We start from the raw sequence: 114,740 nt of genomic DNA, 5'->3' as shown, positions 1-114,740 counted from the left end.
TTATGCAGAGCGGAATTCTAGAGGCGATTTTTTTTGAGAAGGCCACTATTAAAATAAATTCTTCGCGGCAGCAACTCCCGCTTACACGACAGCTCGCCTGACCGAGCGAATCCACCCTTCTACTGACCCGCTCCCGTCAGCCGCACGCGCGGCCTGATTTTTGCTGGCCTGCTTAAGCGTCGTCTCGTTCGCAGGGGGACGACGCGTGTTGAAAGCTCATCACCAGCGGGGTCCCCAGTGGCAGCAGCGCAAGCATCCGGAACGCCAGGACGGCGCATCAGGCGCGGCAGCGTCACGTCGTTAGCGGCACTGGCTCTCGCGTCCGCAAGCTCCGCGCACGCAAACCCGGTGGCACCGCTGAATTACTTCCTGCACGCGGCGGGCCCGGCGGCCCGTCCGACGCTTTACCTCGGCTGGGTTTTCACCGCGATCGTGACGCTGGTCACGCTGATCGTCGCCGGTCTGCTGATCGGCGCGATGGTCCGCAAGCGTCCCGCGACGCAAGAGGATGCGCTGAGCGCCGAGCCCGGCGGCATCCGCTGGGTGTTCATCGGTACCGCGGTGTCGTCGGTCGTGCTGTTGGGGATGCTGGCCTATGCACTGGTCACGCTCGAATCGGTGGCGTCGCCCGCGTCGTATCCGCAATTGACGATCACCGTGACCGCTTACGACTGGTGGTGGAAAGCCGATTACAGCGACGATCCGAACCCGGCCCGCAACTTCAGTACCGCGAACGAGATTCACATTCCGGTCGGTGAACCCGTGAAGATCCAGCTCAAAAGCGCGGACGTCGTGCACGCGTTCTGGGTACCGCAACTCGCGGGCAAGACGCAGACGATTCCGGGGCAAACCAACGAGCAGTGGATTCAGGCGGACCGTCCCGGCATTTATCGAGGGCAGTGCTCGCAGTTCTGCGGCGCGCAGCACGCGCATATGGCGTTCGAAGTGATCGCGCAGGACACCGCCGCCTTCAACGCGTGGCGCGACGCGCAGGGACGCGCGGCCAGCGTGCCCACCGGCGACGCAGCTGTCGCGGCCGGCCGGCATCTATTCGAAGAGCGCTGCGCCGGCTGCCACACGATTCGCGGCACCAAGGCCACCGGCGTGCAGGCGCCCGATCTGACGCATCTCGGTTCGCGCCGGATGATCGCGGCAGGCGCGCTTAGCAACACGCCCGACCATCTGCTCGACTGGATCGAGCACGCGCAGCGAATCAAACCCGATGGATTGATGCCCAGTATCGCGCTGACCACCAGCGAGGCCGCCGCGTTGTCGGCGTATCTGGCGACGCTGCATTGAAGCGCATCGCACTCGAGGAGCCCGCTCAATGTCCGAACATCCCGCTTCCGCTTCAGTGCCCGCACTGACACGCACGCCGCGGCGCGGCCGCGTCGAGCCCGGCAGCGAGCAGGAAAAGCGGCTGCGCGAAATCTGGGAGTCGCGGCCCGGCTGGCGCGGCTGGTTCTCGACGGTCGATCACAAGACCATCGGTCTGCGCTACCTGGTGACCGCATTCGTCTTCCTGCTGATGGGCGGCGTCGAAGCGCTGATCATGCGCGTTCAACTGGCGCGCCCCAATGCAACGGTGCTCACGCCCGAACAGTACAACCAGCTGTTCACGATGCACGGACTGACGATGATCTTTCTGTACGCGCTGCCCGTCCTGTCCGGCTTCTCGAACTACCTCTGGCCGCTCGTGCTCGGCGCGCGCGACATGGCTTTTCCGCGCCTGAACGCGCTGTCGTACTGGGTGTTCCTGTTCGCCGGCATCTTCCTGTATGCGAGTTTTCCGACCGGTCAGGCCCCCGACGCAGGCTGGTTCAACTACGTGCCACTGTCCGGGCTGGAATACAGCAACGGCCCGAACATCGACGTGTATGCGCTCGGCATGGTGCTGCTCGGGATTTCGACGACGGTCGGCTCGATGAACTTCGTCGTCACGCTGCTGAGGATGCGCGCGCCGGGCATGTCGCTCGATCGCGTGCCGGTGCTCGTGTGGGGCACGCTGACCGCGTCGGGCGGCAATCTGTTGGCGGTGCCTTCGGTGAGCCTCGCGTTTCTGATGCTGTGGATGGACCGCCGCATCGGCACGCATTTCTTCGACGTGCTCAATGGCGGGCGTCCGTTGTTATGGCAGCACCTGTTCTGGATTTTCGCGCACCCATGGGTCTATGTGGTCGTGCTGCCGGCGATGGGCATCGTGTCGGATGCGCTGCCGGTCTTTTGCCGCCGGCCGCTGGTCGGCTATGGGCCGGTCGCGTTGGCGACGGTCGCAACGATGGTGCTCGGCTTTGCCGTGTGGATTCACCATATGTTCGCGACCGGCATCCCCGCGCTCGCGCTGTCGTTCTTCGGCTCGGCCAGCATGGTGATCGCGGTGCCGAGCGCGGTCGCGACGTTCGCGTGGGTCGCGACGATCTGGACCGGCCGCCCCGTGTATCGCGTGCCGTTCCTGTTTTTCGCGGGCTTCGTGCTGCTGTTCGTGATCGGCGGTGTCTCCGGCGTGATGACCGCGGCGGTGCCGTTCGACTGGCAACTCACCGACACCTACTTCGTCGTCGCGCATCTGCACTACGTGCTGCTCGGCATCAATGTGTTTCCGGTGATTGGCGGCATCTACTTCTGGTTTCCGAAGTTCACCGGCAGGATGACGAACGAGCGTCTCGGCAAGCTCGCGTTCTGGGTGCTGTTCATCGGCTTCAACGTCGCGTTCTTTCCGATGCATATCGCGGGACTGCTCGGCATGCCGCGCCGCATGTACACGTATCCCGCCGACATGGGCTGGAACACCGTGAACCTCGTCACGTCGCTCGGTTCGTTCCTGTTTGCGGCCGGCGTGCTGCTGTTTCTGATCGATATCGCGGTGAGCCTGAAGCGCGGCAAGCCCGCCGGCAACAATCCGTGGGATGCGCCGACGCTCGAATGGTCGGTCAGCTCGCCGCCGCCGCCGTACAACTTCGCGGTGGTGCCGACGCTCGCGAGCCGGCATCCATTGTGGGAAGGGCGCGTCGAAGAGCCGGGCGAGGCGGATCAAGCGCGCTCGCAACTCGACGAAGGCTATCTGCTCGCGCAGGGTCGCGAAGCGTTGGGCACGACCGCACTGGAAGCGAGTCCCGACGTGATCCTGAAGATGCCCGAAGACTCGTACGCGCCGTTCTGGCTCGCGGTCTTTGCCGCGCTGCTGTTCGCGGGGCTCGCGTTGACCGCCTGGGTTTTCGTGGGCGCGATGCTGGCCGGTTGCGCGATGTCGATCATCACGTGGCTGTGGCCCGAGCGCGCGCTGATCCAGCGCGAGCCGGTCGCGGTCGAAGATGCGGGAGGCTGACGTGAGCGATGCACTCAACTTCAATCGCGCGTCGAGCGAACCGGACCGGACCGCGCGAGCATTGCCGGTTGGCAGCGCGGGCGAGCGATCGAGCGGCTGGTGGGGCTGCGTCACGTTGATCGCGACCGAAGGCGCGCTGTTCGGCTATCTGATCTTCTCGTATCTGTATCTGGCGTCGCAAAGCCAGCAGCATTGGCCCCCCGAGGGATTGCCGAAGCTCGGGCTCGGCAGCGCGAATACGGTCATTCTGCTGTCGAGCAGCGTGTTCGTCTGGTTCTGCGAGCGCTGTGTGCGCCGGCGGCGGTTGCGACTCGGTGTCGCGTCGATGGCGGCGGGCATCGTGCTGGGCTGCATCTTCATGGGCATTCAGTTGCGCGAGTGGCACAACCACCCTTATGGCCTGACCTCGCATCAGTATGGCTCACTGTACTTCACGATTACCGGCTTTCACATGGCGCACGTGCTGGTCGGAATCGTCGTGCTGACCTTGCTCGCGATCTGGACCGCGCTCGGCTATTTCGACGACAAGCGCTGCGCGGCGCTGTCGATCGGCGGGCTGTATTGGCACTTCGTCGATGTCGTGTGGCTGTTCATTTTCAGCACGCTGTATCTGACGCCGTATCTGTTCCGGGAGTGGTCATGACGACGCTGCCCCGAGACTCGCACATCTCGATGCGCTATGTGCTGATCGGTCTGCTCGCGGCGCCGTTCGCGTGGCTGTTGCAGATGATGCTGGCGGAGACGCTCGCCGCGCAGGCCTGCTATCCGCACAATCATCCGCTCGGCGCGCCGCTCGTGTCGTGGATGCGTCCGGCGATCGTCGCGCTCGGCACGGTGTGCCTGGTCGCGGGCGCGTTCGGCGCCTGGGTCGCATGGCGCAATCTGCGCCGCGTCGCGCCGCTGAAACTCGGCGCGCTGAACGGCGAGCGCCGCACGCGCGCCGAACTCGACTGGTTTCTGACGCACGTCGCGGTGATGACGAGCATGCTATTTCTATTCGCATTGATCGCTACGGATGTCGCGGTCGCGATCGTGTCGCCGTGCAGGTGGTGGTGATGAAGCGCGGCGTTCTCGACACGGTTGGATACGGCATCGTGGCCGCATGCGCGCTGACGATAGCAACGGCGGCAAACGCGGCCGGCGCGGCCGATGCCGCCGCGAACCCACCGGACGCATCCACCGACGCCGCGCAGATCGCACGCGGCGCATATCTCGCCAAAGCCGCCGATTGCGCCGGTTGCCACACCGCCGCGCCGCGCGTCCCGCATCCGGGCGCGGCGCCTGAAGCTACGCCGCCGTTTGCCGGCGGGCTCGGCATGGGATCGCCGTTCGGCACGATCTATACGTCGAACATCACGCCGGACCCGCAATACGGCATCGGCCGTTATAGCTATGACGACTTCGCCCGCGCGTTGCGCGAGGGCATCGCGCCCGGGGGCAAGCGGCTTTATCCGGCGATGCCGTACCCGTCGTTCGCGAAGATCACCGATGACGACATGCACGCGCTCTACGCCTACTTCATGCACGGCGTGCAACCGGTCGCGGTGCCCGCCCCGCAAACGCGCTTGCCGTTTCCATTCAATCAGCGCTGGGCGTTGATGTTCTGGGACTGGGCGTTCGCACCGAAAGGCCAGTTCAAGGCCGATGCGAAACATGACGCGCAGTGGAATCGTGGAGCGTATCTGGTGCAATCGCTTGGCCATTGCGGCGCCTGCCACACGCCGCGCGGACCCGCCTACGAAGAGCGCGGCTATGACGAGTCTGCATCGGCTTATCTGACGGGAGGTACCAACGACCACTGGTTCGCGCCGAACCTGAGCGCCGACCCGGGCTCGGGGCTCGGCCGCAGTTCCGCGGCCGACATCGTCGACTTCCTTCGACACGGCCACGGCGGCGGACTCATCACGTTCGGCAGCATGGTGCAGGTCGTCGAAGACAGCACGCAATACCTGAACGACGACGATCTCGCGGCGATCGCCGCGTATCTGAAGAGCCTGCCGCCGCGCGCGCCGAGCGGCAATTTCAACGCACGCTCCAACGCCGCGCAGCAAACCGTGCAGGCTCTGAAAACCGGCGACGTGGAAAGACCCGGCGCGGGCATCTATGCGTCGTATTGCGCGCGCTGTCATCAGATGGACGGGGCAGGGGTGCCGCATAAGTATCCGCGCCTCGCGGGCAACCCCGCGGTGCTATCGGCATCGAGCGCGTCACTGGTGCGGTTGCTGGTCGAGGGCGGCGGCAGTCCGCATACCGAGTCGGGACCGGAGCCGCACAAGATGCCGTCTTTCGCCGGCAAGCTGACGGACACCGAAATGGCCCGTGTGCTCACGTTCGTGCGGACCACATGGGGAAACGCGGCCGGACCGGTCACGCGAAACGATGTGTCGAATGTGCGCGGCGCATTGCACAAGTAAATGCCAACGCGTCGTTATGCGGTGTTCTCGTCGCCGTCGACGTCGCCGTGGCCATTGGCGGCGCTGAACAGGGTCTTCAGCTTCGCGTTGACCGCGATCAACTCTCCCACTGGCGCCACCGCGAGTTGCTCATCGAAGAGCGTGAGGACCTGGCCGAGCAGCGCGAAGGCGTCGTGATCGACCACGCAGATGCCGGTTTCGAGTCCCGCCTGGCGGCAGCGCAGAATCACGCCCTCCGCGTCGCGAAACAACTCGGGTACGGCCGAACCATAGCCGCGCTGATTCAGCAGCATCGCCATGTAAATGGCCTGCGCCATGCTGCCGACGTGATATTGATTCGCGACGCCGCTGCGTAATGCTTCGAGCGTCATGTGATAGTCGAGCGAGATTTCGCCCGCTTTGGCAGGCACGATCGGGCGCAGCATCGCCTTCGGGCGGGTGCGCGGCGACTTCGCGGGTGCGGCGCGAGTACGGCTCGCTTTTCTGGTCATATGCTCACTGAGGCGGCCGGCTTGCGCCGGGCCGCTAAACCATCACGGAACCTGACAACGTCGATAACGGAAGACGGCTGCGCCGCATCCCACGCGGCGCCGTTCCCGTTAGCCCATATGCAGACCGCCGTTCAGCGAAAAATCCGCTCCGGTCGCAAAGCCCGCCTGATCCGACGCGATCCACGCGACGATCGACGCAATCTCTTCCGGCGTGCCGAGACGCCGTACCGGAATCGTCGCGACGATTTTCTCCAGCACCTCCGGACGGATGGCCTTGACCATGTCGGTGCCGATATAGCCCGGCGACACGGTGTTGACCGTCACGTTCTTGGTCGCCACTTCCTGCGCGAGCGCCATCGTGAAGCCGTGAATGCCGGCCTTGGCCGTGGAGTAGTTGGTCTGCCCGAACTGGCCTTTCTGGCCGTTGACCGACGAGATGTTGATGATGCGCCCAAAGCCCCGGTCGACCATGCTCTCGATGACCTGTTTGGTCACGTTGAACAGGCTCGTGAGATTGGTGTCGATCACCGCTTGCCAGTCTTCGTATGTCATCTTGCGGAACATGCCGTCGCGCGTAATGCCCGCGTTGTTGACGAGCACGTCGACTTCACCGACTTCCTTCCTGACCTTCTCGAACGCTTTCGCGGTGGACTCCCAATCCGCGACGTTGCCTTCCGATGCGATGAAGTTGAAGCCGAGCGCTTTCTGATCTTCCAGCCATCGGGCTTTGCGGGTCGAGTTCGGTCCGCAGCCCGCAATGACGGTGTAGTTCTCTTTGTGCAAGCGCTGGCAGATGGCGGTTCCGATACCACCCATGCCGCCGGTTACGTATGCAACACGATTTGCCATAAGTCCTCCTTCTTGTTTAGGGTGAGTTGAGCAAGTTTGATTGGAGGATGGACCTATTATTGGCAGCGGCAATCGGCCCGGACGATGGGCATTTTCACCTACGGGTTAACTGTCAATTCGGATGCAGGAATCGTTGTTTGACGAGGCAATGAATCGCGTTGACTACTGGTCGAATGCTTTGCGAACTCCGGTGTCTCGTTGCCGCCGGCCGCTTTCCCGTCCTTGCCTGCGCGCCGTCTTCCTCATACCCTTAGCGTTAGCCTTAAGTAGCTGCCCCGGACACAGTGCGGCAGACCGCCGCCACGGTCGTCGGTCCGGGGTGCGAAGCCGTCCCTTGCTCTCGCATCTATTCGTGTGATCATCAGAGGCACATCGGATGACTGATTATCTTGCTGACATCGATCCCGACAAGTTGAACATCCTTGGGATCTTCGGGCTGTTGATCGGCGGCCTCGCACTGTTTCTTCTGGGGCTGGAGTTCTTGACCGGCGGGCTCAAGGCGATCGCGGGATCGAAACTGCAGTCGTTGATCGGCGTGCTGACCGCGAACCGGTTTCGTGGCGTGTTGGCGGGTGCCATCGTGACCGCGCTGCTGAACTCGTCGACCATCACGACGGTGCTGATGGTCGGCTTCGTGTCCGCCGGCCTGATGACACTTGCCCAGTCGGTGCCGATGATCATGGGCGCGAACATCGGCTCGACCATCACCGCGCAGATCATCGCCTTCGACGTTTCGCGTCTGACGCCGTACATGCTCTCGATCGGCTTCGTGCTGCACGCGTTTGCCCCGCGCGAGGTGTTGCGGCAGATCGGCCGCGTCGTGCTGGGGCTAGGGCTGCTGTTCATGGGCATCCAGCTGATGGGCGAGTCCACGCATCCGTTGCGCACGTACCAGCCGTTCATCGACGCGATGCAGGACATGCGCAATCCGCTCGTCGGCGTCATCGTGGGGGCGGTCTTTACCGCGATCGTGCAAAGCTCGGCGGCGACGCTCGCGGTCGTCATTGCGCTGAGCGGGCAGGGCCTGATGCCTCTCGAAGCCGCTATTACGCTGATTCTGGGCGCGAATGTCGGCACCTGCGGCACGGCCTTGCTCGCCTCGATCGGCAAGCCACCGGAGGCGGTGCAGGTGGGCGTCGTGCATCTGGTGTTCAATGTGCTCGGCGTCGTGATCGCGCTCTTTCTGATTCCTCAGATGGCGGAATTCGTGCGCTGGATATCGCCGTCGCATCCAGACCTGCAGGGCCTCGAGCGCCTCGCGGCCGAGGCGCCGCGCCAGGTAGCCAATGTGCATACGCTGTTCAGCGTAGCGAACACGCTGCTGCTGATCTGGTTTACCGGTCCGATCGCGCGGTTCGCGCAACTGGTCGTGCCGCAGCGCGCGAAGCCCGCCAAACCCGCGGGCGATCCGCAGTATCTCGACGAGTCGGTGTTGACGGTGCCGGCGCTTGGATTGCAGCGCGTGCGTATCGAGCTGACCCGGCTCGGCATGCAGGTGCTCGAAGTCGTGCAACGCGGCTCCCAGATGGTGTCGACGGGCACGATGGAAGAGATCAATCAGATGCTCGATAAGGACAAGGAAAGCGACCGGCTTTCCTTCGAGATTCTTCAATATATCGGCCGCCTGTCGAAGGGGGAACACTCGGAGGAGGAAGGTCAGCAGATGGTCGGCTATACGCAGGTCACGAGTCACCTCGAGAGCATCAGCGGCATTGTCGGCACGACGCTGCTGAGCGTCGCGCAGCAGCGAATGACGCAGCAGATCGACCTGTTGCGCCTGCGCGATGCGGCGACCACGCAGTTTTCCGAGGCGGTGATCCGCAATCTCGAGCAGGCGATTCGCACGATCGAGGCGCCCGATCCGGACGAAGTGGCGAAAGTCATCGACGCGAAAGCCGGCATCGAGAAACTCGCCGCGACCGCGCGTCAGGTCGTGCTCGCGAAGCTTCAGCTGGCCGACAAGACGGACGTCGTCACGTTCCGGCTCGCGATGGATCTGATCGAGCAGGGGCGGCAGATCGCGCAGTTTGCGCGGGCCATTGCGAAAAACGTGGCGGCGCTTCAATAGATTCAAGGGCGATCGATATATTCGCGCGGAACTGATCGCCAGCACACGTAGGTGCGGGTTGCACGACGGTTAAACTTGTGGCGTGTCATCCTCGTGACACGCTTTCAAAGAGAGTGGGATTGCCCGCCTTTGCTGTGCGGGCTTTTTTCTTGTCGCGCGGGTTGTGGTATCAGTGGTGAAGCTTGCAACACCTGTAACGAATTAACACACGCCGCGTCCATTATTTGATAGCCTTTGTCGCAGCAGAGCATTGAACTCAAGGAGGGATTCACCATGATAAGGTGGCTTGCTAACTGGGCTTCACAACATGCTCCTACTCCCGAGAAACAGGCCGAACGCGCGCTGAACAACTTGCGCATGGAACTGTTTCAGGCCGAACAGCTGGTGCTCGACGCACAGCTGCGTGCCGATTACTATCGGGCTCGCCTGACCTTCCTCGAAGAAGTCACGAGAAAGGGAATCGAACAGGTGTCGGACGAACGCAAGGCTCCTCTGGAGCCTCCCCAGCCACTGCGGCCGGGACTCAAGCTCACCGCGGCGCAATAGCCGCGTGTATTCCATCGCAATGTGTTCGGTCACCCGCGTTTCGATACGTGGCTGACGGCAATCGTGCTGTCCGGGGCGCGTGCAGTGCGCGTTTTTGCCATCCGATTGCGCGAGCATTGATTGCCGCGCCGAGAAGGTTCGAGTTGCCCGGTCAGTGAATCGACCGGGCAACTTCGTCTGAGCGATTGATTTTTACTGCGGGACGTTCACTGCACTGAGTTTCGCTTTCTGCGAAACGCCTGGTTTGTCGTGCCTAGCTTGCCAGATCGGGTGGCAGCTTGCCGCCGTTTGCCGCGAGTGCCTGCATGACCTGCTTATGCAGCCAGATGTTCATGCTCGCTGAGTCGTTCATATCCCCGCTGTACTTCAATTCCTGCGCAAGCTGCTTGCGGTGTTCGAGACTGCTGTCGACACCGAGCGCCTTCATCGTGTCGACAATCGACGTACGCCAGTTCAACGTCTGTCCGCTTTCGCTGACGAGTTGATCCATCACCGCGGCCACGTCGACGTCGGACAGCGGTGCGGGTGCGGCGGGCGCGTTGGGCGTCGCGGCTTGCGCGGCGGCCGGGTCGGGGGTGGGTTCCGTCGCGGGGGGAGGTTGGTCCGGCTTCGCTTTGCCGAACAGCTTGTGCACGATGTCACCAAAAATACTCATTTCCGAAATCTCCGCGGTTGAATGACGAATGCGAGTGGGGGCGCTCGCGGGACATGCCCCCGATATGCTACGCGTCTGGCACGCTGAAAAACGTAATATTTTGTCAGCTCGTCGTCATTCGGCGTGCTCACGGTCGAACTGCCATACCGCTGGGAAGCCCATCAGATTGCACATTTCGGAGAACGGATACATGGTGTTTTCCATGTGCGTTGTGCCACGCTGCGCCTTGATCTGGCCGTAGATATCGTGCAGTGCTTTCGCGACCGCGAGAAAGCCCGATGCCGGATAAATCGCAATCGAAAAACCGAGCTTCTGCAATTCAGCCGGGGTCAGTTGCGGCGTGCGCCCGCCTTCGACGATGTTCACGAGCAGCGGCGTATCGAACGTGCGTGCGATCATCTCCAGCTCTTCGACGGTTTCCGGCGATTCGATGAACAATACATCGGCGCCCGCCTTGGCGAACGCTTCGCCCCGCCGCAATGCTTCGTCGAGTCCGAGCGATGTGCGAGCATCGGTGCGCGCGACGATCTGGAAGTTTGCGTCGTCACGCGTCTCGACCGCGACCTTGATCTTCTTCACCATATCGTCGAGCGCAATCACTTTGCGGCCTGGCGTGTGGCCGCATTTCTTCGGAAACTCCTGGTCTTCGAGCTGGATGCCAGCCGCGCCGGCGCGCTCGTAGCCGCGTACCGTGTGCGCGACGTTCAGGAGACCGCCGTAGCCGGTGTCGCCGTCGCAGATCAAGGGCGTGTTGGCGGCGCCACAAAACGCGGTGACGCGATCGACCATGTCGGTATAAGTGGCGAGGCCTGCATCGGGCAGGCCGAGGTAGGACGCGACCGTGCCGAAGCCCGTCATGTACAGGCAATCGAATTGCATCGAGTCGGCCATCTTCGCTGAGATCAGATCGAAGATGCCGGGGGCGGTGACGATTTCCGGTTGGGCGAGACGTGCCTTCAATTGCTGACGTTTATGCAGTGCGTTCATGCTATTTCCGTTTGATGACGATGAATGTGCGCCGATTCGAGGGCGGATCATTGACGCGGTTCACGCGCGACCGATGCGCCGGCGAGCGCGGTGTCGATATCGACTGTGGGCGGCGGCGCGATGTCTTCGAGCGAGCGCTGATTCGTTTCGATGCCGAACACCGCGAGAATCGCGGCCATCGCGACGAGCACGCCGACAATCACCGACAGCACGTCGCGCACACCGCCCGTCGCATACATGACGACCACCAGCTGCGGTGCAAGAATCCCGGCGATGCGGCCCGCGCAACCGGCAATGCCGTTCGCGCGCATGCGGATTTCCGTGGCGAACAGCTCGGGGATGTAAGTGGCGATGCCGAGCGCGACCATCAGATAGGTGAGCGTGAATAGCAGGAAGCCGAGTACTGTGGCGGTCGCGACGTTCGTCGAGTGTCCGTACAGCCAGCCGACCACGGCGGCGATCACCGCGACCGCAATGAGCCCATTTTTACGGCCTATCCGGTCCGCGATCAGCACGCCGAGGAAGGCGCCGGCGGGACCGCCGAGCGACATCAACGTCGTATAACCGAGCGACGACGCCATGCCGAGACCTTGCTTGATCAGGAAGGTCGGCACCCAGACAATGAAGCCGTAGATCACGACGTTGACGGCGATCTGCACGCAGATCGCCAGCAGCGTGCGGCGAATCTGCGGCCCTTTGAATAATTCGAAGAGCGTGGTGGAGCGCGGTGCGGCAGCGGCCGAGTCGAACGAAGGCTTGAAGGGCGGCAGCGGCTCACCCTTTGCCGATTCGGCTTCCGCCGCGCGAAGAATCGCATCGGCTTCGGCGTAGCGGCCCTTCGATTCGAGCCAGCGCGGCGACTCCGGCATCTTCTTGCGAATCACCCAGACGATCAACGCGCCGACGCCGACGATTGCAAACATCGCGCGCCAGCCGATCGACGGAATGATCAGATAGCCGATGAACGTCGAGAAGAACAGCGCGGAGTTGGTGATCAGCGACAGGTACGCGGACCACTTGCCGCGCACGGCCGGCGGAATGAACTCGCCGACCGATCCATAACCGACGACGATTTCCGCGCCAAGCCCGAGGCCCATGAAGAAACGGCAGACGATCAGCCACGTCATGTTCGGCGCGAGCGCGCCGGCGAACGACGCGAGACCGAAGATCGCGAGATTGAATTGATAGGTGAACTTGCGGCCTTTTGCATCGCCCAGCAAACCGGCCGTGAATGCGCCCAATAACATGCCGACGAAGGTCGACGATAGAAACGCCGCATTCAATTGCATTGTCGACCAGCCGCTCTTCGCGAGCGCGCCGAGCACGCCGCCGGCAAGGTAGATATCGAACGAATCGAGAAACATGCCTCCGCCGATCAGCCAGAGGATGCGCCGGTGAAAACCGGAGAGGGGCAGTCTGTCCAGTCTTGGACCAGCGTTCACGGTGCTCGGCATTTCACGTCTCCTGCGTCGTTATGGGACGGGTATTCGTGGGTGCTTCGATGCGTGGGCTACGGCGGCTACGACGAAGGGTGCTCCCTTTGATAGCGGTCGAGCACCGCTTTCTCGGCGGCGAGGATATGACAACGGGTGATCGCCTCGGCCCAGGCGGCATTGCGATTCTCGAGCGCCTGCACGATTTCGAAGTGCTGGCGTGCGCTGCTGGCGCGGTGTTCGTCGTTGTAGGAGTCGAAGGTCCACTTGATCAGCGGGGTTTCCTTCATCGACGTCAACGAACGGTCGAGACGCGCATTGCCCGCCGCGGCCGTGATGATCGAATGGAACTCGCCATTGGCGGCGAACCATGCTTCGGTCGTTTCAGGCGTGGATGCTTGCCGCGTGATGGCCGACATCTGTTCCGCGAGTGTGCGGAGCCGTTCGATTTCGGCCGCGCCGATGTTCAATGCGGCGCGCCCGGCGAGAAATGGTTCGATCAGAAGCCGCGCTTCGAAGATTTCACGCGCGTCCTGCAGCGACCATGCCTTGACCCGCACGCCATAGTTCGGGCGGATCTCGACCCAGCCCTCGGCGCCGAGACGGCGCAGCGCTTCACGCACCGGTGTGCGGCTCACACCGAGGCTTTTGGCGAGCTGTTCTTCGCGCAGATACTGGCCTGCGCCAAAGCGGTGCTCGGCAAGCGACTGCTTGATCGCCAGATAGACGTCGTCCGGCGATCGCGTCGGCGGGGTCTGCATTGTATGCAAATTGCTCTCCTTAACGGCGAGATGGCCGGTAAATCAGCCGATTGACGGATACATTGTATGCAAAGTCGTGAAGCTGAGGCTCGGTGCTTTCCCTGGCAGATGCAGCGTGACGCGACGGCTTCGGCTACCGGGACGCCAGCTTCTAACCGACGTATCTGAAGGGGAACCGGTCATCTGCTTTTTCTCTTGTGGGCCCTTTTTTCGTGGGGCAAATCCGCTGCAAGCGCGGCGCATTCACGTCGATCGCAAAAGCGGGGCGTCTCGCTGTCGTTCTATGCGAGTTCGTTCCCGCGTCATCTGTTTTGTTTATCAGCTGGTGTCCAAACTAGCTTTCGGCAGGGCCGCTTCGAAGGGCGGTGGGACTAGGTTGAACGCCTGTCCGGCGCGGCGTGGCGCGAGTCGGACGGACTTCGGCGACGCTATGCCGAACGCTGAAAATGCGGATACTCGCTTCGACCATATGGTTAACCCGCGCTTTGGCCCGCGAAGGACGAAACGTACCGTCACGCCAATTGATTGAGAAGGGCGTGTAGGGGTCCCATCGTCACGCGCACTGACGCACGCAGGAACGTGGCGCGCGTGCAGTCCGCGCGCGCCCGCTGGTCAAATTCATCTACTGAGGAATCACGGTGATCATCGACATTCACGGCCACTACACCACCGCGCCCAAAGCGCTGGAGACGTGGCGTAACCGCCAGATCGCAGGCATCAAGAGTCCGTCCGAGATGCCGGCGGTGTCCGAATTGCAGATCAGCGACGAGGAGCTGCGCGAGTCGATCGAAAACAACCAGTTGAAACTGATGCGCGAGCGCGGCCTCGATCTGACGGTCTTCAGTCCGCGTGCGAGCTTCATGGCGCATCACATCGGTGACTTCGAAATCTCCAGCACGTGGGCCGCGATCTGCAATGAACTGTGCTATCGCGTGAGCCAGCTGTTTCCGGAGAACTTCGTGCCGGCCGCGATGCTGCCGCAAAGTCCGGGTGTCGATTCGGCCACCTGTATTCCCGAACTCGTCAAATGCGTCGAGCAGTACGGCAATGTCGCGATCAATCTGAATCCCGATCCGTCCGGCGGCCACTGGACCAGCCCGCCGCTGTCGGACCGCTCGTGGTACCCGATCTACGAGAAGATGGTCGAGTACGACATTCCCGCGATGATCCACGTGAGCACCAGCTGCAACGCGTGCTTCCACACCACCGGTTCTCACTACCTGAACGCGGATACCACCGCGTTCATGCAATGCCTGACCTCGGACCTGTTCCGCGATTTCCCGACACTGCGTTTCGTGATTCCGCACGGCGGCGGCGCGGTGCCGTATCACTGGGGTCGTTTCCGCGGCCTCGCGCAGGAAATGAAGAAGCCGTTGCTGAAGGACCATCTGCTGAACAACGTGTTTTTCGACACCTGTGTCTACCATCAGCCGGGTATCGATCTGCTCACGCACGTGATTCCCGTCGACAACATCCTGTTCGCGAGCGAGATGATCGGCGCGGTGCGCGGCATCGATCCGGAAACCGGTCACTATTTCGATGACACGAAGCGTTACGTTGAAGCGGCGGATATGAACCCGCAGCAGCGCTACAAGATCTACGAGGGCAACGCGCGGCGCGTCTATCCGCGTCTCGATGCCTTGCTGAAAACGAAGGGGCTGTAATCATGTATGAAATCGGAGTCGTCTATCGCAACATCCAGCGCGCGGATGCGGACGTGGCCGCCCAACTCGGCGCGCTCGGTTCGGCCACCGTGCATGAAGCCATGGGCCGCACGGGCCTGCTCCAGCCGTATATGCGCCCGGTCTATACCGGCGCGCGCGCGAGCGGCACGGCCGTCACGGTGCTGCTGCAACCGGGCGACAACTGGATGCTGCACGTCGCGGCCGAACAGATCCGCCCGGGCGACGTCGTCGTCGCGGCTGTCACCGCTGAGAGCACCGACGGCTACTTCGGCGATCTGCTCGCGACCAGCTTCCAGGCGCGCGGCGCGCATGCGCTGATCATCGACGCCGGTGTGCGCGACGTCAGCGTGCTGACCGAAATGAACTTCCCGGTCTGGAGCAAGGCGATTTCCGCGAAGGGCACGGTCAAGGCGACGCTAGGCTCGGTGAACATACCGGTCGTGTGCGCGGGCGCACTGGTCACGCCGGGCGACGTCGTCGTTGCCGATGACGACGGCGTGGTCGTGGTGCCGGCGGCCGCCGCGCAAGCGGTGCTCGATAAGGCCGCGGCACGCGAGGCGAACGAAGTCGAGAAGCGCGCGAAACTCGCCTCCGGTGTGCTCGGTCTCGACATGTACAACATGCGCGGGCCGCTCGAGCAGGCCGGACTGCGTTACAAGGACTGACAGGCGTGGTCGCGGAGATCAACGGTCACGCCGTGCGTGCGCCGATCACCGGCATTTCGTCGATGGCGACACGCCAGGTGCTCGCCGAACTCGCCGCATCGTACGAGCGGCGTACGGGGCAGGGCGTCACGATCGAATCGGTTGGTGGCGTCGATGCGGCGCGCCGGGTCGAGGCTGACGAAGTCTTCGATATCGTCGTGCTCGCCGCCGACGCGATCGAGCGGCTCGTCGCGATGGGTTGCGTCGAGGCGGCGAGCCGCGTCGGGCTTGCACGCTCGGGCATCGCGGTCGCGGTCGCGGCCGGAGCAACGCACCCGGACATCGCGACCGAAGCGGCGCTGCGCGACGCGATTCTCAGTGCGCGCAGCATCGGTTACTCGACGGGGCCGAGCGGCACGCATCTGCTGAAGCTGTTCGAACGCTGGGGCATTGCCGGGCAGATCGCTTCGCGGATCGTGAAGGCGCCGCCGGGTGTGCCGGTCGGCACGCTCGTCGCGCGCGGAGAAGCCGCACTCGGCTTTCAGCAGATGAGTGAATTGATTCATGTGCCGGGTATCGACGTGCTCGGCGAGCTTCCTGCCGCCATCCAGTCCACCACGACTTTCACCGCCGCGATCTGCACGGCGGCGCGCCACCGTGAAGCGGCGCAAGCGTTGCTGGCGTTTCTGGCCTCGCGCGAGGCCGACGGAGCAAAGCTGCAAAACGGAATGTTTCCGGCTTGATGGTGGGCGACGTTCGCCGCCCAGGCTCGATGGCGGAATCCAAACGCAGCGAAAGAAAGCGGATTCAAGCCATCAGCTTGCCCCACTCGTAATCGATACTGTCCGGCGTGAACGGCAGCACGCCCGCGCCGGGCGTAAATGTCAGTTCGCCGAAGTAAACGCGGTCGTCCGGCGCGTACAGGTCCACTCGCACATAGTCGAAGTCTTCGCACAGACGGACCGCGATATCGAGCACAGCGTCCAGATTCGGCGGGCGCGGACCAGGCGCCGCGCTGCGCTTGTAGTCGCCGATGGCGATATCGAGGTGATTCCAGTCGACGTCGTACACGTCGCCGTGCGTTGCGGTACCGAAGCGGTCGGAGATCACGAGGATATAGATGATCGGCCCCCCAGGCCGGCCGCCGAAGCAGTGCATCTTGAGATCGGCCGGAATCTGACCGCGCTGATCGAGCAGCAGCTTCTCGAAGAACACGCGCGGCTCGATCGACCGATAGTGCCGTTCGCGCCCAACGTAATAGAATTCGGTGCGCAGCCACTGATCGGCGAGTGCCTTCAGCTTGTCGAACGAGGTCTCCGATTTATTTCTCACCACTTCCACGAAACTGCTGCCGTGATTGGCTTTCATCACGAAAGAATTGGGCAGCGCGTCGAACACTTCGGGTGTGAATACATCGGGCGCTGCGATCAGCGGTATCAAATGCTTGTCACCGATTTTCCGCGCAATATAGTCCCGCACCAGCAGCTTGTCGGTCAGGTCGATATAACGCGGATCCGGGTGAAGATTGCGCTGCAGGATCTTCTCATTGAACGTCACCGGACGAATCAGATTCGGATAACGGCCAGTGCATTTGTGATGTAACAGGCTTAGGAAAAGGGCATCCGGCAATAAGGTCTTCGCCGCTTCCTTGATCTTTCTCACGGTAGATGGCGCTTGCTCCTGCGCGAAATGCGCGCCTGCGTGCAGGCCCGGCCGCTCGCAGGTCGCAGCCACGGCACTGTCAACGGATTGTAGGGAGGCCATGTTTTCCGGCGCGACGGCCGCGTCCTCCGCGGCCAGTTCGGCGGTTTTGATGATCGTCATGTTCTTATCCCTTTGCGGTCGAGCCGACTATTCGTGCTCGGAGTAACAGGGAATTGAAATCAAAGCGTCAGCGGCGCTTGCCGCAACATCTCGGTCGCGGCACTCCAGCTTTCCTCCGGTGTCAGCCAGCGTTCTTCCGCATCCACATGTTGTTGCGCGCGGAATTGCGTCGGCGACATGCCATAGCGCTCCTTGAATAGCCGCCCGAGCCGATTACCGTCGCCCATTCCGCAGCGACGCGCGATCTTATCGACCGGCAAATCGGTATTTTTCAGCATCGAGCGAACGATCTCGAAGCGGGTGCGCAGCAGATATTCGAGTGGCGTCATGCCGAACTCGCATTTGAAACGGCGCTGAAAATTGCGCTTGCTCATCGCCACCGACTCGGCCGCCTGAGCAACAGAAATAGCCTTGCTGTAGTTCTCCTTGATCCAGCGCGCCGATTCGCGAATCTTCTCGGTCGTCGTCGTGATATTGACGTCGTCGAGCTCCGAACGGCTCTTCTCGGCATAGCCGGTTTGCAGGATGCGGCCGATTTTGCGGGCCGTGTCGGTGTTGATGTCGCGTTCGATCTGCGCGAGCGCGAGATCGGTCGGCGTCACATTGCTTTGCGTGCGCGCGGCGTCACCGCTGTCGTCGAACAGAAAAATCGGCACGATCGATTGCAGCGGATCGTTGCAGACGACCGCGAGATTCGCACCCTGTTGCATGCCGAAAGATGCGATCGATCCTTGCAGCGAGATCCACGACAGAAACCGGTCATTGGATTCGGCCACTTCTGTGACGTCGCGACAGGCCACGAAGAACGCGTGGAAATCCGCGAGGCAATAGCGTTCGAGGCCTTGCGTCCAGATCGATATGCCGGACGAACTGGTCACCAGACCACCGCCGTCGGATACCACGGTAAACCGGTATGGCGCCTCTTCGCCAGCCGTTCTCTTGAACTCATTGGCAAGCCGAAACGCGTCGCCAATCGCGCCGGTACTTGCCATCGAACAATCCTGAAAGACGAATAGACCAATGTGCTTCATCACGCGAGCTTCTCCAGACAGGAAAATCTACGCATTGAGATTAGCGCATCGATTTCGGTCAGACGAGCTTGGCCGGCATGCGTGGGTGTTTTGGCGTAATCGTCAAGATTCGAGAAATTCTTACCTCGCCATTCGACGAATTGCGTGCTACTAATTAACGTTGCACGGAATTTTTTTCCAGATCAATTAGCGCGATTTTTGCAGGCGAGAAGCCAGGGCATCGGCGGAATGCGCCGAGTGGCTTGGAATCGGCACGATTTGCGGGATATCAACGGCATTCTTTGCACTCCCGTTGCGGATTTGGCGTTCTGTCGCGATGTACGGCGCCTATCGTATAACTCTGTTACAGCAATTGCAGATCGCAACAAGCCTTTCCAGCTTCTGTTTCATTTGTAAAAGGCTCCGCATTATCGGCCAATAGCACCCTACTTTGGGCCGCCGGCGAATGCCTCGATCCTTTGCGGACTATGCTTCACCGCAACATCGAGAGAGAAATTGTCAATCGCGAATTACGTGAATGGCGGGCACCGCATTCGCTGATTCGTGAGAAGAACAATCGGCAATGCCGCGGTGGATAAGCAACAGGTGTGTAGCCTTCCGTGGTTCGAGAGGTCCCGAACACGGCTCCCCGACCTAACCCGACACAGCACGTCGCTTCGCCGTGCTGCCAGCCAATCCAGGGTCTATCCGGCCGGCGGCATAAAAAGCGACGTGGCGACGCAAAGCGATCGTCGATCGTTTTGTTTCATCAACCTGCAAGGATCAGACCGGTGGATTACTATCCGCAAAACTCGCTCTATCCCGCTGTTGATACCGAGCGCAGACAACTCAGTGCCAGCGGGATGCTCACGCTAATGCGTGACCACATCTGGGAGATCGTGGTGACGACGGTCGTCGTCCTCACGCTCGCGGTCGCGTATCTTCTGATTGCCACCCCTATCTATTCCGCCGACGTAATCGTTCGTGTGGACCCGCCCGAGCCAAATGCGCTTGGACTTGCGTTGCAGAACCAGGACCTGTTGCCGCCGCCGACGCCGTCGTCGGTAACGGAAATGGCGGTGATGGAAAGCCGATCGGTTTTGCAGCCGGTGATCGATCAGTTCCGTTTCGACATTTCGGTAAAGCCGCGCAAGCTTCCGGTGCTCGGCGACATCGCCGAAAAATTTGCTACACCGGGACAGCCTGCGGCGCCGTGGCTCGGCCTGAAATCGTATGCATGGGGCGGTGAGCGCGTGCAGATCGCCGCGCTCGACGTGCCGCGCGAACTCGAGGAAGAGAAGCTGACCTTGACCGCACTGGACAATGGCGGCTTCGAATTGCACGGCCCGTCCGGCGAATTGCTGGCGAGTGGCACGGTCGGCATGCCGGTCAAGCAGAACGGCGTGTCGATGCTCGTGAAGGAGCTCGCTGCGCGGCCCGGCACGAAATTCGAAGTGATCCGCTGGAATGAGCTCGATGCGATCAAGCACTTCGAGAGCCTGATCAAGATCGGCGACAAGGTGAAAGACTCGGGGCTGCTGCAAATCCAGTACCGCGACAAGAGTCCGGACAAAGCCGCTGCCGTCGCCAATGCATTGGGACAGCAATACCTCGCATCCGCGGTGGCGAGCCGGCAGTCGAACGACACGCAGACGCTCGCGTTCATTAACGGCGAACTCCCGCGTCTACTCGGCGATCTGCGAAAAGCCGAGGAAGCGCTGAAGAACTTCCGCTCGAACTCGCAATCGATGCAGCCGACCAACGAGGCGCAAGCCTATTTGCAGGGCGGCCTCGATCTCGACAAGCAGATCGCGACGTTGCAATTGCAGCGCACGCAAATGCTCGAGCGGTATACGCCGCAGAGCCGCTGGGTGCAGAACATCGACGAGCAACTGGCGCAATTGAAAGAAGCGAAAGCGAAATTCTCCGACCATTTCAACGGCATGCCGGCGTCGGAGCGCGAGAGCGTCGATCTGATCCGCGCGCAGAAGGTCGCCGAGACGGTGTATCTCGGCATGGTCCAAAAGGCTGAGCAATTGCAGGTGCGCCGCGCCAGCACGACGGGCGGCGCGCACATTCTCGATCCTGCGATGAGACCGCATATGCCGGTCATGCCGCAGCCGATTCTCGTGCTCGGCGGCGGATTGGTGCTCGGTATGGTGTCTGGCGTCGTGTTGGTCTTCATGCGCCGCCACGTGATGGTCGGCGTGACCGACCCGCGCTACGTCGAGCGCCAGATGAGCGTGCCGGTGTTTGGCGAGATTCTGTTCAGCCATCAGCAACTGCTGCTCGATCGCGATGCGACCGCGGGCCGCAAGTCTCTGCCGCCAGCGACCGGGCGTGCCCATCCGCCGCTGCAGAAGAGTCTGCACGAGATTCAGCTCGATACGGGGATTCCTAACAGGATTCTCGCCGCGCGCTTTCCGCACGACACATCGGTCGAAGCGCTGCGCAGCGTACGGACCGCCGTCACGCGGGATCTCGCGCATGCACGCAACAACATCGTCATGGTCATCGGCCCCACGCCGTCCGCTGGCAAGAGCTTCGTCGCCGCGAATCTGGCGATCCTGCACGCGGAGGTCGGCCAGCGCGTGGTGCTGATCGATGCTGATATGCGGCGCGGCCACCTCGCCTCGCTATTCAACGAGAGCAATCGTGGAGGCCTATCCGAAGTGCTGTCCGAACGCTTGCCGCTGCGCAATGCGTTGCGCTCGACCCGCATCGACGGATTGACGTTCCTGTCGTGCGGCGTGCGCCCGGAGAATCCCGCCGCGCTGCTGATGAAGCCGCGCCTGAAGGATGTGCTCGAACGGCTGTCGAGCCAGTTCGACCTGGTGATCATCGATACGCCGCCTTTCCTCGCGGTCACCGACGCGTCGATCATCGCGAACGAGGCGGGCGCTTCGCTGCTCGTGCTGCGTTCTGGTATGCAGAGCGAGGAGGAGATCGCCGACACGATCAGAAAGGTGGAGCGCGCGGAAGGGCGCATCGCGGGCGCGGTGTTCAACGGCATACCGCTGCGTCGGAGCACGAAGAATTACGGCTACGAAACGAACTATGCCAGCGATTTCGGCGAGAACGACGCCGGGCAGCAAGCGCCGCGAGGCGCCTGAGCGTGTGAAGACCTCAACGCGGTAAAGCGCGTTCGCGATGGCGTACAACGGAGAAGCAGATGGCCTTTGCAATCAACGGAAAGTTTACTTCGCAATCCATCACGGGGGTTCAACGCGTGGCGTATGAGCTGACGAGGGCCATGCAGATGCGCGCCGCGCCCGGTGACGCGCCGGAATTATTCGTGCCAAAAAATGCACGGGAGCCCGGGGCCCTGCTCAAACCGCAGCGGCGCATCCCGTGGCTGCGCGGCACGTTGTGGGAGCAGATCTCGCTGCCGATCGCGGCACGCGGCATCACGCTGCTGAGTCTGTGCAATACGAATCCGCTGTTCAAGCACAGTCAGGTCGTGATGGTTCACGACATGGCCGTTTTCGACGTGCCGCAAGGCTTTTCGCGGAAATTCCGGCTCTGGTATCGAATCGTTTTCACGCTATTGCCGCGCACGCATCCGATCGTTCTGACGGTGTCGACGTATTCGAAAACGCGGATCTGCCATCACCTGAAGATCGACGAATCGCGTGTGAAAGTGGTGGCGCCCGGCGCGGATCATCTCGATCGGATCGTAGCCGACACGTCGGTGCTGCAACGGCTCGAATTGAACAAGGACGCTTATTGCGTAATCGTCGGCAGTCTCGACCCGCGCAAGAATCTGCGCGGCGTGCTCGATGCAATCGCGCGGCTCGGGCATCTGCGCGACGTGAAATTCGTCATCGTGGGAAAACAGTATCCGCGCATCTTCAGCAGTGCGGGCGTCGAGAATCCGCTGCATTCCAGACAAGTGGTGTGGGCCGGATTCGTGTCCGACGAGGAGCTGAAGGGGCTCTACGAGAACGCTGGATGCCTCGTGTTTCCGTCGTTGTACGAAGGCTTCGGCCTGCCGCCTCTGGAAGCGATGTATTGCGGCTGTCCGGTGATCGCGTCGACGCGGACGTCGATACCGGAAGCGTGCGGGGATGCGGCGATGTACTGCGACGCGGCTTGCGCGGACGACATCGCCGCAAAGATCGCGCAGATGATGAGCGACGCCGATCTTCGCCAGCGATACCGCAGCGCGGGGGTGCTGCATGCACGCGAGTTTCGCTGGGAGCGCGCGGCGCAACGGGTGCTCGAAATCCTCGATGTAAAGACCGGCGAGCGGCTGCCTGAACTGGCACCGCGCGCGTCAGCGAGCTAGCGATGGATGGCCACGAACATGGATCGCATGAAGACCCGTGCTGGCAGAAGACGTGCATTGCGCACACTCGCCGCGTTGGCGGCGGGCGCGGCAGCGCCGTTATCGGATATCAGCCCCGCTCTCGCGTTGGTACAGGACCCTGCGCCCGCGCGCGCGCGCGGCCGCATGATGAGCGATCTGATCGGCGTGAACGGCTGGGCCGGATCGGCTGCCGACATCGAAGTGTGGCGAGCGATGGGCATTAGCTGGGGGCGCGACACGGTCGGCCCGGGCCAACCTGATCGGCGGGGCGAGCCGATGCGCATCGACAAAACCAGCTCGGCGTACGATGTCGACCTGCCGTCCAGACTCTTGCGAAATGAACACAATGGAATCGGTTCGCTGCTGATGCTCGGCTTTACGCCGAGATGGAATGCGAGCGTGCCGGGCGAAAACAATTCGGCACCCGTCGACGTGGATGCATGGAAGCAGTACGTCGACGCGGTGGTCCGCAAGTATTCCGCGCCGCCTTTTAACTTGCGCTATTTCCAGATCTGGAACGAGGCGGCTGGAAAATTGTCCGGCGGCTTGCAGCAGTCGGTGTTCTGGCGCGGCCCGGGGTTCAGCAAGGACGAAAAACGCTCGAGACCGTATGAGCGCGCGATGCAGGATTACGTCGAGCGGGTTCATATTCCGGCGGCCCGCATCATTCGCAGTCATCACGCGTACGTGGTGTATGGCGGCTGGCCCGACCAGGGCGGGCTCGACAACTTCTACCGCTGGCTCGAATATCGCAGTCCGACATTGAAAGAGCGCATGCTCGATTGGGTCGACTACATCGACACGCACTATTTGCCGGTCGCCGACATGGAACCGCTGTACCAGAGGTACGTGAAGAACGGTCCGGCGCGCGGCATCTGGCAAACGGAGATCGGCAACGAGTACATGAAAGACCCGCACTATTTGCCGCGCTATTTTTTCGACTTCGCGGTGTGGGCGCTCGGCAGGAATTGGGACGATCCGAACAAGTACGTCTCGATGATCTATCACTGGGAGGGCTATGAACCCTATCGTCTCACGCACCCCGGTCCGCCTGAACGAACCTACAACGTTTCCGGTCGAAGCTTGGTCGTGTTGCGACAAACAGTGGGTGGGCATCTGGCGAGTTTTTCGAAGCCGCTGCAATGCGGTCCCGGTGTTGCTGCAAATGCTTTGCTTTCCGGCAACGACCTCGTGATGCAAGTGAGCAGCAGCGCGGGCTGGCAGAACATTTCGATCGGCGGGCTGCAGGCGCTGCGCTCGCGTGCGGTAAAGGCCGATTTCATCGACGCGGTGAGTGGCGAGGCGAGCGCACCGGGCAATGTTGCATTGAGTTGGGACAACGATCTGATGAACGTGCGATTCAAGGTACCCGACAAGGTGAATGGTGCTGGCAATAATCCGCCCAAACATCTGGCTTATCTCGTGGTACGTAGTGCGGCGCAGCCAGTGGCATAGCGAGATTTCGCGAGCTCGACGGCCGCCGGGAGCCGGCGAACCGAACCTGATGGATAGCGTTGACACATCATGAAACAGGTCACCATTGCGATTTGCAATTACAACTACGAGCACTATCTGGCGGCGGCGATCGACTCGGCGCTCGCGCAGGACTATCCGGCGACCACGGTCATGATCGTCGACGATGGATCGACCGACGGGTCACGCGCGATCATCGAAAGCTATGGCGATCGCGTCGTGTCGGTGTGGAAGAAAAATGGCGGACAGGTGTCCGCCTACAACCATGCAATCGCGTCGCTCACCACCGAGTTCGTGATCTTTCTCGATTCGGATGACGTGCTGTACCCCTCGGCAGTCAGCGAGGTCATGCGCTTTTTCGAGGACGGCGAGTGGGTCAAGGTGCAATTCCGCCTCGACGTGATGGACAGCGATGGAAAATTGACGGGTGCCTACGTGCCGAATAGCGAGCCGCCCCCCGACTGCGGCAGTCTGCTGCGCGGCGGTTGGCTCTATCCGTCGCCGCCCGCGTCTGGCAACGCTTACCGGGTGAGTGCGCTCAAGCAGATCTTCCCGGTCCCCGAAGAGGGCGTGAATCGCTATGGCGCGGACTTTTACGCGATCTATGGCGTCGCGCTGGCGGGACCGATCGCGACCGTGTCGAAGTCGCTAGGCGGCTACCGGGTGCATAACGCGGGCAGTGAAACGGTGTCGTTCGCAAACTCGGAACAACTGACGAAAGCGCCGCGCGCATTCAACATGCGTTGGGCCATTCTGCGCAATATTGCAAAAGACCGGCTCGACATAGAATTACCGGCCACATTTCTCGACTTCTCGCACGAGAAAGCGACATTCTGCTCTTCCGTTTATCGCGCGACGTTTTTCCGGCGTTGGCAATGGATGCTCCGCGATTCGCGCAGCTATCTGCACACGATCATTGCAAATCCGTTCTGGAGCCTGAAGAAGAAGCTCGGCACGCTCGTACTGTCGAGTCTGTGTCTCGTCCCCTATTCGCCGCTGTCGGATTTCGCGGTGCGTTATATCGCGAACCCGCTTGCGCGCCGTCGCGTCGCAGGACGCTAGGCGAAGGAGGACGGCATGGATAGACGAACGAGCACCAACTTAATCGTATTTGTGTACGCCGGCTATTTCATGAGGTACGTGTACCTCATGATCGTGGTGCCGTTCTATGGCAGGGTGCTTGGCGTGGCCGAATACGGCCGGGTACTCGCGTCGATGTCGCTGATGAACGTGATATGGATGTTCGTCGGCTTCGGCTTCACCTTCGTCGGCATGCGCGAGGTGGCGAAAGCGCAGTCGACCCAGGAATGCAATGCGATCTATTCGCTGCATGTCAGCGCGCGGCTGGCACTCGCCGTGATTGGCGCGGGCATCGGCATCGTTGCGACGTTCTGCTCACCGTTATTGGCGGAGCAGCCTCTGATCGGCATGCTCGCAACCGTGCTAGGCATTGTGTCGGCGTGCAATCTCGGCTGGCTATTTCAGGGGCGGCAGCAGATTCGCACGCCGATCATGATCGAAGTGTTCGGCTTTGCGCTGAGTCTCGTGCTGGTGCTGGCGCTCGTCAGAGGACCGAACGACGCCGTATGGGTGGTGGCGAGCCTGCTGATTGCGGGCGCCGTGTCCTTGGCCATTGCCTACGGTTTGACGACGTGGCAGCTCGGTTGGCCGCGTCTGGCGTTTTCCGGCGTCCTGCCGCTCATACGCAGGTCGACGATGCTGTTTTGCTATTCGTCTGGCTCCGTCGTGCTGACGGCGTCGTCGACGTATTTGCTGACCTTGTTCTCCACCCCCGCTGAGGTCGGCTATTTCGGCGCGGCCGAGCGTTTCGCGACGATCGGTCTGAGCCTGATGGCCCCCGCGGCGCAGGTCTTTATTCCGACGATAACCCGGCAACTCGCGCAGGGCGACAAGGTGGGCGCGCATGTAACGACACGGCGCGGCGCCCTATTGCTGCTCGGCTATGGCGTGCTGGTGCTGTGCGGCGCGTTGACGCTTTCGCCTTTCGTGTTGCCGCTGATTCTCGGCGCAGCGTTCGAGCCGAGTGTGCACGTATTGCAGGTATTCGCATGGATGTTCCCGTTCGCGGCATTCAATGAGTTCGTCGCGTTCTATGTATTCGTACCGCGCAGGAAAGACCGGGTACTCGCAATTGCCGGCGTCGCCTCGGCGCTGGTCAATCTCGCGTCGGCGCTCGTTCTCGCGCCGCGTTTCGGCGCGATTGGCATGGCCTCTGCTCGGGTGATCGCCGAAGCGGCGGAGTCGGTGACGCTGCTCAGCGTGCTGATTCGTCTCGAACTGGTCGGGCTATTACCTGGCGCCGAGCGGGCCCTCGCGCGAGTGCGGGTGATGTGTGGGCTTCGTACGCAGGCGGGCGGCGCGAAGGACGATTGAAGTAGCGCGTGGGTGTGCGGGAGTTTGGGTGGATTGTCACAGGAGGTCGAAGTGAAAGTCGCTATTGTTCACGATTGGCTGGTAGTGTCCGGCGGCGCCGAGAAAGTATTGAAGAACATCATCGAGTGCTTCCCGGATGCGGACGTCTTTTCGATTGTCGATTTTCTCGAAGACCGCGATTGCGTGAAGGGGAAGTCCGTCAACACGTCCTTCATCCAGAAGATGCCATTTGCGCGAAGACGATACCGCGCCTATCTGCCGTTGATGCCGATTGCTATCGAGCAGGTGGATCTGTCCGGCTACGATCTCGTCATTTCGAGCTCGCACGCGGTTGCCAAAGGCGTGTTGACGGGACCGAACCAGGTGCATATCAGCTACATACATTCGCCGATCCGCTATGCGTGGGATCTGCAACATCAGTACCTGCGCGAATCCCATCTCGACAGGGGACTGCGCTCCGCGTTGGCGCGGGTGCTGCTTCATTACATTCGCGGCTGGGATTCGCGCTCTGCGAACGGCGTCGATCATCTGGTCGCCAATTCCCAGTTCATTGCGCGGCGAATCAGAAAGGCCTATCAGCGCGAAGCGACCGTGATCTATCCGCCTGTCGATCTGGCGAATATGTCCATTGGTACGGAGAAAGAGGATTTCTACGTGACGGCGTCGCGGATGGTGCCTTATAAGCGTATTGATCTGATCGTTCAGGCTTTTTCGCAAACGCCTGAGCGCAAGCTTGTCGTGATCGGCGACGGTCCCGATATGAAGAAGATCAAAGCGGTGGCCGGCGAGAACGTCAAGATCCTCGGGCATCAGCCGTCCGACGTGCTGGTCGATCATTTGCGGCGCGCGCGTGCCTTCGTGTTCGCGGCGGAAGAGGATTTCGGCATTTCCGTGGTCGAAGCGCAGGCATGCGGCACGCCAGTGATTGCCTTCGGCCGCGGCGGCGCGCTCGAATCGGTGGTGGGACTTCCTCTCGATCGGCCGACCGGGGTCTTCTTCGGCGAGCAGAGTACCGCATCCTTGCTCGAAGCCGTTACCCGTTTCGAGAGCAACGCCGCCTTATTCGATCCACGTGTGTGCCGCAAGAATGCCGAGCGTTTTTCGTCTGAGAACTTCAAGAAGGCGTTGATGGGCTTCGTCGACGCGCGGCTCCCGTATGCGTGCGTCGAACAGTTTCTTCCGTATGCGCCGAGTCAGTCGCTGCCGGCCGAAGAACGTCATCTTGCCGACGTTGCGCCCTGAGCCGGGCGCCGGGGCACGGGCTGTGGAGCGCGCGCACCCACGACGCCCGCCTTGCGCGCACCGCGCGGGCCGGGCCTGAATGCAGTGGCCGCCAGCGGACGCGCGGCCAACAGCAGCGAGATCACCAGAGAAAGAATCAACACATTCGACGGCGTGACCAGCCGATGCTCGGTTGCCGACATCACCAGCAGGCACACCGACGAAATCTCGACGAAGCGGAACGCCGCGAAGTGGCGACCCCCCTCGACCAACGCGGCATACGCCGCCCCCTGCTTGCTCCATTCAACCAGCTTCCAGAAGAACGCGAGGATTAGCGTCAAGCCCACGATGCCGAGCTCGGCGAGGATATTCAGGTACGAGTTGTGAGCGTGCGAGTCGCTGTGCTCGATCACGATGTCGGACGGTACCGCGAACAGATGGAAATACGAAGTAAGGCTGCCGATATGGTCGTCGAAGGAACCGAAGCCGAGACCGACGAGCGGGCTTTGCACGAAATACGCGAGCGCTCGTGGCCATAGCCACTCGTAGCGGATGTTGAGGTTGTTGACCTTGGCGTCGTTGGCGTGAATCGCGAACGTATAGCCCATGTAGTCGACGTTCGGCTGCGTATGGTAGATCGCGATGACGGCCGAGGCGATCAGCAGCACCGCGATCAGCGTACCGAGAATCCAGCGCTTGCGGCCAAAGTACAGATAGGGCAGAACGGCCGCCGCGCCGAGCAGCGAGCCACGGCTATAGGTCGAAAAGAGCATTAGCGCGGTGCAGACGAGCAGCGCGATCACCAGCTTGCTGCGTTTTTGCAGGTAGCACGCTACGCCGAGACAGAACAGCATCGCCAGAAAGCCGCCGGCTGCGTTACGGGCAATGAAGTAGCTGCCAAAGGTGTCGTTTGGGTGAACAAAGATGCTGAACAGCCCGTTCTGGGCGATGTAGTACGCGTACATCGGCAGATTGACGACGACTGCGAAGATGAACAGCGCACGCAGTACCTTGTTCAGATCCCAGCGGTGCGCATACACGCAACCGGCAAAAATGGGCAGATAGGAGATGAAGAAATTGCCGTCGCGCCGATAGAAGTCGAATTCGAGGAACGAGTGCGGATCGTAGAGCAGCGTCGAAATGAACGCGAGCACCGTGAAAGCGGTAAGCGGCGTGATGAACGCGGGATAAGTGCGGCCGTAAAAGCGCCACGCCAGCAATAGCAGCGGGACGAAGCCGATCGCACTGATGGGCACGAAGTTCGTGACCGTCATGAAAAGTGCGAATAGCGAAATATAGGCCATTGCAGCTCCAGAAAAACGGATGGCGCGCCGGTTGGGGTTGTGCCCATGCGCTGGATGGATGGCGAGATTGGGAACAGCGAAAGACTCACAGTGGCCGTGCGGGATCGCACCGCTGTTTATCTTTGACAGGAATGCCACGGGACGTTCATTAAACGGTAGCACGTGTCGCTGCTTATTTCCATCGTGCGCACTGCAATAGAAGTGCAAGCTCGTTCGCAAGCTTGCGAAATCCTGTCCGCGAGCGCCGCCAAAACTTCCGCGCTTCGCGCCAGATGCCATGTGTCGCAAGGCGCTCTCACTATGATGAATTCATCGGGGCAGGACGTCGACCAGATCCGATGTACGTCGTTGCCACATTCGTTCTTTCGTTTTCAAATCGTTTTCCGGTCGTCGTTGTCGAGCAGACCACTGCGATTCGACCATTCAGTTTCCGTACTTCCAGCTCGCGCCGGATGCAACGTCGGCGCATGCGTCTATCACTGCGAACTGAATTACTGGTCTGGTCCGTTTGACGCGGACGCCCTGTCGATAAATCACATCAGACGGTATTTGCGTGGATCGCGGCACACCGCGTTGGGCGGTGTCGTCCCGGAAGACGCGTTCCCGAGCCGGTTTCAATGCGAAGGAGTTTGCGATGGGTAAGGTTACCGCGGCAGCCGCCGCAGCGGATGTCGAGACGATACGACAGGATGCCGCCGGGTCGGAGTTTCCGACGCTCGTACAGGTGATTCTCGCCGGTGGTTCCGGCACCCGGTTGTGGCCGGTGTCGCGCGAACAGTTTCCAAAGCAGCTGATCGACGTGATCGGTAAGCAGACTTTGCTGCAAGCGACCATGGGGCGCATGGCGGGCTTCGATGCCGCATGGAACGTCGCGGCCGATCCGGTGATCGTCTGCGGCACCGAGCATTATTTCGCCACTTACGAACAGGCGCGCGAGATCGGCGTGAACGCGCGAATCGTGGTCGAGCCCGCGCGTCGCGATACGGCGCCGGCACTGACGCTTGCCGCGCTCACGGCATGCACGGAAGACGAAGACGCGATCCTCGTCGCGATGCCAGCCGACCATGCGATCGCGAATCTGGAAGCGCTGCATCACTCGCTCGACGTCGCCGCGACGCATGCGCGCGACGGCGCGATCGTCACGCTAGGCGTGCCGCCCGAGCGGCCGGATACGGGCTTCGGTTATATCCGGCTCGGAGATGCATTGCCCGACGGCGCGCGTCGCATCGAGCGCTTCGTCGAGAAGCCCGCGGCGGAACTCGCGGCCCAGTACGTCGCGTCGGGCAATTACTGGTGGAATAGCGGCATCTTCGTCGTGCGGGCGTCGGTGTGGCTCTCGGTCATCCAGCAGTTTCAACCGGACATGCATACGGCCTGCGTTCAGGCGTATCGCGACGCGAAGAAGACTGAAGAATGCATCATGCCGGACGCCGACGGGTTTCTCGGTTCGCCGTCCGACTCGATCGACTATGCGGTGATGGAACAGCTAGGCAAACCTGAGTCGGCGTTTTCCGGCGTGGTGGTGCCACTCGAAGCGGGGTGGTCCGATCTCGGCTCGTGGGATGCCGTGTGGCAAGCGATGGAGAAGGACGAGTGCGGTAACGCGGCCAGCGGGCGCGTGCTGTTCGAAGGGGCCACCGCGACCTATGCACGCTCGCAAGGAGGCAGGCTTCTCGCCTGCGTCGGCACCGACAACATGATCGTGATCGAAACCGACGACGCGGTGCTCGTCGCGGATCGCTCGCATGTGCAGGACATCAAGGGACTCGTGTCGCGGATCAGGGCCGAGAAGTCGCCGGAAGCGGATGCGCACAGAAAAGTCCGTCGCCCCTGGGGCTTCTATGACTCGATCGATCATGGCGAGCGCTTTCAGGTGAAGCGCATCGTCGTGATGCCGGGCGGCCGTCTGTCGTTGCAGATGCATCATCATCGCGCCGAGCATTGGGTGGTGGTGTGCGGCACCGCGCTCGTCACGCGTGGAGAAGAGCAGTTTCTTCTCGGCGAAAACGAATCGACGTATATCCCGCTCGGTGTTCGCCATCGGCTCGAAAATCCGGGCCGCGTACCGCTGCAGATCATCGAAGTACAGTCCGGCACTTATCTCGGCGAAGACGACATCGTGCGTTTCGACGACAAGTACGGACGTTGTGGCTGATGCGACGAAGTCGACCTGATACGTCCTATGAGGGGGCTGTGATGCGATTGCTGACTGGTCTGCTGGCGAGAGCGTTCGACGTCGCGATGATCGTGGCTGGGGCCTTCGCGGCCTCCCAGGTACGCTTCGACGGCGGCTCGCAACGCAGCCTCTATTTCGCGTTCGTCGCTTTTGCCGCGGCGTTTGCTCTCGCGGTCTTTCCGGCGCTCGGCGTGTACCAGTCCTGGCGCGGCCGCTCGAAAAGAGTGCTGGCGAGTCAGGTGGCGCTCGGCTGGCTCGTCGTGCAGGCTTGCGCGATGGCGCTGATGTTCTCGCTGCACCGGATCGACTTCGTGTCGCGGCTCTGGTTCGTGTACTGGACCGGCATTTCGGGTGCCGCGATGATGTCCGGCCGACTGGTCACGCATGCGCTGCTCGGCCGCATGCGCCATGCGGGGATGAACTTGCAGCAGGTCGCGGTGGCGGCGTGCGGCGATCATTGCGACGAGATCATCCGCAAGATCGAAACCTCGCCCGCTGCCGGCTTTCGCGCGAACGCGTTGTATAACCTGCACCCCGACTGTTGCGTGCTGCCGCACCCGTCGGTGCAGGTGTTCGAAGAACAGGTCGCGTTCGCTCGCTACGTGCGCGAGCAACAGATCGGCGAAGTGTGGCTGGCGCTGCCGCTCACCGAGGAGCGCGCAATACTCAAGCTGGTGGCGGAGTTTCGCAACGACCTGATCAATGTGCGATTCATGCCCGACGTGCGCTCGCTGGCGCTATTCGAAGGCAGCATGACCGAGTTGCTCGGCTTGCCGACGATCAATCTCGCCGCGTCGCCGCTGCCGCCGCAGGCGTTGGTGCAGAAAGACCTGTTCGACCGTCTGTTCGCGCTCGTCGCATTGATCGCGATCTCGCCGATCCTGCTCGGTTGCGCGATAGCCGTCAAACTGAGTTCGCGCGGCCCGGTGTTCTTCAGGCAGCGCCGCAAAGGCGCCGACGGCCGCGTATTCACGATCTACAAGTTCCGCACGATGCGCTTGCACGAGCAGAAGCCGGGCGTTCTCGAACAGGCGACACGCGGCGATCCACGCATCACCAGCGTCGGCGCGTTCTTGCGCCGCACGAGTCTCGACGAACTGCCGCAGTTCTTCAACGTGCTGCGCGGCGATATGTCGGTGGTGGGGCCGCGTCCGCATGCGCTCGAACACGATGATCTCTATCAGAACATCGTGTCGGGCTATATCCATCGTTATCGGATCAAACCCGGCATTACCGGCTGGGCGCAGATCAACGGTTATCGCGGCGAGACCGATCGCCTCGAAAAGATGGAAGGCCGTGTCGCGCACGATCTGTACTACCTGCGCAACTGGTCATTCTGGCTCGACATGAAGATCATTCTGGCCACGATTTTCAAGGGGCTTCATCATCCAAACGCGTACTAAGCATGATGCTATCCGGAGTTGAAAACGTAGTGAGACGATCAGCAAAGCGGGTCTCGCTTTACCGCTTTCACCACGATCACGGCTTGCAGGCGAGAAGAATATTGGAGCGACTTGAAAGCAGATATGGCAAGGCCGACCCGAACAACCTGCGGCTCGCGGACGCCTATGCGCGAGACGTGTTCGGCGACTCGGTCTACGCGCCCTGGCTGCGCGTTTATACCGCGTTTTGCGGCACATTCAAGGAAGGCTGGATTCCGGACAACTACTACGGCATCGTCGTCGTGCCGCATCTGAAAGGCTGGTACGGCAAGATTTCGAGCCTCAAGCCGATTTCACGGCTGATCTTCGACGGCGACGAATTGCCGGACCTGGCGTACTTTGCCAACGGGCTGTTCTTTACGGACAAAAGCGTCGTGGTACCCGAGCGCGACCTGAAGGACGTCGTGTTCGAGCATACCGAGCGCGTCGCATTCAAGCTCGACGGTTCCGGACAGGGCAATGGTGTCTACTTCTTCGACCGTGCCAGCTTCGACCCAACGGTCATCAGGTCGCTCGGCAATGGCGTGATTCAGACCTTCATCGACCAGCACAGTCTGTTCGCCGCGTTTGCTTCGAAACCGGTGGCGACGCTGCGCTTCACGACCGTGGTGGACGACGCCGGCCACATTTCTGTTCGAGCCTGCTACTTGCGGCTCGGCCGAGCCGAAGATACGCATGTGCTGGCGGATCGCGAAATATGCGTATCGGTCAACCTCGAGACGGGCGAACTGTGCGACCAGGGGTATATGAGCGACTGGGGCGCGGTAGAGTCGCATCCGGACTCGGGCGTGCACTTTGCGGGCGTGAAGATTCCGTGTTTCGACAAATGCATGGCGACCGTGCTGCGCCTGCACAGGAAGATTCCGTTTGCGCGCTGCATCGGTTGGGATCTCACGGTCGACTCGAACGACAAGGTCAAGTTGATGGAATGGAACGGCAAGCACAACGACGTCAAATTCAGCGAGGCGACGCAAGGCCCGTGCTTCGCGGATCTGAACTGGGAACGGCTCAGGGCCGAACCTGACGTTGGACGGATGCCACCGGTCTGATCGGGCAGGGTAATAAACGCAGCGGGAGACGCGACGTGAGCGAACAGTTATGGTGCGTCCACATCGAAGGGCTGAACGACTTCATTGCCGTTGATTCGGAGGAATCGGCGCGGCACGAGGCGTCGGCGATCAATGCGTATATCGATCGCGCCGACAGAAGCTCGCGTGCCGCGCGTTTGCGCGCGGTGGTGGTCGAATGGCCGTTCAGCGCCGACGGCCACGCCAGAGCGCTCGATACCGACTGGCACGATCTGCAGCGTATGCCGCACAGACAGCAGGCTGCGGCGCGCGCCGACAGCGTGCTGTCGAATCTCGCGCGGCGCGTCAAGGAACTGTTGGGCGTCGCGCGCGCGGACAGGGACGATGCATGAACCGTGGCGATGACAAACCGCGTTATGCGGGCAGCGGCACGTCCTCGATCAGATCCGCGTTCACCGCGCGAATCCTGCGATCGACAAAGTAACCGCCGCCTTCGACGTAGCGCAAATACAGTCGCCCGCAGGTCGAGCATTGCCATACGCCGCAGCGGTTGTACGGGAAATAGCGCGGCGCGATCGGCGCATCGGCCGACCAGTAGCTCGTTTTATCGGGCAGATATTCGCTGAAGGTCGGCTCGGGATCGTCTTCCGGCATCAGCGTGCCGATCTCCTCCAACAAGCTCTCGTCGAGTGAAAGCGGTTGCGATTGCCAGCCGTCGAGGGCAGTGCGCGTGCATTCGCAAGGCCCGGCGGCGCGTTGTTGTTCCAGGCGCCGCTGCGCTGCGCGCGCGAGGTCGAGAAGGGTTGCAGTGTTCAGGTGGTGCGCCATGTGGCTAGTAGCAAGGGGTTCATGGGCCGTTGATCGTCCGGTCGCGCTGTGTCGCGAATCGCACCGTCGGTCACGAGACCGCGTACGCCGAGGCTTTCCGCGTATGTCGCCATGATCTCGTCCATCAGTGGCTGCGTGAGGTCGCGAGTGCCATCGATCACGAGCACGACGCCGGGGCGGAAGATTCGAACGCGCGAGGAATCGCGAGATTGTCGCCGGCGCGTGTATGGATCGTCAATGCGGTATTGATCCTGCTCGCTCTCAGGGTCTCGATGCTCGTCAGCTAACTGCTGCGATCAGGAAGGGGCGAGCATAACCTGTGCACGGGAGGGGAGACACCGTGCGCTCCCACCAACGCAGTGGTGGCGGGAGCGGTGTTACGGTTTGCGCGGAAGCGGTACGAAATGTTCGCCGTCACGTCGGTTGGTGACGACATAGCCATCTCGCTTGCGTATCTTCAGAAAGAAGAGCACTGGCGCCGTATTCGGATCGCCACCGCATTCGAGCGTATGGTTCTCGTGAACCCCGACGATGAAATAGTTCTTCTCATCCGAGACGTCGAATAGCAGGCATTGGGTTCGGTTGGAGGAGAGGTGATGCGTTTGGGTGACTTTCGCTGCTCGCTCCGCAGCCTGATCCGCGGTGGAGATCGCCTGCGCCGATGCCGCTGCATGCGCGCCGGCGAGCAGCAGGGCGAAGGTCACCATTCTTGCCCGCATGGTTTTGGCTGGTTCACCGAACGTCATATTGGTCAAGTTTGCGTGATTGAATGATACTGATCAATTTAGCGCCGTACTGAGGGTCGGTCGCGTAGTGGTTGCGGGCTATTTCAGTAGCGAATCCAATGCTGTCAACATGGAGGAAAGCGGAGCGGAAGCGGGCGTTGTGTTCGAGCATGGCGGCGTAATCCTCCGCGGCCTCGTCATAACTGCTATAGGCCCTGAAGGTGCCCGTGGTTGCGACGGATACGCCGTTTACGGTTTCATGGGTACCGAACGTTGTACTTTGTCCATTTGGTGCGCGGCCTTTGATACCGAAGTATGCATTGCCCCTGACGGTCCTCCCCCAGTTACTTTCCAGCGCGGATTGTGCAAGGACCACACCTGCTGGTATTCCGTATATGCGCTGTATATTCTGCGCGGTGCAAAGGTGGTCACGAATGAAGTTGGAAACATAGGCATCGCCTACGTTCGCGTTGTTCCGACGGTGTTTGGGCATATATGGCTCCTGAATCCCCACAACGGGAACCCCGAAGCTAACGTGACAGTTGACTGTTGGCTATGGGCGAAGGATGAAATTGAAAACCGCAGTGTTCGCTGTATCAAAGCCGGCTCCCTCCCCCGAATCTTGCGAGCCTGAATACGAGCGGCGAATTGCGCCTCACAGAACCCCTCACCCCGCACGAATCGAATCGATGACCAGTTGCATCGCCGGCGTGACGCGCCGGTTTCTGCGCAGAATCAGCCCATATGGTGCGAGCCGGCCGCGCAACGGCGTCGCGATCGCGGCGATTGCATCGAGTGCGACGTAGTACTGCGCGACCGAACTCGGCAGCACGGCGAGCATGTCCGAATCGCGCAGCAACGACAGCGTGGTCAGGATCGACGACGTCTCGACCGTGCTAACCGGCGGCGCGACCCGCGACTCGCGAAACGTTTGATCGATCACCTGGCGCATCGGGCTCGGATGCGGCTGGATGATCCACGGATAGCGTGCAAGGTCCGCCAGCTTGGGCCGCGTGCCCGTTTGTTTGCCTGTTTTGACGGCTGGATGATCGGGCCGCACGACGATCGACAGCGCCTCTTCCGCCAACGTCTCGAAGCTCAAATCGAGTGCCGGAAAACCATCTGGAATCCGACCGATCACGATGTCGAGCTGATCCTGTTGCAGCGACTGCACCAGCACGTCGCTGGTGTCGATCGTGACGGCCATCTGCAGGCGCGGATGCGCCTCCTTCAGCTTGACGATCGTGTGCGTCAGCAGTTCGGGCGACGGCGCCATCACCGCGCCGATGCGGACCTTGCCGATGTCGCCGGCCTCGATGCCGGCCAACTCCTCGCGCAACTCGTCGAGATCCTCGAACACGACACGCGCATAGCGCATCACGGCCTCGCCGAAGATCGTCGGCTCCATGCCGCGCGCATGTCGCACGAACAGCGATACGCCGAGCGTGTCTTCGAGTTCCTGCAAGGCCTTGGTCGCCGCGGGCTGGGTCATCGCGAGATCGTCCGCGGCGCGCCGCAGCGATCCGGTTTCCGACAGCGCGACCATCAGTTGCAGATGCCGTAGGCGCAGACGCTTGCGAATGGTGGAGGCGGGCGGGATCATGAGCGATAACTTTAAGGAATCGGCCGATTCGATTTATTCAGTGGTCAGTTATCGGATAGTTTCGCACACTAGCGGTTATCGCAGAACGGCAATCGCGACGCCGTTCGCGCTAACAAGACCAAACTGGAGACGACGCATGACGATGACCGCGAGCCCCGCGCTCGACAGCGCGATTGCCAAAGCGCGCACGAGGCTGCTGCCTTTTCTGATCCTGATGTACGTACTGGCGTTTATCGACCGCGCGAACGTCGGCTTCGCAAAGAACGTGCTACAGGCCGACACCGGCTTGAGCGACGCGGCGTTCGCCTTCGGCGCCGGCATTTTCTTCGTCGGCTATGCGGTGTTCGAAGTGCCGAGCAATCTGCTGATGTACCGCTTCGGCGCGCGCGTCTGGATGAGCCGCATCATGGTCACGTGGGGCATCGTGTCCGCGTGCACCGCCTTCGTCGACAGCGCCACGAGCTTCTATGTGCTGCGCACGCTGCTCGGCATCGCCGAAGCCGGTTTCTTCCCCGGCATTATCCTGTTCCTGTCGAACTGGTTTCCCGCGAAAACGCGCTCGCAGACGATGGGGATGTTCTATTTCGGCTTCCCGCTCGCGCTGTTGCTCGGCAGCCCGATATCGGGTCTGCTGCTCGATGCGGGCAATCCGTTTGGCATGCATCCGTGGCAGTGGCTCTTCGTCGTCGAAGGGCTGGCGGCGTCGGTGGTGGGTGTCGTGGCTTACTTCTATCTGACCGACCGGCCCGTCGAGGCGCGCTGGCTCGATGCCGATGAGCGTGATGCGCTCGATCACGCATTGCGCCAGGAAGACCGCCAGAAGCTCGCGCACGGTCCGGCTTCGGTGCTGGCGGCGCTGCGCGATTCGCGCGTGCTGTTCTGCGGCCTGATCTACTTCGCGGTGCAGATGAGCGTGTACGGTGTCGTGTTCTATCTGCCGACGCGCATCGCCGGGCTTGCGAGCGGTGGCCACGTCGGCGTCGAGGTCGGTCTGCTGACCGCGATTCCGTGGATCGCCGCGATCATCGGCACGTTCTGCGTGACGCGCTACGCCGACCGTCACGGTCATCACCGTATCTGGGCCGCGGCGATGCTCGCGCTCGCGGCGTTCGGCATTGCCGCTTCGGCGATGACGTCTTCGGTGACGCTGGCGATTGCCGCGTTCTGTTTCGCCGCGATCGGTTTCGTCTGCGTGCAACCGCTGTTCTGGACGCTACCCACCGGTTATCTGGGCGGCGCCGCGGCCGCGGGCGGCATCGCGTTGATCAATTCGATCGGCAATCTCGGCGGCTTCGTCGCACCGAACCTGAAGGGGCTCGCCGAGCGCGCGATCGGCTCGTCGCAGGCGGGGATGTTCTCGCTCGCGGTGGTCGGCCTGATCGGCGCATTGCTGTTGCTGACGTTTCGCTTCACGTCCGCTGCCGCTTCCAGTTCCATCTCTCATCGCAACGGCCCGCTCGGCGAGCGCACGGGCCACTGACTCACCGACTCTCAGAAGGAAATCGTCGAACATGAAGATCACGCATATCCGTACACGTGTTTTCGAGTGGAAGGGCAAAGTCGTCCCGCCGCAAGCGCATTTCTGCACGAACGCGGTCGATATTCTGTACGAGCGCGGCGACGCGATGGGTTCATTTCGCTTTCACGGCTGGCTCGTCGTCGAAATCGAATGCGACGACGGCACGGTGGGCATCGGCAATTGCGCGCTCGCGCCGCGCATCGCGAAGCAGATCGTCGACGAATACCTTGCGCCGATCGCGATCGGCGAAGATCCGTTCGACAACGAGTACATCTGGCAGAAGATGTATCGCCGCACGCTTGCCTGGGGCCGCAAAGGCATCGGCATGGCGGCGATCTCGGCGATCGATATCGCGCTGTGGGACATCATGGGCAAGGCCGTGAACAAGCCGGTGTTCAAGCTGCTCGGCGGCCGCACGAAAGAAAAGATCTGGTGTTACGCGTCGAAGCTCTATAACAACGACGACCGCGATGCGTTCCTCGGCGAAGCACAAGGCTACCTGGACAGCGGCTTCACCGCGATGAAGATGCGCTTCGGCTACGGCCCGAAAGACGGCCCGAAAGGCATGGCGAAAAACATCGAACAGGTGCGTCTGCTGCGCGAACTGGTCGGCGACGAAGTCGACATCATGCTCGAATGCTATATGGGCTGGACGCTCGAATACGCGCGCAGAATGCTGCCGCGCCTCGCCGAATTCAATCCGCGCTGGATCGAGGAGCCGGTGATCGGCGACGATGTGGAAGGCTATCGGGAGTTGAAGAAGATGAACCTGATGCCGGTGTCGGGCGGCGAGCACGAGTTCACGAGCTACGGCTTCAAGGATCTGCTCGAACGCCGCGCGATCGACGTGATCCAGTACGACACGAATCGCGTGGGCGGCATCACGGCGGCGCGCAAGATCAATGCGATGGCCGAAGCGTGGTCGGTGCCCGTCATCCCTCACGCGGGGCAGATGCACAACTATCATCTGACGATGTCGAGCACCGCGAGTCCAATGTCCGAGTTCTTCCCTGTGTTCGACGTCGAAGTGGGCAACGAATTGTTCTACTACATCTTCGAAGGCGAGCCGCAACCGGAAAATGGCTATCTGCAACTGTCGGACGACGTGCCGGGCCTTGGCATCGAGTTGAGCGACAAGTATGTTGCCGATTTCAACATCGTCGAATGAATGGACAGACGCGAGGAAAGTATCGTCACGCTGATGGCGATGGAGCGAGTTAGCTAACGCGCGTCAGCGTTTCCTGCGCGGCCCGGTCGAAGCGCGCACCACCAGCTCGGGCGGCGGCCCGAGCACCATCGACGGCTGCCGCTCCGGCGTCTGGATCAGACGGATCAGACTCTGGATCGACAACTCCGCGACTGCCGCGGTTTGAATCGCGACCGTGGTCAGCGCGGGATGCACCTGATGCGCGAGTTGAATGTCGGTGATGCCGATCACCGACACGTCGTCGGGCACCGAGCGGCCGAGCGTGATCAACGCCTGGATCGCGCCGATCGCGAGCAGGTCGTTGGTCGCGAAGATCGCGCTCAGTTGTGGGCGGTTCGCCATCAGCTCCATGCAGGCGGCGAAGCCGGAGTCGATCGAGTCGCGGATCTGCAGCACCGCGGCGGCGTCGGCTTCGATGCCGGCCGCGCGCATCGCCGCCCGAAAACCGTTCGAGCGCGCGTCCTGCAAACCGCCGCAACCGTCGCCGATCAGCAAGCCGATCTCGCGATGGCCGAGTCCGAGCAGATGCCGCGCGGCCAATTCGCCCGCGCGCGCGAAGTCGACCGCGATGCACGGTAACGCGGGCGGCGACTCCGGGTGCTCCCACATCGCGAGCAGAATCGGCGCGCTATGCGTCGCCGATGCCCACAGGTCGTTGATCGTGATGTCGGTGTTCATCACGAGCACGCCGTCGGCGAGCGTGCCGGCGATCTGGTTCAGATACGCGCGGCCGATTTCGGCGTCGTCGTCGGTATTGCAAACCATCAGGAAATGGCCGGTCTTGCGCGCCGCGCGCTCGGCGGCGAGCACGAACTCCGGATAGAACGGGTTCGAAATGTTCGACAACATCAGCGCGAGCGTCGACGAGCGGCCTTCGGCGAGCGCGCGCGCATTAAGGTTCGGCCGATAGCCGAGCTCGGCTATCGCCTGCAGCACGCGCTCAGCCGTTTCAGGTCGGACTTTCTCGCGATTGCGCAGCACGTTCGAGACGGTGGCGGCGGTAACCTGCGCGCGTTTCGCGACTTCGGACAACGTGACCATGTTGGGTTATCCCAGATGTAGGGAGGTCAATTCAAATGTTGCAAACGACCGGCGACATTGCTAACTTCCTCAAAAACGTAACGGAGACACCTGCGATGACTTTTTCCGTCGAACTCGAATTTAAGCGATTAAATGCCGCCCGCACAAGGTCCGGGCGTTTTATTTCGGCAAAAATTTAAGCGGTTAAATCGAGGCGGAGACAGCATGGCGACGATTCTTTTGAGCGATGTGCAAAAGGCCTACGGCGACCATCCGCCGGTGGTCCGGCGCGTGAATCTGGAGATCGCGCAGCATGAGTTCTGCGTGTTCCTGGGTCCGTCTGGCTGTGGCAAGTCGACCTTGCTACGGATGATCGCCGGTCTCGAAGACCTCAGCGAAGGCGAGCTGCATATCGGCGGACGACTCGTCAACGACGTGCCGGCCGCCGAGCGCGGCGTCGCGATGGTGTTCCAAAGCTACGCGCTGTTTCCGCACATGACCGTGTTCGACAACATGGCGTTCGGATTGAAGCTCGCGAAGCAGCCGAAGGACGTGATCGAGCGCAAGGTGCGCGAAGCCGCGCGGATTCTGCAACTTGAAAGCCTGCTCGACCGGCATCCTAAAGCGTTGTCGGGCGGTCAGCGGCAGCGCGTCGCGATTGGCCGCGCGATCGTGCGCGAGCCGGGCGTGTTTCTGTTCGACGAGCCGCTGTCGAATCTCGATGCCGCGCTGCGCGGTCAGACGCGCGTCGAGATCGCGCGTCTGCATCAGAGGTTCGCGAACGCGAGCGTCGTGTACGTCACGCACGATCAGGTCGAAGCGATGACGCTCGCCGATCGCATCGTGCTGCTGCATGCGGGCGCGGACGCCGAGCGCTTCGGCAGCATCGCGCAGAGCGGTGCGCCGCTAGAGCTGTATCACCATCCGAAGTCGCGCTTCGTCGCGGGCTTCATCGGCTCGCCGCGCATGAACTTCATCGATGCGATCGTCGAATTGATCGAGCCGGGCCGCGTGACAGTGGCGCTGGCGGCGGGCGCGCAAAGGCTCGTCGCGGACGTCGATGGAGAACGGCTGCAACGCGGCCAGCGCGTCACGCTCGGCGTGCGCCCGGAGCATCTGCGGCTCGACGGCGACGAACAGTTCATTCACTGCGCGACCGTGTTGTCGGAACGGCTCGGTGAGCACAGCTATATCCACGCGGACCATGCGGGCGGCACGCTGATCGCGAAGGCGCCCGGCGATACGCCGCTCGGCGCGGGCGAACGCATCCGGGTTCACGTGCCGCCCGCTGCTTGCCATCTGTTCGACGAACAGGGACTCGCGTTGCGGCGTAGCACGTTCGAACCGGAACGCGCGGCCGCCTGATCGAATTCCGCCATAGAGCGGGTTACATCGCCGGCCACGCTGCGTAGCCGGTCAACAAGGTAGACAAGGAGACACAGATGATCGCTCTTCGCCTTCGCCGTCTTGCACAGGTGTCGATCGCCGCCGCCGTGGTAGCCGGCGCGCTCGGCAGTGCCGTGGTCGACGCGGCCACGCTGAACGTCAACGTATCGGCGCGCGGTAATCAGCGCTCGACCTGGCAGGACGCATTCGATCAGTTCAAGAAAGCCAATCCCGACATCGACCTGAAAATCACCTACGTGACCGAGGAAGCGTACAAGGTGCAGATGGGCGGCTGGCTCGCCACCGATCCGCCCGATGTCGTGTCGTGGCACGACGGCGAGCGGATGGCCTACTACGCGCAACGCGGTCTGCTCGAAGATCTGAGCTCGGACTGGGCGAAGAACGGCTGGTCGCAGCAGTATGCGTCGGTCAAGGACGCATCGACGTACAAGGGCAAGCAGTATGCGGCACCGCTCGGCTATGACGCGTACGGCTTCTTCTATCGCAAGGATCTGTTCGAGAAGGCCGGCATCAGGAGCGAGCCGAAAACGTGGGACGAACTGCTCGAAGCCAACAGGAAGCTGAAGGCGATCGGCGTCGCGCCGATCGCGGTGGCCGCGCGCGATAGCTGGACGCTGGCCGCGTGGTTCGACTATCTGGATCTGCGCATCAACGGCAACGAGTTTCATCAGCAGTTGATGGCCGGCGAAATCCCGTACACCGATCCGCGCGTGAAGAAGGTCTACACGACGTGGAAGACGCTGCTCGACAATAAAGACTTCATCGACAACGCGCTGTCGTACGACGTCGATTCGATCGGCCCGATCCTGAACAACGGCAAGGCCGCGATGATGCTGATGGGCACGTTCTTCTCGGCGAGCTTCCCGCCGTCGATCAAGGATCAGATCGGCTTCTTCCGCTTCCCGGTGATCGACGCCAACGTGCCGATGGCCGAGGACGGTCCCGTCAACGTGCTGCTGATTCCGGCGAAAGCGAAGAACAAGGCCGACGCGCGCAAGCTGCTCGCGTTCATGGAGACGCCGAAGATCAACGCGGAACTCGCGAAGGGCTGGGGACAGTTGCCGTCGAACAGCCAGGCCGCTCCGCCTGAAGATGCGATCTCGAAGGTCGGCTTCCAGACGCTCGCGAACACGAAGGGCGGCATCGCGCAGTTCTACGATCGCGACATGCAGAAGGAAATGGCCGACGAAGGCATGAAGGCCATGCAGCAGTTCTACAGCGATCCGTCGCAACTCGACAGCGTGCTCGCTCATCTCGAAGCGACCCGCAAGCGCATCTACCAGAAGTAAGTCCCACGGCGCCGGCCGCGTGAGCGCGGCCGGATTGCGAGTCCCGCTTCTGGGTCCCACTTCCGGGTCAATTCCGCCTTCGATTTCCGACGAGGCCGTTCCATGTCTCATACCGCAGCGCGCCGCCTGCCCGCGGCGCGGCACCGTCGCGTGTCGACGACGCGTCGTCATCAGCATCGCGCCGCGTTTTTCTTTCTGCTGCCCGGCTGTGCGTTGTTCACGCTGTGCGTGATCTATCCGATCATCAGCAGCATTTCGCTGAGCTTCTACAACTGGGATGGCATGACACCGAAGACCTTCGCGGGTCTTGCGAACTACGTCGAGCTGTTCCAGTCCGATACGTTCTACACGGCGCTGAAGAACAATCTGATCTGGCTTGCGCTGTTTCTGCTCGCGCCGCCTCTCGGTCTGCTGTTCGCGCTGTATCTGAACCAGCACGTGCGCGGGATGCGGGTCGTGAAGTCGCTGTTTTTCGCGCCGTTCGTGCTGTCGGGCGTCGTAGTTGGCCTTGTGTTCAGCTGGTTCTACGATCCGACGTTTGGGCTGCTGCGGTTGATCGTCGGTCGCGGCATTCCGGTGCTCGGCGATCCGCACGCGGTCACGTTCGGCATCATCTTCGCCGCGCTGTGGCCGCAGGCACCGTTCTGCATGATCCTGTATCTGACCGGACTCACCGGCATCAATCCCGAGGTGGTCGAGGCGGCGCGCATGGAAGGCGCGAAAGGGCTGCGACTGCTGTGGCACGTGATCCTGCCGCAACTGCGGCCCGCCACCTTCATGGCGGTGGTGCTGACCGTGATCGGCGCACTGCGCAGCTTCGATCTGATCGCGGTGATGAGCGGCGGCGGCCCATTCGACAGTTCCACCGTGCTCGCCTATTTCATGTACGACCAGGCGATCAAGTACTACCGCGAGGGCTATTCGGCCGCGATCGCGGTCGTGCTATTCGCAATCATGCTCGTCTATATCGTGTTCCATCTGCGCCGCATGCTGCGCGAGGAACGCTGATTCTGTGAACGTCAGGAGTACCAGCTCATGTATCCGCTTCCCGTCGAACGCTGGAAACCGCTGAATCGCAGGCTTTACAAGGCCTCGCTGCCGCTTGCGCTGTTTATCTGGCTGCTGCCGATGCTCGCCGTGCTGCTGACCTCGATCCGCTCGACGGACGAGTTGTCGCAGGGCGACTACTGGACGTGGCCGAAACATTTCGCGCTGCTGGAGAACTACGGCACCGCGCTGACGCAAACGCCGATGCTGCATTACTTCGCCAATAGCGTGCTGATCACGGTGCCGTCGGTGATCGGCGCGATCGTGCTCGCGTCGATGGCGGGCTTCGCGTTGGCGACGTATCGCTTTCCGGGCAACACGGCCGTGCTGTTAGCGTTCGTCGCCGGCAATTTCGTGCCGATCCAGATTCTGATGATTCCAGTGCGCGACATGGCGCTGAAGTTCGGTCTGTTCAACACCGTGTGGGCGCTGGTGATCTTTCATGTGTCGTTCCAGACCGGCTTTTGCACCTTGTTTCTGCGCAACTTCATCAAGCAGCTGCCGTTCGAGATGATCGAGGCAGCGCGCGTCGAAGGGGCGAGCGAATGGACGATCTATCTGCGCATCGTGCTGCCATTGATCCGCCCCGCGCTCGCCGCGCTCGCGATCCTCGTGTTCACGTTCGTATGGAACGACTACTTCTGGGCGCTGTGTCTCACGCAAGGCGACGACGCCGCGCCGATCACGGTGGGCGTCGCCGCGCTGAAAGGGCAATGGACGACCGCGTGGAACCTGGTCGCGGCTGGCTCGGTGCTGGCCGCATTGCCTTCGGTGCTGATGTTCTTCGGAATGCAAAGGCACTTCGTCGCTGGACTCACGTTCGGCGCGAGCAAGGGCTAACGGGCGCTTGAAACACGATTGAAACGACGGCTCGACGTCAACTCACCACGAGACTTTCACATGCAACTTGGTGTCTGCTACTACCCGGAACAATGGCCGCGCGCGATATGGGCCGACGACGCGCAACGTATGGTCGAACTCGGCATCACGCATGTGCGGATCGCCGAATTCGCGTGGAGCCGGATGGAGCCGCGCGCCGGCGAATACGATTGGCAATGGCTCGACGAAGCCGTCGACACGCTGGCCAAAGCGGGCCTGAAACTCGTGCTCGGCACGCCGACCGCTTCGCCGCCGAAGTGGCTCGTCGACGCGCATCCGGACGTGCTGCCGGTGCGCGCGGACGGCACGCGCTGGAATTTCGGCTCGCGGCGTCACTACGATATTTCGAGCGACACGTACCGGGGCGAATGCGTGCGCATCGTCACCGCGATGGCGCAGCGCTACGGGCGGCATCCGTCGATCGTCGCGTGGCAGACCGATAACGAACTCGGCTGCCACGATACGGTGCCGAGCTATTCGGCCGCGACTTTGCAGCGCTTTCACGCTTGGCTGCAACGGCGCTATGCAACGATCGGCGCGTTGAACGACGCGTGGGGCAACGTGTTCTGGAGCATGGAGTACCCGTCGTTCGACGCGATCGGCTTGCCGACGCTGACGCCTACCGACGCCAATCCGATCCATCTGCTCGACTTCCGCCGCTTCATGTCCGACGAGGTCGCGAGCTTCCATCGCGAGCAGATCGACGTGTTGCGCGAGCATGCGCCGAACGCGGATCTGCTGCACAACTTCATGGGCTTTTTCACGACCTTCGATCACTATCGCTTCGCCGCCGATAACGCGATCGACATCGCCGCATGGGACAGCTATCCGATCGCGCGCACCGAATCGATCGCTTTGCCGGAGGAGCAGAAGGCGCGCTTCGCGCGCACAGGGCATCCCGATGTGTCCGCGTTCGATCACGACCGCTACCGCGGCATTGGCGGCGGGCGCTTCTGGGTGATGGAGCAGCAGGCTGGTCCGGTGAACTGGGCGCCGTGGAATCCGGTGCCGGCGTCGGGCATGGTGCGGCTGTGGGCATACGAGGCGTTCGCGCATGGTGCGGAGCTGGTGTCGTATTTCCGTTGGCGCCAGTGCCCGTATGCGCAGGAGCAGATGCATTCCGGGCTCAATCTGCCGAACAACGAACTGTCGCCGGGGGGGCTGGAAGTGCAACGGGCCGCGCGTGAGATCGCGGGCAGTACGGCGCTGTCGACGCTCGCCGCGCCCGCGCAAGCGGCCACCGCTCTGGTATTCGACTATGAGACGCAGTGGATGTTCGACATCCAGCGTCACGGCAAGGGCTTCGACTACCAGACGCTCGCGTTCGACTACTACGAGTCGCTGCGCGAGCTCGGGCTCGATGTCGATATCGTGTCGAGCCGGGCAGATCTTTCAGGCTATCAGCTAGTCGTGGTGCCGAGTCTCGCGGTGATCGACGCCGCGCTCGTCGAGCAGATCACGCGTTCGAACGCGCAATGGGTGTTCGGCCCGCGCAGCGGCTCGAAAACCGACGCGTTCGCGATTCCGGGCAATCTGCCGCCCGGCGCACTGCAGCGTGTGCTGCCGATCCAGGTGCTCGAAGTGGAAACGCTGCGCTCGACGCTCGCGCCCGCGCTGTCGCTCGACGGCACCGCGGGTCACGCGCTGCACTGGCGCGAGCATGTGCGCGCCAATGGCGAGACACGCATTGCCGCGCGCTTCGACGACGCGTGGCCCGCGCTGCTGACGTACGGCAACGTGCGCTATGTGGCCGGCTGGCTGTCGCATGAACTGCATCGCACGGTGTTGCGGCAGGCGGCGCACGACGCCGGCCTCGATACGCAGGTGCTCGCCGACGGACTGCGGCTGCGCCGCCGGGGCGGCCTGACCTTCGCATTCAATTTCGGCGCGCAACCGGTGCAGGTGCCGGCGCCGCGCCATGCGACGTTCGTGCTCGGCGAGCCGCGCCTGAATACCGGCGACGTTTGCGTGTGGAAAGACGCGTGACGTGGTGCGGTTGTCACAGTAGTCACGAACTAAACCGGGGAGGAAGCGGTAACAGCAGTTTGAAACTCGCAGTTCAACACTCGAAGGTTGCAATACGGACGCATCAAACCAGGACCGGGCGGCCCGCCAGGAGCCGCGACTAATCGATGGAGGATGACGGATGAACCGAAGAGAGATGCTGGGATGGCTCGCGGGCGCCGCTGCGGCGGCGGGTGTCGGCGCCGGTGTCGGCGCGCCCGCTATGGCGGCCGAACTCGGCCGGCAGACAGGGCCGGCTGGAGAGCAGAGCGCCGCCTCGCCGGGCGCGCCCGCGCTTCCGAACCGCCTCGCGTTAGGCGCGGACGTGTCGACGTTGCTCGAACTCGAAGCTAACGGCGCGAAGTACTACGAGCATGGCGAGGCACACGACTGCCTGCAGATTCTGAAGCGTCACGGCGTCGATTCGATCCGTATCAAGGTGTGGAACGATCCTGGCAATCCCGACTTCTTTCCGGCGAATCAGAGCCCTGCAGCCGGCTGGAATAATGCCGGGCACGTGCGCATCCTCGCGCGTCGCGCCGCCGCGCTGGGCCTGCGCATTCTGATCGATTTCCACTACAGCGACTGGTGGGCCGATCCGGGCAAGCAGTATCCACCGCACGATTGGGCCGGCAAGGACATCACCGAGACCTGCGCGCTGCTGTCCGCGTATACGTCGAACGTATTGCGGATGCTCGAGCGCGACGGCGTGCATCCCGAGTGGGTGCAGATCGGCAACGAGATCACCGGCGGCATGCTGTGGCCGCTCGGCAAGTACGATCAGCTCGATAACCTCGCGGCGCTGCTGAAGGCCGGGCACGACGCGGTCAAATCGGTGGACGGGCGCATCAAGGTGATGCTGCACATCGACAGCGGCGGCAACAACGCGACGAGCCGCTGGTGGTTCGACAGCATGACGCAGCGCGGCGTCACCTTCGACGTGATCGGCCTGTCGTACTACCCGCAGTGGCAGGGCTCATTCAGCGACCTGCAGGGCAATGTGAACGACCTCGCGACGCGCTACGACAAGGACGTGATCGTCGTCGAGACCGCGTATCCGTGGACGACCAGCGACGGCGATTCGGAACCGGACTCGATGACCAACGTCGGCACCTCGCCGTATCCGCAGACGCCCGCTGGCCAGGCGCAGTTCCTCGGCGCGGTGACCGACATCGTGAAGGCGATCCCCGACGGCCACGGCAAGGGCGTGTTCTGGTGGGAGCCGGAGTGGATTCCGACGCCGAACGTCGGCTGGAAAGTCGGCGCCGGCGATCAGTGGGACAACAACACGCTGTTCGATTTCCACGGCAATGCGTTGTCGTCGCTGGATGCATTCCGGCGGCGCTGACGCGTCGCGGGCGGCACGCCGGCATTACTGTGCCGGCGCTGCCTGCCCCTTGTGCTGGTTCACGCACTCCGACGTGATCGCCATGCTCGCCTGATCGGGCGTCATGTGAGGCGCGTCGGGGCGGTAGATCTTTTCGATGATCGCATTGACGGCCGCGCGGTCGGATGGGTCCTTGTAGTAGCGGGCGGCCTGGTCGAGCGCCTGAGCTTTGGTCTTCTTGTGGGCGCGCCACGACGCGACCTGGCCGGCGATATCGCCGAGCGCGAAACATTGATTGCTGACGGTCTGCGCGACGGCCTGAGTGGCCGGCTGCGCGACGCACAGCGCGACGAGCGCGGATACGACTACGCGTTTCATTACCGGAATCCTGAGATGAGACGGCGGCGGCGCGGAAGCGGCGGTGGTCGCCGCGCCGGGTCGCGCGCGGAAAAATTGTTGCGTAGTGTATCGGGAAGTGGGCCGGGGCGCTTTTTGCCGCGGTGGATCACAATGCCGCAGGCAAACGGGCGTGACGTCGCTGCGCTACAACGGCAGCGGCCGATCCTCGAAAATGCTCTTCATGACCAGCGTCGACGACAGCCGCAGCACGCAGGGCAGCGTCAACAGATAGCGGTCGTAAAGCACCTGGAACGCCTTCAGATCGCGAGTGACGACGTGCAGCATGTAATCGGGATCGCCAAACAGGCGCTCCGCCCGCGTGATCTCCGGGATGTCCGACAGCGCGCGTTCGAAAGATTCGATGTTTTGGCTACTGCCTTCCCGTAACGTCGCGAACACGATTGCCGAGAAGTTCAGACCGATCGTTGCCGGATCGATAACCGCGCGATAGCCGCTGATGACCTTTGCTTTCTCTAAAGCCCGCAGACGCCGCTGGCAAGGCGAAAGGCTAAGACCGATCCGCTCACTGAGTTCAGTGACGGTCAGTCGTCCATCTTGCTGCAATTCAGCAAGAATCTTGCGGTCGATTTCATCCATGTGGAAAATTCTAGCGCAGACCGCGTAGCAGCAGCAAGAAAGAGGGAGCACCTTCGACAGCCAAAGCCGTAACATTCCCTCCGTCCAAATCATGCTGGTCGGGGAGAAGAAGGCTGTGGAAGTGAGCTTGTTGACGGCCTTTTGGCTCGTGTCCTTTTCGTTGGTGCTGGTACCCGGCGCCGACTGGGCGTACGCGATCTCGGCCGGATTGCGCGAGCGGGCGATTGCACCGGCCATCGCGGGCATGTTGTCCGGCTATCTGGCGATCACCGTGGTGGTGGCGGCGTGTGTCGGCGCGCTAGTCGCCAAGGCGCCAGCGGTACTGGCCGTGTTGACGTTCGTCGGGGCGGGCTATCTGCTGTGGGTCGGCGGCAATATTCTTGCTCGCCCGGCGGTGCCGACCGTAGCGGCCGAGCGCGCATCCGACGCGGCGTTGAACTGGTCCATCCGCGGCTTCGCGGTGAGCGGCCTCAATCCGAAAGCGCTGCTGCTGTTTCTCGCGTTGCTGCCGCAATTCACGCGTGCCACCGACGCGTGGTCGATCCCGGTGCAGATCGGCGCGTTGGGCCTGCTGCACATGGTCAATTGCGCGGTGGTTTATTCGGTCGTCGGACTCGGCTCGAAGGTGGTTTTGCGCACGCGTCCGAGCGTCGCGCGCAGGGTGAGCCAGGTTTCGGGCGCGGCGATGGTGCTGATTGCCGTGCTGCTGTGTGTCGAGCAACTCCTCGCGTTCAAGTAAGCGCGAGATTCCCACGCGTTCAGCCAAAGAAAAAGCCGCCCTGCGAATCGCAGGGCGGCTTCTGGGTCACCACTCGATCGAACCGTTACCGGTCCGCTAGCGGATACGTTTCATTGCACGCTCAATGGCCGAACGATTGCGTCTTCGACGCACCCGCTTCCGACGCTTGCGGGCGTGCCGCCTGCTTGATCAGCAGCGCGACGCACGACAGCAAACCTGCGGCCGCGATCGTCGTGAAGATGCCGCCGAACGAGAAGTGGCGGCGCGTCAGCTCGGCCACGAGGAACGAGCCCGCGATGCCGCCGAAGCGGCCGACGCCGAGCATCCACGCGACGCCTGTGCCACGGCCCGCGGTCGGATAGAACGCGGCGGCGAGCGCCGGCATCGACGATTGCGCGGTGTTCATCAGCACACCGGCGATGAACACGATCAGCACGAGCGCGCCGACGTTGCCGGCCGCCTGACCGATGAAGTACACGCTAATGGCGGTCAGCGCGTAGCAGACCGCGATGACGCGGTTCGCGTTGAAGCGGTCCATCAGCACGCCGGCCAGCACCGCGCCGACGCCGCCGAGCGGGAACAGCGCGGAGATCAGCGTCGCGCGTTGCGGTGTGAGGCCGGCGTCCTTCAGCAGGATCGGCATCCAGTTGATCGACGCGTAGAAGATCACGAGGCCCATGAAGTAAGCGAGCCACAGCATCACCGAGCCGACGATGTACGAGCGCGACAGCACCACACCGAGGCCCTTGCCGCCGGTTTGCGGCGCGGTTTCGGTCATCGTGAAGCCGACGGCCTGCACAGCGTCGCCGGAAATGCGAGCGAGCGCCGCGCGAATCCGGTCGGCCGGCTTATTGTTCGCGACCATGTAGCGGACCGACTCCGGCATCTTGGCGAGCAGCAGCACCAACAGCAGCAGCGGCGTGACGCCGCCGAGAATCAGCACGCTGCGCCATCCCAGATGCGGAATCATCCACGCGGCGAGGAAACCGCCAAACGCGGCGCCGAGCGGGAAGCCGCAGAACATCAGGTTGATCACGGTGGCGCGGCGATTGTCCGGGCAGTATTCGCCCATCATCGTGACCGCGTTCGGCATGGCGGCGCCGAGACCGACGCCGGTGATGAAGCGCAGCACGGTCAATTGATCGATGCTGGTCGAGAACGCCGACGCGAGACAGGCAAGGCCGAACAGCAGCACCGAGCCGACCAGCATCGAGCGACGCCCGAGGCGGTCGGACAGCGGGCCCGAGCCGAGCGCGCCGCACGCGAGGCCGAACAGCGCGGCGCTCAGCACCGGCGCGAGCGCGGGCTTCGCGATGCCCCATTCGGTGACCAGCGAAGGCGCGATGAAGCCGATCGCAGCAGTGTCAAAACCGTCCAGCAGGACGATGATGAAGCACATGAAAAAGATCAGCCACTGGAACGGCGAAAACGGATGCTCGTTAATGAAGGTTTGAACGTTCACAGCGGGGCTGCGGTTCATGATGGTCTCCTGACAGCGAAAGGCCCGACACGACGAGCGATTCTTCTCAAACTGTACGCCGTCTGGCAACGACGCACGCAGCCTGCAGCGGCCCAAACCGGCCATGCATCGGCAATGAATCATACCCGGACGGATCGGCTTGACGGAATCGCGCCGGGCGAGGGATTTTGTTCGCATACGGAACGGTGATTCTTTACGCGAACGCGCGCCACTGTAAGGAATGAAATCAATCCGGTCAACGGGGGAATACCCCGAGTTTCACGCAGTCGATGCGTGGGAGGGCGGCGCGCTGTAACTGGGCAGGAGAAAGGGCTAGGCGCGCGAAGGTCACCGCGCCGAAACGAGCGGCAAACGGTTTCGAGACACCTGCCGGTCAGCTAGCTCGTCACCCGGGATGAGCCACCGTCCGCTCGATCCGTCCCAGCCGCACGACGGTCACCCCGGGGCGCAACTGCCGCAGCGACGGCATCACGAGCATGCAGTTGTCGCAGGGGGTACGCACCTCTTCGCCGTTGGACCAGCCGACCACGGCGCCTGCCTTGGCGAAAACCTCGAGGCCGGTGTACGCCGCGGCGAAGCTGAAGTCCATGCTGGTCGCGACGACCGGCTGTGTCACGCGCACGATGCTCTGCTCGGGCGGCAACGGTGCGAGCCACCCCGGCGGCAGATCCGTCTCGTCGACCACGCCGGCCAGCAACAGGAAACGCGCGGTCGTATCGCGTGCGACCGCCACCGCACTGCGCTCCCAATGCTGGGCGCATTCGATCAGCAACGCGTTCTTCGGGCTCGCGGCATCGCCGAACCCTTGGTAATCGCGCATGCGGCGGCCTTCGGGATGCCCTTCGTCGCAGATCACCGTGGCGGGCGTACCGAGCCGCACCGCGAGATCGATGCCTTTTTGCAGCGGTCCAGCGACGATCAGCGGCTTGCATCGCTCGTGCATCGAATGCAGGTCGAGCAGCGCGTCGACCGTGTCGATCACCGGGCGCATCGCACGCGCGCGCTTCAGTTCGCTCGACGTGCGAGAGGTGTCGTCGGGCACCGCCGCCGTCCATACGCGGTTGAAGTCCTGATCGACGAAGCGCGCGGCGTCCGGATTCGCGGGATCGAAACGCCGGTACGCGGCGACGTTCGCGAACGACAGCGTGAGCTGCCCGCGTCGCGGCCGCAGCGCGCGACGCAGCAACTCATCGACGACGATCGCGCCACACACTTCGTTGCCATGCGTGAGCGCGTTGATCATCACGTGCGGGCCGGGCACGCCCGAATCGAACGTGTGTTGACGTATGCGATGCCCGACGACGATTGCTCGCAGTGAGCGCTCCGATACATCCGCACACGTGAGCTGTGCGTTCGGCAAATAGCGCTTCACCCACGATGATGAATCTCGTCGTACCCTGCTACAACGAAGAAGAGGTTATCACCGAGACAAGCAAGCGGCTTCTCGCACTTCTGGAGTGACTGATCGAAGCGGCAAGGTGAGCAACGAAAGCCGCATCACTTTCATTGACGATGGTTCCCGCGACCGTACCTGGTCGATCATCGAAGTGCTGCACGCGCAGAATCCCCGCTGCGGCGGCATCAAACTCTCGCGCAATCGCGGCCATCAGGATGCGCTGCTTGCCGGCCGGATGCCGGCTCAAGGCGATGTACTCGTCAGCCTCGACGCGGATCTTCAGGACGATATCGAAGCCATCCCATGCATGCTCAAGGAATACAAGTCGGGTGCGGAAATCGTCTTCGGTGTGCGTCACAAACGTACGACGGACACATTCTTCAAGCGCTTCACCGCGCGCAACTACTACAAGCTGCTCCGGACGTTCGGTGTCGATATCCTGCCGGGCCACGCGGATTTTCGCCTGATGAGCCCGCTACTTCTTCATTCGCAAGGACGGGCCCTTGCCGAAAGATTTCTTCGCCAATAACGAATGCGATGTCGCCCTGATGACGCACGAGGGCGAATGGTCGCTCTATGAGCGACGCAACTGTCGATAACGGCGCATCTGCGCGTTGCGCCGTTTTTGCTTCATATCACGCGAGTTTCGCCGCAATCGCCTTGCCGACTTCGCTCGTGCTTGCGTTGCCGCCGAGGTCGCCGGTGTGCGGGCCCTCGATCAGCGTCGCCTCGATCGCCTTAAGGATCGCGTCGTGCGCCTCGCGTTCCTTGCCGCTCGAATGACCGAGGAAGTCGAGCATCATCGCGGCCGACCAGATCATCGCGATCGGATTCGCGATGTGCTTGCCGGCGATGTCGGGCGCCGATCCGTGCACCGGTTCGAACAACGACGGAAACTTGCGGTCCGGATTCAGGTTGCCTGACGGCGCGAGGCCGATCGTACCCGTGCACGCTGGGCCGAGATCGGACAGGATGTCGCCGAACAGATTGGTCGCGACGACCACGTCGAAACGGTCCGGGTTCAGCACGAAGCGAGCGCACAGGATGTCGATGTGCTGCTTGTCCCACGTGACGTCCGGATACTGCGCGGCGATGCCGGCCGCGCATTTGTCCCACCACGGCATGCTGATCGCGATGCCGTTGCTCTTCGTCGCGACGGTGATTTTCTTGCGCGCGCGGCGCTGCGCGAGATCGAACGCGAACTTCAGCACGCGCTCGCTGCCGTGCCGTGTGAACACCGACTCCTGCAGCACGAACTCGCGTTCGGTGCCTTCGAACATCACGCCGCCCACCGACGAATACTCGCCCTCGGTGTTCTCGCGCACGATCCAGAAGTCGATGTCGCCGGCCTTGCGTCCCGCGAGCGGTGACGGCACGCCTGCAAATAGGCGCGCCGGACGCAGATTCACGTACTGGTCGAACTCTCGGCGAAACTTAAGCAGCGACCCCCACAGCGAGATGTGATCGGGCACGGTGTCGGGCCAACCGACCGCGCCGAACAGGATCGCATCGGCCGATTGCAGTTGGGCTTTCCAGTCGTCCGGCATCATCTTGCCGTGCTTCGCGTAGTAGTCGCAGCTCGCCCACTCGATGTGCTGATATTCGAGTTCGATGCCGAAGCGTTGCGTCGCGACCTCGAGTACGCGCAGCGCTTCGGGCATCACCTCGACGCCGATGCCGTCGCCGGGGATGACGGCAATCCGGTATTTGTTCGACATGCTGGGCTCCTCCTTGGGGAATGGGTTGGGGATTCGGTGACGGTTATTTTATTCGTGGTGCGTTCGCTCGTGCGGTTTGTCGTTCCGGCGGAAGCGGGGATGGATGTGCATATTGATCCGATGACTTGAGAATCTGCGCGACGAGGAAGGCGCGGCACGCATCTCATGCGAGGCTGAACGAGGGGTTTTTTGGGATGGTGTCTTGTTGCACAATCGGGCCTCCTTCATTGGCTGTGAGGCACGATGACCTCACTCTCCCTCGGTTCTTACCGGGAGGTCCGTGAAAGGCGGCACGGACATTTCTTCTCTGTCAGTCTTTACAGATCGTTCAACCTTCACATCGAGTCTAACTGGTTGTTTGACGTTGACCGGTGGTTCCATTTTGCATTGCCGGCGAGCGTACCCCGCGAGTCGCACGATGACATCGTGCAGGGCATGGAGGAAGCGCGCGCAGCGTGGCTGCGATATAGCCCATCCGTGCTGCTGTCGCACCAGTCGTACGAGTTGCGCGATATGCTCGGCCGGAGTCACAACCGCTTTCATATGTACAGGATGAAAGACGATGAGGTTGCCAAAGTCCTGTACAACGAGGTGAGGGGCGGTAGCCTGATCTTTGTCCCTGAGCGGGACGAGATGCGAAAGTGCGTGCAGGCGATACGGGAGCAGCGGGAAATGGCGTCCGGATTGGGCTCCGTGCGCGAGCAGCAATCGAATGACGCGGGCATGCTCAGGTCACTCTATGGCAACAGCCCGCGCGTGCCCCAGAACCTCGGCAATGCTCAGGCGTTCGAGTACGTCGAGAACACAACGGACGACGGCGCAACATTTGACGTTGCCGGATTACCTTTCGACGGCCCCGCGAATTCATGGGTCGAAAGCGGGCCGAATATGAAAAAGCAGTGGCGAATGTATGGCTCAGGCGGTACACCAGTCATAGATATCGACTTCGATAGTCACCACGGCCAACCCAATCCACACGCACATAACTGGGATGGCCTTTTGCGCGACCAGGGCTGGCCCGTTTCCATTCTTCCGTGAGATATTTGTGAGCACTATTTCTGATGCGCTGAAGGGTTTTGACCACTTCCATGACTGGTATCTCGACACAATTGCAATCCATGGTGAGGTCAATCCCGAGGTGCCGGACACATTCGTTCTCGGTCTCTTCGATCGTGAGCGCCGGGTGACGATCACCTTTCGCGGCGTAACGCGTATTGGCATTGAGAACGGCGGTTTGCTGAATATTGTCAATGCAATCGAGACATTGAAACCTGACAGCGACCAGTACGAGCGGGCTGAAGTTTTGCTGAGGCGATCTGCTCACGGCCCGACGCGTGCCGGGCACGTGGCCTACGTGCATTCCAGCGTAGGGGCTGAAATCGCAGTGGAGTTTGACTCCATGACCATTGAATCATTGTGATGGCTTATGGTCGCAACGAGAGCCAACGAGGGCGTGGTCATGCGCTATTACAACGATGCGCGCATCAACGGAAACTGCACATGGGGCGTGGGAACACTGGCGCACTTTGGACCCTGCACACCTACCGCCCCCCATTCAACTTGCGCCACAACGTCGTCTTGCTGATGCCCAACGCGGCGCAAGCCGCATCGCGATCGCCTTCGTGAGCCGCGAGCACCGCGCGGATTTCATCGGCCTCGACATGACGGCTGCGCTCGCGCAGCGTCAACGCCGCCGGCTTCGCCCGCGCGATGGGCTCGACGACTTCCGGCGCGATCACGCGCAGCATGTCGCGCGTGACGAGCGCCGCGCTGGCATCCGTGTCCGCGTCGCTATCGGCGAGTTCAACCACGATCCGCTCGATCACGTTCTGCAACTCGCGCACATTACCCGGCCACGCATAGCGCCGCAACGCCGCGCCCAAACCCTCGAGCATGCGCGCGGCAATCTGCGCGTCGGGCACGCGCGCCGCCAGCCTCGGCTCCCGCGCGGCCGCCTGGCGCAACAGTTCGGCGGCGAGCGGCAGCAGGTCGTTCGGCCGCTCGCGCAGCGGCGGTAGCGCGATGCTCAGGATGTTGAGCCGGTAGTACAGATCGGCGCGGAAACTGCCGGCCGCGACGGCGTCGGTCAGCGCGCGATGCGTCGCCGCCACCACCCGGATATCGACGCGCATCGGCTCCGTCGACCCGAGTCGCACCACCTCGCGCTCCTGCAACACGCGCAACAGGCGGCTCTGCAACGGCAACGGCATCTCACCGATCTCGTCGAGAAACAGCGTGCCGCGATGCGCGACCTCGATCAGCCCCGCTTTGCCGCCCTTGCGGGCACCGGTGAACGCGCCTTCCTCGTAGCCGAACAGCTCGCTTTCGAGCAGCGCCTCCGGAAATGCGCCGCAATTAATCGCGACGAACGCGAAGTCGCGCCGCGCGCTCAACTGATGCATGCTCTGCGCGACCATCTCCTTGCCGGTGCCGCTCTCGCCGAGAATCAGCACGGTCGCGTCCGACCTCGCATAACGCGCGACCAGCGCGCGCACCCGTTCGATCGATTCCGACGCGCCGACGATATCGTCGAGCCGGTAGCGCGCGGTGAACTGCTGCACCCGTTGCCGCGCGCGCAACGTGCGATCGAGCCGCTCGACCGCGCGCGATTCCTGAAACGTCAGCACGGTGCCCGGCGCCGCGCCGCTGCTCGCGAGCGGCCCGCGATGCACGACATAGCTCGCGCCGCGCACCGTGCAGAAGCTGTCGCCCTCCGCGTCGGGCAGACTGCCCGCGAGGTCGGGCGCGAGTTCGAGCAGCGCGCGGCCGACGGCCTTCGCGGCATCGATGCCGAGCACGCTCGCGAGCCGCTGGTTCATCAGTTCGACGCGGCCTTGCGCATCGAGTGCGACCACGCCGTCGCGCAGATGCTGCAGCAACGTGTCGAGCCGCTGACGCCGCACGGTTTCGCGGCGCGTCGCCTGCGCGACTTCGAGCGCGGTGTCGAAGCCGGCCCGCACCGACGCGCGCGAGTACAGAAACACCGCGTCCATGCCCGCGTTGGCGGCGAGATCGGTGACCAGGCCCGGGCCGACCACGACGTCGATGCCGCGATCGCTGAGATCGAGCACGACGCTCTCGGCGTCCTGCGCGGACTGATACGACGCGAACGTGACGTCGAGCGCGTACGCGGCGGTGAAACGGCGCACTTCGTCGGGCGTGGCGCCGTGCGTGACGAGCGCGACGCGCGCCCCTTCGCGACGCGCGCGCGCGAGCGCATGCATCACGTCGTAGCCGGTAGGGCTGATGCGCACGACCGGCACCGACACGCGCGTCTTCAGATACGCGCCATTCGAGCCGCCCGCTAGCACGACATCGGGACGCGCGGCGCCCGCGCCCTCGATTTCGCGCACCGCGTCTTCGAACGCGTGCGACACGATGCGGACATCCGCGCGATCCACGTATTCGCCGGCGATGTCGAAGAACAGATCACGCAGGCGGCTGATGCTCAGCGCCCAGATGCGCGGACGCTGCGGCGGTTCGTAAAGAGAGGTGCTCAAGGCGGGCGGCTCGCGACGGCGGGTTGGTTCGGAGGCTCCATTATGCGAGCAGTCGTTCCCAATTTGAAATTCGGAGTTTCATTAATGAAATCGAGCGTGCGGCGGGCCGGTGTGATCGGTTCACCGGAGCGGTGCGAAATCAGGCACTTAGGCGGCGGCATGCGGCCTGGCCCGTTCCTTGCGTTCTAGGCAGCCCAGTCGAAGCAATGACCCAAATTCCAATCCTTTCCCGGAGACAATCCAAATGAGCGAAGCAGACAACAGCACGCCGAACACAGGCGCTTTCAAGCCGAAAAAATCCGTCGCGCTGTCGGGCGTGACCGCGGGCAACACCGCGCTGTGCACGGTCGGCAAGACCGGCAACGATCTGCACTATCGCGGCTACGACATTCTCGACATCGCCGAGGCGTGCGAATTCGAAGAGATCGCTTACCTGCTGGTTCACGGCAAGCTGCCGACCCAGTCCGAACTGACCGCCTACAAGACCAGGCTGAAGTCGATGCGCGGCCTGCCCGCCAACGTGAAGGCCGCGCTCGAATGGATTCCGGCCGCCGCGCATCCGATGGACGTGATGCGCACCGGCGTGTCGGTGCTCGGCACGGTGCTGCCCGAGAAGGACGATCACAACCTGTCCGGCGCGCGCGACATCGCCGACAAGCTGATGGCCTCGCTCGGCTCGATGCTGCTGTACTGGTATCACTACGCGCACAACGGCAAGCGTATCGAGGTCGAAACCGACGACGATTCGATCGGCGGCCATTTCCTGCATCTGCTGCATGGTGTCGAGCCGTCGAAGGCGTGGGTCGATGCGATGCACGTGTCGCTGAACCTGTACGCGGAGCACGAGTTCAACGCGTCGACCTTCACGGGCCGCGTGATCGCGGGCACGGGCTCGGACATCTATTCGGCGATCACCGGCGCGATCGGCGCGCTGCGCGGCCCGAAGCACGGCGGCGCCAACGAAGCCGCGTTCGACATCCAGTCGCGCTACCAGACGCCCGACGAAGCCGAAGCCGACATCCGCCGCCGCGTCGAGAACAAGGAAGTGGTGATCGGCTTCGGCCATCCGGTGTACACGATCTCGGACCCGCGTAACAACATCATCAAGGACGTCGCGAAGAAGCTGTCGAAGGAAGCGGGCAACATGAAGCTGTTCTCGATCGCCGAGCGGCTCGAATCGGTGATGTGGGACGCCAAGAAGATGTTCGCGAACCTCGACTGGTTCAGCGCGGTGTCGTATCACATGATGGGCGTGCCGACCGCGATGTTCACGCCGCTGTTCGTGATCTCGCGCACGGCCGGCTGGAGCGCGCACATCATCGAGCAGCGCATCGACAACAAGATCATCCGTCCGAGCGCGAACTACACCGGTCCGGACGACCTGCCGTTCGTGCCGCTGGCGAAGCGCGTTTGACGTGAGCCTGGAGCGGCACGCATCGCGCGGCCGCTCCGCTGGAAGCATCGAACAATCGCAAATCAGCAACCCGTCAGCAGCGAGCTAAACTACCTGCACTGCCCGTCCGGCCGCGCGAGCGGCGCGCTCCCGGAGGCCGCCGGCATACCGTCCGGCGGCTGATAACCGTCCTGTCCCTACGCCATGAATACTGCCAACCGCAAACGCCTTCCGGGCACCGAACTCGACTTCTTCGATACGCGTGCCGCGGTCGACGCGATCGAGCCCGGCGCCTACGACAAGCTGCCGTACACGTCGCGTGTGCTCGCCGAAAACCTGGTGCGCCGCTGCGATCCGGTGACGCTGACCGCTTCGCTGAAACAGATCATCGAGCGCAAGCGCGAGCTCGATTTCCCGTGGTTTCCGGCGCGCGTCGTGTGCCACGACATTCTGGGCCAGACCGCGCTCGTCGATCTGGCGGGCTTGCGCGATGCGATCGCCGCGCAAGGCGGTGATCCGTCGCTGGTGAATCCGGTGGTGCCTACGCAGCTGGTCGTCGATCACTCGCTGGCCGTTGAATGCGGCGGTTTCGATCCAGACGCGTTCGCGAAGAATCGCGCGATCGAAGACCGCCGCAACGAAGACCGCTTCGACTTCATCAACTGGACCAAGCGCGCGTTCCGCAACGTCGATGTGATTCCGCCGGGCAACGGCATCCTGCATCAGATCAACCTCGAACGGATGAGCCCGGTCGTGCAGGTGAAGGACGGCGTCGCGTTTCCCGACACGCTGGTCGGCACCGACTCGCACACGCCGATGGTCGATGCGCTCGGCGTGATCGCAATCGGCGTCGGCGGTCTCGAAGCGGAAAGCGTGATGCTCGGCCGCGCGTCGTACATGCGGCTGCCCGATATCGTCGGCGTGGAGCTGAGCGGCAAGCCGGGGGAGGGCATCACCGCGACCGACGTGGTGCTTTCATTGACCGAGTTCTTGCGCAAGCAGAAGGTGGTCGGCGCCTACCTGGAGTTTTATGGCGAAGGCGCGGCGAACCTGACGCTGGGCGATCGCGCGACGATCGCGAACATGGCGCCGGAGTTCGGCGCGACCGCCGCGATGTTCTACATCGACGAGCAGACCATTCGCTATCTGAAGCTGACCGGCCGCGACGACGAACTCGTCAAGCTCGTCGAAACGTATGCGAAACACACTGGCTTGTGGGCCGATACGCTGAAGCACGCCGAGTACGAGCGCGTGCTGAAGTTCGATCTGTCGACCGTGGTGCGCACGCTCGCGGGGCCGTCGAATCCGCATCGCCGCTTGCCGGTGTCGGAGCTGGCCGCGCGCGGCGTCAGCGGCAAGGTCGAGAACGAGCCGGGTCTGATGCCGGACGGCGCGGTGATCATCGCCGCGATCACCAGCTGCACCAACACGAACAATCCGCGCAACATGATCGCGGCGGGCCTCGTCGCACGCAATGCGAACCGGCGCGGTCTCGTGCGCAAGCCGTGGGTCAAGAGCTCGCTCGCGCCGGGCTCGAAGGCGGTCACGCTGTATCTGGAAGAGGCAGGGCTGCTGCCGGAACTCGAACAGCTCGGCTTCGGCGTGGTCGCGTATGCGTGCACGTCGTGCAACGGCATGTCCGGCGCGTTGGATCCGGTGATCCAGAAGGAAGTGATCGAGCGCGATCTGTATGCGACCGCCGTGCTGTCGGGCAACCGCAACTTCGACGGCCGCATCCATCCGTATGCGAAGCAGGCGTTTCTCGCGTCGCCGCCGCTGGTCGTCGCTTATGCGATCGCGGGCACGATCCGCTTCGACATCGAAAAGGACGTGCTCGGCGTCGATGCCGACGGTCATGCGGTCACGCTGAAAGATCTGTGGCCGTCGGACGCGGAGATCGATGCGATCGTCGCGGCGAGCGTGAAGCCGGAGCAATTCCGCAAGGTGTATGAACCGATGTTCGCGCTGTCCGCCGACACCGGCGCGAAGGCCGACCCGCTGTACGACTGGCGCGCGCAAAGCACTTATATTCGCCGTCCGCCGTACTGGGAAGGCGCGCTCGCCGGCGAGCGCACGCTCAAGGGCATGCGCGCGTTAGCGGTGCTCGGCGACAACATCACGACGGACCACCTGTCGCCGTCGAACGCGATTCTGCCCGACAGCGCGGCCGGCGAGTACCTGACGAAGATGGGCCTGCCCGAAGAGGACTTCAACTCGTACGCGACGCACCGCGGCGATCACCTGACCGCGCAGCGCGCGACCTTCGCGAACCCGACGCTGAAGAACGAGATGGTGATCGAGAACGGCCACGTGAAGGCCGGTTCGCTCGCGCGCATCGAGCCCGAGGGCAAGGTCACGCGCATGTGGGAAGCGATCGAAACGTATATGGAGCGCAAGCAGCCGCTGATCGTGATCGCGGGCGCCGACTACGGCCAGGGTTCGTCGCGCGACTGGGCCGCGAAGGGCGTGCGGCTCGCGGGCACCGAAGCGATCGTCGCGGAAGGCTTCGAGCGGATTCACCGCACGAACCTCGTCGGCATGGGCGTGTTGCCGCTCGAATTCAAGCCGGGCGTGGATCGCCTGACGCTCGGCATCGACGGCACCGAGACCTTCGACGTGATCGGCGAGCGCAAGCCGCGCGCCGATCTGACGCTGGTGATTCATCGCCGCAATGGCGAGCGCGTCGAGGTGCCGGTGACGTGCCGGCTCGACACGGCCGAAGAAGTATCGATCTACGAAGCGGGCGGCGTGCTGCAGCGTTTCGCGCAGGACTTTCTCGAGTCGACCCGAGCGGCGGCTTGATGGCTTGAAGCGCGTTTTGCACTGAACGTCATAGCAGAAGAGGGCGATGCGGCTTGATATGCCGCATCGCCCTTCCTCATCAAAGAACATGTCATCTGAGGACACTTTCATGCACTCACCCCAGATCAGGATTCCGGCCACCTACATGCGCGGCGGCACCAGCAAGGGCGTGTTTTTCCGTCTGCAGGATCTGCCCGAGGCCGCGCAACGGCCGGGCGCCGCGCGCGACGCGCTGCTGATGCGCGTGATCGGCAGTCCCGATCCGTACGGCAAGCAGATCGACGGCATGGGCGGCGCGACCTCGAGCACCAGCAAGACCGTGATCATTTCGCGCAGCAGCCGGCCCGATCACGACGTCGACTATCTGTTCGGTCAGGTGTCGATCGACAAGGCGTTCGTCGACTGGAGCGGCAATTGCGGCAACCTTTCGGCTGCGGTGGGACCGTTCGCGATCAGCGCGGGCCTCGTCGATGCGAGCCGCGTGCCGCGTGACGGCGTCGCGATCGTGCGCATCTGGCAGGCCAACATCGGCAAGACGATCATCGCGCACGTGCCGATGACCGATGGCGCGGTGCAGGAAACCGGCGACTTCGAACTCGACGGCGTGACCTTCCCGGCTGCCGAAGTGCCGCTCGAATTCATGGACCCGGCCGCCGACGAAGAAGGCGCGGGCGGCTCGATGTTCCCGACCGGCAACCTCGTCGACGACCTCGAAGTGCCCGGCGTCGGCACGCTGAAGGCGACGATGATCAACGCGGGCATCCCGACGATTTTCGTCGACGCCGAAGCGATCGGCTACAAGGGCACCGAGTTGCAGGACGCGATCAATAGCGACGCGAAAGCGCTCGCGATGTTCGAGACGATTCGCGCGCATGGCGCGCTGCGCATGGGCCTCATCAAGAATCTCGACGAGATCGCAACGCGGCAGCACACGCCGAAGATCGCGTTCGTCGCGAAGCCGGTCGATTACGTGGCGTCGAGCGGCAAGCCGGTGCGCGCGGGCGACGTCGATCTGCTGGTGCGCGCGATGTCGATGGGCAAGCTGCATCACGCGATGATGGGCACGGCGGCGGTCGCGATCGGCACCGCGGCGGCGATCGCGGGCACGCTCGTCAACCAGGCGGCGGGCGGCGGCGAGCGCGAGTCGGTGCGCTTCGGGCATCCGTCGGGCACGTTGCGCGTCGGCGCGCAGGCGAGTCTGAAAGACGGCGAGTGGGTCGTCACGAAGGCGATGATGAGCCGCAGCGCGCGCGTGTTGATGGAGGGTTGGGTTCGGGTGCCGCAGCAGGGCTGAGGCGGCGCGATGTCGGCTGATGTCAGTGGCGCGGAAGGCTACGCGGAGGAGGCCGAAGCGCTGATCGAACGATGGCGCACGCTGTCGTTCGCCGATCGGCATCGGCCGATGCTCGACTGGATACCTCAGGCGCCGTCGCGGATCGTCGATATCGGCGCGGGCATCGGCACGGATGCGGCTGCGCTCGCGGCGATGGGACATACGGTGCTCGCGGTCGAACCGGTCGACGCATTGCGCAACGCGGCGCGCGAGATGCATCCGAGCGAGCGCATCGAATGGCTCGACGACAGCCTTCCCGATCTTGCGCTACTGATAGGCAGGCGCATCGTTTTCGACGTGGTCATGCTCACCGCCGTCTGGATGCATCTCGATGCGCGGCAGCGCGAACGCGCGATGCCCCGCGTTGCGTCGTTGCTGCGCGAAGGCGGCGTATTGATCATCTCGCTGCGGCACGGGCCGGTTCCCGCCGGCCGCCGTATGTTCGACGTCACCGCCGATGAAACGATCCAGTTGGCGAGTGAGCGAGGCCTGACACTCGTGCGCGAGTTGCGCACGTCATCCGTTCAACAGGCCAACCGCGACAGCGGCGTGATGTGGACACGGCTCGTGTTCCGCTAACTCCCCGATCCGGGGGCGCCGCAGCCGCCGCATCGGCCGCTGCGAACCGACGCGTCCTCTACAATGGCCGCTCAAGACCGCCGCCCATAACTACTCCCAGCGGCCGACTCAGGCCCGACGCATAGGAGGCACGATGCAGAACAGGCTGGACGCCGACGCAACGAATTCCGCCGATGCGGCGCGCGACAACGCGCGTGCCAAACGCGCCGTGCTCGTGATCGCGATTGCCCAATTGCTCGGCACCTCGTTGTGGTTCAGCCCGAACGGTGCGATGCGCGATCTGCAGATCGCATGGCAATTGAGCGAGTCCGATATCGGCTGGCTGACGAATGCGGTGCAGGCCGGCTTTATCGTCGGGACCTTGCTGTCGGCGACCACCGGACTCGCTGATCGCCTGTCGGCGAGCAGGGTGTTCGCCGTCTGCGGCCTGCTCGGCGCGACCTTGAATGCGCTATTTGCGCTGTGCAGCAGCGGGCTCGCGTCGGCGCTCGTGTTTCGCTTCGGCGTGGGCGTCGCACTCGCGGGCATCTATCCGCTCGGCATGAAACTGCTCGTGACATGGGACCCGCGCCGCGCCGCGCAGACTCTCGCGTTGCTCGTGGCCATGCTGACGCTCGGCACGGCGTCGGTGCATGCGATCCGTGCGTTGCTGTCGGGTGTGCCGTGGCAAACTGTGGTGCTCACTTCGTCGGGGCTCGCGGTGATCGGCGCGCTGCTGGTGTTCATGCTCGGCGAGGGGCCGCACGCGCGGCGCTCGGGCAACCGGCGCTTCGGTTTGTCGGCGGGCGTCGGACAGGTCGTGCGCATCAGCGAGTTTCGCTCGGCCGCGCTCGGCTATTTCGGTCACATGTGGGAGTTGTACGCGTTCTGGACGCTGACGCCGCTGCTCGTGCAGCGCGCGTTCGCGAGCGGTGCGCCGGCGACGCCGGGTACCGTCGCGTTGTGGTCGTTCCTGATCATCGCGATCGGCGCGCTCGGCTGTCTGTTCGGCGGCAGACTCAGCCAGGCGGTCGGCAGCGCGCGCACCGCCGCGCTTGCGCTGTCGATATCGGGCACGCTGTGCGCGATCTATCCGCTGACCACCGGGCTCGGCACTGCCGCGCAGCTTGCGCTGCTACTCGTGTGGGGCATCAGCGTGATCGCCGATTCGCCTCAGTTTTCGGCGCTGTCCGTGAAGGCCTGTCCCGCCGACAAGATCGGCGGCGCGCTGACGCTGCAAAACAGCTTCGGCTTTTTCCTGTCCGCCTGCTCGATCCTGTGGTCGACCAGCGTGTTTCACGCGCTCGACGTGCGCGTCGCGTGGCTGCTGCTGCCGGGGCCGATCATCGGTCTGATCGCGATGTCGCCGCTGCTGTGCAAGCACCCACGCTGGTGATGCTCGCGGCGCGTTACTTGCCGCCGTGCTTTTCCTGCCAGCGCCGCATGAACTCGATCTCGTCATGCTGCGCCTTGATGATGTCGCGCGCGAGTTTCTTGATCTCGGGGTCCTTGCCATATTTCAACTCCGCCTGCGCCATGTCGATCGCGCCCTGGTGATGCGGAATCATGTGCGCGACGAAATCCCGGTCGGCGTCGCCGGTGTATTCGGGGGCGCTCATGTCATGCATCATGCGTTCGTCGGCGGCCTTGAAGGCTTGCGTCGAAGCGCCCGCGTCAGCATGCGCCGAATCCTGCATATTCATGCCGGGCATGCCCTGATGTTGCGCGTGAGCGGGCAGAGCCGCCGCCGCGAATGCCAAACCGCCGAACAGACAGAGAGCGCGCACCGCGCGAAGGTTTTTCATATTCGATTTCCGTTGTTGAAGAAAGTGGCGAGTGATCCGCGCGATTCTAACGGTCACGTCGGACATCGTGGAGCTTCCCACCGTGGCAAGGTCAAGCGAAGCCAAAGCAATGCACGCCTATAATGAAACGCCACCGGATGACCAATCCAGCATCATTGGCAGCATCACTCACTCAACGAGGCTGACAGTATGTACATCGCGATGAACCGCTTCAAAGTGGCGCCCGGCTCGGAAGACGCCTTCGAACATCTGTGGACCACGCGCGACACCCATCTGAAAGAGGTGCCGGGCTTCGTGGAATTTCATTTGCTGAAGGGACCGCGCAAGGAAGATCACATGCTCTATTCGAGCCATACGATCTGGCGCGACCAGGCATCGTTCGAGGCATGGACCAAGTCCGACGCGTTTCGCGCCGCGCATCGCAGTGCCGGTAACGAAAGCCGCGTGCTGTATCTCGGCCACCCGGAATTCGAAGGCTTCGAGGTCATCCAGACCGTCAGATAGCGCAGCGCTCGCGCGGGCATCGCGCATGCGCGCCCGACACCTATCACACACTACTCATCAAGGAATGAAAAACATGAAAGCCGTCAGAATCGGTTCACCCGCCACCGTCGATAGCCTGCAGGTCGTCGATCTGCCCGATCCCGGTCAGCCCGGGGCCGGCCAGATTCGCGTGCGCATTCGCGCAAGCTCGTTGAACTACCACGACTACGGCGTCGTCAGCGGCAATCTGCCGGCCGAAGCGGGCCGCATTCCGATGGCCGATGGCGCGGGCGTCGTCGAAGCGGTCGGCGCGGGCGTGCGCGAGTTCAAGCCCGGCGATCACGTCGTATCGTGCTTCTTCCCGCACTGGGAAAACGGCTCGCCCGCAATCGGCGATTTTTCGACCACCCCCGGCGACGGCGTCGACGGCTACGCGCGCGAAGTCGTCGTGCTGCCGAGCCACTACTTCACGCACGCGCCGGCCGGCTATAGCCACGCCGAAGCGGCGACGCTGACCACGGCGGGGCTGACCGCGTGGCGCGCGCTGGTCGTCGATGGTCAGTTGAAGGCGGGCAGCAGCGTGCTGGTGCTCGGCACCGGCGGCGTGTCGATCTTCGGCTTGCAGATGGCGAAGGCGATGGGGGCGTCGGTGATCGCGACGTCGTCGTCGAATGCGAAGCTCGCGAAGCTGCGCGAACTCGGTGCCGACCATACGATCAACTATCGCGACAATCCCGAGTGGGGCAAAGAAGTGCGTCACATCACCAACGGGCGCGGCGTCGATCACGTGATCGAAGTGGGCGGTCCCGGCACGCTGCCGCAGTCGATCACCGCATGCCGCATCGGCGGGCATATCGCATTGATCGGCGTGCTGACCGGCCGCTCGGGTCCGGTGCCGACCGCGCATCTGATGGCGCGGCAACAGCGTCTGCAAGGTTTGATCGTCGGCAGCCGGCAGGATCAGATCGACATGGTGCGCGCGCTGGAGACAACCGGCATCAAGCCGGTGATCGACAGCACGTTCGAGCTGGACAAGCTCGCCGACGCGTTCCGGCACGAGGCATCGGGTGCGCACTTCGGCAAGATTTGCGTGGCGATCTGAGGATTGAATGTTCGCGCTCGGCCAAGGCATGGCGCGCGCGACCGTTCCAGTTCATGGGTGCCTCGCGAGGTCCGCGAAACAGACACGCGTCGCCTCGCAGGCCTGCGTGAACCCTTCGTCGTAACTCGTGAAAAACACCGTGCGCGTCGTGCCGAGCGTTCTGAACAGCTCCGCGAGCACCGTGCGCGCGGACGCGTCGAGTCCGCCGGCAGGTTCGTCGGCGATCAGCACGCGGGTGTCGCCGAGCGCGGCCGCCGTCAGAAACACCTTTTTGCGGCTGCCATACGACATCTGCTCGAAGCGTTTGTCCAGATGCGGCGCGAGGCCGAAGCGTTCGGCGAGCGCGAGCACGTCGTCGGTCAGCGCGGTGCGTCGCGCCGACGCGATCTGCCGCAGATAATCGCGGCCGGTCTGATCGGGCCAGCTCATATTGTCTTCCGGCACGTACGTGAGCAACGCTTGCGCGGCATGCGGCGCGGTACGCAGCGAATGGCCGCCGAGCCATACGTCGCCGCTATCGGCTTCGAGCGCGCCAGCGAGGATGGCGAGCAACGTCGATTTGCCGCTGCCGGATTCATCGTTTAGCGCGACGCAGCCGGACGTCGCGTCGAAGTGCAGTCCTTCGAACAGGATTCGGTCGCTATAGCGCTTGCTGAGGTTGTCGAATCGAAGCATGGGTTGGCGCGCAAGGGCGATGTGAACGCGGCGCAGGATTGCGCCGCATTTCGTGCGGGTAATTTCGCGCCAGTGTAGCAGCGCAAGCCTGCTTCTTTTGCGCCGTCACGCTGACGGCGACGTCTCCAGCAGAAACTCCACCATCCGATCGCACACGCGTTCGAACATCTGCGTGCCCGTCACGGTCGGGCAGCCGCGCGCGCGAGCCGCTTCGATCAGCGGCGTGAGCGGCGGCTTCGTTACGACGTCGCCGACGAAAGTCGTGGCCGGCAAGCGCGCGACGTCGATCGGCAACGGATCGCCCGCCCGCATGCCGAGCGGCGACGCGTTGACGACTACGTCGTACCCGGTCAAGTCCAGTTCGGGCGCCGAGCCGCGTGCCGTGCCGCCGCCGAGCGCATTGAGCCGCGCGGTCAGCGAACTGGTGCGTTCGGCGTCGTTGTCGCGCACGTCGAGCGAGCCGACGCCGCTCTGAATCAACGCATGACCGATCGCCGAGCCCGCGCCGCCTGCGCCGACCAGCAGCGCGCGTTTGCCCTGCAACTCGCAGCCCGCGGCGACGAGCGCCGCGACGAAGCCGGTGCCGTCGAACATGCCGCCATGCCAGCCGCCATCGGCGTTGCGGCGCAGTGTGTTGACCGCGCCGAGGAACGCGGCTTCTTCGGCGAGCGTCGCGCAATAGCTGGCTGCGCTGAACTTGTGCGGCACCGTGACGATCACGCCGTCGACGTTGCGCATCGGCGCGATGCCCGCGAAAAACGCGGGCAGATCGGCAGGCGCGACGTGCGCGGGCACCACCAGCGCATCGCGGCCGGCCGAACGCAACGCGGCGGTCACGCCCGACGGCGAGCGCACCTGCGCAATCGGATCGCCGACGATGAAATACACACGCGTCGCGCCGCTCAGACCCGCGTCGAGCGACGCCGCGAACGAAGAGTTTCCAGCCTGCTGCATAGTCGAATCTCCTGAAATGGGTGCCCCGTTCGCATCGTGCCCGATGCCGGACGTCATGTGTTGCCTGTTGTCGAGTGTGTTCAGAAAACTTTGCTTTTTCTCAATACTGGAATAGTATTCCAATAACAAAGCAAATTCTAGCTATTGCGAAAAATCCGGAACCGCTGCTGCGGCCGGATGCAACGCACGAGCACACAAGGAGCAGCAGATGGTGGAGACATTGAGCGATTTGCAGCAGAACGAAGCCTTCGACGTGGTGGTAATCGGCGCGGGCGGGGCGGGCATGTCGGCGGCGCTGTTCGCGGCGATCGACGGCGCGCGCGTGCTGCTGGTCGAAAGCACCGAATACGTGGGCGGCACGACCGCGTACTCGGCCGGCACCACATGGATACCGAACTCGCCGCACGGCCCGTCGATCAATCCCGACGACAGCAGCGCCAACGCCGAGGGCTTTTTACGCCGCGCGGTCGGCGAGCGCAGCAGCGAAGCGTTGCGTCGGGCGTTCCTACAGGCGGGACCGCGTGCGGTCGCGCATATCGAGGCGAATTCGGACGTCAAGTATCGGGCGCGGCCATTTCACCCGGACTATCTGTCGGAGCTCGAAGGCTCGACGCTGCGCGGCCGCGCGCTCGAACCGCTCGCGTTCGACGGCCGCAAGCTCGGCCGTCACTTCGCGCTGATCCGTCCGCCGATCCCCGAGTTCACGGTGCTCGGCGGCATGATGGTCGATCGCGACGACGTCGGGCATCTGCTGAACATGACGAAGTCGTTCCGGTCGCTGCGCCACGCTGTGAGACTGCTTGCACGGCATGCGCGCGACCGCATCAGCTGGCCGCGCGGCACGCGTCTGGTGATGGGCAATGCACTGATCGGCCGGCTGCTTTCATCGCTGCTCGCGCGCGACGTCACGGTGCTCGTGAGCACGACGCTCGAAGCGTTGCGCACGAACGCGCGTGGCGCGATCGACGGCATCACGCTGAGCCAGAACGGGCAGCGTCGGCAAATCTCGGTCACGGGTGGCGTGATTCTCGCGAGTGGCGGTTTCAACCGGCATCCGCAAAGGCGCCGCGCGATGCTGCCGGGTGCGGAGTTGACGTGGTGTCCGGGCGCGCCGGGCCATACCGGCAGCGCGCAGGATCTCGCGCTCGCGGCGGGCGCGCGTTACGGCGAGGGCGCGCTCAGCAACGCGTTCTGGGCGCCGGTGTCGATACGCCAGCGCGCGGACGGCACGACCGCGGTGTTCCCGCACTTCATCATGGATCGCGGCAAGCCCGGCATGATCGTCGTCAATCAGCAGGGACGGCGCTTTCTGAACGAAAACACGTCGTATCACCTGTTCGGCATCGCGATGCAGGAAGCGCATCGCAACACCCCATCGGTGCCCGCCTATCTCGTCACCGATGCGGAAGGCCTGCGCAAATACGGGCTCGGCATGGTGCGGCCGGGCGGCAAGGGTCTCGCGCCGTTTCTCGCGGACGGGTATCTGACGCGAGCCGCGACGCTCGACGAACTCGCCGCCAAGCTCGGCATCGACGCGGCGGGTCTCGCCGACAGCGTGGCGCGGATCAACGACTACGCGAAAACCGGCGTCGACCCGGAATTCCAGCGCGGCACGACCGACTATCAGCGCGCCAACGGCGACGCCAACTGGCCCGGCCCGAATCCGTGCCTCGGCCCGATCGTGCGTGCGCCGTTTTACGCGGTGCGCCTGTACCCCGGCGATATCGGCGCTGCGACCGGCCTCGTCAGCGACGACAAGGCCCGCGTGCTGAATCGCGACGACCAGCCGATCGGCGGCCTGTATGCGTGCGGCAACGACATGCAATCGGTGATGGGCGGTGTCTACCCGGCGCCCGGCATCACACTTGGACCGGGGCTCGCGTTCGCGTATCTGGCGGCGCGCGACGCGGCGGCGCGCGCCAAAGCCGCGCGGAGCGATCCGGCGTCGTTCGTTGCGCGCGGCACCGCTGAGGCCGCCGCCAACGAAAAGATCGTCTGACGAACCAGGGGCACGCCTGGTTCGAACGAAGTTAGAAAGCGGAATAGGTATTCAACAAATGCAGCAACATGGATTGTCCCAACCGACGAAGCGAATGGCGATGAAGCGCGAACCGATTCTCGAATGCGATGTACTGGTGCTGGGTTCTGGCGCGGCGGGACTGGCTGCCGCGGTGACGGCAGCCACGCAAGGGCTGCGCGTGATGGTGACCGAGAAGGCCGACGTGTTCGGCGGCACGAGCGCATGGTCGGGCGGCTGGATGTGGATTCCGCGCAATCCGCTCGCGACGCGCGCGGGCATCGTCGAAGAATCCGACGCATCGCGCACCTATCTGCGCAACGAACTCGGCGCGCACTACGACCCCGAGAAGGTCGACGCGCTGCTCGAACACGGTCCGGAGATGATCGAGTTTTTCGAGCGCGAGACGGCGGTGCGTTTCATTGACGGCAATCGTATTCCCGACTTTCATACGACGCCGGGCGCGATGACGGGCGGCCGCTCTGTCTGCGCGATGCCGTTCGATGGCCGCGAGCTCGGTGCGCTGATCGAGCGCTTGCGTCCCGCGCTCGACGTCGTGACGCTGAAGGGCATGGCGATCGCGTCGGGCCAGGACCTCGCGCATTTCTTCAACGCGACGCGCTCGCCGCGTTCGGCCGTGCATGTGCTGCGCCGGCTCGCCGCGTTCGCGACAGACAAGTTCCGCTATGGCCGCTCGATGCATCTGGTCAACGGCAATGCGCTGGTCGCGCGTCTGCTGAAGTCGGCGCATGACCGCGCGGTCGATTTGCGTACCAACGCGAAAGCGGTGGCCTTGCTGCGCGAAGGCGGCGCCGCGAGTGCGCGCGTCACGGGTGCGCGCGTCGAGATCGACGGTGTCGCTCACGAGGTGCGCGCAGCGCGCGGCGTCGTGCTCGCGTGCGGCGGTTATCCGCATGACGTTGCGCGGCGCGCGCAAACCTTCGCTTATACGCCGTCGGGTCGCGAGCACTGGTCCGCCGCACCACTGACCAATACCGGCGACGGCATTCGTCTCGGCGAAGCGGTCGGCGCGCATTTCGACGCGTCGCTGGAAACGCCAGCGGCGTGGGCGCCGGTGTCGCTGGTGCCGCGCAAGAGCGGCGAGGCCGCGGTCGCCTTTCCGCATCTGATCGAGCGCGCGAAGCCGGGCGTAATCGCGGTCACGCGCGCGGGTCGGCGCTTTGTCAACGAAGCGTCGTCGTATCACGACTTCATCAATGCGCTGATCGGCACGACGCCGGCGGGCGACGAAGTCTGCGCATGGCTGATCTGCGATCACCGTTTCCAGCGCCGTTATGGGCTCGGCTTTTCGAAGCCGTTTCCATTTCCCACCGCGCCATATCGCCGCTCCGGTTACCTGCGGCGCGCGCACAGCCTCGCCGAACTCGCAAGCCAGTGCGGCATCGATCCCCAAGGACTTCAAACGACGGTCGCGGCCTACAACAGTTACGCGAAAGACGGCTTCGATCCGCAGTTTCACAAAGGCTCGACGCCATACAACCGCGTGCAGGGCGATGCACGCCACAAGCCGAACCCCTGCAACGCGCCGCTGGAACACGGTCCGTTCTATGCGGTGAAGCTGCTGCCGGGCAGCCTCGGCACGTTCGCTGGCCTCGCCACCGATGCCGCCGCGCGCGTGCTCGACGACGCGGGCCGGCCGGTGCCGGGTCTGTACGCGGTCGGCAACGATAGCGCGAGCATGATGGGCGGCTGCTATCCAAGCGGCGGCATCACGCTCGGACCCGCGATGACTTTCGGCTACCTGGCTGGGCTGTCGCTCGCCGGCGCGGCGCAGGCCGATGGTCTGGCCCGTGCCGCGCGCACCGAATCCACTCCGAATTCCTCCATCCCGTTACAAGGACGCATCTGATGACTCTCTACGACCTCGTTACGCTCAGCGTCAAGATCGGCGCCAACGCACAGGTGTTCGAAAACATCCAGGCCCATGGCGACGCACCGGGCTCGAAGCTGCTCGGCTGCTGGTACTCCGATATCGGCGCGCTCGGGCAGGTGCTGGTGCTACGCGGCTTCGATTCCGAAGCGTCGCTGATCGCGGAGCGCAAGCGTATGCTGCTCGAAGGAAATCCGTTCGGCTGCGGCGAATTCGTCACCGACGTGAAGATCGACAGCTATGCGCTGTTCCCCTTTTTGCCGCCGATCGAGCCGGCCGTGCATGGCGGCATCTACGAGATGCGCGTGTACGGCACCAAGCTCGCGAGCCTGCAGCACACGATCGACGCCTGGGAAAAGGCGGTGCCCGAGCGCACGCGGCGCTCGCCGCTCGTCGGCGCGATGTATGCGCTCGACGGCGCCGTGCCGCGCTTCCTGAACATCTGGCCGTATGCGAGCGTCGACGAGCGTTGGCGAATTCGCGCCGAAGCGGTGAAGGACGGCATCTGGCCGCCGAAGGGCGGGCCGGCCCATCTGACGACGATGGAGTCGACGATCTGTGTGCCGGCGCCGTTCTCGCCGCTGCGCTGAACTCGAGGAGACGACATGACTCAGCCCAACTCGCGCGCGCTGTCGCTGTCGGCGTTGACCGTGCTCGAACTGAGCCCGCCGCAGATGGTCGAGTGCGCCGCGCAAGCCGGCTACGACTACGTCGGCCTGCGCCTCGTGCCCGCCACCGATCACGAGGTGCGCCACGACATCATTAGCCCGGGCGCATTGAAACACGAAACGCTCGCGCGTGTGCGTGATACCGGCGTCAAGGTGCTCGACGTCGAAATTCTGCGCCTGAGGCCCGACACCGACGTGAACGCATTTCTGCCGATGCTCGACACCGCCGCCGAGCTCGGTGCGCGCTACGTGCTGGTCGCTGGCAACGATCCCGACGAAGCGCGCACCGCCGAGCGGCTCGCACAATTGTGCGAGCTGGCCGAATCGCGCGGCCTCGCGCCATCGCTCGAACCAATGCCGTGGACCGACGTGAAGGACGTCACACAAGGCGCGCGCATCGTGAAGGCGGCCGCGCGGCGCAACATCGGCCTGATCGTCGATCCGATCCACTTCGATCGCGCCGGGACGTCGACGGATAGGTTGCGCGCGTTGCCGCGCGAGTACTTCGGCTACGTGCAGTTCTGCGACGCGCCGGCCGAGCGGCCAGCCGATCTCGACACGCTGCTGTACCAAGCGCGTTGCGAGCGCATGATTCCGGGCGAGGGCGGCCTCGATCTCGCCGGCATTCTGCGCGCGCTGCCCGACGACCTGCCGATCAGCCTCGAAGTGCCGACGCAGCAATGGGCGAAAACCGCGTCCGCGCTCGAACGCGCACGCAGGCTGCGCGAGGCGACGCTCGCTCTGCTCGAACGGACTTACGCGGCGACGCCGTCATCCATCACGTCATGATGTAACCGCAAACCGCAGTTCACCCCCGGCTGGTCTTCACGAAAGCGCACGGCAAAGAGGCGCGAGGGACCGGCTTGCCCAATCGATCACGATGAAAGGTCAGGAGACAGCAGGCATGGAACCTTCAAGCAAGGCGCCGCGGCACGGCACGTCCGCGTCGCGCGCACTCGACGTACAGCAATGGCTCGACGAACGCCGTATCGGGCGCTTTCAGATTCTCGTATTGCTGATGTGCATGTTCATCGTCACGCTCGATGGGCTCGACACCGTGATGGTCGGCTTTATCGCGCCGGCGTTGTCGAGCGCGTGGGCGATTCAGCGCGATGCGCTCGGCCCGGTGATGAGCGGCGGCCTGCTCGGCCTCGCGTTCGGCGCGCTGTGCGCGGGGCCGCTCGCGGACCGCTTCGGCCGCAAGACCGTGATGACCTGCGCGGTGCTGTTCTTCGGCGTGTGGAGTTTCGGCTCCGCGTTTGCGACGAACATCGGCGAGCTGACCGTGCTGCGCTTTCTGACCGGCCTCGGGCTCGGTGCGTCGATGCCGAACGCGGCGACGCTGATGGCCGAATACGCGCCGCAGCGCTGCCGCGCGTTGATGGTGACGACCGTGTTCTGCGGCTTCACGCTCGGCGCGGCCGGCGGCGGCTTTATCAGCGCATGGCTGATCGCCACACACGGCTGGCGCTCGGTGCTGATTCTCGGCGGCGTGCTGCCGGTGTTGTACGTGCCGTTGATGATTCGCTGGCTGCCGGAATCGGCGCGCTTTCTCGCGCTGAAGGACGCGCGGCGCGCGCGCCTCGTCGCGGTGCTGAACCGCATCGAGCGCGGGATCGCCGACCACGCGACGCGCTTCGTGGTGCCCGCCGTCGCGCAGCAGGCATCGAACAGCGAGCGCAGTCCGGTGCGGCTGATCCTGTCGCGCGATTACGCGTTCGGCACCGTGATGCTGTGGATCTGCTATTTCGCGGGACTGCTGACGGTGTACCTGCTCGGTAGCTGGCTGCCGACTCTGATTCGCGGTGCGGGCTTCACACTCGGCGAGGCAGCACTGGTCGGCGCGCTGTTTCAGGCGGGCGGCACGCTCGGCTCCCTCGCGATCGGCTGGCTGATGGACCGCTTCAACGCGCACCGCGCGCTCGGCGCAACCGTGTTCGCGGGCGGCGCGCTCGCGTGGACGATGGGGCTGCCGGGTCACGGCATCACGATGATGGCGGTGCTCGCGTTCTGGATGGGCTATTGCATGAACGGCTCCAACACCGGGTTCTGCGCACTGGCGGCAAGCTCGTATCCGACGCGAATGCGCGCGACCGGCACCAGCTGGAGGCTCGGCATCGGCCGCTTCGGCGGGATCGCGGGCGCCATGCTCGGCGCCGGCATGCTGCACGCGAACTGGGGCTTCAGCCAAGTGTTCACTTCGCTCGCCTTGCCCGCGGCGGTCGGCGCGGCGGCGGTGCTGCTCAAGGGCGCCCGGCATCGCGGGCCGTTGCTGCGCGTGAGCGCGGGCATCGGGCATTGAGCGCGCCGGAACCCGCACCCGCCGTGCCCTTGAATTCCGATGTGGAATCATGTTCTCATGTTGGATTCGAATCGAATGAGAGTGGATCATGGCGGGGAATCTCGAGCGGGCGCTGGCCATCATCGAATTGCTGGCGAAGCAGGGCGGCAGCATGCAGCTGGCCGCGATCGCCGACACGCTGAACATCCCGCGCAGCGGCACGCATCGGCTGCTCGCGGAACTGAGCGACGAAGGCTACGTGCGTCAGGATGAGCACGGCGAGTACGTGCTTGCGCTGAAGCTGGTGTCGCTCGGGCTGATGTGGCTGTCCACGGCCGGCGTGCTCGATATTTCGCAGCCGGTGCTGGATCGGCTCGCGAGCGCGTCGGGCGAACTCGCGCGCCTGGGCGTGATTGAGGACGATCACATCACGTTCGTCGGCAAGGCCCAGGGGGCGCGCTCCGGGCTGCGCTACGACCCGGACATGGGCAGCAGTCCGCCGCTGCATTGCACTGCGAGCGGCCAGGCGTGGCTCGCGAGCATGAGCGACGAGGAAGCGCTCGAACTCGTGTCGCGCCAGGGCGGCATCGGCAAAGCGGGCCCGCGCGGGCCGAAGGCGCCGAAGACGATTCAGCAGTTTTTGCAGGACCTGGCCGGCGCGCGCAAGCGCGGCTACGGCATCGCGAGCGAAACCTACGAGGCGGGCATGACGTCGATGGCGGCCGCGATCCGCCATCCGGTGACGGGGCTGGTGGTCGGCACCGTCAGCCTCGCGGGGCCGACGAGCCGCCTGCCGGACGCGCGGCTCAAAGAGCTCGCGCCGGCGCTGCTCGAAGCCGCGTCGGACATGAGCGCGGCCACCCTCAGCTCGCCGTATTTCAAGCGCACGCCGCGCGTCGCGCCGGCAGTGGCGGTCGTGCGGCCGGTCGAGCCGAAGCGCAAGGGGCGGCCGCGCGCGGCTTGAGCGCTGCCCATCCCCATCCATCCGCGAGTCTCACGATCTGAGCAGCGGGCAGCGCACCAGCTCGTCCGCTGCTTCGCGCAGCCGGGCAATCCCGCGCGCCGAGCCGTTTCAGCATGCAAAGACGGCCATACCCGTCGGCATTTCTGACGCAAGCGTCCAAATTTGAGACGCACGGTCAAGCCGTGCGCCAAAAACTGCGCTAACGTCACACGCGCAGATTGCGGATTGCTTTCGGTTTGAGCGATCGAGGCGGCGAGGTCATCGGGCCAACAGCAGGACGCGGGGGAGCGAAGATGAGCCTTACGAGCAGGCAAACAGCCGCGCAACGCGGCGGGCGGCTTCCGGCGAAGTTCGCGGATAGCCATTTGCAGCATCTCGAGAGTGTGCTCGGCTACGCGACGCGCAAACGCGCGACGCAATCCGGTGAACTCGACCACGTCTATTGGGAGCGGCGCATTCGCGCGCTCGAGGATACGCATCATCTTGTCGATAGCCAGCGCTCGCGCATTGCGAAGCTGCGCGACTTGTTGCGCCTGCGGGCGCAGACGCAGGCCAGCGTCGTGCGGCGCACGGCGGTCTGAGATGTCGGGGTGGTCCGCGAGGACCGAAAGAAGTGCAGTGGAGGAGAGCACCGTCGACGCCGCCCGGCGCCGACGTCAAAAAAGCAGAACCTGAGAGAAAAGCGGCGATGACGCGAACGGGCCCGCAGAGGCCCGTCGCGCATCCGCCCGAGATGGCCGCCGGATTCAAAATCCTGACTTAATCGCGCGCTATTTTTCAGATCAATTAACTCTTTCTAAATCGCCTTTTCTCAGTAATTCTGACCGATTTTAATTGGGGTGCGGTTAGATATAGACATTCAAAACACGCGCCGCTTTTTACACTGATAAACTGTGCGGCGGAGCCAATGCGGCGACGCCTTTCGCGCGCTCGCCGCGTCACCCTTCCGGCGTGTCGACGGCCGGATAGACGGTACAAAGAGGCCTTTTCCGCGAATTTGACAGACGCGTAACCCGGGCATACTGCCTTCGGCAACCGCGGCTCACCGGGACGCACTTCTCGTCGTCCTTCTGGATTGTCCTTTAAGCCACCTCCGTGTGGCGCTTCGCCTCAGCCGATTTTCCGCAGACTCCACCTTCCGCTTTCGACAGGTAATTTTGACAGACCGCTTGATTAAGTAAGGGCTTGTTCAGTCCTCATTTTGGAAATGACTCATGAAGCCGGGAAATAATTCGCTTGGGAAGAAGCGCGCACGCAAAATTGCGGTGGCGGCTGTGGCGGTGCTGATCGCCGTGCTGGTCGGTTGGGGCGTCTGGTATTTCCAGCATCGCGCCGAGCCGCAGGCGCCCGCGTTGAGCGGCATTGCGAGCCAGATGCGTGACGATGCATCCGCGTGGACGCATCAGGAGAAGGACGCGTCGACGATGCTGCGCGACATTCACGATGCGAACGTCGCGGCGATCGGCGTGAGTCCCAACGCAATTCTGGTGTCGCTGCGCGACGGCTCGAAGTACTTCGTCACCGATCACAACGCCACCTTCTCGCACGCGCTGCTGCTGGGCGAGCGCTCCGACGCCGCCGCGTATCAGCTCGTGTGGCTGCCCGACGTCGATATCCACAGCGATGGCGCGCGCTGGACGGAACTGTTCGAGCAGTTCCGCGACGTGCTGAGCGTGCTGCTGCCGCTCGCGCTGATCGGCGGCATGGCGTGGTTCATGCGGCGCGAAATGAAGGGCGGCGCGACGCTGCTCAGCGAAACGCCGACGCTGCGTTTCGACGATGTGATCGGCGCGAACGAAGCGAAGGCCGCGCTCGCCGACATTCGCGGTTACCTGTCCGATCCGAAGCAGTTCTCGTCGCTGGGCGTGCGCGCGCCGTGCGGGATCCTGATGGTGGGCGCGCCCGGCGTCGGCAAGACGCGGCTCGCTCAGGCGCTGGCCGGCGAATGCGGTGCGAACTTCATTTCGATCACCGGCAGCTATTTCAGCGCGAAGTACTACGGCGTCGGCATCCAGAAGGTGCGGCACCTGTTCGAACTCGCGCGCAAGAACGCACCGACGGTCATCTTCATCGACGAAGCGGACGGTCTCGCGAAACGCACCGATACCGGCGGTGGCCCGGTCGAAGCCGAAAGCAACCGGATCATCAACCAGCTGCTCGCGGAGATGGACGGCTTCGAATCGAACGAGGGCGTGATCGTGGTGGCGGCGACCAACCATCCCGACAATCTCGACGAAGCATTGCGCCGCCCCGGCCGTTTCGATCGCACGGTGCAGGTGCGTCTGCCGGACCGCGAAGACCGCGCGAAGATTTTCCGTTTCTACGCGCAGCGGCTGAAGTCGAAAGCGGCGGATATCGACTACGACCAGCTCGCGCGTTTGACCACTGGACTGTCGCCGGCCACCGTCGCGATGGTCGTGAATCAGGCCGGGCTGATCGCGCGCAAGGCGGGCGACAATGAAATCGCTGCGAAGCACTTCATGGAAGCGATCAAGATCGCGCGCATCGGCGACGTGAGCGGCGCCGAGCGCGCGCTCACCGAGGACGAGCGCAAGCGCATCGCGGTGCATGAGGCGGGTCATGGTCTGGTCGCCGCGCTGCTCGGCACCGGCGTGCTCGAGGAAGTGACGATCCTGCCGCGCGGCGGCGCGCTCGGCGTCGCGCTGATCACGAAGGCGCAGGACAAGCACCTGTACCGCGAAACGGAGATCCGCAACGAAATCCAGGTGCTGCTTGGCGGACGCAACGCGGAGATTCTGATGTTCTCCGAAGCATCGAGCGGCGCCGCATCGGACTTGCAGGAGGCCTCGCGCATCAGCCTCGACATGGTGTCGAAGTTCGGCTTCAACAGCGACGGCGATCTGTTCAGTCTCGCGGCGCTGCCGTCGCAGTACGCGGGCCTGCAAATGAAGAGCGCAATCGAGCATGCGAACGTGCTGCTCAAGGAACTCAACGAACTTTGCTACGGGCTGTTGCACGCGTACGAGCCGGTACTGCGCGACATTTCAGAGCAGTTGCTCGAGCACGAGACCGTGCCCGGCGACACTGTCTATCGGCTGATTGCCGAGCACAAGAGCACGTTGAAGATCGTGCATGAGCCCGCGGCGGCCTGACGGTCGCTTCGCAGCGCTACGCGAAGTCGGACGATCCCGGGTCGGGCACGCCCGGCGGCGCATCGGTATCACCCAACGGGTCGCCGCCCCCTTGGCCGGATTTGCTCGGGTCGGGTTCGGGGGTTTCGCCTTTCTTCGGCAGAGGCTGGTCGAGGCCCGGTTCGACCGGAGTGGGGATTGCATCGCCGATGGGCTTCGAGACCTCGGCGGGTGGACTGCCGGGATCCTCGTCCGCCGGGCGATCAGGCTCGTTCAGGGAATTGGCGGTGTTCGACACAATGCTCTCCAGTTGCTGAAGATAAGCCCTCGGGTCGCAATGCGCGTGCCACGGTCCCGTGGCGGATGTTTGATACAGGCGTTCTTCTATCGTTTGGCCGGTTCGGTCACGTGGAGTGCATCAGGTGAGGGGAGGCCGCTGGGTGAGGCCGAATGATGGCGTGATCCGCGTAGCTGCAGAATCGGCGCCTCGATCAGCCGCCACGACAGCAACGCAATGCCTAGCGAAATCGCAAACGATGCGACGACGCCGAGCATATGTGCCCAGATCGGCACGGTGCCGCCGAACAACGCTTCGGCATGACGGTTGCGCGTCAGATCGGGGATCAGGTTGTGATACAGATAAAAGCCGTAACTGATGCGCCCAAGACCGGCCAGCCAACGCGTCTGCAGCAGACCCATCACGGCAGCATTGCGGCAACACGCAATCGAAGCCACTAGCGCCGCGATACCGATTCCGTACATTGCGCTGATCGCGGTAAACAGCAACGGATCGTCGAGCGTGTTCCATCTCGGCTCGGCCGCGCACAAACCGATCACGACGAGACTCAGCGCGAACAGCGTCAGGCCATGACCGAGCCAGGCACGCACGCGGCCGCGATCGTCCGCGATCACCAGGCCACCGATACCGCCTAACGCGAGAAGCCAGACATTGCTCAACGGGTGCGTATAGATGGTGATCTCATCCCAATGCGCGGCGCGCATCGCGAACAACCCGGCAAGACCGAGGGCCACGATCGCGCAACATGCCGTTCGATGTCGCCGCGCGGAGAGCAGCAGCAAAAGCGGCGCAACCACGAGATAAAACTGCTCCTCGATCGCGAGGCTCCACAAGTGCGAATAGCGGCCCGGCCAGTAGCGCAGCACCGAGCCGATCCAGAAGTTGGACAGATACGCGAAGTGAAACGGCATGCCGCTCGCGAGTTCCGGATTCGCGAGGCCGAAGGCCATCAGCGCGCACATCACGACGAGCATCAGGTAATAGATCGGAAAGATGCGCACCGTACGACGAAACAGAAAGCGTGCGAGTTCGGCGCCGAAACGGCTGTCGCCCGATTCGATGCGCGCGCGTTGTGACGACAGGATGCCGATGATCAGAAAACCGCTCAGCGCAAAGAAGATCCACACGCCGAGATGCCCGACCTCGCCGATGTCGCCGAATAGTCGATGCTGCAAAAACACCATCAGCACGGCGATCGCGCGCAACCCATCGAATCCGGCAATTCTGTTTTTCATAAACCTCTATTCGCAAAGCGGCTGAAAAGCACGAAAACATCGTACGGGGAAAAAATGCGAAAAAAATCGCCGCGCGCGTTCGATGGTTTTTTTTCGAGGCTTGTGTTCGCCCATCAATTGAGGGCGTCCCTGTTTCGTGCATGAAAGCCGCAAAACTTTCCGCGCGTTCGTTAAAGACGCACCGAGTATTACCAGTCGCCAACGACTCGATTTCAATCAGGGCGATGCGGGGGAACGAATTAGCCTTTTGCAGTTCGCACGGCATTGGCCGCTGACGCGTGGCCATTCACGTTCTTGCGTGCGCTCGGCGCGCGCATTCTTCGAGAAGACGAATGGAAACATCTGGCCGTGGCCGTGGACGATCGGTCGAAGTCGATTTCTTTCGCGGTATCGTGCTGATCGTCATCGTGCTCGATCACATTCCCGGCAGCACGCTATCGCATCTGATGCTGCACGCGTACGCATTGTGTGATTCAGCCGAGGTGTTCGTGTTTCTGGGCGGCTATGCATCGGCGGCGGCGTATACGGCGGTGCTTGCGCATCGCGGCGAACACGCGGCGCAGATGCGTTTCGTCAAACGCTGCGGGGAAATCTATCGCGCGTATCTGTTGACGGCGATGCTGATGCTCGTGTCCGGCGCGGTTCTCGCGCGGCTCGATCTAAATCGGGCGATGGTAGAAATGACCGGCTGGCCGCCGTTCGCGTTGCAGCCGTGGCATGAGGCATTCGATATCGCGCTGTTACGCCGGCAGCCGTATCTGTCCAGCGTGCTGCCGATGTACGTGCTGTTCGCGCTATGTGTGCCGGTGATGGTGCCGCTCGCGCGCCGCTCGGTATCCCTCGCGCTTGCGGTGAGCCTCGCGGTGTGGGCCGTCGCGCGGCCGCTTGCCGCGTTATTCAGCATTGACGATGTCGCCGGCTGGGCTTTTAATCCGTTTGCGTGGCAGCTGATGTTCGTACTCGGCATGCTGTGTCGTGTGCAGCCGATCAGCGAACGTTTTCATGCGAGCTCGGCCGCCCAGTGGTTCACGCGCGTCGCGGTCGTTGCGGTGCTTGCCTTCGCGATCGTCAAACTTTTCGTCCTGACGCAGCCTTTGCCCGGCACGCACAAACAGAATCTTTCAATGGAACGTGTGATCAATTTCATCGTCATCGCGTGGCTCGCCGCCCGGTTCGTGCGGATGGGCAGCATCGCGTGGCTCGCGAGGCGGCTGCCCGCCGTGGTGACGGTCGGGCGCGCCGGACTGGTGTGCTTCGTCACCGGCACGCTGGTGTCGTTGATCATCGACACGGCGACACCGCACACCTTTCATGGTTTTCGCGCGGTGCTGGTCGGGCTCGGCGGCGACCTCGCGGCGATCGGCGCGCTGCTGATGATCGCGCGCGGCTGGAGCGGCTGGAAGGCGCAGCAGCCGGGCGCGCAGGCGAAAGGCGCGGGTTGCGGATGACTCGACGCGAGCGCCGTGGGCGCGTCACGACTACGATGCGCACCACGCGCAAGCTCATTGGACTCGCAACCATGATGAGCGTCGTCGTGCTCGCCTGGCTTGCGATACTTCGCACGGCCGCGCAGGCCAAAGAAACACCGTTCGCGATGCACTGCGCGGAGTTCGCGGGCGCGGTGCTGTCGCCCGAACTGATCGAGATGCCGACGGCGGGCGCGCTGATCGAAAGCGCGGCGATGATCGGCGCGACCGCGCAGGGCAATCAGCAAGGCGGCGAGTATTGCCGCATCACGGGCCGCATCAAGGCACTGAATCCGACGACACCCGACATCCGCTTCGATCTGAATCTGCCGCGCCGCTGGAATGGCCGCGCGTTGCAGATCGGCGGAGGCGGATACAACGGCGTGGTCGTCAGCGGCATTGGCGTGATGCCGTTCTCGCCGGATCGCGCGCCGCTCGCGCAAGGCTATGCGACGTTCGGCGACGACTCGGGGCATGTCGGCGATTCGTCGCTCGCGCAGTTTGGTCTCGTCGATGAAGCGGTGACGAACTTCGGCTACGCGCATCTGAAGAAGACCCACGACGTCGCGCTCGCGCTGATCGCGAACGCGTACGGCAGGCCGCCGCAGCGCATGTATTTTGCCGGCGGTTCGACGGGTGGCCGCGAAGGCTACACGGTGATGCAGCGCTTTCCCGACGACTACGACGGCGTGATCGCCAATTCGCCCGCGCTGAATTTTTCTGGCGTGCGGCTGATCGGCGTGAAACTCGGCCAGGCCGAATACGGCACGCCGGGTGGCTTCGTGCCGCCGGCGCTGCTCGAAGTCGTCCATCAACGCACGCTCGAGGTATGCGACCGGCTCGACGGCACCGCGGATGGCATCGTCAGTGACGTCGAAGCCTGCCGCGCGCACCAGTCGCAAATTATCGATTCGCTGCGCTGCGCGCTGCGGCCTTCATCGCACGATGCGTGTCTGACCGACGCGCAATTGGCCACCTTGCTGGTGATGCGCGATGGGCTGTCGCTGCCGTATCGGCTCGCGTGGGGCGTGAGCGGCTATCGCGGCTACAACGTGTTCCAGGGCACGCAAATGACCGGCGCGCTCGGGCTCGCGCATCAACCGCGGCGTCAGTCGCTGCCGACGTTCGGTGCGAATGGTTATCTGTTCGCGCAAGGCGACGGCTATCTGCGCTACTTCGTCGCGCGCGACGCGCAGTTCGATTCGTTGACGTTCGATCCGCAACGGCCCGGTAAATATCGCTCGCAACTGATCGCGCTGTCGGCCACGATCGGCTCGATGAACCCGGACCTGTCGCGCTATATCGCGCACGGCGGCAAGCTGATCACGCTGCAAGGCCTCGCCGACGAAGTGATCAGCCCGAACCAGACGATCGCGTATCACGATGCGCTGATCGCGCGTTTCGGCAAGGAAGAGGTCGATCGATTCATGCGGCTCTACATGGTGCCGGGGTTTCAGCATGGCAGCGGCGTGTTCATCCCCTCGGTCGATCTGCTCGGCGCGCTCGACGCATGGGTCACGCGCGGCGTCGCGCCCGAAACGCTGACGGCCACCGATCTCGCCGCGGCGACGAATGGACGTTCGCGGCCGCTGTGCCGCTATCCCGGGTTTCCGCGTTATATCGGCAAAGGCAATGTAAATCTGGCGAGTAGTTTTGTCTGTGTGCAGCCTTGAGGTCTGAGTCGTCGCAGCGCTATGTCGACGAGCGGGCCGCACAAAAAAAACGGCGACGCGGCAACTCGATGCCGCGTCGCCCGGTGAAGCTCAACGGCCGTTATTGCCCGTTCTGCATCCTGCCGTTGTTCATGTCGTTGTTCATGCTGTTACCGGTTCCGTTCATGTTGTTGCCCATGCCGCCTGTCGAACCACCGGTCGCCGGGCTATTCGGGGTCGCGCCGGTGCCGGTGCCCATCCCGCCGCCGGTGCCCGTCACACCAGGCGAACCGTAGCCGGAGCCGGTGTTGCCCGGCGTGCGGACCGAGCCCGGGCCGACGCCCGGAGTGGCCGTACCGCCCGCGCCGCCGGTCGTGCCGCCACCGGCGCCGATGCCGGTGCCCCCCGCGCCACCGCCACCGCCGCTCGTGCCGCCGGCAGCACCGCCGCCCGCGCCTCCTGCACTACCGCCGGCGCCCGCGCCGCCAGCGCCGCCCGCCTGCGCGTATATGCCACCCGACAACGCCATCACGAGCGCGGAAGCAAAGATTGTCCTGGTCATGCGTTTCATGATTCACCTCCACGAAAAGGGTTGGTGCCATGTGAACCTCGCAAGGGGTGTGCCTCGGGGTTCATCGGCCGATGATCGGCGAGACCGCCGCGATGGCGCGTGTGCTCGACGCTGAAACGGTGAGCCCGGCGAGCGAACTCGCGCGCAACGGGCTGACGTATGGCCGCGGCGGCGAGGTCTACTCCTGCACGGTGCAACGCAATGGCCGCATCGGTCCGCGGCTCGCCTTCATCGAACGGGGTCCGGGAATTGCTGATCTTCAGGTGGCGTTGACCGACGGTTTCACGAGCCGCAGCGGATTGGGCGAGGGTCTGGGCGGCGCGCGGGCATTCTCCTACGGACACGCCTTTTCATGACCGATGCGAACGCGAATCTGATCCTCAACGTCGACGATAACGAAGGCGCTCGTTACGCGAAAACGCGCATTCTTTCGCGCGCGGGCTTCATCGTGATCGAGGCCGGCAACGGCGCCGAAGCGATCGAGCGCGCACGCATTTCGCAGCCGGACCTCGTGCTGCTCGACGTCAATCTGCCCGATCTGAACGGCTTCGAAGTGTGCCGCCGCATCAAGGCCGCGCCGGAGACCTCGGGCGTGCTCGTGATCCACACGTCGGCGGCGGCGGTGCAGAGCATGGACCGGGTGCGCGGCCTCGAAGGCGGCGCGGACAGCTATTTGACCGAGCCGGTCGAGCCGGCCGAGCTGATCGCGCAGGTGCGCGCGCTGCTGCGCGTGCGCCGCGCGGAGGGCGCGTTGCGCGAGAGCGAAGAACGCTTCCGGCAGATGGCCGAGAACATCGACGACGTGTTCTGGATGCTCGACCCATCGAGCGCGCAACTGCTGTATGTGAGCCCCGCGTATCGACGTCTGTGGGGCGACGCGGCGCACGAGCCGACGCCGAGCGGGCGCCACTGGGCCAACCACATTGATCCGCAGGACGAGGCCGCGGTCGAGGCCGCGTATCGCGCGCTCGCGACCGGTGTCGCGTACGAGATCGAATACCGGATCGTGCGGCCCGACGGCGAGACGCGCTGGGCCGTCGAGCGCGGCTTTCCGGTGCGCGACGCGCGCGGGCGCATCTATCGGCTCGCCGGCATCGTCAACGATATTTCGGATCGCAAGGCCAACGAGATGGCGTTGCGCGACGCCGATCGCCGCAAGGACGAGTTCCTCGCGATGCTCGCGCACGAGCTGCGCAACCCGCTCGCGCCGATTCGCAACGCGATCGAACTGCTCGACCCGAGCCGTGCGCCGTCGCAGCAAAGCTTCGAGGCGATGCGCGCGGTGATCGGGCGCCAGGTCAAGCATCTGAGCCGGCTCGTCGATGATCTGCTGGATGTTGCGCGCATCACGCAGGGCAAGATCACGCTGCGCCACGAGATCGTCGAGCTGGCCGCCGCGCTCGAGGCCGCGATCGAAACCGTGCGGCCCGCGTTGAATCGCAAGGGCCATACGCTCACCACCGATCTGCCCGGCGAGCCGCTGTTCGTCGTCGGCGACGGCGTGCGGATCGCGCAGGTGCTCGGCAATGTGCTGTCGAATGCGGCGAAGTACACGCCGCAGCGCGGCGACATCCGCATCGAAGTCCGCGAAGCGGGCGACGACGTGCTGATCAGCGTACGCGACAACGGCGTGGGCATCGGCGCCGAAACGATCCCGCACATCTTCGATCTGTTCGTGCAATCGGAAATCTCGATCGAACGCTCCGAAGGCGGCCTCGGCATCGGCCTGCCGCTCGCGCGTACACTGGTCGAGTTGCACGGCGGCCGGATCGAGGCGTTCTCGGCGGGATTGGGGCGCGGCAGCAAGTTCGTCGTGCGTTTGCCGCTGACGCGGCTTGCCGACGCCGCGCAAGCGTCGACGGCGGCGCCCGAAGCCGTGCCGCGCCACGGCGGCGAGGCGTTGCGCGTGCTGCTCGTCGACGACAGCGTCGATGCGGCGCTTGCGTTGTCGCTGGTGCTGCAGGCGGACGGGTACGCGGTGCGCGTCGCGCACGAAGCCAACACCGCGCTAAAACTGGCCGCGCACTTCCAGCCGCAGATCGTGCTGCTCGACCTCGGCCTGCCCGGCATGGACGGCTTCGAGCTCGCGCGGGAGATGCGCCGCCGTCCGCCCACCGTGGGCGCGCTGCTGATCGCCGTGACCGGCTATGGCCAGGCCACCGACCGGCAGCACTCGCGCGAGGCCGGCTTCGATCATCATCTGGTGAAGCCGGTGTCGGTCGAGGAAATCCAGAATGTGATCGCAAGCCGCTTTCCGGGCGCGCAACATAGCGCGTCGGCGTAAAAGGCTGCCATCAGTAAGCCGAACTATCCCGCGCCGCGGCGAATCCGCGGCGGCGTGCTTTCGTGCTCTGCAGGCTTTCCCACTTTCCATTACATTGCGGATGCGGCGCGTCCGTTCGCGCCGGTTTCCCTCATTCAACAGCGGTGTCTGCCATCATCGAGTCCATGCAGCCAATCGTTTCGGTCACGAATCTGTCGAAAACCTATGCCAGCGGTTTTCGGGCACTGAAGAACATCAATCTGGCGATCCACCGTGGAGAAATCTTTGCGCTGCTCGGGCCGAACGGCGCGGGCAAGACCACGCTGATCAGCATCGTCTGCGGCATCGTCAACGCGAGCGAAGGCAGCGTGACGGTAGACGGTCACGACATCGGCGCGAACTATCGCGCGGCCCGCTCGCTGATCGGCCTCGTGCCGCAGGAGCTGACCACCGACGCGTTCGAAACCGTCTGGGCCACCGTGTCGTTCAGCCGCGGCCTGTTCGGCAAGCCGACGAACCCTGCTTACATCGAGAAAGTGCTGCGCGACCTGTCGCTCTGGGAGAAGCGCAACAACAAGATCATCACGCTGTCGGGCGGCATGAAGCGGCGCGTGCTGATCGCCAAGGCGCTGTCGCACGAGCCGCGCGTGCTGTTTCTCGACGAACCGACCGCCGGCGTCGACGTCGAGCTGCGGCGCGACATGTGGAAGCTCGTGCGCTCGCTCGCGGCGAGCGGCGTGACGATCATCCTGACCACGCATTACATCGACGAAGCGGAAGAGATGGCCCATCGCATCGGCGTGATCAATGCGGGCGAGATCATGCTGGTCGAAGAGAAGACCGAGCTGATGCGCAAGCTCGGCACCAAGCAGTTGACGCTCCAACTGGAGTACCCGCTCGACGATGTGCCGGCTGCGCTCGCCGGCTACGGGCTCGCGGTCGCGAACGGCGGCAACGAGCTGATCTATACCTACGAAGGCGAGGGCGGCCGCACCGACATCATCGCGCTGCTGAAGTCGCTCGACGATGCCGGCATCCGCTTCAAGGACCTGCACACCACGCAGAGTTCGCTCGAAGACATTTTCGTCAGCCTGCTGCGGGGGAACCCATGAACATCTACGCAATGCGCGCAATCTACAAGTTCGAAATGGCGCGCACGTGGCGCACGCTGATGCAAAGCATCATCGCGCCGGTCATTTCCACTTCGCTGTATTTCGTCGTGTTCGGCTCGGCGATCGGGTCGCGCATCAAGGAAGTGGAGGGCATCAGCTATGGCGCGTTCATCGTGCCGGGGTTGATCATGCTGTCGCTGCTGTCGCAAAGCATCGCGAACGCGTCGTTCGGGATTTACTTTCCACGTTTCACCGGCACGATCTACGAGCTGCTGTCGGCGCCAGTATCGTATCTGGAGATCGTCGTCAGCTACGTGGGCGCGGCGGCCACCAAGTCGATCCTGCTCGGACTCATCATTCTCGCGACCGCCGCGCTGTTCGTGCCGTTGCAGATCATGCATCCGCTCTGGATGGCGCTGTTTCTCGTGCTGACGGCGGTCACTTTCAGTCTGCTCGGCTTCATCATCGGCATCTGGGCCGACAGCTTCGAGAAGCTGCAACTGGTGCCGCTGTTGATCGTCACGCCGCTGACGTTTCTCGGCGGCGCGTTCTATTCGGTCGACATGCTGCCGCCGTTCTGGCACGCCGTCACGCTGTTCAATCCGATCGTCTATCTGGTCAGCGGGTTTCGCTGGAGCTTCTTCGAGTTGGGCGACGTCGGCGTCGGTCTGAGTCTCGGCATGACGCTGCTGTTTCTCGCGGTGTTCCTCGTGATCGTCGGCTGGATCTTCAGGACCGGCTATCGGTTGAAAAGTTAGCCGCCATATCCCCGGCTGTAATGAGGAGAGGGCGCGACAGCGAAAAGCCGTCGCGCCCTCTTCATCATGCGCGGTGACGCCGGCTACGACAGATACGCCTGCGCGACATTGATCAACTGCACGCGGTTGCGCACGTTGAACAACTGCCGCAAGCGCCGCAGATGATAGTCGACGTTATGCGGCGAGAGTCCGAGGAAATACGCGATCTCCTTGTCCCGCTGCCCCTGCACGACCGCCTTCAGCACCGCATGCTGCAGCTTGCTCAGCGCGATGCGCTGCTGCTGCGCGGGCGCGATGCCGATCACGCTTTTCGCGTGCGTCCAGATGAACTCGTGAATCGAGTGCGCGAACATCAGCGTTTCCGCGACGATCGATTCGGTCATCCAGCGCGGGTTGCCGATCGCCGAGTTGAAGCACAGGCTCGCGCTCAGCTCCGGCTCCGGCAGCGGCATCTGCGTGAGAATGCCGCTCTTGCGCCCGGCTGCTTCCAGCATGTCGATCAAGGCGCCAAGCCGCTCGCTGCGCAACTGCGCGCGCGGCAGATCGGCGCGCAGATCGGCGGTATTCCACAGAAACGGCATGCCGGTCGGCGACGCGTGCGCGACGCGCGGATCGAGCTCGAAATAGCGCTCGCGGAAATAGCGCGTGAGCCATGCCTGCGACTCGTAGCTCGTCAACACGAACATCGTCTTGTGATGCGACGACGTGCGCGTGGCGGTATAGCTGAACGAGTCGAAGCCCAGCTGCCTGATGCGCTGGCGCACGAACTCCATGCGGTCCTGCGCGCTGCCGAACCGTCCGAGCGGACTGATCAGCGGCGCGGCCCGGCGCGCCGCGGGCGACGGCGTGCCGATCTCTTCCTCGGTAAACAGAGTCAGAAAGCCACTGCGCCCCGCGCCATTCGCGGTGCGGGGAGACATCTTCACTGCTTCAGCCGCGTGGGCTGATTTCGCGGCGTGCCGCGCGCCGGCCGGGTAAGCCGGTTGGGCGGATGCCGCTCTCGGGTGTACTGCCGACGCGTGCCCGGCTTCGCCTTGCGGCGAGCCGTTCAGCCATTGCGGCAGCGTATCGCATTCATGTTCCATGAAACGGTAGCTCCGGCGTTCTAAACGCGTGAAATACGACAACCTCAATGATTAGCGATTTCGTGAAATGTCGGTAGCCGGTTCCTTGCTATCATTTTTGTGATCTTGCGCTGACAGTGGACCGGCAATACAGGTACGGCGGCGCTTCTCCTTCCATACGGCACCTCCTTCGAAGGGATGTGATGGCACGAATTCCCAAGCTCACGACGACGCTCGCCTACGACCGCTATATGGCCGGCCAGCGACTCGTGTCGAGCGTGGATCGCGAGTGGCGGCATCTGGTGCTGCGCTCGTATCTCGAGCCGGTGCGGCAAGACCTGCTCGAAGCGCCCGGTTTGCGCGACTTCACGCTGATGACGCTCGCGAGCGGCGCCGAGCATCTCGAACGCAACCTCGGCGGAGCTTGGGAAAGCGCCGATATGCGCGTGAACGACCTGTGGTTCGTGCCGCCCACGCCGATCTCGTGGCGCTGGCATTCGATCAGCGACGAGCCGTTGTCTACCTTGCACGTGCACATCGAGCGCGATCTGATCGACAGCGTCGCGCAACAGATGGGACTCGACACGTCGCGTGAACTGTCGCTCGGCGACGCGATGCGCTTCAACGATCCGCTGATCGCCGCGATGCTTGCCGCACTGCATCGCGCCGCCCGCGATCCCGCCGATTCGCGTCTGTATGTCGATACGCTGGTTCACGCGCTCGCCGCGCACCTGCTGCAGCACTATTCGGGCGGCGACGGCGCGCGGCGCCACAACGCGACGGAACCGGAACGGCTGGTGCCGCGCCGCATCCGCCGGGTGACGGACTACATCCGCGCCAATCTCGCCGAAGACCTGGCGATCGCCGAACTGGCCGAGCAGGCCGGCCTAAGCAGTTTTCATTTTGCCCGGGTGTTTCGCCGCGAGACCGGGGAGACGCCGCATCAGTTCGTCACGCGCTTACGGCTCGAGGAAGCGGCGAGGCTGCTGCGCGCCACGGATCGAACCGTGCTGCAAATCGCGCTCGAAGTCGGCTTCGAGAATGCCAGTCACTTCTCGGTGCAATTCAAGCGTGGCTATGGCGCGACGCCGCTCGCCTACCGGCTGCGCGGGTGAGATGGACGAGCCGTGATGGCTCGTCTTTTCTCCAGTCGGAATCACGCACCTGCGCAGTGTGCGTTGCATTGCGCGGCTTGCAAACTACGAACATTCGTGGCGGCGCGCACTGCAAGCTGGCATGGCACGTCGCGCAAGGCTTTGCGGCTCGGCCCGCCACCCGCGATCGTAGGTGGTCTAACTGGACTGACCGGGACGCGGACAACTGTACCTGTCGAAGCCTTGCATCGGACGACAGAATCGAAGCGCCTTTCAATTTCACACACCGGATAACGCGCCATGACCCGACTCAAGATGACCGCCTGCGGCCACACCTTCATCGCCGAAACGCATCCCGATGCGCCGCAGACCGTGGCCGCGTTCCTGAAACTGCTGCCGTACCGGCAGAAGCTGATCCACGTGCGCTGGAGCGGCGAGGGCTGCTGGGTGCCGCTCGGCGAATTCAAGCTCGAGAACGACGGCGTCGCGGTCGGCTTCGAGAATCACACTAGCCATCCATCGGTCGGCGACATTCTGTTCTATCCGGGCGGCTATAGCGAGACCGAGATCATCCTCGCCTATGGCTCGTGCTGCTTCGCGAGCAAGCTGGGGCAGCTCGCTGGCAATCATTTTCTGACGATCGTCGAAGGCAAAGAGAAACTGCGCGAACTCGGCACCAAGGTGCTGTGGGAAGGCGTGCAGGAGGTGGTCTTCGAGAGGCTCTGAGCGGCCGCACTTCCTTGCTGGGCATAAGCGATGCTTGGTTGAAGAGCCGCGTGCGGTCAGGTACCGACCGCGCACGTCAGGCACGCGGCACTGTCTGGCCCGCCCGGCGAGGAGGAGCAAATGCGAGGCATAAATGACAAGGTCTGCGCTGTAGTTTTTGCCATGTCGATCGTGCTGCTGTCCGCTTGCGGCGGGGGCGGTAGCGGCAGCGGCGGATCGAGTACTGGCGGCAGCACGGCGACCGAGCCCGCCGGCGGCGTCAAGCTGCAGGTGGTGTCGTTCGGCGACAGCCTGTCGGACGTCGGGACTTATGCGCCGCTCGCGAGTGCGGTGGGCGGCGGGCGTTTCACGACCAATCCCGGCCAGGTATGGGCCCAGAACGTCGCGCAATACTACGGCGATACGCTGAGCGCCGCGTTCACGATCGATTTCACGCACAAGCTGAGTGCGCAGAACGGCCTCGGTTATGCGGAAGGCGGCTCGACCGTGGCGACACCGGCGAACCAGTACGACTACCTGAGCGACGTCATCGGCAACATCGAAATGCCCGTCAATCAGCAACTGTCGAGCTATCTGGGCGCTCACGGCAGCTTCAACGCCAATCAGCTCGTGCTCGTGTGGGCGGGCTCGAACGATGTGCTGCGCGCCGGCAACCTGCCCTCCGCCGCGCCGGTCGTGCAGGCGGCGGCCACCACGCTCGCCCAGCTCGTCGGGCAGATCGTGCAGAACGGCGGCGTGCATGTGGTGGTGATCAATGTGCCGAATATCGGGCTGTCGCCGAAGGGGCTCGCTTCGCCCGATGGTGGCGCGAACCTCACGCAGTTGTCGCAGCTATTCAACGCTACGTTGAATACCGCGCTGCAAACCGATGGGCTGCAATCGAAGGTGATCGAGGTCGATTCGTACACGTGGACGAATCAGGTGATCGGAAACTTTCAGGCGAACGGTTTTACCGTGTCGAATACGGGGCAGGCCTGCGACCCGAAGAAAACGCCCGATGACACCTCGCTGCTATGCTCGCCGGCGACCTATGTGAGCGCCAATGCGGATCAGACTTACATGTTCGCCGATGATCTGCATCCGACCACGCATATGCATGCATTGTTTGCGCAGTTCGTCGAGCAGCAAATCGCGCATAGCGGGTTGGGGCGGTGAGAGGGGCACCGCGGCGTGGCCTGTTTTCGGCACCCCGTCCCTCAACCGGGCCGGGGTGCGCACCACATCACATCCTTACTTGAACAACTTCGTCGCCTGCGTCAGCGTATTGATCACTCCCCACGCAAGCGGAATCATCACATACAGCCAGAACACCGCGAGCATCACCTTGTTGGTCGGATGTACAGTTTGAACGGTCGACATACGGATCTCCTCACGCGCCCTTGGCGACTTGTGCATCGGTCATGTGGTGCTTCTCATCCACACGCTTGACCAGCAGGTTGCAGATAAAGCCGATCACGAGCAGCACGGCCATGATGTGTACGGTCATCGTGTACGCGTCCGCTTTCGCCACGCCGTTCGCGACTTCATACGCGCGGATGTAGTTGACGAGCACCGGACCCGCGACGCCGGCCGCGGCCCACGCGGTCAACAGACGTCCATGAATGCCGCCGACGAACGTCGTGCCGAACATGTCGGCGAGATAGGCCGGCACCGTCGAGAAGCCGCCGCCGTACATCGACAGGATGATGCAGTACGTCAGCACGAACAGCGCGATCTGTCCGTTCGCGGCGAAGCTCGGCACGAGGTAGTAGAGCACCGCGCCGAGCGCGAAGAAGATGTAGTAGGTGTTCTTGCGGCCGATCCAGTCCGACGCCGACGCCCACACGAAACGGCCGCCCATGTTGAACAGCGACAGGAGCCCGACGAAGCCGGCCGCCGCAGCGGCCGTCACCGTGTTCTTGAAGCTCTCCTGGATCATCACCGAGGCCTGTCCGAGAATGCCGATGCCAGCCGTCACGTTCAGGAACAGCACGAGCCAGATCAGATAGAACTGCGGTGTCTTCAGCGCCTGGTCGATATGCACGTGATTGCTCGTGATCAGCCGGTGCTGCGTCGCCGCGGGCGGCGTCCAGCCGGCCGGCTTCCAGCCCGGCGGCGGCACGCGGATCGCGAGCGCGCCGATCGTCATCGAGATGAAATAGACGATGCCGAGCACGATGAAGGTCTCCGCGACGCCAATGCTCGTCGCGCTTTGAAAGTGCTTCATCAGCGCGACCGACAACGGCGCCGCGATCATCGCGCCGCCGCCGAAGCCCATGATCGCCATGCCGGTCGCCATACCGCGGCGGTCCGGAAACCAGCGGATCAGCGTCGACACCGGCGACACATAACCGAGCCCCAGCCCGATCCCGCCGATCACGCCGTAGCCCAGATACAGCAGCACGATCTGATGCAGGTACACACCGAGCGCGGACACGAGGAAGCCGCCGCCGAAGCAGCAAGCGGCCGTGAACATCGTGCGGCGCGGACCGACGTGTTCGAGCCATTTGCCGGCGAACGCCGCCGACAAACCGAGGAACACGATCGCAAGCGAAAAGATCCAGCCCAAGGCGGTCAGCGACCAGTCATCGGGCGTGGACTGCGTGATGCCGATCACCTTGGTCAGCGGTCCGTTGAAGACCGAGAACGCGTAGGCCTGGCCGATGCACAGATGCACGGCAAGCGCGGCCGGAGGCACCATCCAGCGCGAGAAACCGGGCTGCGCGATGGTGGCCTGTTTCGAAAAGAATGGGGCTGAACCTTGTTGGCTGCCCGGCTCGCTGATGCTACTCATAAGTGGGTCTCCTTACAGTTGTTCTGTTTATCGGCGTTTCGTGCGTTTACCTGAGGCGGCGGAGTGTAACTTGTGCAGACCGTCTCGTCATCGCTATATGTACTTTTATTTCATATGGCCCGTCCCAAGCACCCGAAAATCATGCCTGGGTCGACAATAGGACGCGGACGATGGCTTCGCAATATGAAGCGCGCGGACATAAGGTGTGATCCTGGTCACACGCGGGGATTCTTCAGGCGACTCTGCAAATCGTGGGACGCGCCGAGCTGGTCGCGCCAACTTTCCGATTAGAGGCACTATGCAAACCCGGCAATAAACGAGCCGCGCCCGTCGCGCGGCAAAAAGAAAAACGGGCCGGCGCGGCTTCTTTGCCGCGTCGGCCCGTCGTGTATCGACGACTAGTTTCGCCGGTATCAATCGATCTTGCGGCCGGTCTTCATGCGCGCTGCAACGAGTACCGAAATCAGACAGCCGATTGCCAGATATGCGGCCACCGGATGCCACGAGCCGCCCGCGAAGCTGACCAGCGCTACCGCGATGAACGGCGTGAAGCCGCCGCCGACCACGCTCGCCACCTGATAGCCGACACCCGCGCCGCTATAGCGGTACTCGGTGCCGAACAGCTCGGTGAACATCGGCTGCTGCACGCTGACGACCATGTCGTGTGCGATGTTGGCGAGCATCACCGCGAACACGACGATCCATACGGTCGAACGCGCTTCGAGCGCGAGGAAGAACGGCACCGCGCTGAACACGCCGACCAGCGCGCCGATCATATAGATGCGACGGCGGCCGAAGCGATCCGCGAGCGACGCGAAGCAGGGGATCGTCACACAGCTGAGCGCGCCGACGACGAAGCCGATCGTCAGGAAGAATTCGCGCGGCATGTGCAGGTTCGTCGTCGAGTAGCTCAGCGCGAACGCGGTCACGATGTACATCGTGAACAGTTCGGCGAGCCGCAGCGCGATGATCAGCAGGAAGGCCTTCGGATGGCGCAGCAGCGCTTCGACGATCGGCAGGCGCACGCGGCGCTCGCCATGCTTGCCGACCTTCTCGACGAACTCCTGCGACTCCTCCATGCTCGAGCGGATCCACAACGCGATCAGCACCAGCACGACACTGAACAGGAACGGCAGACGCCAGCCCCAGCTGAGGAACGCGGCGTTGTCCATGGAGCGGCTGATCAGCGCGACGAGACCTGTGGACAGCACGAGCCCGACGCCGTAGCCGACCTGCACGCCGCTGCTGTAGAAGGCTTTCTTTTTCTCAGGCGCGCTCTCGACCGCCATCAGCGCCGCGCCGCCCCATTCGCCGCCGACCGCGAAGCCTTGGATCGCGCGCAGCGTGACGAGCAGCACCGGCGCGAGCCAACCGATCGTCGAAAACGCCGGCAGCAGACCGATCGCGGCCGTCGACAGACCCATCATCATCACGGTGAGCACCAGCATCCGCTTGCGTCCGAGCCGGTCGCCGTAGTGGCCGAACACGAAGCCGCCGAGCGGGCGGAACAGGAAACCGACGCCGAAGGTCGCGAACGCGGCGAGCGTGCCCATCGCCGGGCCGACGTTCGGGAAGAACTCGGCGTTGAACACGAGCGCGGCGACGATGCCGTACAGCAGGAAGTCGTACCAGTCGACCACGGCGCCGACAAAGCTGCCGAGTGCGGCCTTGCGAGCCTGATTGCGCGCTTTGCGGTGAGTGGCCACTGCGGCCTGCGGGTGGGTGGTGCTCATCGAGTCTCCTTCAACGTGACATGGGCTTGAGTCGATCGCGCCGCGCCGGTAAGGCATTCGACGCGATCGCTCCGCGGCAGGACGTCCGGAAGGTTAATGACGCGCCCCGGAATTCACAATCCGCGCAATGGTGAAAGTGCGCGATCATCGCACGGGGCTGCGCGAATAGCGCGCGTTTTGCGTGTTTACGCCAAGCGCCAACGAGACAATCGCGGGCAATGATGTGGGCGAACCATGAAGCCCTGTGGCGTGCTAACGTGGGGCATCTTAAAAACAACAGACGTTGATATACTACATACCGAATATTGAAAATTGCGGCGTTGCAGCATATGATTGAGGAATCATCTTTCTCAATCGTTCGGAGTCGCACGTGGAATTCGTACCTCTCGCGCTGTTCGCCGTTGCTGTCGTAGGGTTGGGCTGTGCCGCCACCGTTTTGCTGACCGACTGGATTCCCGACTCGATCGGAGCGCTTGCATCGCAACATGGCCGCTTCGTGGGGCTCGGCGAGCAGCGCGGCAAAGCGGCGGCGCCGAATCGCGCGCGTGTTCAAGCAGAGGCGATGAATGTCGTCAGAACTTCCAACTGAAACAGTGGCCACCCCGTTGACCCTGTCGTTGCAGCCCATCGGCGCTAGCGCGAGCTTGCGCGATCAGGCGTATGCGATGCTGCGTCAGGCAATCGCCGACGCGGATATCTACCAGAATCGCGAAGAAATCCGTCTCGACGAGCGCGTGCTCAGCGAATCGCTCGGCGTGAGCCGCACGCCGGTGCGCGAGGCGATGACACTGCTCGAGCAGGAGGGCTTCCTGCGCATGGTGCCGCGGCGCGGCATCTACATCGTGCGCAAGAGCAAGCGCGAAATCGTCGAGATGATCCAGATGTGGGCCGCGCTCGAAAGCATGGCCGCGCGCCTCGCCACGCTGCATGCGACCGACGAGGAAATCGGCCGCCTGCGCCATATGTTCGACAATTTCCGCGATACGACGCCGGCCGAGCATATCGCCGAGTATTCGGATGCGAACATCGCGTTTCATCAGGCGATCGTCGAGCTGTCGAAGTCGCAGATCATTCTCGACACGATCAAGAACATCTTCATCCACGTGCGCGCGATCCGGCGCATGACCATCTCGCAGAGCGACCGGGCCGCGCGCTCGATCGTCGATCATCTGCGCATCATCGAGGCGCTGGAGAAGCGCGATACCGAACTCGCGGAGCGGCTCACGCGTCAGCATTCGCTCGATCTCGCGGCGTTCGTCGAAGCCAATTGCGATTTTCTCGATTGATGGCGGCGTAGGCCCCTGATTGCCTGCTGACTTCGAAAAGCCCGCGGTGTGCAAGCACCGCGGGCTTTTTGCGTTCGCGCGCTTCGAGCGAGCACCCCGCTGCGGGATAAACCGTGCTTGACGGCCTGAAAAATATGGTATGTGATATATCAACAATGACAGCCGCCATTCGCGACTCAGTGTTTTCCCTTGAAACAACCGCCGCAAAGCCTTGCGGATTCAGCGCAAAGCTACGGCTGACAGGCTTGAGCAGTAAGAATTTCGCGCCGTTTCTGTCTCGAAATTGGGCTTGAACGAATGTGATATATCACATACGGTATCTTCGAAGCCGTGAGACGTCGGTGCAGCCGGACGTATATCGAAGCGGACGCGTCCGTCGATAACCGTTGCACATCCGATAGATGAGGAGATGACCATGTCTGCAGTTGTTTCATCCCTGAGTCCGGCCACGGCCACCACGACCGCCGACGACACGCTCAAGCAGAAGACCCGCGACGCGGGCGTCGTGTCGGGCGGCCATCTGGTTGCGAAGGCGCTGAAAAACGAGGGGATCGACACGATCTTCACGCTGTGCGGCGGCCACATCATCGATATCTACGACGGCTGCGTCGACGAAGGCATCCGCATCATCGACGTGCGCCACGAGCAGGTCGCCGCGCATGCGGCCGACGGCTACGCGCGCCAGACCGGCAAGCTCGGCTGCGTGGTGACTACCGCCGGCCCCGGCTGCACGAATGCGGTGACCGGCATCGCCACCGCGTTCCGCTCGGAAAGCCCGATCCTGCATATCGGCGGGCAGGGCGCGCTGACCCAGCACAAGATGGGTTCGCTGCAGGACCTGCCGCACGTCGACATCATGGCGCCGATCACGAAGTTCGCCGCGAGCATATCGAGCACCGAGCGCGTCGCCGACATGATCTCGATGGCCGCGCGCGAATGCTTCAACGGCGCGCCCGGTCCCGCCTACCTGGAAATTCCGCGCGACGTGCTCGACCGCGAAGTCGACGCGACGCGCGCGATCGTGCCGCGGCCGGGCCACTATCGCGCGTCGACCAAATCGATCGGAGACCCGCACGACATCGAGAAGCTCGCCGACATTCTCGTCAATGCCGAACGCCCCGCGATCCTGTACGGCCAGCAGGTGTGGACCGCGCGCGGGCACGACGAAGCGATCGCGCTGCTGCGCGGCATCGAGATTCCCGGCTATTTCAACGGCGCGAGCCGCGGACTGCTGCCGCCGGGCGATCCGCATCACTTCGATCGCACGCGTTCGCAGGCGTTTGCGAATGCCGACGTGCTGATCGTGGTCGGCACGCCGTTCGATTTCCGCATGGGCTACGGCCGACGCATCAGCAAGGAATTGACGCTGGTGCAGATCGATATGGACTACCGAACCGTCGGCAAGAATCGTGATATTGATCTGGGCCTCGTCGGCGATCCGGGCGCGATTCTCGCTGCGGTGCTGCAAGCCGCGAGCGGTCGTATCAAGGACGACAAGCGTCAGGCGCGCCGCAAATGGATGGCGCAATTGCGCGACGCCGAAGCGACCGCGACCGAAAAACTGCTGCCGCTGTTCCGCTCGAATAGCACGCCGATTCATCCGTATCGCGTCGCGTACGAACTCAACGAATTCCTGTCCGACGACACCATCTATATCGGCGACGGCGGTGACGTCGTGACGATCTCCGCGCAAGCGGTGCGCCCGCGCCGACCGGGGCAGTGGATGGACCCCGGCGCGCTCGGCTCGCTCGGCGTCGGCACCGGCTTCGCGCTCGCGGCGAAGCTCGCGCATCCGCACAAGGAAGTGCTGTGCTATTACGGCGACGGCTCGTTCGGCATGACCGCGTTCGACATGGAAACCGCGAACCGCTTCGGTGCGCCGTATCTCGCGGTGGTCGGCAACAACTCGGCGATGAACCAGATCCGCTACGGCCAGCTTGCCAAATACGGCGAGGAACGCGGCAACGTCGGCAATCTGCTCGGAGACGTGCCGTTCAGCAAATTCGCCGAAATGCTCGGCGGCTATGGCGAGGAAGTGCGCGATCCCGCGCAGATCGCGAGCGCGCTGCAGCGTGCGCGCGAAGCGATTCATCGCACCGGCCGCTCGGCGGTGGTCAACATCTGGGTCGACCCGCGCGAATACGCACCGGGCACGAAGAACCAGACCATGTACAAATAACCTTCATCGTTCAGGAGATACGACATGGCCAAGGCACTCGACGGTGTGCGCATCCTCGATTTCACACATGTGCAATCGGGGCCGACCTGCACGCAATTGCTCGCATGGTTCGGCGCGGACGTGATCAAGGTGGAACGGGCAGGCGCGGGCGACATCACGCGCGAGCAACTGCGCGATATTCCCGACGTGGATAGCCTGTACTTCACGATGCTCAATCACAACAAGCGCTCGGTCACGATCGACACCAAGCATCCGGAAGGCAAGCAGGTGCTCGAAGCGCTGATCCAGAAATGCGATGTACTGGTCGAAAACTTCGCACCGGGCGCACTGGACCGGATGGGCTTCACGTGGGAGCGGATTCAGGAATTGAATCCGCGTATGATCGTCGCATCGGTGAAGGGCTTCGGTCCCGGTCCGTACGAGGACTGCAAAGTCTATGAGAACGTCGCGCAATGCGCGGGCGGCGCGGCGTCGACCACCGGCTTCGACGACGGCCCGCCGGTCGTGACCGGCGCGCAGATCGGCGATAGCGGCACGGGGCTGCATCTCGCGCTCGGCATCGTCACCGCGCTCTATCAACGCACGCATACCGGACGCGGCCAGCGCGTGCTCGCCGCGATGCAGGATGGCGTGCTCAATCTGTGCCGCGTCAAATTGCGCGACCAGCAGCGGCTCGACCGCACCGGCGTGATGAAAGAGTATCCGCAATATCCGAACGGCACGTTCGGCGACGCGGTCCCGCGCGCGGGCAATGCGTCGGGCGGCGGGCAGCCGGGCTGGATTCTGAAGTGCAAGGGCTGGGAGACGGACCCCAACGCGTATATCTACTTCATCACCCAGGCGCCCGTGTGGGCGAAGATCTGCAACGTGATCGGCAAGGAAGAGTGGGCCACGGACCCCGACTACGCGACGGCACCCGCGCGCCTGCCGCGACTGAAAGAGATCTTCGCGGAAATCGAACGCTGGACGATGACGAAGACCAAGTTCGAGGCGATGCAGATCCTGAACAAATACGACATTCCGTGCGGCCCGATCCTGTCGATGAAGGAAATTGCCGAGGAGCCGTCGCTGCGCAAAACCGGCACGATCGTCGAAGTCGATCATCCGCAGCGCGGCAAGTATCTAACCGTCGGCAATCCGATCAAGCTGTCCGACAGCCCGACCGACGTCAAACGCTCGCCGCTGCTTGGCGAACATACCGACGAAGTGATGGCCGAACTCGGCTACTCGGCCGAGCAGATCACGGCGCTGCGCACGGCTGGCGCGATCTAGGAGCGAGGCATGCAGACGTGGATGCGGTTCATGTCGGGCGACGGCGGCATCGTGTTCGGCCGTGTCGAAGGCGCCTACCTGCACGAGTACGAAAGTCTCGCGCAGCCGGTGCCGACCGGCGCGGTTCTGTCGCTGCGCGCACTGACGCCGCTGGCGCCATGCGCGCCGGGCAAGATCGTCGCGCTGTGGAATAACTATCACGCGCTCGCGGCGAAGCTCGACAAACCCGTGCCTACCCATCCGCTGTTTCTGATGAAGCCGGCGGCGTCGGTGATCGGCGCGGGCGAGCCGATCCGCCGGCCGCGGCATTACGCGGGCAAGATCGTCTACGAGGGCGAACTCGGTATCGTGATCGGTCAGCGTTGCCGCGATCTGGATGTGCAGCAGGCGGAGGCGGCGATTTTCGGCTACACGCTCGTCAACGACGTCACCGCCGCTGATCTGCTCAACGAAAATCCGCATTTTCCGCAGTGGTGCCGCGCGAAAAGCTTCGATACGTTCTGTTGTCTGGGTCCGGCCATCGTCTCCGGTTTCGACTGGCGGGCGGCGCGTCTGCTGACGACGCTCGACGGCCTCGAGCGTCAGAACTATCCGCTCGCCGATATGGTCTTTTCGCCGGCCGAGCAGGTGAGTCTGATTTCGCAGGATCTGACGCTCGAACCCGGCGACGTGATCGCGTGCGGCACTTCGGTGGGCGTGGGCTCGATCAAGGACGGCGCAACGGTGTCGATCACGATCGACGGGATCGGCACGCTGAGCAATACCTTGAGCGCGGCGCCGCGCGACGAGCCACGGCGATTGGGCGATACCGCGAACGTCGGTTGACGAGAGCAGGGACCTCGGGGCTGTTGCCTTGTCGTCGCATCACGGAGGATCACGCATGCCGCAAGCCTGTGGGAGTGCCGTGTTGATGGATCTGTTGCTGCTGCTTGCGGTGGCCGTCGCGATGGCGCTGGTCACCGTGCTGACGGTGGCGGTGACCGCGCTCACGCGACGACGCTTCGGCGCGCGTTCGGCGCATCGGCACACATGTGTGCGCGAACCAGATCCGACACACAGGGCCCGGATGCTTGCATTGCTCGGCTGCGGCATCGGTTTGGCGGTCGCGTCGGTAGGCTTTATGGGTGACCTGTTGGCTGCGGCGCGCGAGAGCACCGAACGCATCGAACTATTTTCAGCCGTACTGATCGGCGCGCTGATCTTCGCGACCTGTGCGATCGCGTTCTTCAAACTACGCGGCGTATTGCAACTCGAGGCAGTCGCGCTGCCGGGCCATCACGTCGTCAATCTGTTTGCGCTGCTGTTATGCGGCTGGCTCGGTTACAGCTTCGTCACCGAACAGGCCCAGCCATTCGGACTCGCGGCATTGCTCGCGACGGGCGCGCTGGCGGTGGCGATGGGCGTGCACCTGATGCTGAGCCGCGAGTACTCGGCCGAACCCGTTCACGCGGCGCATCACGACAGTTGCGCTCCGCGCATGCGTGCGTTCGCCGCGCGCAGCGATGGCCTGGCGATCGGCAAACCGGGCCTGCTCGCGAACCTCGAGTGGCACGGTGGGGAAGAGCAGACGTGGGCGCTTCGCGATGACGCGCCGGCGATGATGCGCTTGAGCGCCTGTGCAGAGCGTCGGGATGGGCGTGACGGTAGACGAAGCAATGGACGGCAGCGCGACGGTTCACGCAAATGTACGCACAAGCGGCCGGTTCATTTCACCACGCGCCGCTAATCGACGATGCATACGCCGCTGACAAACCTGATTGCCAATAGCGACGACGGCGGGATGATGATCCCGCCGCCCGAGTCTTCTTCAATACTTCTATTCACCAACTGCAGCGGCGAATTCGCTGTAGTACTGCATCTTCCTGTGCAGAATGAGTTGCGCGAGAAAGTCGGCATCGTACGCGCGATGCAGATGGCTGTGATAGCGCTCGATATAAGCGGTGATTCGCGCCAACTCGCCATTGAACTCTTTCAGCATGTCGAGCGTCGCACGGTCCCAGCGAAACCGCAGGCCGAGATCGCTGAACGCGGCATTGTAGGCGCTCAGATGCGCATCCTCGGAATGGTCTTCGCGATCCGCCGCCGCTGTGCGAGCGTTGCGTGTACTGATACGGGATTCAACAGGAGCGTGGTTCATGATCGGCCTCCTCGGCTCGCAAGTGAGAGAACTCGCTTGCAGCATAGAAGTCGCGATCGATTTGCAATAGTTAAAGTTTTATTGGCTTTCCATAGCTTAAGGCTTATGCACGCTCAGTTCCTTTACGCGCGTGATCTTTTCGATCAGATTGGCACCTTCCTCCATCAGAAAGCGTTTGAAGGCGACGGCCACCGGCGGCAGACGTTTGTTCTTCCGATGCACGACGTACCAATTGAGCATGACCGGAAAGCTCTCGACGTCGAGCACGACCAGATGACCCAATTGCAATTCGAGGCTGATCGTATGGGCGGACAGAAACGCGATGCCCATTCCGGCAATGACCGCCTGCTTGATCGTCTCCGTGCTCTTGATCTCCATTGCGATCTTCAGATTGGACAGACGGCCGGCAAAACCCTCTTCCATCGAATTCCACGTATCCGAGCCGCGTTCGCGCACGATGAACGCTTCGTTCGCGAGTTGACTGAAGCGGATATTGCGCTTGTGCGCAAGCGGATGAGTGGGCGCCGCGACGATCACGTACGGATGCGGCGCGAACGGTTCATTGGTCGCGTCGGTTTCGTGCGGCGGACGCACCATCACCGCGAGGTCGGTCTGATTGGTCGCCAACTGATGCAGCAGTTCTTCGCGGTTGTGCACCGCGAGATTCAGATCGACACCGGAATAGCGACGCGTGAATTCGGCGAGAAGGCGCGGAAAGAAATAGTCGCCGGCGCTGATCACGGCGACATTCAGCTTGCCGCCGGAGACGCCCTTCAACTGACTCATCGCTTCGTCGACTTCATGGAACTGCTGCATGATCGCGCGGCTGTAGTGGAGCATTTCGGTACCGGCCGGCGTCAGATAGATCTTTTTGCCGAGTTGCTCGAACAGAGGCAGCCCCGCATGTTCTTCGAGTTGCCGGACCTGGGTGGAAACGGCCGGCTGGGTCAGATGCAATTCCTCCGCGGCGCGCGAAAAGCTCAGGTGGCGCGCCACCGTTTCAAAGACCTTCAGTTGCCGCAGCGTTGCATTGCGCATCGTCATGGTCGATGTATAAGGAAACGTGAATCGACATAATAACAAACTTTAATTATGAGTAATTCAGCAATGACCCTAGCATGAAACCTATAAGAAGCCGAATAGCCACTGAAATACGCGGGTTAACGCATAGATATGTGGTGTGGCGGACTCAATAGCAGGGAATAAGCTGTAATGCTTACCGGCCGAAGCGAAGTTCTGGTCGGAATAAAGCAAGAACTATCATCAAAAAACGGGTTCGGGGGATTTGCGGAAAAGCATAAAAGCATCGACTTCTAGATTTCCCGAATAGCGAAGTTCTCGGGCCATAACGATAAGGCGGGACACATCCAGCGCGGCGCGTAAGCCGGCTGCACTAAATAAATAGTGGAGACAAGGCTCATGGACAATATCACCCAGCAATCGACGACCGGTATGTCGTGGCGCAACCGATGGTCGCAATTGGTCATCGGCATGATATGCATGGCGCTGGTGGCGAATCTGCAATATGCGTGGACGTTATTCGTGGCTCCTATGCATGCGCGGCATCACTGGAGCGAGGCGTCGATCCAGCTCGCGTTCTCGATCTTCATTCTGACCGAGACGTGGCTCGTGCCGTTCGAGGGCTGGCTGGTGGATCGATTCGGGCCACGCCCGGTGGTGGCAGGCGGCGCGATATGCGCGGGTTTGTCCTGGATTCTCAATTCGTATGCGACGACGCTCGGCATGTTGTATTTCGCCGCGGTGATTGGCGGGATAGGCGCGGGCGGTGTGTACGGAACATGTGTCGGCAATGCGCTGAAGTGGTTTCCCGACCGGCGCGGTCTAGCCGCGGGTTTGACGGCCGCGGGCTTTGGCGCGGGCGCGGCGCTGACGGTGATTCCGATTGCAAACATGATTACGAGCCGCGGCTATGAAGCGACGTTCCTGTTCTTCGGCATCGTGCAAGGCGTCAGCATTCTGCTGCTCGCGATGCTCCTGACGCGGCCGATCTTGCGTCAGGCAGGGATACGCAAGAGCCGCTTCGCGGTGTCGAAAGTCGATTTCACGTCGCGCCAGATGATCAAAACGCCAGTGTTCTGGGTGATCTACGCGTCATTCGTCGCGGTCGCGGCGGGTGGTTTGATGGCGACCGCACAGATCGGCCCGATCGCGAAAGACTGGGGCTTAGCGCGCATTCCGATGTCGGTCTTCGGCGCTACGTTGCCGCTGCTGACTCTCACGCTGTCGATCGACAATATCTTCAACGGCTTGACGCGTCCGCTGTGCGGCTTCATCTCCGACAAGATCGGCCGTGAAAACACGATGTTCGTGATCTTCATCGGCGAGGGACTCGCGTTGCTCGGCATGATGCAGTTCGGCAGCAATCCGTATGCCTTCATGGTCTTTGCCGCGCTGATCTTCCTGTTCTGGGGCGAGATCTTCTCGATCTTCCCGGCGACTTGCGCGGATACGTTCGGCAGCAAGTATGCGGCCGCCAATGCAGGCACGTTGTACACCGCGAAGGGCACGGCCTCGTTGCTGGTGCCGATCGCGTCGGTGCTCGCGGCGACGGGCGGCTGGAACCTCGTCTTCATCGTTTCTGCCGTCATCACGATCGCAGCCGGTATTTCCGCGAAGTTCATCCTCGAGCCGATGCGCACGCGCTGGATCGAATCGCATGATGAACCTCAGGGCGCGCTGGCCGTCGCGGGCCATGGCAATGGCAATGCGTCGAGAATGAGTCACTGGCCGGAACAGTCCGGCGAATAAGCTGAGCGTCGCGCGCCCGGAACCGACGCCATGAATGTTTCGTTGCAGCAGCTCAAGGTATTCGTCGCGGTCGCGCGCGAGCGCAGTTTCACGCGCGCGGCGCGCGAGTTCGATCTGACGCAGTCGGCCATCAGCCGTTGTGTGCGAGAGTTGGAAGACGCGGTCCAATTGAAGCTATTCGATCGCACGACACGCCAGGTCGAACTGACGAATGCGGGTGCGAGTCTCGAGAGAAGAATCGGCCGGCTGCTCGACGAAATCGAATTGACGCTGCTCGAAGAGCGCGCTGCTTACGACGGACAGACGGGCGTCGTGTTATTCGCGAGTAATCCGGTGTTGTCGTCGGGCTGGGTGCCGCGGGCTTTGGCGCAGTGCGCGTCGGTTTATCCCGAGCTGGTCGTGTCGGTGAAGGATCAGCCTCAATGCAGCGTACTGGCCAGTGTCGAGCAGGGCGAGGTGGATTTCGGCGCTCTCTGTGTGACTGCACCCGTCGATAATCCACTATTACATGCTCAGGTACTTTTCACTACGCCATTGCATGCGGTGCTTCCGTCGGTGCATCCGCTAGCCCAGCACGACAGCATCGGATGGCACGCGTTGCGCGAATGTCCGTTGATCACGCTGAATGGCGATACCGGCGTGCGCGCTGCGCTCGAACCGGTACTCGCCGCGAACGAATTGAAGCGCCGGCCGATGCAGGAACTCGGACACGTTGCGGCAGTAGTGCGCATGGTCGAATTGGGACTGGGTGTCGGCGTATTGCCTGTCGATGCGTATTGGCCATCGCCGGGAGCTTCATTGGTGAGTCGTCCGCTGATCCCCGAAGCGACATTGACGACGGTACTCGTGCACCGCAGAAACCGCTCGCTTCGTCCCAATGCGGCTGCTGCGTGGGCACAGTTCGTCGCATCGACGACCGGTCATGCGCGGATCGCCGACGAAATGCCTGCCGCAGCCGCTGTCGCAACGCAAAGCTTCAGCTGGCAGTCCGTGCGGCAAAGCCTGTTGCCAGAACCTTAGATAGGGGCCGACCGACAAGCTCGCGCAATGCGCGGGATTCGATCGATGCGCCGCCAGTCAGCCATATAACGTCCTACTCAAGGAGCTTCATGATGGATATCCAGTCCGACCTCAGGCAACATGATCTGTTGATCGACGGCAAGCGCATGCCGCCAGGCACCGGCGAATATTCCGTCGATATCAACCCCGCGACGGAGGAGCCGATCGCGCTGGTCGCGCAAGGCAGCGCCGCCGACGTCGATGCCGCGGTGCGCGCGGCGCGCAGCGCATTGAAGGTATGGAATTCGATTCGCGCCGCCGAACGCGGCCGCATCCTGCAACGGCTTGCGGGTCTGATGCGCGAGAACATGGAAGAACTCACCTCGCTCGAAAGTCTCGACTGCGGCAAGCCGATTGCCGCGGTGATGCGTCAGGACGTGCCCGCCGCGATCGATACCGTCGAATACTACGCAGGCTGGTGCGACAAGATCAACGGCCAGGTGGTGCCGACGCGTCCCGATGCATTGACCTATACGCTGCGCGAGCCGGTCGGCGTGGTCGCCGCAATCGTGCCGTGGAATTTTCCATTGATGATCGGCATGTGGAAGATCGCGCCCGCGCTCGCATGCGGTTGCACGCTGATCGTCAAGCCCGCCGAGATCACGCCGCTCACCGCGTTGCGCGTCGGCGAGCTGGCGCTCGAAGCCGGTGTGCCGCCGGGCGTGCTCAATATCGTCACCGGCAAGGGCAGTGTGGTGGGCGACGCGCTGGTGACGCATCCCGGTATCGACAAGGTCACGTTCACCGGTTCGCCTTCGGTCGGCCGAGGCATCCTGCAGGGCGCGGCGGGCAACTTCAAACGCGTGACGCTGGAACTCGGCGGCAAGTCGGCCAACGTGATCTTTGCGGATGCGAATCTCGACAATGCGGTGCGCGCCGCGGCGTCGGGCGTCTTCTTCAATACGGGGCAAGTGTGCTCCGCTGGGTCGCGGATACTCGCGCATCGTGACGTGTACGACGAAGTGGTCGAGCGTCTGGCAACGCGCGCGAAGTCGATCAAGGTCGGCGATCCGTCGCTACGCGAAACGTCGATGGGACCGCTGATTTCGGCCGCTCAGATGAAGACCGTATTGAGCTATGTCGACACAGGTCGCTCGGAAGGCGCGTCGCTCGTGACGGGTGGCGCGCGCGTCGGCAATCGCGGCTTTTTCGTCGAGCCCACCGTGTTCGCGAATGTCGAGCACGAGATGCGCATTTCACAGGAAGAAATCTTCGGGCCCGTGGCAAGCGTGATCCGGTTCGAAGACGAAGCGGACGCGATCCGCATCGCCAATGGCACATCGTATAGTCTCGCGGCCGGCGTATGGAGCGCTGACCTGAGCCGCGTGCATCGCGTGGCGCGCGACCTGAAGGCGGGCACGGTGTGGATCAATACCTACGGCTATACGGATGTGCGTTTGCCGTGGGGTGGTGCTGGCGATTCGGGCTTCGGTCGCGAGCATGGCGATGTCGCGATCGAGAACTTCACTGAACCGAAAGCGGTGTGGGTAGCGATCGATCAATAGCGGCTAATGTGAAAAAGGATCGGATGCATGGCATCCGATCCTTTCTGTCGTGTTGCAAGAAGAAAAATGAGCTTAACGGGTACCTGGTCAATTACCTTGCAATGCCATCTTCTCGCGCAATTTGATCAGTGCGAGCACGACGTCGATGGTGGGTGTCGGTTCGGCAACGAGTCGGCCCATTTCCTGCACGACGGTCAGCAAAGGATCGATTTCCATCGGCCTGCGGTTCTCGAGATCGACGAGTGTCGATGTCTTATGCGCACCGACCGCGCCGGCGCCGTCAATACGCCTTTCCACATCGACACGAAAGTGCACGCCGAACTGTTCCGCGATTCGCTTCGCTTCGAGCATCATCGTGCGTGAAACCGCGCGCGTGCCCGGGTCGCTCGTGAGGACATCGAGCGTTGCATGCGTCAACGCGCTAATCGGGTTGAAGCACAGATTGCCCCACAGCTTGAGCCAGATTTCGTCGCGAATGTTGTCGCGAATCGGCGCTTCGAAGCCGGCTGCCTGCATGATCTCGTGCAATTGCTGAATGCGCGGGGTGCGTTCGCCACTCGGTTCGCCGATCGGGAACTTCTTGCCGTACACGTGCTTGATCACCCCCGGTTCGACGATTTCCGCCGCCGGATAGAGTACGCAGCCGATCGCGCGCTCGGGTCCGAGCTTGGTCCATTGCGAACCGTCGGGGTCGACGCTCGCGAGGCGGGTACCGGCAAAGCGTCCGCCATGCTGATAGAAGTACCAATAGGGAATGCCGTTGACGCCGGTAACGATCGCTGTGTGCTTGCCGAGCAGTGGCTGCATCGAATCGACCACGCCGGGCAGCGAATGCGCCTTCAGCGTGACGATGACGACGTCCTGGACGCCGAGTTCGCTTGGGTCTGAAGTACAGCGCACCGGCGCGCTGAATGTTTCGCCATCCATGATCAGGCGCGCGCCGTGTTCACGCATGGCCGCCAGATGCGGGCCGCGCGCAATGAAGCTGACGTCCGCGCCGGCGCGCGCCAATTGCACGCCCATTAAACCGCCAATCGCTCCCGCTCCGAAGATGCAGATCTTCATGATGTCGCTCCGTGACGATGAAAAAGCCGTTCGCCCAATGCCGCATTGCACCACTTCGCGGCCGGTCACGGTTCGAGCATAAGGGGGAGCAACGAAAGCTGATAGTTAAAGTTTCTCCGCCGATGTATTAGCTATTCGTTATGAAAAGGCCCCGCCTCACGCGCGCCGAACCAGCAGAAAACTCACGCCGATCGCCGCGAGAAAGCCGCCGCAGCAGCGATTGAACCAGCGGCGAATCTTCGCGCGCATCAGCCATTTGCCGAGATACATGCCGGCCCAGGAATACAAGGCGATCGCGACCCATTCGAGTATCAGAAAGCTCGCACCGAGCGCGGCGAATTGCGGCAGGATCGGCTGCGCGACGTCGACGAATTGCGGCAGAAACGCGGTGAAAACCAGAATTGCCTTCGGATTGCCGGCCGCCACGAAGAATTCGTGCCGTGCAATGCGCGTGAGCGCGGCTTCCTGGGGTTGCGAGGTGTCGATGGCGGGCGCGTCGCTGCGCCACAGTTGGATCGCGAGCCAGATCAGATACGCGGCGCCCGCGAGTTTGATCGTCAGAAAGATCCACTCGGACGCATGCAGCACGACGGCGAGACCGGTCGCGGCGAGCGCGAGCATCATCGCGAAGGCGAGCAGCCGGCCGCTGCCGCCGACGAATGCCTTGATGAAGCCATGCCGTGCCGCGACGTTGATCGAAAGCAGGTTATTGGGCCCGGGTGCGAGGTTGATGGCAAAGCAGGCGGGCAAGAAGAATAGCCAGGCGGTAAGGGACATGACGGCTGCATTCCGAATAGATCATGATGCATCGCGCGGAGGATCGCGCGCGATGCGTTACCGGGATTGTAGCGAAACCACGCCGCGCCTCCGCCTGCCGAGTGTTTAGTTCACCGCCTTGACAAAGCCAGGATCGCCGATCAACGTATCGACGCTGAGCTTGACCGTGTCTTCGATCGCGATCGTGTTGCTGGTGAATTTCGGTGACTTCTGCTTCACGGTGCGCGTGGTCGTGTACACGACCTTCTGGGTCGCCGCATCGACGACCACGTAGTGCATTTTCAGCGTCCACAGCGCCGGCGAGCGCTTATCGTCCACCGTAAAGGCTTCGATGCTGCCGCTGAGCACGCGCTTGTTGTCGTCGATACGGAAACCGGCCACTCGCAGGCTGTTCGCGACGCCATTGCGCACGACGAGGCTGACCTCGTCCTTCAGCACGAGCCCGGTCATCCCGGTGTTTTCGATGCGGTTCGGGGACAGACGACCGTCGCGCGCGGGCAGATACGCGAAGTCGCTTGCAGGGGCGACGCTCAGCGAGCCGGTGCCGTGGGTCTTCGGGTGCGTCGCGCTGGCGCTGCTATTCAGGCCGAACCACGACCACGAGCACGCGGACAGCAGCGTGGGCAGAAGCACGGCGCCGCAGCCCTTGAGCACAACGGATCTCAACGGCGAACGCGCAGCAGCCATGCGGGAGAAAGCGGCGGTCGAAGTCAGAGGAGTTGCCCTTTTAAGTGGAGTCAGCCCGGTGAAGAACAGCATGGTAGCAGCGAAGCTTGCGTCTGGCTGGCTAGCCCGGCCATCATAACGGGCCGCGATAGCGATGGACATCGGGACAACGCCCGAAGGGCGTTCGACCACAGCCGCTCAGAAAAAGCCCGCCTTGCCCTGCGTGATGTCGGTCAGCGTTGCCTTGGCGCCGTCGAAAGCATTGGCGGGCACGCGCATCGTCATCTTCACCAGCATGCCGTAGGCGCTGTCCACCAGCGGATAGCCTTCGGCGTCCATCCATCGACGGACTTTGGCTTCGTCTGCATAGCTGACTTCGACGCCCAGCGAAACCTGGGCAATCCTCTCGACGCGCGGCGCGTCGAGCAGCGCGGACGCGATCGCATCGGTGTACGCGCGCACCAGACCGCCCGCGCCGAGCTTCACACCGCCGTAATAGCGTACGACGGCCGCGAGCACGCCATCCAGATCGTGATGCCGCAGCACTTCGAGAATCGGCCGACCGGCGGTGCCGGACGGTTCGCCGTCGTCGGACATGCCGGATTGGCCGCCCGCGAGCAGCGCCCAGCACACGTGCGTCGCGGCCGGATGTTCGTCGCGCAGACGCTGCAATTCGGCCATCGCGGCATCGCGATCGGCGACCGGGAGCGCATACGCGATGAAGCGGCTCTTGCGAATCTCGAGTTCCGCGCTCAGCGGCGCGGGCAGGGTATAGGTGGGCAAGGCGGAAACGTCGGTGGATGAAAAGAAGCACGCGGTACGCGTCGCGATGTCCGACATGGTAACGGATCGTCCAGGCGAGCGAGGCGCCGCGGGCAGGTTCGCGGCTTCGACTACAATGGTCCGCTGAACCCGCGCCCATCATTTCGATGCCGCGCATCGCGAGGAGACGACATGCTTGATCTATCCACGTTGGGGACTTTCGTTGCCGTCGTGCTCGGGCTCTTTCTGATTCCAGGCCCGGCCGTGCTGCTGGTTTTGACGCGCACCATGCAAGGTGGACGCAAGGCCGGCATTCTGACCGGTCTCGGCATCGCAGCCGGCGATTTCGTGCATACGCTGGGCGCCGCGATCGGCCTCTCCGCGCTGCTGATGACATCCGCGCTCGCGTTCAATGCGGTGAAATTCGTCGGTGCCGCATACCTCGTCTATCTGGGCATTCGCGCGTTGCGCGAAAAGCAGGCGAGTGCGCATCTGCCGGTCGTCGCGCCGGTGTCGGGTTCGAAGGCGTTCTTGCAGGCGATTCCCGCGGAAGTGCTGAACCCGAAAACCGCGCTGTTTTTCCTCGCGTTTCTGCCGCAATTCGTTCGCCCCGAACATGGCTCGACCTTCCTGCAGTTCGCGACCCTCGGGCTGATTTTCGTTGCCATGAGCGCGCTTTATACGACGCTGATCGTTCTGACGATCCGGCCGCTGGGCAAACTCGTGAAGCGTTTGACGTGGTTGACGCGTTGGCAGAACAAGCTCATCGGCGTGCTGTTCATTTCACTCGGCCTGCGCGTGGCGGTGCAAACACGCTGAGTGCGGATGCGCGAGTGGCACGCACGATTCCGGAGACAGCGATGAATGAAGATCCAACCTCGTCGGCGCGCGCGATCGAGTTCTGGTTCGACTTCGGCAGCAACTACAGCTATCTGAGCATGATGCGGATCGAAGCGTTGGCGGCCGCGCGCAACGTGACGATCGTCTGGCGGCCGTTTCTGCTCGGCCCGGTATTTCGCCAGCTCGGGTTCGAGAACTCGCCCTTCGTATTGCAGAAAGAAAAAGGCGCATACGTGTGGAAAGACATGGAGCGTCAATGCCGCAAATACGGCCTTGCGCTCACGCGTCCCAGCACGTTTCCGCGCGCGGCGCTTCTCGCGATGCGCATCGCGCTGCTGGGTGCGAACGAGCCGTGGATCGGTGCCTGGTGCCGCCAGATCATGCGGTTGAATTTCGCCGACGACCGCGACATCGGCTCGATCGACGTCGTCAGCGAAGCGCTCGACTCGCTTGGCTTACCCGTGCAGAGCGTGATCGACGCCGCGCAAAGCGACGCGAACAAGCTCCGCTTGCGCGAGCAGACCGAACGGGCCATCGGCAAGGGCATCTTCGGTGCGCCGACGTTTTTTGTCGGCGGCGAGATGTTCTGGGGGAATGACAGGCTGGAGGACGCGTTGGACTACTGCGACGCGATCGCGGCGCGCCAATGAACGTCGACCGGAGCGCTCAATCAGCCTGCTGACAGAAGCGCCGGCCCGGTACATGTGAGACCACGGCCTGGGCGATTTCGAGTGGAGTACTTTCGGCGGGAACGACGCGACGGCTCGATTCGGGTTCGTGCTTCATCGTCCATTCGACGAGCCGGTATGAGCGGCCCCAAGGCTGTTGCAGCGGATCGGAGACCTTGCAGGAATGAATCTGGCGAGTCCACTGATGGCCGGGCATCGCACGCAGGTGTTCGACTACCATCTCTTCAACCATGATTTACCTCCTTCTT

General features: G+C 63.1%; 103 protein-coding genes and 3 pseudogenes. 68 read left to right on the top strand and 38 right to left on the bottom strand.

All coding sequences use genetic code 11. The annotated features are described in order from the left end of the window. Positions 1-276 precede the first annotated feature (276 nt). From coxB to VSR82_RS11160, 5 genes are read left to right on the top strand one after another with little or no spacing between them, the layout of a single operon-like run. Complete coding sequence (coxB, locus tag VSR82_RS11180) at positions 277-1,299, top strand: cytochrome c oxidase subunit II (protein WP_429457771.1); 1,023 nt, start codon at positions 277-279, stop codon at positions 1,297-1,299. Positions 1,300-1,327: 28 nt separating this feature from the next. Then, a complete protein-coding gene (gene ctaD, locus VSR82_RS11175) occupies positions 1,328-3,325 on the top strand; it encodes a cytochrome c oxidase subunit I (RefSeq protein WP_498857691.1) in 1,998 nt (665 codons plus the stop codon). Between the two features lies 1 nt (position 3,326). Next, positions 3,327-3,968 carry a cytochrome c oxidase subunit 3 gene (locus VSR82_RS11170; RefSeq protein ID WP_429457017.1) on the top strand — a complete coding sequence of 214 codons (642 nt, stop codon included), beginning with the start codon at positions 3,327-3,329 and terminating at the stop codon, positions 3,966-3,968. Then, complete coding sequence (locus VSR82_RS11165; protein WP_410849835.1) at positions 3,965-4,381, top strand: hypothetical protein; 417 nt, start codon at positions 3,965-3,967, stop codon at positions 4,379-4,381. The genes VSR82_RS11170 and VSR82_RS11165 overlap by 4 nt, the downstream gene beginning before the upstream one ends. Then, complete coding sequence (locus VSR82_RS11160) at positions 4,381-5,739, top strand: cytochrome c (protein ID WP_429457019.1); 1,359 nt, start codon at positions 4,381-4,383, stop codon at positions 5,737-5,739. The genes VSR82_RS11165 and VSR82_RS11160 overlap by 1 nt, the downstream gene beginning before the upstream one ends. Positions 5,740-5,753: 14 nt before the next feature. On the opposite strand, the gene VSR82_RS11155 is transcribed toward VSR82_RS11160, so the two are convergent. After that, positions 5,754-6,230 (bottom strand): Fis family transcriptional regulator, encoded by a 477-nt coding sequence (locus VSR82_RS11155; protein ID WP_429457021.1) that lies wholly within the window; start codon positions 6,228-6,230, stop codon positions 5,754-5,756. Positions 6,231-6,338: 108 nt separating this feature from the next. After that, entirely contained in the window at positions 6,339-7,079 is a 741-nt protein-coding gene (locus VSR82_RS11150) for a 3-ketoacyl-ACP reductase (RefSeq protein WP_368586600.1), read from the bottom strand. Positions 7,080-7,455: 376 nt separating this feature from the next. On the opposite strand from VSR82_RS11150, the gene VSR82_RS11145 reads away from it, so the two are divergent. Next, the gene (locus VSR82_RS11145) at positions 7,456-9,147 is read left to right on the top strand and encodes a Na/Pi cotransporter family protein (RefSeq protein WP_368586601.1); all 1,692 of its coding nucleotides are present in this window, start codon (positions 7,456-7,458) and stop codon (positions 9,145-9,147) included. A gap of 273 nt (positions 9,148-9,420) precedes the next feature. Beyond that, positions 9,421-9,693 carry a hypothetical protein gene (locus VSR82_RS11140; protein WP_013091148.1) on the top strand — a complete coding sequence of 91 codons (273 nt, stop codon included), beginning with the start codon at positions 9,421-9,423 and terminating at the stop codon, positions 9,691-9,693. Positions 9,694-9,946: 253 nt separating this feature from the next. Here VSR82_RS11140 and VSR82_RS11135 read toward each other — a convergent pair whose 3' ends face one another. From VSR82_RS11135 to VSR82_RS11120, 4 genes are all read right to left on the bottom strand, one after another. Beyond that, complete coding sequence (locus VSR82_RS11135; RefSeq protein WP_368586602.1) at positions 9,947-10,348, bottom strand: DUF3597 domain-containing protein; 402 nt, start codon at positions 10,346-10,348, stop codon at positions 9,947-9,949. Positions 10,349-10,462: 114 nt separating this feature from the next. Then, positions 10,463-11,335, bottom strand: a complete 873-nt coding sequence (locus tag VSR82_RS11130; protein ID WP_498857690.1) for an isocitrate lyase/PEP mutase family protein — start codon at positions 11,333-11,335, stop codon at positions 10,463-10,465. A 47-nt stretch (positions 11,336-11,382) separates the two neighbouring features. Further along, a complete protein-coding gene (locus VSR82_RS11125; RefSeq protein WP_429457027.1) occupies positions 11,383-12,789 on the bottom strand; it encodes an MFS transporter in 1,407 nt (468 codons plus the stop codon). A gap of 65 nt (positions 12,790-12,854) precedes the next feature. Continuing rightward, positions 12,855-13,529 (bottom strand): GntR family transcriptional regulator, encoded by a 675-nt coding sequence (locus VSR82_RS11120; protein WP_368586605.1) that lies wholly within the window; start codon positions 13,527-13,529, stop codon positions 12,855-12,857. Positions 13,530-14,167: 638 nt separating this feature from the next. Here VSR82_RS11120 and VSR82_RS11115 point away from each other — a divergent pair. Genes VSR82_RS11115 through VSR82_RS11105 form a run of 3 tightly spaced genes read left to right on the top strand, consistent with a single transcriptional unit; the run spans position 14,168 to position 16,601 of the window. Beyond that, the gene (locus VSR82_RS11115; protein WP_429457030.1) at positions 14,168-15,193 is read left to right on the top strand and encodes an amidohydrolase family protein; all 1,026 of its coding nucleotides are present in this window, start codon (positions 14,168-14,170) and stop codon (positions 15,191-15,193) included. Positions 15,194-15,195: 2 nt separating this feature from the next. Beyond that, complete coding sequence (gene ligK, locus VSR82_RS11110; protein WP_429457032.1) at positions 15,196-15,879, top strand: 4-carboxy-4-hydroxy-2-oxoadipate aldolase/oxaloacetate decarboxylase; 684 nt, start codon at positions 15,196-15,198, stop codon at positions 15,877-15,879. A 5-nt stretch (positions 15,880-15,884) separates the two neighbouring features. After that, positions 15,885-16,601, top strand: coding sequence for a substrate-binding domain-containing protein (locus tag VSR82_RS11105; protein WP_429457034.1), 717 nt, complete (start codon positions 15,885-15,887; stop codon positions 16,599-16,601). A 64-nt stretch (positions 16,602-16,665) separates the two neighbouring features. Here VSR82_RS11105 and VSR82_RS11100 read toward each other — a convergent pair whose 3' ends face one another. Both VSR82_RS11100 and VSR82_RS11095 read right to left on the bottom strand, forming a co-directional pair. Next, positions 16,666-17,682 carry an ATP-grasp fold amidoligase family protein gene (locus VSR82_RS11100; protein ID WP_410849843.1) on the bottom strand — a complete coding sequence of 339 codons (1,017 nt, stop codon included), beginning with the start codon at positions 17,680-17,682 and terminating at the stop codon, positions 16,666-16,668. Positions 17,683-17,741: 59 nt separating this feature from the next. Then, positions 17,742-18,674: a helix-turn-helix domain-containing protein gene (locus tag VSR82_RS11095; RefSeq protein WP_176107584.1), complete on the bottom strand. Its 933-nt coding sequence runs from the start codon at positions 18,672-18,674 to the stop codon at positions 17,742-17,744. Positions 18,675-19,483: 809 nt separating this feature from the next. Between VSR82_RS11095 and VSR82_RS11090 the strand changes: the two genes are divergently transcribed. From VSR82_RS11090 to VSR82_RS11065, 6 genes are all read left to right on the top strand, one after another. Next, on the top strand, positions 19,484-21,805 hold the full coding sequence (locus VSR82_RS11090; protein ID WP_368586610.1) for a polysaccharide biosynthesis tyrosine autokinase: 2,322 nt from the start codon (positions 19,484-19,486) through the stop codon (positions 21,803-21,805). A 59-nt stretch (positions 21,806-21,864) separates the two neighbouring features. Then, positions 21,865-22,980 carry a glycosyltransferase family 4 protein gene (locus tag VSR82_RS11085; protein ID WP_429457038.1) on the top strand — a complete coding sequence of 372 codons (1,116 nt, stop codon included), beginning with the start codon at positions 21,865-21,867 and terminating at the stop codon, positions 22,978-22,980. A gap of 6 nt (positions 22,981-22,986) precedes the next feature. Further along, positions 22,987-24,456 carry a hypothetical protein gene (locus VSR82_RS11080; protein ID WP_429457040.1) on the top strand — a complete coding sequence of 490 codons (1,470 nt, stop codon included), beginning with the start codon at positions 22,987-22,989 and terminating at the stop codon, positions 24,454-24,456. 69 nt (positions 24,457-24,525) lie between these two features. After that, positions 24,526-25,536, top strand: coding sequence for a glycosyltransferase family 2 protein (locus tag VSR82_RS11075; protein ID WP_368586613.1), 1,011 nt, complete (start codon positions 24,526-24,528; stop codon positions 25,534-25,536). Between the two features lie 15 nt (positions 25,537-25,551). Beyond that, positions 25,552-26,868, top strand: a complete 1,317-nt coding sequence (locus VSR82_RS11070; protein ID WP_410849848.1) for a lipopolysaccharide biosynthesis protein — start codon at positions 25,552-25,554, stop codon at positions 26,866-26,868. Positions 26,869-26,919: 51 nt separating this feature from the next. Further along, positions 26,920-28,110, top strand: a complete 1,191-nt coding sequence (locus VSR82_RS11065) for a glycosyltransferase family 4 protein (RefSeq protein ID WP_368586615.1) — start codon at positions 26,920-26,922, stop codon at positions 28,108-28,110. Here the strand turns inward: VSR82_RS11065 and VSR82_RS11060 are convergent. Continuing rightward, a complete protein-coding gene (locus VSR82_RS11060) occupies positions 28,086-29,393 on the bottom strand; it encodes an O-antigen ligase family protein (RefSeq protein ID WP_368586616.1) in 1,308 nt (435 codons plus the stop codon). The two genes, VSR82_RS11065 and VSR82_RS11060, sit on opposite strands and share 25 nt — an antisense overlap. A 634-nt stretch (positions 29,394-30,027) precedes the next feature. Between VSR82_RS11060 and VSR82_RS11055 the strand changes: the two genes are divergently transcribed. The 4 genes from VSR82_RS11055 to VSR82_RS11040 are packed head-to-tail and all read left to right on the top strand — an operon-like array spanning position 30,028 to position 34,431. After that, positions 30,028-31,548 carry a mannose-1-phosphate guanylyltransferase/mannose-6-phosphate isomerase gene (locus tag VSR82_RS11055; RefSeq protein WP_429457045.1) on the top strand — a complete coding sequence of 507 codons (1,521 nt, stop codon included), beginning with the start codon at positions 30,028-30,030 and terminating at the stop codon, positions 31,546-31,548. Positions 31,549-31,589: 41 nt separating this feature from the next. After that, positions 31,590-32,972, top strand: a complete 1,383-nt coding sequence (locus VSR82_RS11050) for an undecaprenyl-phosphate glucose phosphotransferase (protein ID WP_429457047.1) — start codon at positions 31,590-31,592, stop codon at positions 32,970-32,972. A 2-nt stretch (positions 32,973-32,974) separates the two neighbouring features. Beyond that, positions 32,975-34,060 carry a sugar-transfer associated ATP-grasp domain-containing protein gene (locus VSR82_RS11045; RefSeq protein ID WP_368586619.1) on the top strand — a complete coding sequence of 362 codons (1,086 nt, stop codon included), beginning with the start codon at positions 32,975-32,977 and terminating at the stop codon, positions 34,058-34,060. A gap of 35 nt (positions 34,061-34,095) precedes the next feature. Beyond that, entirely contained in the window at positions 34,096-34,431 is a 336-nt protein-coding gene (locus VSR82_RS11040) for a hypothetical protein (protein WP_368586620.1), read from the top strand. Positions 34,432-34,453: 22 nt separating this feature from the next. Here the strand turns inward: VSR82_RS11040 and VSR82_RS11035 are convergent, their stop codons facing one another. The 5 genes and pseudogenes from VSR82_RS11035 to VSR82_RS11015 all read right to left on the bottom strand — a co-directional run bounded on the left by VSR82_RS11035 (position 34,454) and on the right by VSR82_RS11015 (position 37,195). Beyond that, positions 34,454-34,867, bottom strand: coding sequence for a hypothetical protein (locus tag VSR82_RS11035; protein ID WP_429457050.1), 414 nt, complete (start codon positions 34,865-34,867; stop codon positions 34,454-34,456). Between the two features lie 50 nt (positions 34,868-34,917). Next, positions 34,918-35,111, bottom strand: a pseudogene (locus tag VSR82_RS11030) (RraA family protein); the annotation flags it as partial. Positions 35,112-35,244: 133 nt separating this feature from the next. After that, entirely contained in the window at positions 35,245-35,574 is a 330-nt protein-coding gene (locus tag VSR82_RS11025; RefSeq protein WP_368586622.1) for a hypothetical protein, read from the bottom strand. A 25-nt stretch (positions 35,575-35,599) separates the two neighbouring features. Continuing rightward, a complete protein-coding gene (locus tag VSR82_RS11020) occupies positions 35,600-36,085 on the bottom strand; it encodes a glycoside hydrolase family 73 protein (RefSeq protein ID WP_429457054.1) in 486 nt (161 codons plus the stop codon). A gap of 174 nt (positions 36,086-36,259) precedes the next feature. Then, complete coding sequence (locus VSR82_RS11015) at positions 36,260-37,195, bottom strand: LysR family transcriptional regulator (protein WP_410849852.1); 936 nt, start codon at positions 37,193-37,195, stop codon at positions 36,260-36,262. A 136-nt stretch (positions 37,196-37,331) separates the two neighbouring features. Here VSR82_RS11015 and VSR82_RS11010 point away from each other — a divergent pair, with 136 nt between their 5' ends. Beyond that, positions 37,332-38,675, top strand: coding sequence for an MFS transporter (locus tag VSR82_RS11010; RefSeq protein ID WP_429457056.1), 1,344 nt, complete (start codon positions 37,332-37,334; stop codon positions 38,673-38,675). Positions 38,676-38,706: 31 nt separating this feature from the next. Beyond that, positions 38,707-39,882: an L-rhamnonate dehydratase gene (locus tag VSR82_RS11005; RefSeq protein WP_429457058.1), complete on the top strand. Its 1,176-nt coding sequence runs from the start codon at positions 38,707-38,709 to the stop codon at positions 39,880-39,882. A gap of 63 nt (positions 39,883-39,945) precedes the next feature. Here the strand turns inward: VSR82_RS11005 and VSR82_RS11000 are convergent, their stop codons facing one another. Next, entirely contained in the window at positions 39,946-40,962 is a 1,017-nt protein-coding gene (locus VSR82_RS11000; RefSeq protein WP_429457060.1) for a LacI family DNA-binding transcriptional regulator, read from the bottom strand. A 204-nt stretch (positions 40,963-41,166) separates the two neighbouring features. On the opposite strand from VSR82_RS11000, the gene VSR82_RS10995 reads away from it, so the two are divergent. The 6 genes from VSR82_RS10995 (at position 41,167) to VSR82_RS10970 (ending at position 48,915) form a co-directional block, all read left to right on the top strand. Then, complete coding sequence (locus tag VSR82_RS10995; protein WP_429457064.1) at positions 41,167-42,306, top strand: ABC transporter ATP-binding protein; 1,140 nt, start codon at positions 41,167-41,169, stop codon at positions 42,304-42,306. A gap of 77 nt (positions 42,307-42,383) precedes the next feature. Beyond that, positions 42,384-43,637: an ABC transporter substrate-binding protein gene (locus VSR82_RS10990; protein WP_368586629.1), complete on the top strand. Its 1,254-nt coding sequence runs from the start codon at positions 42,384-42,386 to the stop codon at positions 43,635-43,637. A gap of 102 nt (positions 43,638-43,739) precedes the next feature. Continuing rightward, on the top strand, positions 43,740-44,645 hold the full coding sequence (locus tag VSR82_RS10985; RefSeq protein ID WP_368586630.1) for a carbohydrate ABC transporter permease: 906 nt from the start codon (positions 43,740-43,742) through the stop codon (positions 44,643-44,645). Positions 44,646-44,672: 27 nt separating this feature from the next. Next, complete coding sequence (locus VSR82_RS10980; protein ID WP_410849857.1) at positions 44,673-45,524, top strand: carbohydrate ABC transporter permease; 852 nt, start codon at positions 44,673-44,675, stop codon at positions 45,522-45,524. Positions 45,525-45,584: 60 nt separating this feature from the next. Next, complete coding sequence (locus VSR82_RS10975) at positions 45,585-47,549, top strand: beta-galactosidase (protein WP_429457069.1); 1,965 nt, start codon at positions 45,585-45,587, stop codon at positions 47,547-47,549. A gap of 160 nt (positions 47,550-47,709) precedes the next feature. Then, a complete protein-coding gene (locus VSR82_RS10970) occupies positions 47,710-48,915 on the top strand; it encodes a glycoside hydrolase family 53 protein (RefSeq protein WP_429457071.1) in 1,206 nt (401 codons plus the stop codon). 24 nt (positions 48,916-48,939) lie between these two features. On the opposite strand, the gene VSR82_RS10965 is transcribed toward VSR82_RS10970, so the two are convergent. Both VSR82_RS10965 and VSR82_RS10960 read right to left on the bottom strand, forming a co-directional pair. Continuing rightward, entirely contained in the window at positions 48,940-49,272 is a 333-nt protein-coding gene (locus VSR82_RS10965) for a hypothetical protein (RefSeq protein WP_176120664.1), read from the bottom strand. Positions 49,273-49,437: 165 nt separating this feature from the next. Continuing rightward, entirely contained in the window at positions 49,438-50,136 is a 699-nt protein-coding gene (locus VSR82_RS10960; RefSeq protein ID WP_498857689.1) for an Lrp/AsnC family transcriptional regulator, read from the bottom strand. Here VSR82_RS10960 and VSR82_RS10955 point away from each other — a divergent pair. After that, positions 50,039-50,629 carry a LysE family translocator gene (locus VSR82_RS10955; protein WP_498857688.1) on the top strand — a complete coding sequence of 197 codons (591 nt, stop codon included), beginning with the start codon at positions 50,039-50,041 and terminating at the stop codon, positions 50,627-50,629. The genes VSR82_RS10960 and VSR82_RS10955 overlap by 98 nt on opposite strands. Positions 50,630-50,750: 121 nt before the next feature. On the opposite strand, the gene VSR82_RS10950 is transcribed toward VSR82_RS10955, so the two are convergent. Together VSR82_RS10950 and VSR82_RS10945 are read right to left on the bottom strand one after the other, a co-directional pair. Further along, a complete protein-coding gene (locus VSR82_RS10950) occupies positions 50,751-52,109 on the bottom strand; it encodes an MFS transporter (RefSeq protein ID WP_368584614.1) in 1,359 nt (452 codons plus the stop codon). A gap of 385 nt (positions 52,110-52,494) precedes the next feature. Next, a pseudogene (locus VSR82_RS10945) lies at positions 52,495-53,441 on the bottom strand (M14 family metallopeptidase). 146 nt (positions 53,442-53,587) lie between these two features. Here VSR82_RS10945 and VSR82_RS10940 point away from each other — a divergent pair. Further along, the gene (locus VSR82_RS10940) at positions 53,588-54,034 is read left to right on the top strand and encodes a glycosyltransferase (RefSeq protein ID WP_498857687.1); all 447 of its coding nucleotides are present in this window, start codon (positions 53,588-53,590) and stop codon (positions 54,032-54,034) included. Positions 54,035-54,140: 106 nt separating this feature from the next. On the opposite strand, the gene VSR82_RS10935 is transcribed toward VSR82_RS10940, so the two are convergent. Next, the gene (locus VSR82_RS10935; RefSeq protein WP_368584616.1) at positions 54,141-55,223 is read right to left on the bottom strand and encodes a tartrate dehydrogenase; all 1,083 of its coding nucleotides are present in this window, start codon (positions 55,221-55,223) and stop codon (positions 54,141-54,143) included. Between the two features lie 243 nt (positions 55,224-55,466). Here VSR82_RS10935 and VSR82_RS10930 point away from each other — a divergent pair, with 243 nt between their 5' ends. From VSR82_RS10930 to VSR82_RS10920, 3 genes and pseudogenes are all read left to right on the top strand, one after another. Next, a complete protein-coding gene (locus VSR82_RS10930) occupies positions 55,467-56,261 on the top strand; it encodes a hypothetical protein (RefSeq protein ID WP_429457082.1) in 795 nt (264 codons plus the stop codon). 7 nt (positions 56,262-56,268) lie between these two features. After that, positions 56,269-56,643 carry a hypothetical protein gene (locus VSR82_RS10925; RefSeq protein ID WP_429457084.1) on the top strand — a complete coding sequence of 125 codons (375 nt, stop codon included), beginning with the start codon at positions 56,269-56,271 and terminating at the stop codon, positions 56,641-56,643. 6 nt (positions 56,644-56,649) lie between these two features. Further along, positions 56,650-56,766 (top strand): annotated as a pseudogene (locus VSR82_RS10920) (lysozyme); the annotation flags it as partial. Here VSR82_RS10920 and prpR read toward each other — a convergent pair. Continuing rightward, entirely contained in the window at positions 56,765-58,723 is a 1,959-nt protein-coding gene (prpR, locus tag VSR82_RS10915) for a propionate catabolism operon regulatory protein PrpR (RefSeq protein WP_498857686.1), read from the bottom strand. The pseudogene VSR82_RS10920 and the gene prpR overlap by 2 nt on opposite strands. 244 nt (positions 58,724-58,967) lie before the next feature. Here prpR and prpC point away from each other — a divergent pair, with 244 nt between their 5' ends. From prpC to VSR82_RS10890, 5 genes are all read left to right on the top strand, one after another. After that, positions 58,968-60,137 (top strand): bifunctional 2-methylcitrate synthase/citrate synthase, encoded by a 1,170-nt coding sequence (prpC, locus tag VSR82_RS10910; RefSeq protein ID WP_498857685.1) that lies wholly within the window; start codon positions 58,968-58,970, stop codon positions 60,135-60,137. A gap of 183 nt (positions 60,138-60,320) precedes the next feature. Further along, a complete protein-coding gene (gene acnD, locus VSR82_RS10905; protein ID WP_429457089.1) occupies positions 60,321-62,918 on the top strand; it encodes a Fe/S-dependent 2-methylisocitrate dehydratase AcnD in 2,598 nt (865 codons plus the stop codon). Between the two features lie 109 nt (positions 62,919-63,027). Beyond that, positions 63,028-64,212, top strand: coding sequence for a 2-methylaconitate cis-trans isomerase PrpF (gene prpF, locus VSR82_RS10900; RefSeq protein ID WP_429457091.1), 1,185 nt, complete (start codon positions 63,028-63,030; stop codon positions 64,210-64,212). Positions 64,213-64,221: 9 nt separating this feature from the next. Continuing rightward, positions 64,222-64,830 carry a class I SAM-dependent methyltransferase gene (locus VSR82_RS10895; RefSeq protein ID WP_429457093.1) on the top strand — a complete coding sequence of 203 codons (609 nt, stop codon included), beginning with the start codon at positions 64,222-64,224 and terminating at the stop codon, positions 64,828-64,830. A gap of 133 nt (positions 64,831-64,963) precedes the next feature. Further along, the gene (locus VSR82_RS10890) at positions 64,964-66,205 is read left to right on the top strand and encodes an MFS transporter (RefSeq protein ID WP_498857684.1); all 1,242 of its coding nucleotides are present in this window, start codon (positions 64,964-64,966) and stop codon (positions 66,203-66,205) included. Positions 66,206-66,218: 13 nt separating this feature from the next. Here the strand turns inward: VSR82_RS10890 and copM are convergent, their stop codons facing one another. Then, positions 66,219-66,614 (bottom strand): CopM family metallochaperone, encoded by a 396-nt coding sequence (copM, locus tag VSR82_RS10885; RefSeq protein WP_429457097.1) that lies wholly within the window; start codon positions 66,612-66,614, stop codon positions 66,219-66,221. A 189-nt stretch (positions 66,615-66,803) separates the two neighbouring features. On the opposite strand from copM, the gene hmuQ reads away from it, so the two are divergent. Beyond that, complete coding sequence (gene hmuQ, locus VSR82_RS10880) at positions 66,804-67,118, top strand: heme-degrading protein HmuQ (RefSeq protein ID WP_429457099.1); 315 nt, start codon at positions 66,804-66,806, stop codon at positions 67,116-67,118. A 73-nt stretch (positions 67,119-67,191) separates the two neighbouring features. Then, positions 67,192-68,199, top strand: coding sequence for a zinc-dependent alcohol dehydrogenase family protein (locus VSR82_RS10875; RefSeq protein ID WP_429457101.1), 1,008 nt, complete (start codon positions 67,192-67,194; stop codon positions 68,197-68,199). Between the two features lie 51 nt (positions 68,200-68,250). Here the strand turns inward: VSR82_RS10875 and VSR82_RS10870 are convergent, their stop codons facing one another. Beyond that, on the bottom strand, positions 68,251-68,874 hold the full coding sequence (locus tag VSR82_RS10870; protein WP_410851500.1) for an ABC transporter ATP-binding protein: 624 nt from the start codon (positions 68,872-68,874) through the stop codon (positions 68,251-68,253). 105 nt (positions 68,875-68,979) lie between these two features. Next, the gene (locus VSR82_RS10865; RefSeq protein ID WP_429457105.1) at positions 68,980-69,828 is read right to left on the bottom strand and encodes a shikimate dehydrogenase family protein; all 849 of its coding nucleotides are present in this window, start codon (positions 69,826-69,828) and stop codon (positions 68,980-68,982) included. Between the two features lie 208 nt (positions 69,829-70,036). Between VSR82_RS10865 and VSR82_RS10860 the strand changes: the two genes are divergently transcribed. From VSR82_RS10860 to VSR82_RS10825, 8 genes are all read left to right on the top strand, one after another. After that, complete coding sequence (locus tag VSR82_RS10860; RefSeq protein ID WP_429457107.1) at positions 70,037-71,827, top strand: FAD-dependent oxidoreductase; 1,791 nt, start codon at positions 70,037-70,039, stop codon at positions 71,825-71,827. Between the two features lie 100 nt (positions 71,828-71,927). After that, positions 71,928-73,715: an FAD-dependent oxidoreductase gene (locus VSR82_RS10855; protein WP_498857683.1), complete on the top strand. Its 1,788-nt coding sequence runs from the start codon at positions 71,928-71,930 to the stop codon at positions 73,713-73,715. After that, entirely contained in the window at positions 73,715-74,326 is a 612-nt protein-coding gene (locus VSR82_RS10850) for an NIPSNAP family protein (protein WP_429457111.1), read from the top strand. Before VSR82_RS10855 ends, VSR82_RS10850 begins: the two co-directional genes overlap by 1 nt. Before the next feature lie 15 nt (positions 74,327-74,341). Beyond that, complete coding sequence (locus VSR82_RS10845; RefSeq protein ID WP_429457113.1) at positions 74,342-75,193, top strand: sugar phosphate isomerase/epimerase family protein; 852 nt, start codon at positions 74,342-74,344, stop codon at positions 75,191-75,193. 115 nt (positions 75,194-75,308) lie between these two features. After that, entirely contained in the window at positions 75,309-76,706 is a 1,398-nt protein-coding gene (locus VSR82_RS10840; protein ID WP_498857682.1) for an MFS transporter, read from the top strand. An 88-nt stretch (positions 76,707-76,794) separates the two neighbouring features. Then, on the top strand, positions 76,795-77,649 hold the full coding sequence (locus VSR82_RS10835; protein WP_368584635.1) for an IclR family transcriptional regulator: 855 nt from the start codon (positions 76,795-76,797) through the stop codon (positions 77,647-77,649). A gap of 293 nt (positions 77,650-77,942) precedes the next feature. Continuing rightward, positions 77,943-78,230 (top strand): hypothetical protein, encoded by a 288-nt coding sequence (locus VSR82_RS10830; RefSeq protein WP_429457117.1) that lies wholly within the window; start codon positions 77,943-77,945, stop codon positions 78,228-78,230. Between the two features lie 633 nt (positions 78,231-78,863). After that, entirely contained in the window at positions 78,864-80,762 is a 1,899-nt protein-coding gene (locus tag VSR82_RS10825; RefSeq protein ID WP_429457119.1) for an ATP-dependent metallopeptidase FtsH/Yme1/Tma family protein, read from the top strand. A 16-nt stretch (positions 80,763-80,778) separates the two neighbouring features. Here the strand turns inward: VSR82_RS10825 and VSR82_RS10820 are convergent, their stop codons facing one another. Both VSR82_RS10820 and VSR82_RS10815 read right to left on the bottom strand, forming a co-directional pair. After that, a complete protein-coding gene (locus tag VSR82_RS10820; RefSeq protein ID WP_429457121.1) occupies positions 80,779-81,039 on the bottom strand; it encodes a hypothetical protein in 261 nt (86 codons plus the stop codon). Between the two features lie 86 nt (positions 81,040-81,125). Continuing rightward, on the bottom strand, positions 81,126-82,274 hold the full coding sequence (locus VSR82_RS10815) for an acyltransferase family protein (protein ID WP_498857681.1): 1,149 nt from the start codon (positions 82,272-82,274) through the stop codon (positions 81,126-81,128). Positions 82,275-82,606: 332 nt separating this feature from the next. Here VSR82_RS10815 and VSR82_RS10810 point away from each other — a divergent pair, with 332 nt between their 5' ends. Together VSR82_RS10810 and VSR82_RS10805 are read left to right on the top strand one after the other, a co-directional pair. Continuing rightward, positions 82,607-83,722 (top strand): OpgC domain-containing protein, encoded by a 1,116-nt coding sequence (locus VSR82_RS10810; protein ID WP_429457125.1) that lies wholly within the window; start codon positions 82,607-82,609, stop codon positions 83,720-83,722. Beyond that, complete coding sequence (locus tag VSR82_RS10805; protein ID WP_429457127.1) at positions 83,719-85,413, top strand: tannase/feruloyl esterase family alpha/beta hydrolase; 1,695 nt, start codon at positions 83,719-83,721, stop codon at positions 85,411-85,413. Before VSR82_RS10810 ends, VSR82_RS10805 begins: the two co-directional genes overlap by 4 nt. A 100-nt stretch (positions 85,414-85,513) precedes the next feature. Here the strand turns inward: VSR82_RS10805 and VSR82_RS10800 are convergent, their stop codons facing one another. Then, positions 85,514-85,963, bottom strand: coding sequence for a hypothetical protein (locus VSR82_RS10800; RefSeq protein ID WP_498857680.1), 450 nt, complete (start codon positions 85,961-85,963; stop codon positions 85,514-85,516). 71 nt (positions 85,964-86,034) lie between these two features. Here VSR82_RS10800 and VSR82_RS10795 point away from each other — a divergent pair, with 71 nt between their 5' ends. The 4 genes from VSR82_RS10795 (at position 86,035) to VSR82_RS10780 (ending at position 90,096) form a co-directional block, all read left to right on the top strand. Continuing rightward, positions 86,035-86,319, top strand: a complete 285-nt coding sequence (locus VSR82_RS10795) for an ATP-binding protein (RefSeq protein WP_429457129.1) — start codon at positions 86,035-86,037, stop codon at positions 86,317-86,319. Then, entirely contained in the window at positions 86,316-88,247 is a 1,932-nt protein-coding gene (locus VSR82_RS10790; protein ID WP_429457132.1) for a hybrid sensor histidine kinase/response regulator, read from the top strand. Before VSR82_RS10795 ends, VSR82_RS10790 begins: the two co-directional genes overlap by 4 nt. A gap of 164 nt (positions 88,248-88,411) precedes the next feature. Then, the gene (locus tag VSR82_RS10785) at positions 88,412-89,338 is read left to right on the top strand and encodes an ABC transporter ATP-binding protein (protein WP_498857679.1); all 927 of its coding nucleotides are present in this window, start codon (positions 88,412-88,414) and stop codon (positions 89,336-89,338) included. Next, positions 89,335-90,096 (top strand): ABC transporter permease, encoded by a 762-nt coding sequence (locus VSR82_RS10780; RefSeq protein WP_498857678.1) that lies wholly within the window; start codon positions 89,335-89,337, stop codon positions 90,094-90,096. The genes VSR82_RS10785 and VSR82_RS10780 overlap by 4 nt, the downstream gene beginning before the upstream one ends. Before the next feature lie 83 nt (positions 90,097-90,179). Here VSR82_RS10780 and VSR82_RS10775 read toward each other — a convergent pair whose 3' ends face one another. Continuing rightward, a complete protein-coding gene (locus VSR82_RS10775) occupies positions 90,180-91,181 on the bottom strand; it encodes a helix-turn-helix transcriptional regulator (RefSeq protein ID WP_368584645.1) in 1,002 nt (333 codons plus the stop codon). A gap of 182 nt (positions 91,182-91,363) precedes the next feature. Here VSR82_RS10775 and VSR82_RS10770 point away from each other — a divergent pair, with 182 nt between their 5' ends. The 3 genes from VSR82_RS10770 (at position 91,364) to VSR82_RS10760 (ending at position 94,135) form a co-directional block, all read left to right on the top strand. Further along, positions 91,364-92,275: a helix-turn-helix domain-containing protein gene (locus VSR82_RS10770; RefSeq protein ID WP_410851484.1), complete on the top strand. Its 912-nt coding sequence runs from the start codon at positions 91,364-91,366 to the stop codon at positions 92,273-92,275. A gap of 279 nt (positions 92,276-92,554) precedes the next feature. Continuing rightward, on the top strand, positions 92,555-92,980 hold the full coding sequence (locus VSR82_RS10765; protein WP_498857677.1) for a DUF3830 family protein: 426 nt from the start codon (positions 92,555-92,557) through the stop codon (positions 92,978-92,980). Between the two features lie 120 nt (positions 92,981-93,100). Beyond that, complete coding sequence (locus VSR82_RS10760; RefSeq protein WP_429457139.1) at positions 93,101-94,135, top strand: SGNH/GDSL hydrolase family protein; 1,035 nt, start codon at positions 93,101-93,103, stop codon at positions 94,133-94,135. A gap of 75 nt (positions 94,136-94,210) precedes the next feature. On the opposite strand, the gene VSR82_RS10755 is transcribed toward VSR82_RS10760, so the two are convergent. The 3 genes from VSR82_RS10755 to shiA all read right to left on the bottom strand — a co-directional run bounded on the left by VSR82_RS10755 (position 94,211) and on the right by shiA (position 97,486). After that, positions 94,211-94,339 (bottom strand): MFS transporter small subunit, encoded by a 129-nt coding sequence (locus tag VSR82_RS10755; RefSeq protein WP_018437177.1) that lies wholly within the window; start codon positions 94,337-94,339, stop codon positions 94,211-94,213. Positions 94,340-94,349: 10 nt separating this feature from the next. Further along, a complete protein-coding gene (locus VSR82_RS10750) occupies positions 94,350-95,753 on the bottom strand; it encodes an L-lactate MFS transporter (protein WP_368584648.1) in 1,404 nt (467 codons plus the stop codon). Between the two features lie 413 nt (positions 95,754-96,166). Then, the gene (gene shiA / locus VSR82_RS10745) at positions 96,167-97,486 is read right to left on the bottom strand and encodes a shikimate transporter (RefSeq protein ID WP_429457141.1); all 1,320 of its coding nucleotides are present in this window, start codon (positions 97,484-97,486) and stop codon (positions 96,167-96,169) included. 370 nt (positions 97,487-97,856) lie between these two features. On the opposite strand from shiA, the gene VSR82_RS10740 reads away from it, so the two are divergent. From VSR82_RS10740 to VSR82_RS10715, 6 genes are all read left to right on the top strand, one after another. Further along, complete coding sequence (locus tag VSR82_RS10740) at positions 97,857-98,075, top strand: hypothetical protein (RefSeq protein ID WP_410851480.1); 219 nt, start codon at positions 97,857-97,859, stop codon at positions 98,073-98,075. Next, entirely contained in the window at positions 98,053-98,772 is a 720-nt protein-coding gene (locus VSR82_RS10735) for a GntR family transcriptional regulator (protein ID WP_013091210.1), read from the top strand. The genes VSR82_RS10740 and VSR82_RS10735 overlap by 23 nt, the downstream gene beginning before the upstream one ends. Positions 98,773-99,187: 415 nt before the next feature. Next, positions 99,188-100,951, top strand: coding sequence for a thiamine pyrophosphate-binding protein (locus tag VSR82_RS10730; RefSeq protein ID WP_429457143.1), 1,764 nt, complete (start codon positions 99,188-99,190; stop codon positions 100,949-100,951). A gap of 24 nt (positions 100,952-100,975) precedes the next feature. Further along, a complete protein-coding gene (gene frc, locus VSR82_RS10725; RefSeq protein ID WP_429457145.1) occupies positions 100,976-102,223 on the top strand; it encodes a formyl-CoA transferase in 1,248 nt (415 codons plus the stop codon). Between the two features lie 9 nt (positions 102,224-102,232). Continuing rightward, the gene (locus VSR82_RS10720; protein ID WP_429457147.1) at positions 102,233-103,048 is read left to right on the top strand and encodes a fumarylacetoacetate hydrolase family protein; all 816 of its coding nucleotides are present in this window, start codon (positions 102,233-102,235) and stop codon (positions 103,046-103,048) included. 55 nt (positions 103,049-103,103) lie between these two features. Continuing rightward, positions 103,104-103,949 carry an NAD(P)(+) transhydrogenase (Re/Si-specific) subunit beta gene (locus VSR82_RS10715; RefSeq protein WP_410851476.1) on the top strand — a complete coding sequence of 282 codons (846 nt, stop codon included), beginning with the start codon at positions 103,104-103,106 and terminating at the stop codon, positions 103,947-103,949. Between the two features lie 90 nt (positions 103,950-104,039). On the opposite strand, the gene VSR82_RS10710 is transcribed toward VSR82_RS10715, so the two are convergent. Beyond that, on the bottom strand, positions 104,040-104,360 hold the full coding sequence (locus VSR82_RS10710) for an HAD family hydrolase (protein ID WP_368584654.1): 321 nt from the start codon (positions 104,358-104,360) through the stop codon (positions 104,040-104,042). Between the two features lie 96 nt (positions 104,361-104,456). After that, positions 104,457-105,404, bottom strand: coding sequence for a LysR family transcriptional regulator (locus tag VSR82_RS10705; protein ID WP_176107657.1), 948 nt, complete (start codon positions 105,402-105,404; stop codon positions 104,457-104,459). Positions 105,405-105,779: 375 nt separating this feature from the next. Between VSR82_RS10705 and oxlT the strand changes: the two genes are divergently transcribed. The 3 genes from oxlT to VSR82_RS10690 all read left to right on the top strand — a co-directional run bounded on the left by oxlT (position 105,780) and on the right by VSR82_RS10690 (position 109,693). After that, on the top strand, positions 105,780-107,129 hold the full coding sequence (gene oxlT, locus VSR82_RS10700; RefSeq protein WP_429457150.1) for an oxalate/formate MFS antiporter: 1,350 nt from the start codon (positions 105,780-105,782) through the stop codon (positions 107,127-107,129). A gap of 30 nt (positions 107,130-107,159) precedes the next feature. Then, a complete protein-coding gene (locus VSR82_RS10695) occupies positions 107,160-108,149 on the top strand; it encodes a LysR family transcriptional regulator (protein ID WP_429457152.1) in 990 nt (329 codons plus the stop codon). A 92-nt stretch (positions 108,150-108,241) separates the two neighbouring features. Next, entirely contained in the window at positions 108,242-109,693 is a 1,452-nt protein-coding gene (locus tag VSR82_RS10690; RefSeq protein ID WP_368584658.1) for an aldehyde dehydrogenase family protein, read from the top strand. Between the two features lie 87 nt (positions 109,694-109,780). Here VSR82_RS10690 and VSR82_RS10685 read toward each other — a convergent pair whose 3' ends face one another. From VSR82_RS10685 to VSR82_RS10670, 4 genes are all read right to left on the bottom strand, one after another. Next, entirely contained in the window at positions 109,781-110,758 is a 978-nt protein-coding gene (locus VSR82_RS10685) for a 2-dehydropantoate 2-reductase (RefSeq protein WP_176107661.1), read from the bottom strand. A 156-nt stretch (positions 110,759-110,914) separates the two neighbouring features. After that, positions 110,915-111,535 carry a LysE family translocator gene (locus VSR82_RS10680; RefSeq protein WP_429457154.1) on the bottom strand — a complete coding sequence of 207 codons (621 nt, stop codon included), beginning with the start codon at positions 111,533-111,535 and terminating at the stop codon, positions 110,915-110,917. Between the two features lie 105 nt (positions 111,536-111,640). Then, positions 111,641-112,222 (bottom strand): hypothetical protein, encoded by a 582-nt coding sequence (locus VSR82_RS10675; protein WP_368584660.1) that lies wholly within the window; start codon positions 112,220-112,222, stop codon positions 111,641-111,643. 177 nt (positions 112,223-112,399) lie between these two features. Further along, on the bottom strand, positions 112,400-112,984 hold the full coding sequence (locus tag VSR82_RS10670; RefSeq protein WP_498857710.1) for an IMPACT family protein: 585 nt from the start codon (positions 112,982-112,984) through the stop codon (positions 112,400-112,402). 171 nt (positions 112,985-113,155) lie between these two features. On the opposite strand from VSR82_RS10670, the gene VSR82_RS10665 reads away from it, so the two are divergent. Beyond that, positions 113,156-113,782: a LysE family translocator gene (locus tag VSR82_RS10665; protein WP_368584662.1), complete on the top strand. Its 627-nt coding sequence runs from the start codon at positions 113,156-113,158 to the stop codon at positions 113,780-113,782. A gap of 41 nt (positions 113,783-113,823) precedes the next feature. Continuing rightward, entirely contained in the window at positions 113,824-114,453 is a 630-nt protein-coding gene (locus VSR82_RS10660; RefSeq protein WP_368584663.1) for a 2-hydroxychromene-2-carboxylate isomerase, read from the top strand. A 16-nt stretch (positions 114,454-114,469) separates the two neighbouring features. Here the strand turns inward: VSR82_RS10660 and VSR82_RS10655 are convergent, their stop codons facing one another. Beyond that, positions 114,470-114,724, bottom strand: a complete 255-nt coding sequence (locus VSR82_RS10655; protein WP_013091226.1) for a DUF2866 domain-containing protein — start codon at positions 114,722-114,724, stop codon at positions 114,470-114,472. Positions 114,725-114,740 lie beyond the last annotated feature (16 nt).

Origin of the sequence: Burkholderia sp. JPY481, assembly GCF_038900515.1 — a bacterium.
In the GTDB taxonomy this organism is placed as follows: domain Bacteria; phylum Pseudomonadota; class Gammaproteobacteria; order Burkholderiales; family Burkholderiaceae; genus Paraburkholderia; species Paraburkholderia youngii.
Note: the sequence above shows the minus strand (reverse complement) of the source record. Positions and strands in the feature narration are given on the sequence as shown.

Excerpts from the sequence above, each read along its gene's own strand:
- ctaD (WP_498857691.1), top strand. The coding sequence starts at position 1,328 with ATGTCCGAACATCCCGCTTCCGCTTCAGTGCCCGCACTGACACGCACG.
- VSR82_RS11165 (WP_410849835.1), top strand. The coding sequence starts at position 3,965 with ATGACGACGCTGCCCCGAGACTCGCACATCTCGATGCGCTATGTGCTG.
- VSR82_RS11160 (WP_429457019.1), top strand. The coding sequence starts at position 4,381 with ATGAAGCGCGGCGTTCTCGACACGGTTGGATACGGCATCGTGGCCGCA.
- VSR82_RS11155 (WP_429457021.1), bottom strand. The coding sequence starts at position 6,230 with ATGACCAGAAAAGCGAGCCGTACTCGCGCCGCACCCGCGAAGTCGCCG.
- VSR82_RS11150 (WP_368586600.1), bottom strand. The coding sequence starts at position 7,079 with ATGGCAAATCGTGTTGCATACGTAACCGGCGGCATGGGTGGTATCGGA.
- VSR82_RS11145 (WP_368586601.1), top strand. The coding sequence starts at position 7,456 with ATGACTGATTATCTTGCTGACATCGATCCCGACAAGTTGAACATCCTT.
- VSR82_RS11140 (WP_013091148.1), top strand. The coding sequence starts at position 9,421 with ATGATAAGGTGGCTTGCTAACTGGGCTTCACAACATGCTCCTACTCCC.
- VSR82_RS11135 (WP_368586602.1), bottom strand. The coding sequence starts at position 10,348 with ATGAGTATTTTTGGTGACATCGTGCACAAGCTGTTCGGCAAAGCGAAG.
- VSR82_RS11130 (WP_498857690.1), bottom strand. The coding sequence starts at position 11,335 with ATGAACGCACTGCATAAACGTCAGCAATTGAAGGCACGTCTCGCCCAA.
- VSR82_RS11125 (WP_429457027.1), bottom strand. The coding sequence starts at position 12,789 with ATGCCGAGCACCGTGAACGCTGGTCCAAGACTGGACAGACTGCCCCTC.
- VSR82_RS11120 (WP_368586605.1), bottom strand. The coding sequence starts at position 13,529 with ATGCAGACCCCGCCGACGCGATCGCCGGACGACGTCTATCTGGCGATC.
- ligK (WP_429457032.1), top strand. The coding sequence starts at position 15,196 with ATGTATGAAATCGGAGTCGTCTATCGCAACATCCAGCGCGCGGATGCG.
- VSR82_RS11100 (WP_410849843.1), bottom strand. The coding sequence starts at position 17,682 with ATGACGATCATCAAAACCGCCGAACTGGCCGCGGAGGACGCGGCCGTC.
- VSR82_RS11095 (WP_176107584.1), bottom strand. The coding sequence starts at position 18,674 with ATGGCAAGTACCGGCGCGATTGGCGACGCGTTTCGGCTTGCCAATGAG.
- VSR82_RS11085 (WP_429457038.1), top strand. The coding sequence starts at position 21,865 with ATGGCCTTTGCAATCAACGGAAAGTTTACTTCGCAATCCATCACGGGG.
- VSR82_RS11080 (WP_429457040.1), top strand. The coding sequence starts at position 22,987 with ATGGCCACGAACATGGATCGCATGAAGACCCGTGCTGGCAGAAGACGT.
- VSR82_RS11075 (WP_368586613.1), top strand. The coding sequence starts at position 24,526 with ATGAAACAGGTCACCATTGCGATTTGCAATTACAACTACGAGCACTAT.
- VSR82_RS11070 (WP_410849848.1), top strand. The coding sequence starts at position 25,552 with ATGGATAGACGAACGAGCACCAACTTAATCGTATTTGTGTACGCCGGC.
- VSR82_RS11060 (WP_368586616.1), bottom strand. The coding sequence starts at position 29,393 with ATGGCCTATATTTCGCTATTCGCACTTTTCATGACGGTCACGAACTTC.
- VSR82_RS11055 (WP_429457045.1), top strand. The coding sequence starts at position 30,028 with ATGGGTAAGGTTACCGCGGCAGCCGCCGCAGCGGATGTCGAGACGATA.
- VSR82_RS11050 (WP_429457047.1), top strand. The coding sequence starts at position 31,590 with ATGCGATTGCTGACTGGTCTGCTGGCGAGAGCGTTCGACGTCGCGATG.
- VSR82_RS11045 (WP_368586619.1), top strand. The coding sequence starts at position 32,975 with ATGATGCTATCCGGAGTTGAAAACGTAGTGAGACGATCAGCAAAGCGG.
- VSR82_RS11035 (WP_429457050.1), bottom strand. The coding sequence starts at position 34,867 with ATGGCGCACCACCTGAACACTGCAACCCTTCTCGACCTCGCGCGCGCA.
- VSR82_RS11025 (WP_368586622.1), bottom strand. The coding sequence starts at position 35,574 with ATGGTGACCTTCGCCCTGCTGCTCGCCGGCGCGCATGCAGCGGCATCG.
- VSR82_RS11020 (WP_429457054.1), bottom strand. The coding sequence starts at position 36,085 with ATGCCCAAACACCGTCGGAACAACGCGAACGTAGGCGATGCCTATGTT.
- VSR82_RS11015 (WP_410849852.1), bottom strand. The coding sequence starts at position 37,195 with ATGATCCCGCCCGCCTCCACCATTCGCAAGCGTCTGCGCCTACGGCAT.
- VSR82_RS11010 (WP_429457056.1), top strand. The coding sequence starts at position 37,332 with ATGACGATGACCGCGAGCCCCGCGCTCGACAGCGCGATTGCCAAAGCG.
- VSR82_RS11005 (WP_429457058.1), top strand. The coding sequence starts at position 38,707 with ATGAAGATCACGCATATCCGTACACGTGTTTTCGAGTGGAAGGGCAAA.
- VSR82_RS11000 (WP_429457060.1), bottom strand. The coding sequence starts at position 40,962 with ATGGTCACGTTGTCCGAAGTCGCGAAACGCGCGCAGGTTACCGCCGCC.
- VSR82_RS10995 (WP_429457064.1), top strand. The coding sequence starts at position 41,167 with ATGGCGACGATTCTTTTGAGCGATGTGCAAAAGGCCTACGGCGACCAT.
- VSR82_RS10990 (WP_368586629.1), top strand. The coding sequence starts at position 42,384 with ATGATCGCTCTTCGCCTTCGCCGTCTTGCACAGGTGTCGATCGCCGCC.
- VSR82_RS10985 (WP_368586630.1), top strand. The coding sequence starts at position 43,740 with ATGTCTCATACCGCAGCGCGCCGCCTGCCCGCGGCGCGGCACCGTCGC.
- VSR82_RS10980 (WP_410849857.1), top strand. The coding sequence starts at position 44,673 with ATGTATCCGCTTCCCGTCGAACGCTGGAAACCGCTGAATCGCAGGCTT.
- VSR82_RS10975 (WP_429457069.1), top strand. The coding sequence starts at position 45,585 with ATGCAACTTGGTGTCTGCTACTACCCGGAACAATGGCCGCGCGCGATA.
- VSR82_RS10970 (WP_429457071.1), top strand. The coding sequence starts at position 47,710 with ATGAACCGAAGAGAGATGCTGGGATGGCTCGCGGGCGCCGCTGCGGCG.
- VSR82_RS10965 (WP_176120664.1), bottom strand. The coding sequence starts at position 49,272 with ATGAAACGCGTAGTCGTATCCGCGCTCGTCGCGCTGTGCGTCGCGCAG.
- VSR82_RS10960 (WP_498857689.1), bottom strand. The coding sequence starts at position 50,136 with ATGCCCGCGATGGCCGGTGCAATCGCCCGCTCGCGCAATCCGGCCGAG.
- VSR82_RS10950 (WP_368584614.1), bottom strand. The coding sequence starts at position 52,109 with ATGAACCGCAGCCCCGCTGTGAACGTTCAAACCTTCATTAACGAGCAT.
- VSR82_RS10935 (WP_368584616.1), bottom strand. The coding sequence starts at position 55,223 with ATGTCGAACAAATACCGGATTGCCGTCATCCCCGGCGACGGCATCGGC.
- VSR82_RS10930 (WP_429457082.1), top strand. The coding sequence starts at position 55,467 with ATGACCTCACTCTCCCTCGGTTCTTACCGGGAGGTCCGTGAAAGGCGG.
- prpC (WP_498857685.1), top strand. The coding sequence starts at position 58,968 with ATGAGCGAAGCAGACAACAGCACGCCGAACACAGGCGCTTTCAAGCCG.
- acnD (WP_429457089.1), top strand. The coding sequence starts at position 60,321 with ATGAATACTGCCAACCGCAAACGCCTTCCGGGCACCGAACTCGACTTC.
- prpF (WP_429457091.1), top strand. The coding sequence starts at position 63,028 with ATGCACTCACCCCAGATCAGGATTCCGGCCACCTACATGCGCGGCGGC.
- VSR82_RS10895 (WP_429457093.1), top strand. The coding sequence starts at position 64,222 with ATGTCGGCTGATGTCAGTGGCGCGGAAGGCTACGCGGAGGAGGCCGAA.
- VSR82_RS10890 (WP_498857684.1), top strand. The coding sequence starts at position 64,964 with ATGCAGAACAGGCTGGACGCCGACGCAACGAATTCCGCCGATGCGGCG.
- copM (WP_429457097.1), bottom strand. The coding sequence starts at position 66,614 with ATGAAAAACCTTCGCGCGGTGCGCGCTCTCTGTCTGTTCGGCGGTTTG.
- hmuQ (WP_429457099.1), top strand. The coding sequence starts at position 66,804 with ATGTACATCGCGATGAACCGCTTCAAAGTGGCGCCCGGCTCGGAAGAC.
- VSR82_RS10875 (WP_429457101.1), top strand. The coding sequence starts at position 67,192 with ATGAAAGCCGTCAGAATCGGTTCACCCGCCACCGTCGATAGCCTGCAG.
- VSR82_RS10870 (WP_410851500.1), bottom strand. The coding sequence starts at position 68,874 with ATGCTTCGATTCGACAACCTCAGCAAGCGCTATAGCGACCGAATCCTG.
- VSR82_RS10865 (WP_429457105.1), bottom strand. The coding sequence starts at position 69,828 with ATGCAGCAGGCTGGAAACTCTTCGTTCGCGGCGTCGCTCGACGCGGGT.
- VSR82_RS10860 (WP_429457107.1), top strand. The coding sequence starts at position 70,037 with ATGGTGGAGACATTGAGCGATTTGCAGCAGAACGAAGCCTTCGACGTG.
- VSR82_RS10855 (WP_498857683.1), top strand. The coding sequence starts at position 71,928 with ATGAAGCGCGAACCGATTCTCGAATGCGATGTACTGGTGCTGGGTTCT.
- VSR82_RS10850 (WP_429457111.1), top strand. The coding sequence starts at position 73,715 with ATGACTCTCTACGACCTCGTTACGCTCAGCGTCAAGATCGGCGCCAAC.
- VSR82_RS10845 (WP_429457113.1), top strand. The coding sequence starts at position 74,342 with ATGACTCAGCCCAACTCGCGCGCGCTGTCGCTGTCGGCGTTGACCGTG.
- VSR82_RS10840 (WP_498857682.1), top strand. The coding sequence starts at position 75,309 with ATGGAACCTTCAAGCAAGGCGCCGCGGCACGGCACGTCCGCGTCGCGC.
- VSR82_RS10835 (WP_368584635.1), top strand. The coding sequence starts at position 76,795 with ATGGCGGGGAATCTCGAGCGGGCGCTGGCCATCATCGAATTGCTGGCG.
- VSR82_RS10830 (WP_429457117.1), top strand. The coding sequence starts at position 77,943 with ATGAGCCTTACGAGCAGGCAAACAGCCGCGCAACGCGGCGGGCGGCTT.
- VSR82_RS10825 (WP_429457119.1), top strand. The coding sequence starts at position 78,864 with ATGAAGCCGGGAAATAATTCGCTTGGGAAGAAGCGCGCACGCAAAATT.
- VSR82_RS10815 (WP_498857681.1), bottom strand. The coding sequence starts at position 82,274 with ATGAAAAACAGAATTGCCGGATTCGATGGGTTGCGCGCGATCGCCGTG.
- VSR82_RS10810 (WP_429457125.1), top strand. The coding sequence starts at position 82,607 with ATGGAAACATCTGGCCGTGGCCGTGGACGATCGGTCGAAGTCGATTTC.
- VSR82_RS10805 (WP_429457127.1), top strand. The coding sequence starts at position 83,719 with ATGACTCGACGCGAGCGCCGTGGGCGCGTCACGACTACGATGCGCACC.
- VSR82_RS10800 (WP_498857680.1), bottom strand. The coding sequence starts at position 85,963 with ATGAAACGCATGACCAGGACAATCTTTGCTTCCGCGCTCGTGATGGCG.
- VSR82_RS10795 (WP_429457129.1), top strand. The coding sequence starts at position 86,035 with ATGATCGGCGAGACCGCCGCGATGGCGCGTGTGCTCGACGCTGAAACG.
- VSR82_RS10790 (WP_429457132.1), top strand. The coding sequence starts at position 86,316 with ATGACCGATGCGAACGCGAATCTGATCCTCAACGTCGACGATAACGAA.
- VSR82_RS10785 (WP_498857679.1), top strand. The coding sequence starts at position 88,412 with ATGCAGCCAATCGTTTCGGTCACGAATCTGTCGAAAACCTATGCCAGC.
- VSR82_RS10780 (WP_498857678.1), top strand. The coding sequence starts at position 89,335 with ATGAACATCTACGCAATGCGCGCAATCTACAAGTTCGAAATGGCGCGC.
- VSR82_RS10775 (WP_368584645.1), bottom strand. The coding sequence starts at position 91,181 with ATGGAACATGAATGCGATACGCTGCCGCAATGGCTGAACGGCTCGCCG.
- VSR82_RS10770 (WP_410851484.1), top strand. The coding sequence starts at position 91,364 with ATGGCACGAATTCCCAAGCTCACGACGACGCTCGCCTACGACCGCTAT.
- VSR82_RS10765 (WP_498857677.1), top strand. The coding sequence starts at position 92,555 with ATGACCCGACTCAAGATGACCGCCTGCGGCCACACCTTCATCGCCGAA.
- VSR82_RS10760 (WP_429457139.1), top strand. The coding sequence starts at position 93,101 with ATGCGAGGCATAAATGACAAGGTCTGCGCTGTAGTTTTTGCCATGTCG.
- VSR82_RS10755 (WP_018437177.1), bottom strand. The coding sequence starts at position 94,339 with ATGTCGACCGTTCAAACTGTACATCCGACCAACAAGGTGATGCTCGCG.
- VSR82_RS10750 (WP_368584648.1), bottom strand. The coding sequence starts at position 95,753 with ATGAGTAGCATCAGCGAGCCGGGCAGCCAACAAGGTTCAGCCCCATTC.
- shiA (WP_429457141.1), bottom strand. The coding sequence starts at position 97,486 with ATGAGCACCACCCACCCGCAGGCCGCAGTGGCCACTCACCGCAAAGCG.
- VSR82_RS10735 (WP_013091210.1), top strand. The coding sequence starts at position 98,053 with ATGTCGTCAGAACTTCCAACTGAAACAGTGGCCACCCCGTTGACCCTG.
- VSR82_RS10730 (WP_429457143.1), top strand. The coding sequence starts at position 99,188 with ATGTCTGCAGTTGTTTCATCCCTGAGTCCGGCCACGGCCACCACGACC.
- frc (WP_429457145.1), top strand. The coding sequence starts at position 100,976 with ATGGCCAAGGCACTCGACGGTGTGCGCATCCTCGATTTCACACATGTG.
- VSR82_RS10720 (WP_429457147.1), top strand. The coding sequence starts at position 102,233 with ATGCAGACGTGGATGCGGTTCATGTCGGGCGACGGCGGCATCGTGTTC.
- VSR82_RS10715 (WP_410851476.1), top strand. The coding sequence starts at position 103,104 with ATGCCGCAAGCCTGTGGGAGTGCCGTGTTGATGGATCTGTTGCTGCTG.
- VSR82_RS10710 (WP_368584654.1), bottom strand. The coding sequence starts at position 104,360 with ATGAACCACGCTCCTGTTGAATCCCGTATCAGTACACGCAACGCTCGC.
- VSR82_RS10705 (WP_176107657.1), bottom strand. The coding sequence starts at position 105,404 with ATGACGATGCGCAATGCAACGCTGCGGCAACTGAAGGTCTTTGAAACG.
- oxlT (WP_429457150.1), top strand. The coding sequence starts at position 105,780 with ATGGACAATATCACCCAGCAATCGACGACCGGTATGTCGTGGCGCAAC.
- VSR82_RS10695 (WP_429457152.1), top strand. The coding sequence starts at position 107,160 with ATGAATGTTTCGTTGCAGCAGCTCAAGGTATTCGTCGCGGTCGCGCGC.
- VSR82_RS10690 (WP_368584658.1), top strand. The coding sequence starts at position 108,242 with ATGGATATCCAGTCCGACCTCAGGCAACATGATCTGTTGATCGACGGC.
- VSR82_RS10685 (WP_176107661.1), bottom strand. The coding sequence starts at position 110,758 with ATGAAGATCTGCATCTTCGGAGCGGGAGCGATTGGCGGTTTAATGGGC.
- VSR82_RS10680 (WP_429457154.1), bottom strand. The coding sequence starts at position 111,535 with ATGTCCCTTACCGCCTGGCTATTCTTCTTGCCCGCCTGCTTTGCCATC.
- VSR82_RS10675 (WP_368584660.1), bottom strand. The coding sequence starts at position 112,222 with ATGGCTGCTGCGCGTTCGCCGTTGAGATCCGTTGTGCTCAAGGGCTGC.
- VSR82_RS10665 (WP_368584662.1), top strand. The coding sequence starts at position 113,156 with ATGCTTGATCTATCCACGTTGGGGACTTTCGTTGCCGTCGTGCTCGGG.
- VSR82_RS10660 (WP_368584663.1), top strand. The coding sequence starts at position 113,824 with ATGAATGAAGATCCAACCTCGTCGGCGCGCGCGATCGAGTTCTGGTTC.
- VSR82_RS10655 (WP_013091226.1), bottom strand. The coding sequence starts at position 114,724 with ATGGTTGAAGAGATGGTAGTCGAACACCTGCGTGCGATGCCCGGCCAT.